Source organism: Flavobacterium panici, from assembly GCF_903819335.1.
GTDB classification, from domain to species: domain Bacteria; phylum Bacteroidota; class Bacteroidia; order Flavobacteriales; family Flavobacteriaceae; genus Flavobacterium; species Flavobacterium panici.
The window spans coordinates 1-85352 of the sequence record NZ_CAIJDE010000056.1; the positions used below are offsets into that span (position 1 = coordinate 1).

Consider the following 85352-nt stretch of genomic DNA (forward strand, 5'->3'; position numbering starts at 1 on the left):
TAAACTTAATCTAAAAGGAATGAGCCCGATACAATATCGAGCTCATTATTATAAAACTTAATTATTAATTTGTCTAAACTTTTGGGTGCAGTCTAAAAGAGGCACTTTTTTTATTTTAAATTCTAAAAATTCAAGATTGATTTATGTACTTTTACAAGCTATAATTTTTAAAAAATAAATTACGTTTTGATTTCACAAAGTACAATAGATTCTGTTTTTGAAACTGCTCGCGTTGAGGAGGTTATTGGTGATTTTGTCAATTTAAAGCGCGCAGGAAGTAACTACAAAGGTTTGAGTCCGTTCTCTGATGAGCGTTCGCCTTCGTTTATGGTTTCGCCTGCAAAAGGAATCTGGAAAGATTTTAGTTCCGGAAAAGGCGGAAATTCAGTTGCTTTTTTGATGGAACACTCGCATTTTACCTATCCTGAAGCCATTCGGTATTTAGCCAAAAAATATAATATTGAAATCGAAGAAACCGAACAGACAGATGCTGAAAAGGCAATGACGGATGTTCGTGAAAGCATGTATCTGGTTTCAGAATTTGCTGCAAAGTATTTTGAAGATGTTATGGTTAATACCGAAGAAGGAAAAGCCATTGGTTTATCTTATTTTAAAGAAAGAGGATTTACTGCCGAAACAATCAAAAAATTTAATTTAGGATATTCACCGGAAACCTGGGATGCATTGACTAAAGAAGCACTAGGAAAAGGCTATAAATTAGAATTTCTGGAAAGTACAGGTTTGACAATTGCCAGAGAAGACCGTCCTTTTGACCGTTTTAAAGGTCGTGTAATGTTCCCAATTCACAGTATGTCGGGGCGCGTTTTAGGTTTTGGAGGACGTATTTTAACCAACGATAAAAAAGCAGCAAAATACCTGAATTCGCCCGAAAGTGACATTTACCATAAAAGTAAAGTCCTGTACGGAATTTATCAGGCAAAGCAGTCAATTGCAAAACTAAATAATTGTTATTTGGTAGAAGGTTATACTGATGTTATTCAGTTTAATCAAGCCGGAATTGAGAACGTTGTAGCTTCTTCAGGAACAGCTTTAACACCGGATCAAATCCGATTAGTGAATCGTTTGACCAAAAATATTACGGTACTTTTTGATGGTGACGCTGCCGGATTACGAGCTTCTATTCGAGGAATCGATTTGATTCTGGAAGAAGGTATGAATGTTAGGGTTTGTACTTTTCCTGACGGAGATGATCCTGATAGTTTTGCGCGCAAAAACTCGCATGACGCATTAGTTGCTTATTTAGAAGAAAACAGTAAAGATTTTATACAGTTTAAGGCTTCGATCTTGATGAATGAAGCTAAAAACGACCCAATCAAAAAAGCAGACTTGATTCGTGATATGGTCACTAGTATTTCTAAAATACCAGACCGTATTCAGCGTGAAGTATACATTCAGGAATGTGCCCGAATCATGGATATCTCGGAGCAGGTTTTGGTAAGTACGCTGGCGCAGTTAATTCAAAAAGATCTTGCAGACGCTAATAAAAAACAAAAGCAGGAACAAAAACCTTTTGATGTTGTTAGAAATCAGCCTTCAAAAAATGCCAATTATTCTGGAGGAGATCCCGAAGATCCAAGAAACGGACCGCCGGATGATTATCCGGGTGATTTTGGGTATCCGGCAGAACAAGAGAAAGTAGATATCTTATACGGTTTCGAAAGAAAAATTATTGAAATATTATTGCTTTACGGAAGTGTAGAAGAAGATTTTGAAGATGTTTTCCTGAAAGCAGATGAAGAAGGAAATGTTAAAGAAATTAGTGAAAAAAGAAGATACAGAGTTTACGAAAAAGTTTATTTGAGTCTTCAGGAAGATGAGGTAGAACTTTCAAACACATTATTTCAAAATATTTACACTAATATTATTGAATTCTATAATCAAAATGAGGCTTTTAGTCTTGATAAATATTTGATGCACTTACAACCTGATTTTGCGCAGGAAGTGACCAATATTTTAATGGAAGATGAAAAAGTAAACATCCACAATTGGGAAGGACAGAATATTTTTCCGAAACATAAAAATGAAACTATCGAACAAAACGTTTCAGAGACTATATTTTCTATGAGATGGTTTTTGGTTTCAAAACTTATTCATGAATTAAAAAATTCACTTATTTCTGATCCGCAGGAAGATAATTCAGAATTGTTGATGATGGTAGTAGATTATTCTAAATTATTGAATAATTTTTCTAAAAAGCTGGGAAGGGTAGTCGTTCCTTACCATGGCGGATAAAAATCAAAAAGCTCTATAGTGATAAACAATATAGAGCTTTTTTTATGGTCGATGATTCTGGCCTAAGCGAATCAGGATACCATCAAATTAAATAATTTCTAAAGTCTTAGCCTTATTTACTAAGTCTACTAAATTAGTAACGTTTAATTTAGTTAATAATCTTAGTTTGTAAGTACTGATCGTTTTCTCGTTCAGATTTAAGATTTTAGAAATCTCATTGTTTTTCTTACCATCACTTAAATAACGCAAAACCTCGATTTCACGGTTAGAAAGTTTTCTGTACAAACGTTCGCTCTTGCTTTGTTTAGCAATAAGGGCCATGTTTTTGCGAACTGTTTCGTTGATGATAATTTTTCCTTCATGTACTTTAATAATAGAAAGACCTAAAGTTTCAAGTTTTTCTGTTTTGTGTACATACCCGGATACTCCTGCTTTAATAGCATTTGGAGCATACATTTGCTCAGCTAGGTCACTGAAAATTACAATTTTTGTCTTCGGGAAATTTTTCAAGATTGATTTAACTTCGAAGATACTTGAAAGTCCTTCTAATTCTAGATCTAAGATTAGAATGTCGATTTCCTTCGTTTGAAGAATATCTCTAACCATTGAAAAATTGCCTACGTTGGCAACAATTGAAATTTGATCGTGGTCTTTGAAATAAGACTTAACGCCAAAGTGAGTCACAGGATGATTGTCTGCAAGACATACTTTAATCATAATTTTACCTTTTTAGAATTGTTATCATGTTTTTGGAATTGTAAAATTAATAAATAAATTCTGTAATTAATTGTTGACAAATGTTAAAAATTTTATTTTAACGTTTTTGGTATCAAACAAACTGGTATTGCATCCATTTTATGCTTGTTGCTGGTGTTTAATCTTTTATAAATTTCAAAGACAGATTTTTCTCTCCCGTTGAAGTCATCTGCCGATTTTCCTGACTCCGCGGCGATCATCGCCCATTCCAGTTCATCATAACTTGCTCCTAATTGATCTTCATCTGTTCTGTTATCTCCAAAAAGTCCATCAGTTGGAGCAGCTGTTAAAATTGAATTTGGAATAGTTAAAAATTCACCTAAAGCATAAACATCTGACTTCATTAAGTCAGCAATTGGGCTTAGGTCAACACCACCATCACCATACTTTGTGTAGAATCCTACACCAAAATCTTCTACCTTATTCCCCGTTCCGGCCACTAAAAGCCCGTGAATACCAGCTAGATAGTATAAAGAAGTCATTCTTAAACGCGCTCTTGTGTTGGCTAATGATAAATTAACTTTTGTTGAATCTTTTGAAGTTGGTACAGATGACTTAAACGCCTCAAAAGTGTCAGTTAAATCTGTTTTTACACTCGAAACGTTTGGAAAACGTTTTTTTAACTGATCAATATGTTCTCTTCCTCTTGATACCTGACTTTCAGCCTGATGAATCGGCATTTCTACGCATAAAACCTGCAAACCGGTCTGTGCACATAGCGTAGAGGTCACTGCAGAGTCAACTCCGCCTGAGATTCCGATTACAAATCCGTTGACTTTTGCATTAGCAGCATAATTTTTTAACCATTCAACAATATGTGTATTTACTTTTTCTGTTTGAATTGTGCTTTTTTTAGCCATAATAGTTCAAGTTTTAAGATGGAGGGATGTATATTTGCAGAATTATTTTTTAAACTACATATACTACATATATATGTAATATGTATTTAAAAATCCAGCAACACAAATCTAAATAAAATAAAATGAAAATTTATCGCTTTGTAGTGGTTCTGTGCTTGTTTTTTTTGTCTTGTGACCAAAAAACAAAGGTTGAAAAAGAGGTTGAAGAAATTCCGGTAGATATAAAAGTAGAACGTTTTGATAAAGCGTTTTTTGAAACTAAACCAGAGGATCTTGCCAAACTAAAGAAACAATATCCATACTTTTTTCCCGGGAACGATGATAACGTCTGGCTTCAAAAAATGAAAGAGCCAATTTGGAGAGAAGTTTACGAAGAGGTGCAAAAAAAATACAGCAATTTTGAACCTGTCCGTGAAGAATTCAATGAGCTTTTTAAACATGTAAAATATTATTTCCCTAAAACTAAAACACCAAAAGTTGTTACTGTAATAGGTGAAATGGATTATAATGCAAAAGCAATTTATGCAGACAGCTTAGTTGTGGTTGCTTTAGAACTGTATTTAGGAAAAGATCATAAATTTTATGAGTTTCCGGCCTATTTAAAATACAATTTTGAAGAAAAGCAAATTATGCCAGATGTAGTTTCGAGTTTTACCTACCGAAACATTCCGGCTTATCCGGATAAAAATTTAGTTTCTCAAATGATTTTTGAAGGGAAACAATTGTATGCAAAAGATTTGCTTCTGCCTAATTATACAGATGCAGAAAAAATGGGTTACACACCTGAGCAAATAAAATGGTGTGAAGAAAATGAAAGCTACATGTGGCGTTATTTTCTAGAAAGTGAAATGTTGTACAGTTTAGATCCTAAATTAACAACACGATTTATAGCACCGGCTCCATTTTCTAAATTCTATTTAGAAATAGACAACGATTCTCCGGGAAGAGTCGGCGCGTGGATTGGCTGGCAGATTGTTCGTTCCTATATGAAAAACAACAATGTACCACTGTCAGAATTATTAAAAGTGAATGCAAAAGAAATTTTCGAAAAGTCAAAATATAAACCTAAGAAATAATGTCAAATACAATACAATCAGAAATTAAATTCAACGTCGAGTTAGACGAAAACCGTGTTCCGGAAAAATTAACCTGGAGCGCACAAGATGGAGGTGTTCAAGCCGAAGAAGCAAAAGCAATAATGTTGTCAATTTGGGACAGTAAAGCAAAAGAAACAATGCGTATTGACCTTTGGACAAAAGATATGCCGGTAGACGAAATGAAAATTTTCTTTCACCAGACTTTAGTAGCAATGGCTGATACTTTTAAACGTGCTACAGACGACGAAAAAATGTCAGATACAATGAAAGATTTCTGTGATTACTTTGCAGAGAAACTGGAATTGACAAAGTAGTTTAAATTCCAATAAAAAAATCCCAAATTCCAATTTTAAGGCTGGAGTTTGGGATTTTTTATATTTTAAAATTTAATCTTTTTATTGGGATTTGGAATTTAAAAAATTGGAATTTATATTTCTAAATCGAATCTAAAAACCCGCTGTTGCTTTTAAAAACCTCCTGATTTACTTCATCAATATAAGTCAAAAGTTCTTCTTTTCCGATAGATTCTGTAGATGAGGTTACAAAATAATGAGGCATTTCGGCCCAATTGTTAGCATACATTTGTTTTTTGTAAGCCGCAATATGTGAATCAATTTTTACTTTACTGATTTTATCGGCTTTGGTGAAAATAATGCAAAACGGAATTTCACTTTCTCCCATATAAGACATAAATTCAATGTCAATTTTTTGAGCTTCATGACGAATATCAATCAAAACAAATGCACAGACTAACTGCTCTCTGTTTTCAAAATAATCCGTAATAAACTGCTGGAAAATTGATTTTGTTTTTTTTGAAACTTTAGCATAACCATAACCCGGTAAATCGACTAAAAACCAATTGTTATTGATTTTAAAGTGATTTATCAGCTGTGTTTTTCCTGGTCTTCCAGATGTTTTTGCTAAATTTTTATGATTGGTAATCATGTTAATCAAAGATGATTTACCAACGTTTGATCTGCCTATAAATGCATATTCCGGCAGAAAATCTTTCGGGCATTTTGATGCATCAGAATTACTGATGATAAATTCGGCGGTATTAATTTTCATATTCTTGTTTTTTAAAACCTCCTTAAAATCGAAAGTTAGAGGCTATAATTTCTGCTCGGTAAGCCATTTTTCAAGAATTTCATTAAATTCCTGAGGATGTTCCATCATAGCTGCGTGTCCACATTTGTCAATCCAATACAAAGTTGAATTTGGCAATAATTTATCAAATTCTTCGGCAACATTTGGCGGCGTTACAGAGTCATTTTTACCCCAAATAATACAGGTTTTAACTGTCATTTTTGGTAAATCTTTAGCCATATTATGACGAATAGCGCTCTTTGCAATCGTTAAAGTTTTAATCAGTTTGATGCGGTCGTTAGCCGTCGCATATACTTCATCGATAAGTTCAGGAGTAGCAATTTTTGGATCATAAAACACATCTTCAGCTTTCTTCTTGATGTATTCATAATCACCTCTTCTAGGATAACTGTCTCCCATTGCACTTTCGTAAAGTCCAGAACTTCCGGTAATTACAAGTCCGGCTACTTTTTCAGGATATAATTTTGTATGGTAGAGTGCAATATGTCCTCCCAATGAATTTCCTAATAAAATAACCTTGTCAAAACCTTTAAAAGTGATGAAATCCTTAACGTATTTAGCAAAGCTTTTTACATTCGTTTTTAAAATGCTTTGTGTGTATATTGGCAAATCAGGGATAACAACTTTGTATCCTTTTGTTGGGAAATATTCTGCTACACCATCAAAGTTACTAAGGCCTCCCATTAACCCGTGTAAAATTACAATAGGGGTTCCTTCGCCAGCTTCAAAATAGCTGTATTTGCCTTCTTTTTTGTAGTTTTTGTCCATCTAGTTTAATGCCAATTTCAATTTCGACAAATATAGGGTTTAATAAATAAAAATGAATTTTTGCTGCCATTTTTTAACTACATAATTTTAGTCGAATATATAAGTGTTTAAAAATCAGCTTTTAGAGTGTGTTTTGTGATATTACGGAATTGTTAAAATCATTGCATTATAATTACTTTTTTAAGAGAAAGACTATTTATTTTTTTTAATTGTTAAAAGATTCAATTCTTAAACTGATTAATATCTAAAGTGTTGATTTGATAATAATTAAGTGAAGTGGTAGAAATGTGGTTAAACTTATTAACAAAGTGGTATTTAGTGGTAATATGTGGTAATTTTTTTTATATTTTTGCTGTATAACATGTTAAGTGGATTTTCTTGAACACAATTGTAGGAACATATGAGTGTAAAGTCGATGCTAAAGGGAGGTTAATGATACCTGCACCTTTAAAAAAGCAATTGGCTTCTTCCCTTCAGGACGGTTTTGTCTTGAAGCGCTCTGTTTTTCAGCAATGTTTAGAGTTGTACCCAATGGATGAGTGGAATTTGATGATGGCGAAAATTAACAAGTTGAATCGTTTTGTAAAAAAGAACAATGATTTCATTCGCAGATTTACTGCCGGCGTAAAAGTGGTAGAGATTGATGCATTAGGAAGATTGTTAGTGCCAAAAGATTTGGTGACTTTTTCTGGTATTGCTAAAGATGTTGTTTTTTCATCTGCGGTTAATATTGTGGAGATTTGGGATAAAGATTTATACGAAAAATCAATAAGCGGCGAAGATATGGATTTTGCAGATTTAGCCGAAGAAGTAATGGGAAATATCAATGACGACGACAATGGAATATCATAATCCAGTTTTACTTCATCCAACAGTTGATGGTTTAAATATTAAGCCAGACGGCATTTACGTAGATGTAACGTTTGGCGGCGGCGGGCACTCAAAAGAAATTTTGAGACGTTTAGGGCCAAACGGAAGGTTATTCGCCTTTGATCAGGATGAAGATGCTTTAGCAAATGCCTTGCCGGACGAAAGGTTTACTTTAATTAATGAGAATTTCAGATTTATAAAAAGATTTCTTCGTTTTCATGGTATTAAATCGGTTGACGGGATTTTGGCAGATTTAGGAGTTTCATCACATCAGTTTGATGTTCCGGAAAGAGGTTTTTCAACCCGATTTGATGCCGAGCTGGATATGCGGATGAGTCAGAAAAATGATTTAAATGCTTACCGAGTGGTTAACGAATATGAAGAACAGGATTTACGTCGTGTTTTTTTTGATTATGGGGAGTTGAAAAACGCGCCGGTTTTAGCCAGAACAATTGTAGAAGCGAGAAGAGATTATCCTATCAAAACGACAGATGAATTAAAAGACGTTTTGAAGAAATTTTTACCTGAGAAAGTTCGAAACAAAATATTGGCTCAGATTTATCAGGCTATTCGAATTGAAGTAAATCAGGAAATGGACGTTCTAAAAGAATTTATTGAGCAATCGTTAGAGATTTTGAATCCGGGTGGGAGACTTTCAGTAATCTCATACCATTCTTTAGAAGACAGACTGGTAAAAAGATTTATTAAAAACGGAATGTTTGAAGGAGAGCCGGAAAGAGATTTTTTCGGAAATTTTTCAGTACCGTTCAAAACAATAGGAAAACTGATTGTTCCAGATGATGAAGAAATCAAAATCAACAACAGAGCAAGAAGTGCAAAATTGAGAATTGCCGAAAAGATATAATATATATAGGTAGAAAAAATGAAAGGTGGATTATTCAGCATATTAAAGGCAAGGTTTCTAATAAACGATGACGCGGTAAAAAACTGGCGATTCATAGTTTTTATAATTCTGCTGGCCATTTTGATGATTGCAAATACACAGCGATACGAACAAAAGGTTTTTGAAATCGCAAAACTAAATAATGAAGTAAAAGAATTGAGATCTGAATTTGTAGATCGACGTTCAGAACTGATGAAGTTAAAAATGGAATCGACGATATCAGATAAAATGCTTGAAAAGCAAATTTATCCATCAACAGTTCCTCCAACAAAAATAGAAGTTAAAAAAGAAGAAGAAAAAAGTTTCTTTAAAAGAATATGGCAGTAGACGATAAACATATATCCTACAGAATTTACCTCGTAGCAGTTTTCATCTTTTTGATGGCAATTGCTATTGTTGTTAAATTAACCAATATTCAATGGGTTGAAGGAGATTATTACAGAAAACTGGCAAAACAGCGTACCGTTAGAAATTTTGTAATTCCGGCAAACAAAGGAAATATTTATTCTGCGGACGGAAGTTTACTGGCAACATCAATTCCGAATTATGAAATTCGTTTTGATGCAAAAGCGCCAAAAAAAGAAACTTTTGAAAAGTATGTAAAACCATTATCTGATTCTTTAGAAACGATTTTAGACAGACCATCAGGTTATTATGAAAAAGAATTAAGAAAAGCGCGAGAAAACAAAAATCGTTATTATTTGATTGCGCGCAATTTAAGTTATACCGAATATGTGAAAATTAAAGGTTTTCCATTATTCAATTTAGGCGCTTTTAAAGGCGGAATTATTGTAGAGCAGGAAACGGTTAGAAAACATCCGATTGGAAAAATTGCCGAAAGAACAATTGGTTACGACCGTATTGATCCTGCAACCGGAGTTGAAGTTGGAAAAGGAATCGAATGGGCTTTTAAAAGTTATTTGAACGGAAAAGACGGGAAAATCCTAAAACAAAAAATTGCAAAAGGCCAATGGAAACCAATTCGTGATTTAAACGAAGTAGACCCAATTGACGGTTATGATGTGATTTCGACAATAGATGTTTTCATTCAGGATATTGCGCATCACGCATTACTAAAACAACTGGAAGATTACGAAGCAGATCACGGTTGTGTAGTAGTTATGGAAACAGAAACCGGACATGTAAAAGCAATTTCAAATTTAGGAAGAGCAGAAGACGGATCGTATTACGAAACAACAAATTACGCAATTGCAGAATCTCATGAACCGGGATCGACTTTTAAATTAGTTGATTTAATGGCAATTTTAGAAGATAAAGTAGCCGATACAAGTACAGTTTTCGATAGTCACGGAGGACAAGTTAAATATTACGGGCGAGCTGTTAATGATTCGCACAAAGGTGGTTATGGAAAAGTTTCATTAGCACGCGGATTTGAACTTTCGTCAAACACAGTTATGGTTCAGGCGGTTTATGAAAATTATAAAAGTAATCCGTCTAAGTTTGTGAATCATATTAATAGTTACGGATTAAATAAGACATTAGGATTACATTTTAAAGGAGAAGGAAGACCGTATATTCCGCAACCTGGAGACAAACATTGGTCAGGAACTACGCTTCCGTGGATGGCTTTTGGATATAATGTTTCGGTTACGCCAATGCAGACTTTGGCATATTATAATTCAGTTGCCAATAATGGTGTAATGGTAAAACCGCAATTTGTTTCTGAAATTAAAGAATGGAACAAAACCATCAAAAAGTTTGATGTTGAAGTAATAAACCCAAGAGTTTGTTCGCCGGAGACTATTAAAAAACTGAAAGCAGTATTGCTGAATGTCGTTAAAAAAGGAACAGGTTCTAAGTTGTATTCTAAAGATTTTTCGATGGCAGGAAAAACAGGAACGGCTCAGATGAATTATGGAGGAAAAGAAGGAAAATCAGCATTGTATTATGCATCTTCTTTCGTTGGATATTTTCCGGCAGATCATCCTAAATATTCTTGTATTGTAGTGGTTCACAAACCAAATACATCAAAAAATAATTATTACGGAGCAGACGTTGCAGGGCCGGTTTTTAAAAGAATTGCCCAAAAAATATTTACAGACGCACCATCAACAAATAAAATTAAACAACTTGATTCTAAAATTGCAAAACAAGAAAGCAGTTACGAGAAGTACGATGTAGAATCAAGAAAAAAATCAAATGCAATTCCTAATTTAAAAGGAATGCCGGGAATGGATGCCGTTGCTTTGCTTGAAAATCTTAATGTGAAAATTAAAGTAAAAGTAATAGGAGTAGGAAAGGTGAAAAAGCAGTCTATTCAGGCAGGGGAAACTATAAATAAAAACACAACTATAGTATTAGAATTATCGTGAAAATACTAAAAGACATATTATACAAAGTAGCTATCGAATCTGTTGCAGGTTCGACAGAAGTCGGCATCCAGAAAATTGAATTTGATTCCCGAAAAGTAGAATCAAATGATGTTTTTGTTGCCATTCGCGGTTCCTTATCTGACGGGCACGATTATATCGAAAAAGCGGTTCAGTTAGGTGCAAAAGCTATTATTTGTGACACACTTCCTCAAAATATTGAGAAAGAAGTAACCTATATTCAGGTAAAAGATACCAATACAGCATTGGCTTTTATTGCTGCTAATTATTTTGAAGATCCATCTTCAAAACTAAAATTAGTAGGCGTAACAGGAACAAACGGAAAAACAACAATTGCATCATTATTATTTCAATTGTTTCAAAAAGCAGGATTTAAAGTTGGTTTATTATCAACCGTAAAAATCATGGTTGATGATACGGAATATCCGGCAACGCATACAACGCCAGATTCAATTACAATCAATCATTATTTAAATGAAATGATTGAAGCTGGAGTTACGCACTGTTTTATGGAAGTAAGTTCACACGGAATCCACCAAAAACGTACAGAAGCTTTGCATTTTGTAGGCGGAATTTTCACGAATCTTTCGCACGATCATTTAGATTATCACGCAACATTTGCTGAATACAGAGATGTAAAAAAATCATTTTTTGATTCACTGCCAAAAACAGCTTTCGCATTATCAAACATCGATGATAAAAACGGAACTGTAATGCTGCAAAATACCGTTGCAAGAAAGTTTACATACGCACTAAAATCGTATGCTGATTTTAAAGCAACAATTTTAGAAAGCCAATTGTCTGGTTTATTATTAAAAGTAAACGACAATGAAGTTTGGGTAAAACTAATCGGGACTTTCAATGCTTACAATGTTCTGGCGATTTATGGAACTGCAGTTGAGTTAGGAATGGATAGCTTGGAAGCATTACGCTTACTGTCTGATTTAGAAAGTGTTTCGGGTCGTTTTCAATACATTGTTACCGATTCAAAAATAACAGCAATTGTAGATTACGCACACACGCCGGATGCTTTAGAAAATGTTCTAAAAACGGTTGATGATATCCGTACAAAAAACGAACAATTGATTACAGTTGTGGGGTGCGGCGGAAACAGAGATAAAACAAAAAGACCAATTATGGCAAAAATTGCGACAGATCTTAGTGATAAAGCAATTTTAACATCAGATAATCCAAGAAACGAAGATCCTGAAGTGATTCTCGATGAAATGGAACAAGGTATAGAAGCTCATAATTATAAAAAAATATTGAGAATTACGGATAGAAAACAAGCTATTAAAACCGCTTGTCAATTGGCACAGCCAAATGATATTATTCTGATTGCCGGAAAAGGGCATGAAACCTATCAGGAAATAAATGGTGTTCGCCATCATTTTGACGATATGGAGACTGTAAAAGAAATTTTAGACCAACTAGGAAAATAACAAAATGAAAATTCCAAATTCCAAAATCCAATATAACGTTGGAATTTGGGATTTAAAAATTGGAATTTCATTCAAAATTGGAATTTAAAAAATAGAAAAATATGCTGTACTATTTATTTGAATATTTTGACAAAACATTAGATTTACCAGGAACAGGAGTATTCCAGTACATCACTTTTAGATCGGCTTTAGCATTTATGCTTTCATTGCTTTTGTCAACTATTTATGGTAAAAGGGTGATTAACTTTTTGCGCCGCCAGCAAGTTGGGGAAACAGTTCGTGAACTTGGTTTAGCAGGTCAAAACGAGAAAGCTGGTACACCAACAATGGGAGGATTAATCATCATTTTTGCCACATTAATTCCGGTTTTTCTATTTGCAAGACTTCATAATATCTATATCGTATTGCTTATTGTAACTACATTATGGATGGGAACTATTGGTTTTGTTGACGATTATATCAAAATATTCAAAAAAGACAAACAAGGATTAAAAGGAATTTTCAAAGTAATTGGTCAGGTTGGTCTTGGGATAATAGTTGGAGCAGTTCTATATTTTAATCCAGCCGTGACAGTAAGAACAGATACAGGGCGTACAGATGTTTTTAAATCAAATGTGAGCACAACGGTAGTTTTGCCGGCGCCAGTTGAAGAAAAATCGACAGCAACTACAATTCCTTTCGTAAAAAATAATGAATTTGATTATGCCGAAGTCCTGTCATTTATGGGAGACGGATATGAAAAATGGGCTTGGCTGGTATTTATTCCGGTTGTAATTTTTATCATCACAGCAGTTTCAAACGGAGCAAATTTAACAGATGGAATCGATGGTCTCGCAGCCGGAACCTCCGCAGTCTCGGTACTCGCACTCGGAATATTTACATTCGTTTCAGGAAATATTATTTTCTCCAACTATCTAAATATAATGTACATACCCAATTCGGGAGAAATGACCGTCTTTATATCTGCCTTTGTTGGAGCTTTAATTGGATTTCTTTGGTACAATTCATTTCCGGCATCCGTATTTATGGGAGACACAGGAAGTTTGACCATTGGAGGAATCATTGCCGTTTTAGCGATTGCAGTTCGTAAAGAAATATTGATTGTTTTATTCTGCGGAATTTTCCTTGCCGAAAGTGCTTCAGTAATTATTCAGGTAACTTATTTTAAATATACGAAGAAACGCTTTGGCGAAGGCCGAAGAATTTTCCTGATGTCGCCATTGCACCATCATTATCAGAAAAAAGGATATCACGAAAGTAAAATTGTGACCCGTTTCTGGATTGTTGCTGTAATGTTAGCCATATTATCAATCGTTACTTTAAAATTAAGATAAATGAGATTAGTGGTATTAGGAGGAGGAGAAAGTGGGGTTGGAACCGCCATTCTCGGAAAGAAACAAGGTTACGATGTTTTTGTATCGGATTTTGGAAAGATAAAAGAAAGCTATAAAGAAGTTCTTATCATTAATAAAATTGCCTGGGAAGAAGAACAGCATACAGAAGATTTGATTCTAAATGCTGATGTGGTGATGAAAAGCCCCGGAATTCCAGATAAATCTCCGATAGTTAAAAAGTTGATTGAAAAAGGAGTAAAAGTAATTTCGGAAATCGAATTTGCCGTCCCTTATACAGAAGCAATGACAATTGGAATTACTGGAAGTAATGGTAAAACAACAACAACAATGCTCACGTATCATTTGCTTAAATCGGCCGGACTAAATGTAGGTTTGGGAGGAAATATAGGAAAGAGTTTTGCCTGGCAGGTAGCCGAAAATAAATACGACGCATACGTTCTTGAATTAAGCAGTTTTCAGTTAGACGGAATAATAGAATATAGGCCGGATATAGCGATAATAACGAACATAAGCCCGGATCATTTAGATCGATACGAATATAAATATCAAAATTATATCAACTCGAAGTTCCGAATAACGATGAATCAAACCGAAAGCGATTATCTCATTTATGATGCAGACGACGAGGCAAGCGCAGAATGGTTAAAAAATAACAAAACAAAAGCAAAATTAATTCCTTTTTCATTGACAAAAAGTTTTGACGAAGGAGCTTCTATAAATAACAACAAAATGGAAATAAAGATCAACCAAGAAGAGTTTACAATGGAAACAGAATACATTGCGTTAGAAGGAAAACATAATATGAAAAACGCAATGGCAGCAAGCTCTGTAGCAAAATTGATGCAAATTAGAAATGCAACAATTCGTGAAAGTTTATCTAATTTTCAAGGTGTTGAACACCGTTTAGAGAAAGTATTAAAAATCCAGAATGTACAATACATCAACGATTCAAAAGCAACAAACGTAAACGCTACTTTCTTTGCTTTAGACAGCATGAATGTTCCAACCGTTTGGATTGTAGGAGGAGTTGATAAAGGAAACGATTACAACGAATTAATGCCATTGGTTCGTGAAAAAGTAAAAGCCATTATCTGCCTTGGAGTTGATAACCATAAAATTATTAACGCTTTTGGTGATGTTGTTGATATTATGGTTGAAGTAAATAACATGAACGACGCTGTAAAAACAGCTCAAAAATTAACTGAAAAAGGTGACGCTGTTTTATTGTCTCCAGCCTGCGCAAGTTTCGATTTATTCGAAAACTACGAAGATCGTGGAAAACAATTCAAGCAAGCGGTTCATAATTTATAATTTTAGATTTTAGAGTTTAGATTTTAGATTGTTTCTAAACTTTGAGATTTTAGATTAATAAATTTTTTAAGTTCTTTTTGATTATGACGACGGATGAAATGAAGTTGAGAACAAAAAAGTTCTCTTTGAGTGTAATTGGTTTAGCTGAAAAATTACCTGGTACATACATTGTAAAAGTAATTGCAAATCAAATTGTGAGAAGCGGTACATCTGTTGGAGCAAATTACAGGGCAGTTTGCAGAGCGAGAAGCGATAAAGAATTTATTTCAAAAATGAATATAGTTTTAGAAGAATCTGATGAAACTCTATTTTGGCTAGAAATTATAAAAGAAAAAGATTGGAGCGATAAATCAGAATTAGAAATGATTTTGAAAGAAGGAAATGAACTAACAGCCATTTTTGTAAGCAGTTTAAAAACAGTAAACAGAAGAATAAATAAATAAAAACCGAAGGTTTTAGAAAATAATCTAAAATCTAAAATCAGAAATCTACAATGAAGCAATTGGTAAACAAACTAAAAGGAGATAGGGTAATATGGTCATTCGTGGCTTTATTGGCGTTGTTTTCGTTTATGCCTGTTTTTAGTGCGAGTAGTAATCTGGCGTATATCGGTCATGGAACCGGAAATACATTAGGTTATCTGGTAAAACATTTGGCACACGTTTGCATCGGTTTCCTCATTATTTACTGGGTTCATAAAGTACCGTATCATTATTTTAGAGCCATTTCAAAAATTGCACTTCCGGTAGTTTGGTTATTGTTATTATATACCTTGTTGAAAGGAACTGTAATTGCAGGAGCAAATGCAAGTCGTTGGATTCAGGTACCGTTCATTGGAATTACGTTTCAAACATCAACATTAGCGGCAAGCGTATTGTTTATTTATGTAGCACGTTATTTGTCAAAAACTAAAGAAGAAAATGAGCCGTTTCAAACCTCATTTGTTCAGCTTTGGGTTCCGGTGTTTATTACTTTGGCATTAATATTACCAGCCAACTTTTCAACCACAGCATTGATTTTTGCAATGGTAATGATGCTGACATTTATTGGTAAATATCCATTAAAATATATTGCTTTTATCATTGGGTCAGGAATTGCGATGTTAGCCTTTTTCCTTTTGGTAGCAAAGGCATTTCCAGAATCAAGATTCTTCAGCAGGGTATCAACATGGGAAAGTCGTATTATGAACTTTACCACAGATAAGCCAGACGAAGATGATTATCAAATTGAAAAAGCAAAAATTGCAATTGCGTCTGGAAGATTAGGTGGATTAGGACCGGGAAAAAGTGTTCAAAAGAACTTTTTACCACAATCATCTTCCGATTTTATTTATGCTATTGTAGTAGAAGAATATGGTTTAGTAGGCGGAGTTTCAATTTTAGTTCTCTATTTATTGTTATTGTTCCGATTTGTGATTGCGTCGCATAAAGCCAATACATTATTCGGAAAACTAGTCGTCGTCGGACTCGGATTTCCTATGATATTTCAGGCCATGATTAATATGGCTGTTGCAGTAGAATTGCTGCCGGTAACAGGACAGACGCTTCCGTTGATAAGTTCAGGAGGAAGTTCCATCTGGATGACTTGTTTCTCACTTGGAATTATCATTAGTGTAACCAAGAAAGACGAAGAAATCGCCGAAGAACAAGAAGAAAAAGAAAGAAGAAAAGAAGCACTTCAAAGATTAATAGATAAAGAATTGGCAGAAGAAGATTTGCCGGTTGATGAAAGAGAAGAAATTTACGAAGAAGAAGCGATGTATTCAATTCAGGATAATTCAAGAAATCCGATGAATGCAGTTTTAAACAAATAATAAAGGATAAATAGTTTAACGATAACTATTACGAGATATGACAAAGTATAAATTCATACTAAGCGGAGGCGGAACAGGTGGACATATCTATCCTGCAATTGCTATTGCAAATGAATTAAAATTACAATTTCCTGATGCTGAATTTCTTTTTGTAGGTGCCAAAGATAAAATGGAAATGCAAAAAGTACCTCAGGCAGGTTATGAAATAAAAGGTCTTTGGATTGCTGGTTTACAAAGAAAATTAACCTTGCAGAATATGATGTTTCCTCTAAAATTAGCAACAAGTTTGTTAGAATCAAGAAGAATCATCAAACAGTTTAAACCAAATGTTGTAATAGGAACGGGAGGTTTTGCCAGCGGACCATTATTACAGGCAGCAGGAGGAGCAGGGATTCCAACGGTAATTCAGGAGCAAAACTCTTTTCCGGGAATTACAAACAAACTGCTAAGCAAAAAAGCGAATGCAATTTGTGTGGCCTATGAAAATTTAGAACGTTTTTTTCCAAAAGATAAAATCGTTTTGACAGGAAACCCGGTTCGTCAGGATTTAATTGATATTGATAATAGACGAGATGAAGCAATTGCTTTTTATGGTTTAGATCCAGATAAAAAAACATTGCTGGTGCTGGGCGGAAGTTTAGGCGCAAGAAGAATCAATCAGTTAATTGAAAAAGAATTGTCAAATTTTCTTTCGCAGGATGTTCAAATCATCTGGCAGTGCGGAAAATTATATTTTGAAGATTATAAAAAACACAATCAGCAAAACGTAAGAGTTGTTGATTTTATTGAAAGAATGGATTTTGTTTACGCTGCCGCAGATGTAATTATTTCAAGAGCAGGAGCATCATCAGTTTCAGAATTATGCATTGTAGGGAAACCGGTAATTTTTATTCCGTCACCAAATGTAGCCGAAGATCATCAAACAAAAAATGCACAGGCCATTGTAGAGGCTAAAGGTGCGATTTTGTTGAAAGAAACTGAACTAGACAGCGAGTTTAGCATTGTTTTTGAAGCGCTGCTGAAAGATGATGGAAAACAAAAACAATTGAGCGCAAATATTAAAAAACTGGCAAAACCAGATGCGACAAAAGTAATTGTAGAAGAAATTAAAAAGTTGTTATAATATAACTTTTTATAAAAATTATGAAACATTTGGAGAATTGTGCAACGTTATTTTAGGCAATTTGGTCAAATAAGAACAAGAAAAACACAAAGGCTTAATTACTAGTTTTTTATGGGATTAAAAGCAGTAGAAAAGTCTTAAAATAGAATTAAAGGAGAAAGTTTAAAGGCTTAAAGCCTAAAGCATAATGCTTAAAGCAAGAATCAAAATGAATTTAAATCAAATACAAAACGTTTATTTTATTGGCATCGGAGGAATCGGAATGAGTGCCTTGGCCCGCTATTTTAAATATATCGGGAAACAAGTTTCAGGTTACGATAAAACACCGTCAATGCTGACAAGTGAATTAATTGAAAGTGGTATTGATATTCATTTTGAAGACAATATTGGTTTAATTCCGTCTGATTATTATGTAGAAAATACGCTGGTGATTTTTACACCTGCAGTTCCAAAAACACATTCAGAATGGAATTATTTTATCGAAAGAAATTACGAAATTAAAAAGCGTGCCGAGGTTTTAGGGATTATCACTAAGGATACTTTTAGTTTCGCAGTTGCCGGAACACACGGTAAAACAACAACGTCAAGTATTTTAGGACATATTCTATACGAAAGCGGTGCAGATGTTACAGCATTTGTGGGCGGAATTGTAGAGAATTATAATTCTAATTTAATTGGAACCGGAAAAACGGTAACCGTTGTAGAAGCCGACGAATTTGACCGTTCGTTCCTGCATTTACACCCAAATATTGCCTGCGTAACCTCAATGGACGCTGATCATTTGGATATTTACGGAACAAGTGATGCTATTGAAGCTTCGTTTGTGGAGTTTGCTTCTAAAGTTGAAGATAAAAGCAAATTGTTTATAACCAAAGAATTACCTCTTGACGGAGTTCAATGTGCTATAAATGAAGATGCTGTATACAAAGCATATAATGTTCGAATTGAAGACGGAAGTTATGTTTTTGATGTGCAGACGCCATTAGAAATTATAAAAGACCTTCATTTCGGACTGCCAGGAAAACACAATCTTATGAATGGTTTAATGGCTATTGCGATGGCAAAAACTTATGGTACCCCAACCGATGCCATCGCAAAAGCTATTGCCTCGTTTAACGGAATCAGAAGACGTTTTTCATATCAGATTAAATCTGAAAAATTAGTTTATATAGATGATTATGCACATCATCCAACAGAAATAAATGCTGTTCATCAAGCAGTTAGGGAATTATATCCGGGACGTAAAGTTTTGGCGATTTTCCAGCCGCATTTGTTCAGCAGAACAAGAGATTTTGCTGATGGATTTGCCGAAAGCTTATCTCAGTTTGACGAAGTGTTTTTAATGGATATTTATCCGGCACGCGAATTACCGATGGAAGGGATTACATCGCAATGGCTGTTAGGAAAAATGACCAATTCGAACAAAAAAATTGTTGCAAAAGAAGATTTATTAGTGCAGATTAAAGCCAGTGATGCGCCAATAATTGTAACAATAGGAGCTGGTGATATTGGTGAAATGGTACCGTCAATTAAAAAAATGCTGAATGAAAATATTTAATTGGACAAATATTCGATTAGTACTCATTTTAGGGCTTGTTCTTTTTTTATATTCTTTCGCACAACACCGAAATGGAGATAGAAAATTGAAAAAATCCATGGTTGTTTTTGTAGGAGAAAATACGCTTTTTGTAAAACCGGAAATAGTTAATAAATTGTTGATAGAAAATAAAAGGGACGCTTCCAGTATTAGAAAAGATGAAGTAGATTTGAATAAGATAGAAAAAAACCTTGATACGCAGGACATGATTGAGAAGTCAGATGTTTTTGTAAGTATCGACGGTGTTCTAAAAGCGGTAGTAAAACAGAAGACACCAATAGCGCGAGTTTATGATGGTGATCGCTCTTTTTATATTGACTATGAGGGAAATAAAATGCCCTTGTCAGATAATTTTACGGCGCGAGTTCCTCTTGTTTCAGGGGCAATAAATGAAAAAAATAACGAAGATTTAGCTGCTTTATTTCGCACAATTTACGACGATGCGTTTTTGAAAAAAAACATCATTGCGATACAAATTATGCCTAATGGCAGCCTAAAAATGTTTAACCGAAACTATGATTACTTCATAGATTTTGGTCGTACAATGAATGTTGATAAAAAATTTAGAAACTATAAAGCGTTTTTTCAAAAAGCAGTTTTAGATAGTTCGTTATATAAATACAGCAAGATTGACCTTAGGTTTACGGAACAAGTAGTTTGCACAAAATAATAGAAAATGGAAAAAGATAACATTGCAGTAGGTCTAGATATTGGAACGACAAAAATAGTTGCCATGATAGGCAAGAAGAATGAATATGGCAAACTTGAAATTTTGGGTATTGGAAAATCCAAAAGTTTAGGTGTTGCGAGAGGTGTAGTAAACAACATTACGCAGACTATTCAATCGATTCAGCAAGCAATACTTGAAGCAGAAAACAATTCAGGTTACAAAATAAAAGATGTTGTTGTGGGTATCGCCGGACAGCACATCAGAAGTATTCAGCATACAGATTACATCAGTCGTAACAATCCGGAAGAAGTAATTGGCGAAAAAGATATTCAGCTTTTAATCGATCAGGTAAATAAACTGGCGATGTTACCGGGAGAAGAAATTATTCACGTTCTGCCGCAGGAATTTAAAATCGACGGACAGTCTGAAATAAAAGAGCCAATAGGGATGTACGGCGGAAGATTAGAATCTAGTTTTCACGTTGTAGTAGGGCAGGCTTCTTCAATCAGAAATGTTGGAAGATGTATTCAGAGTTCAGGAATCGAATTATCAGGATTGACATTAGAACCATTAGCTTCGGCAGATGCAGTTTTAAGTCAGGAAGAAAAAGAAGCTGGAGTTGCGCTTATCGATATTGGTGGCGGAACTACAGATTTAGCCATTTTTAAAGACGGAATTATTCGTCATACCGCTGTAATTCCTTTTGGAGGAAATGTAATTACAGATGATATTAAAGAAGGCTGTTCGATTATTGAAAAACAAGCAGAGCTTTTAAAAATAAAATTCGGATCAGCTTGGCCGGGAGAAAATAAAGACAACGAAATTGTTTCTATTCCTGGTTTAAGAGGCAGAGAGCCAAAAGAGATTTCGCTTAAAAACTTATCTAAAATTATTCACGCCCGTGTAGTGGAAATTGTAGAGCAGGTTTTTGCAGAAATCAAAGCTTACGGACACGAAGATCCCCGCAAAAAATTAATTGCAGGAATTGTTCTTACAGGTGGTGGAGCTCAGTTAAAACATATTAAACAATTAGTAGAGTATATTACTGGGATGGATACCAGAATAGGATATCCAAACGAGCATTTAGCAGGGAACTCAAGTGAAGAAATTTCTAGTCCGTTATTTGCAACCGCAGTTGGATTAGTAATGAACAGCATCGAGAACAGCACGCAAAGCGCGATTAGAATGGAAGTAGTAAATGAACAGCCAAAAGTTGTTTATAGAAACGTTCCTCCGCCGGTGCAGCGATACGAAGTTGAAGAAAACTACGTTGAACAAGTAGAAACTTTTGAAGAGCCAAGAGAAGTGAAAACGACAAAGGTTGCAGCAGAATCTACAGAGACAAAAATAAGAAGATCATTTTTTGATAGATATGTCGATAAAATCAAAGATTTTTTAGACAACGCTGAGTAAATATAAGCCGAATAATAAGAGAAAAGGATTACTTTTTGCCCCAAGTCAAGAAGTAAAAAATGTACTAAATAAGAATTTCAAAAACCAAAAAGATGATGAGCAACTCAGAATTTGGAAGTATTTCATTTGATTTACCGAAAAATCAATCAAATGTAATCAAAGTAATAGGTGTAGGTGGAGGTGGTAGTAACGCGATTAACCACATGTTTAAGCAAGGCATTAAAGGTGTAGATTTTATCGTTTGTAATACCGATTCACAAGCATTGCAAAATAGTTCAGTACCTAACAAAATTCAGTTAGGTATGAATTTAACAGAAGGTTTAGGAGCAGGAGCAAATCCTGATGTAGGACAACAGTCTGCTATTGAAAGTATCGCCGACATTGAAAAAATGTTAGACCGTGGTACTAAAATGGTATTTATTACTGCAGGTATGGGTGGAGGAACCGGAACAGGTGCCGCTCCCGTAATTGCACAATTAGCAAAAGAAAGAGAGATCCTTACAGTAGGTATCGTGACAATTCCGTTTCAGTTTGAAGGGAAAGTACGTCAGGAGCAAGCTTTATTGGGTATTGAAAAATTACGTAAACAAGTTGACTCTTTAATTGTAATCAACAATAATAAATTAAGAGAAGTTTACGGAAATCTTGGTTTCAAAGCAGGATTCTCAAAAGCGGATGAAGTTTTAGCAACAGCCTCTAGAGGTATTGCTGAAGTAATTACGCACCACTATACTCAAAATATCGATTTACGCGATGCTAAAACAGTTTTGGCAAACAGCGGAACGGCTATTATGGGATCTGCTGTGGCAGAAGGAGAAAACAGAGCAAAAGATGCGATTGTATCTGCATTAGATTCTCCATTATTAAATGACAATAAAATTACAGGAGCCAAAAACGTATTGTTGCTTATCGTTTCTGGATCTAACGAAATAACGCTTGACGAAATCGGAGAAATCAACGATCACATCCAAGCAGAAGCAGGTTACAACGCAAATATTATCATGGGAGTTGGTGAAGACGAAACTCTTGGTGAAGCTATTGCTGTAACCATTATTGCTACTGGTTTTGATGTTGAACAACAAAACGAAATCGTTAATACGGAGCCTAAAAAGATTATTCATACGTTAGAAGATGAGCAGAGAAGTGTTCATAATTTAACGAACAGACCACTTACTTCTTTTGATTTAAATGCAGAAACACCAATTGCAAAAACAGAAGACAAAGTAGTTTTTGATTTAATGGAAGATACGGTTGCTCCCGTAATTCAAACTCCAGTTGCGCCGGTAACAACGCCAACAATTAATCAGGAAGAATTGGTAGTGATGTCTGAGTTTATTAAAAACCTTGACGTAACTTTTGAAATCGTTTCGCCAATTACAGATATTGATTTTAAAATTTCAACTCCGGCAGCAGTCGTTCAGGAAGTAAAACCTGTACAACAGCAAAGAACTTTTGAAAGAGAAGAACAAACGACTTTTTCATTTGATTTACCACTTTTCAAGTCTGAGCCAGAAGTGAGAAGAGAGCCAGCTGCAGAGCAGGAAAATAAAATCATGTTTGAGTTAACAAACGAAACTCGTAATATTAAAGTAAACGATCCAGTTTCATTTGTTCCTGTAACAGAACTTTCTGATAACGGAATTATCAAATATTCGTTAGAAGAATATATGGAAGTTGAAAACGAATTAACAGCTTCTAAACCAGTTGAAAAAGTAATCGAAGATACAGTTCCTGAGGAATTGAACATTACTTTAAAACCAAGAGTTGATTTTGCAAGTCAGCCTGATTTTACAACAACTTCAGAAGTTTCTCCAATGGAATTAACAATTGAGGAAACACTTCGTTTAAGAGCTGAAGAAAGAAGAAAGAAACTAAAAGAATTTAATTATAAATTCCACAATAACGTTTCAAGAATCGATGAGTTGGAAAAAGAGCCGGCTTACAAAAGATTAGGAATCGATTTATCGAATTCTCAATCAAACAATACAAATTCAAGAATTTCGGTTGGAACAGATAGTAACAACGATTTGCAATTGCGTTCAAACAATTCATTTTTGCACGACAACGTAGATTAATTTTACAATCATAATATTAGGATAGCCCGAAAATTGGATTTAATTTTCGGGTTATTTTTTTTATCTTCGCACAGAATTTAGAAATTTGACTTCTTTACCTGACTTTTAAAGTTAATTTTGTTGTCAGTTCGAGCGAAGTCGAGAACACTTTCAATACAGATATCAATTTATAAGCACTAGCTTATTCAAATAAAAAAATAAAAGATGAGTTTACAAACACAAATCATGGAAGAGATTAAAACTGCCATGAAAGCAAAAGATACAGTAGCATTAGAATCTTTAAGAGCAATTAAATCTGAATTATTATTAGCTTCAACAGCTTCTGGATCTAAAGAAGAATTATCAGAAGATGAAGAAATTAAATTACTTCAAAGATTAGTTAAAACTCGTAAAGAAAGTGCAAGAATCTTTACAGAACAGAACCGTCCTGATTTAGCTGAACCAGAATTGGCTCAGGTTGCGGTAATCGAGAAGTTTTTACCAGCACAGTTAAGTGAAGAAGAGGTAGAAGCTGTAGTTGCAAAAATTATCGCTGAAACCGGAGCTTCAGGAATTGCTTCAATGGGTAAAGTTATGGGATTAGCTTCTGCTCAATTAGGCGGAACTGCTGAAGGAAAAACAATTTCTACAATTGTGAAAAAATTACTTTCTTAGTAAATTCCAATATTTAAATTCCAAATTCCAATTTTACGATTGGAATTTGGGATTTAAAAAAAATTGAATTTTAAATATTTGACCGCGTAGTTCAACTGGATAGAATATCAGATTTCGGCTCTGAGGGTTGGGGGTTCGAACCCCTCCGCGGTCACTAAAAAAGGAAAGCCTGCAAAATATTATTTTGCAGGCTTTCCTTTTTTATAGTTCGAAATCCATTATGCGTCTTTAATTTTAAACCTAAATTTATATTCTTAGTAGAGTAAAACAATTACTTTGTTTCTATTTTTCGTTTGTATATTGATTTCTAAAATAATTAATTAAATTACAGTACTTTAATAGCACAAATCAAACTTAATTATGATTAAAATTAAAACCATTCTGTTTTTATTATTTATTTCAAATTCTATATTAGCTCAAACTAATTTTTTTAAAATGCCTGATGGTACAATCCTGGATGAAAAAACTTTCAACAGGAAAAAAAATGATATGATTGAAACAGGAAATATAAATGTTGGAGTAGAAGCAGTTATTATAAGAAATGATTCAATCATAAAAGAGGTTAAATTAGATTATTTAAATCCATTTACAAAACATAAAAAGAAAATTGGTACTGCATTCGAAATTCAAAAATTCAAAAATAAGGAAGGCAAAAATTATGATGAAAATTATCTAAAAGGTAAAGCATCATTAATTAATTTTTGGTCCATAAATTGCGAACCTTGTATTAAAGAATTCCCTGATTTGAATAGAATTAAGCAACAGTTTAATAATTCAGTAAATTTTGTGGCTATTACAGTTGATAGTTCTGTAGATGTCGAGAATTTTCTCAAAAAACATAAATTTGATTATGACCAGATTACAGATTCATTATTTCCACTTCTTAATGAATTAAAAATAAACGCTTTACCAATGACTATTATATTAGATAAAAATGGTATCATTTTAAATGTCTATGGAGGGTTAATTACAGACAACGAAAATGAAGTTATTGAAACATTGAAAAACTCATTGTAATACAACTATTTTAGTCATAAATAAAAACAATAATAATAGTATGATGACACTAATTGCAATATTTTTTCCGTCCCTTTCTTTTTTATTGAGAGGTAAAATTTTCACTGCCATTATCTGTTTAATTCTGCAGATAACTTTGATTGGCTGGATTCCCGCTGCGATTTGGGCTGTGATTTCTTTACAAAATTCAAGAGCAGATAAACGTAATGAGAAATTGATAAAAGCGACGAGAGCCAGGTAAACAAACTTTTACTTTCAAAGTTTTTCTTTTGAACGGAACGTGAAAATCTTAAAGTTTAGTTATTTTTCAGATCGTCTTTTTCTAAAGGCTTTAATCAAAACAATAATTGAAAACACAAAAACAATACTATAAACAATAGCCAGCGCCGGTTTTTCAAATTTTAGCGTTTCAAAATCAAATTGCTTATACAGCGCTGCACCTAAAATGATGGCTACAATACTAAAAGTAAATACTGGTACATTGTTTTTGTTCTCCATGTTTTTGATGTTTTGGTTTATAAAAAGTTAATTATTTAATAGTTTTTCCGGCATTTCCTGTTTTCACTTCTCCGGCACGTTTATAACTGGCTAAAATAACTCCGGTCGTAGTAACGGTACTTTCTGTTAAAGTAAATCCTGATGGATGCGCAGTATTGTCAAACAGCTTTTTTCCTTTGCCAAGCAGAAGCGGATGAATCTTTAACTTAAGTTCATCTACCAAATCATTCTTTAAAAGTAAATGAATAAGCTCACTGCTTCCCCAAACCTGAATGTCCAATCCTTCTGAAGCTTTGAGTTTCTTGATATCGGCCAGACTTTTGATGAAATTAGAATTTTTCCAATCTGATTTTTTTCTGGTTTTAGAAAAAACGTATTTATTACCTTCATTAATTCCCGGCCAAAATTCTGTGTTTTTAGGCCAGTACTCTTCCCAGATTTCAAAAGTCTTTCTGCCTAAAAGATAATCGGCAGGTTTTATTTCATTAGCCACAGCTTTACTATACACTTCGTCACCAAATGGTGCTGTCCAGCCGCCAAATTTAAATCCGTTTGATTTATCTTCTTTTGGTCCGCCCGGAGCCTGCATAACCCCATCTAGCGAAATCATTGACAAAACAATTATTTTTCTCATAATATATTGATTTTGTGGATATACAAATTTAATCAACTACACAGAAATATTGATAAACTAAGAAAAATAATCGTAAAAAGCTTTTCGATTTTGTCTTTATTAAAGTTATTAGAAGTAAATCATCTTAAGTTTGAATAATCAGAAACCAATATTCAATCCAGCTTCCTGAAGATTTTTCGTATTTTTAATGCCAGACAAAAACAGCTTTAACAATGGGATTTTACATCAACAAAGAACATTTGATTCATGATATTGAATATCCTGCGAGATATCAATCAAAAAATCTGCTTAAAAGCGTTACGATTGTTTTTGCTCTAATATTAATGTTTCTTTTATTATTCAGGCCTTTTGGAGTTTATGATCCGGAAATGAGAATGCATTATTTTTTTATTTGTTTTCTTCACGCCTTATCACCCGCATTAATCCTGTTCGTTTATTTTGAGGGACTTAATTATATCAGAAAAAGAAAAAACGAAATCGAAAATTGGACTTTACTCAAAGAATATTCTCATATTGGAGCAGTGCTGGTTTTAGCAGGTTTGTCGAGTTTTTTCATGCGTGATTTGATTTACAATAATGCCGGAAATTGGTCATGGCGTTATTTATGGGAAGAAATCAGAAATTGTTTTGTTGCAGGTATATTTTTCTATCTTTTTCTAAGATTATCCAGTTTTTATTTTGAATCAAAAAAAGGCTCTCCGTTTGTACTCCAATTTACAAAGCTAAATATTGAATCAAAAACCACAGACCTTCAGTCAAAACTTTATGTCAATACTCAGGTTAAGCAAGACGATTTTAGTCTGGACATAGACGAATTATTGTTTGTAAAAGCGGATGGGAATTATATCGAATTAACAAAATCAAACGGGTCTGAGATTACTACAGAATTAAAACGAATTTCTCTAACCCAATTTGAAACCCAAATAACCGCTTATCCTCATTTTTTTAGATGCCATAGAACCTATTTAGTCAATATGTTTAAGATCGAAAAAATAGCAGGAAATTCTCAAGGATACTTATTATCGTTTAATGAAACGAATGTAAAAGTTCCCGTTTCCAGAAAACAAATCGATAGTTTTAACAGCTGTTACGAACAACTTCGAAGCAAGTATACTGCCTAAGCTTGTTGTTCGTCACAAAAGCTAGTTACTGATAACATGTACGCTTACAACCGTTTTTTCTTGTTGTAGGTTTGCCATCAGTAACACTAAATCTATTTATTATGTCATCTGCATCAATCGCTTTGAATCAGGATTCTGGTTCGTCAAACAAATTAGTATACATAGATAATATTAAAATTTTATTGACAATATTAGTTGTGCTTCATCACACAGTTATTGCCTATAGTTCTTCAGAAGGCTGGTATTATACAGAACAAACTGGACTTATGGGAGCCCGTATTCCTATGACAATGTTTGTAAGCCTCAATCAGTCTTTTTTTATGGGATTTTTTTTCCTGCTGGCAGCGTACTTTACAAGTTCTTCTTATGCTAGAAAAGGAGCATCAAAATTTATTAAAGACCGTCTTGTACGATTAGGAATTCCCATAGTATTCTATTCCTTTATACTTTCCCCATTCATCAGCTATTTGGTATATTATTTTGCAAAAGGACATCACATTACTTATTTCCAATATTTAAGCGGATTTGACAGCTGGATCGATTTAGGTGTTACATGGTTTGTAGCGGCATTATTGCTTTTTACATTGATTTATGCAGGAGCAAAAAAAATATTTAAAATTAGTTTCAAAAAACCTGTAGAAGTACCAAAAACCTGTACCATATTGTGGTTTGCAGTAATATTGGGAATCATCAGTTTTTTAGTTAGAATTATTTTTCCTGTGGGATGGGTTCTGGAACCAGTCGGGTTTCAATTAGGACATTTTCCGCAGTATATCGCCTTATTTATTGTTGGATTACTGGCCGCCAAAAACAACTGGTTTGATAAACTCTCTGATAAAACGTACAGAGGTTTAAAAAGAGCAACACGAATATGTTTACTGCTTTTTCCAATATTTTTTATCATCAAATTTAATCTCAATACACCTTCTTCCTGGTTTTCCGGAGGTTTTCATTGGGAGGCATTATTATACGCAGTTTGGGAACAATGTATTGGTATTTCAATACTAACGACATTATTAATTAGAGGAAAAAAAAGATGGAATCATTCTTCTGTACTATTGACTAAATTATCACGCAGCAGTTTTGCCGTCTATATTTTTCACCCATTAGTGATTGTTGGTTGTACGCTCGCGGTAAGAAACTGGGCAATTGAACCTGCAATAAAACTTTTGGTTACAGCACCATTAATAGTTATAGGCAGTTTTATATTCGGGTCACTTGTTTTATTAATTCCGGGAATTAAGAAAATTATTTAATATAGTTATTCGTGTTTTTTAGAAAATAAAAAAAACACGAATTCCAATAAATTTGAATTTCTTGTCGTAATTCCCTAGCATTTTTTTGAAACTTCGGAAATCAAAAAAGAATTTCCGAAGTTAATTTCCGGAAATCTATTTTGTGTTCTGTAAAAAATTATCGATGTAATTTACTACCAGTGGAATATTTTGATGCTGAGGAGCATGCCCTGTTTGCGGCAGAACAATTAACTGTGATGTTGGAAGCTGTTTGGTCAGCGGATACCAATTTCCTACAGCAAAACTAGTGTCGTGATCTCCGGAAATTATTAAAATTGGTGTTTTTGTCGTTTTTAATTTATCTCTAAAATTGTCTTTATCTTCGGCAGCACTTTCGCCTCCTGCAAAATACAATTGAAAAGTTTCCATAGTCGAAGGAATTTTAGAAACATCAATTCTTTGAGCAATTCGGTCGTGAGAAGCTTTTGCAGCGTTTCTGCTTTCTTCAGATTCTGGTTCGAAGAAAAGTATCACTTCATCTTCAAAATCATTTATTGGTTTTAAAGCATGATCCAGAAAAGATTGTTCCAGCGGAACAACTCTTTTTCCTATTGGGCCAGTTCCTAACAATATGGTATGTGTCGCTAATTCTGGATATTGATGTGTTGCAGCTTGTGTAACTAATCCGCCATACGACCAGCCCATCAAAATGGCGCTTTTGATTTTTAAAAAATCAGCCAGATCTTTTACATCTTTAGCAACTTCTTTAATATCTGTAGGAAGTGTTCCAGTTGAATAGCCAATTCCCGAATAATCAAAAGTAACAACCTGATGTTTTTCTGCCAGAAGATCCAAAAATAACGGATCCCAGGTATCAAGAGTTCCTCTAAAACGGTTAATTAAAATAATTGGATTTCCCTCGCCAATTGATCTGTAAGCGATTGTTCGGCCTGAAAGTTCGGCAAACTGAGTTTCTGAATTTGGAGCGTTTATTTTTGTGCTCATTGCTTTAAGTTTTTGGTTAATAATGAATTACTAAACAATTTTAATGCCTTTGAAGATTTTATTTACAAATCAAACCTTTACAGGATTTAAGCCGTTATTTTGCTGTTTTTATTTCGCTAAAAAATAATGTTTTTACGAAATATAGAAAATATTATATCTCAATTGTGTCGCCAATTTTAGGTAAATAAAGATTGAGATTTGCGTTTTTAAAATCACTTAAAGCTTTTTCATGATCCATTTTAATGAAACCAAAAGTATCATAATGAACGCCTAAAATTTTATCAACTTCAACCAGTTTTGAAGCCTCAATTGCTTCTTCAACTCCCATTGTTAATCCGTCGCCAATTGGGAAAACGGCGAAATCAAGTTTAGTAAACTTCGGAATCAGTTTCATGTCTAAAGTCAACGCCGTATCGCCGCTGTAGTAGAAATTTCCATCAACGGTTGTGAGTACAAAACCAGTTGCAATTCCGCCATAAGTTCCATCCATAAAACTGCTCGGATGCTGTGCAATCACACATTTTACGGTTCCAAAATCAAAACTGAATTTTCCGCCCGGATTAATTGGATGTGCATTTTCGATTCCGTTTTTTAAGAGCCAGTTGTAGATTTCAAAATTCCCCAAAACCTTTGCTCCGGTGTTTTTTGCAATTCTTTCCACATCCAGAATATGATCGTAATGCGCATGCGAAATAAAAATATAATCGGCCTTTATTTCGTCGACATTAATGTGTTTTGCCAATTCGTTTGGCGTAATAAAAGGGTCGAAGAGAAGATGTTTTCCATTTGCAAAAACAGAAAAACAAGAATGTCCGTAATAAGTGAGTTTCATGATATATAAATTTTAGAATTGATAACAGTTAAGTTGATTAATATCCAAAAAATATACCAGCAGAATTTACCTTAAATATGCTATTATTCTTCGAATACTTTTTCGGTATCAACAGGATTGTTTTCCTGATACAATTTTTGCCCAATTTTACCTTTATCACCTAATGCGCGCCCTTTTATAAGCCATGCAGTTCCAAATGCAAAAAGTGCCAGTGCTTCAAGAGCCAGAGTAGAATAAGTAAAAAGTTTTAAACTCTCTGAAACAGGAACCAAAACAATAGAAATCAAAATAATATAACCACAAGTTCTGTAAATATTATTTTCGTTTAAAATGCTTTTAGGTGTTTCGATATATTTTTCCTGAGTAATTGTAAAAACATTAATAGCAAGCAAAGCCAATATCAAAAACAGCACCGCAGCAAAACCGTAATGGAGCCAGCCAAGCCATTTTTCTGTTAATGGAATAATGGTATAGATTTTTTGTGAAACGCTTTCGGGATTTGTGGGAACAAGCGCCACACCAATTGCCATAATTCCGGCAATATTGGTCAGTAAATTATCATTTTTGAAAATTGATTTATTTCCGTGCCCTTTATACCGAATCAAAAATAAACCTACAGCAGACAAAGTTCCGGTAAAAATTTCCCTTAAATTGGTATAGTAATAATCGCTGACAGAAGGCTGGATTTTGGTTTGAAAAAAAGGGATTAAAGAAAAACCAACTAAAAATACAGGCAGTAAAAATCCCAAATAACCTATTGCCCGTCTGATTCTTCGGTACGTGAAAATATCATAATTTTCAATCTTTATTTCTTTGGTATCTATTATCATAATTTGTAAGCAAGAATCAATCAACTATTATTTTCAGATCTGGTTTCATCAAATCCTGACGGCCATACTTCATATCTGTTTTTAAATTCTAAAGGAGTTTCCGGCTGTCCCATATTTCCGTAAAATTTATTTACTTCCTGCTCTTTTATCAGCTTTTCCCATGTTTCATCGTCCATTGTTTTTTTTTGAAAAGAAGCTAGTTTTTCTGATTCGGGATAATGTTTTCTTTCAATATTTCTGTTAATTCTGATTTTTTGCTCAGATGTCAGCCTCGCTGAAATTTGTTTCCATATTTCACCAATAGGATTTTTAATTGCTAGTTCAGTCAGATTTTGAATTTCTTCTTCACTTAAATTTTTAGGAAAATCATCCGGATTAAAATCTTTCATATAACAAAATTGAATTGTTTAAATCTTTTACAATTGGAAATAAAAGTAAATTACTTTCTCGAAAACAAATTTTCTACAACCCAGGCCGGACCAATTAATAAAAACTGAAGATCTTTTAAGAATGAAGGTTTTTTGCCTTCAATATTGTGTCCGTAGAACTGCCCAATCCAGGCAATTACAAAAACACCAATTGAGAATGCCCATAACGGAAAAATCTGCCCGATATAATAATTAACAACTAAACAAATTCCTGAAAAAATGGCAATTTTTACGGCCATTGCAATCGAAAGTCTAATGTAAAAAACAAGGACAAAAAGCAAAACCACAAAAGCCCAATTTTCGATAATTGGTGCATTTAGTTTTAAAGTATTCGCAATAATATCACTCGGAATACTCATTAATAAACCAACAATAGAAAAGTAAATTGCCGGAACACAAATATAATGTATGGCTTTGTTTTTTGGGTTTTGGTGACTTACGGCATATTCTGCAAACCATTGATCTAGTGTTCTCATTTTTGTGGTTTTAAGGTTAGTTAACGTAAATCTAGTAAAAAAAACCGAAGCTTTTATTACATCTTAAATCCAACAATAAAAATCGTTATGAGTAACCAAAATAAAGTAGGGAATAAGCCGAGAGCAATCCAAATGAATTTATATTTTATGTTTAAATTGAAATCTTTTTTCAAAATAAAAATTAGAAACATAAAAGATAAAACCAAAGAAATAATTTGAAAAGTATAACATGAAATCCAGCCAACATGATAAAGCCATCTCCATTTATCAACATATCTAAATTGCTGTGTGCTTTTAGACATTATAAAAGCAGATACAAAAAGCAATATTATAGAAATTGAAAAAGGCTTTAATTTATTCATTTATATTATTTGGTCACATTATACTCAAAAACATTATCCCATAATTCATCGATTGTGACAAGCGCCTCATTTAGCGGAATAACTTCCCATTTTCCGTTGGTTTCTATTCCTAAACCAATGCTTTTTAGCTTAAGTAAAGCATCGTTTACATCAAAATCCAATTCAGTATTTAATTGAGAGGCAAACCAAGACTCAATTTGAGAATCAAGTTCTTGCGCAGTTAACGGATTTGGGCTTTTATTTAAAAAGGTATAAGCCAAAATAGTTTCTTTTAAAGCTTCTTCTTCAGATGAGTTTAAAAGAGAATAAAAAGCACCGCTGTTGTTCCCGACATTTTTAAAATACAAACTGTCTGAAAGCATTTTAGAATATCTGATTTTCTTGTTTATGAAATTATTGTATTGGCGAAAGCAGTAAGCAGATAAAATTCCTAAAGCAATTAAACCTTGATTTAAAGAAGTTTTGCTGTTTAGTAAATCGATAGTTTCTCCGGTTTCATAAGCATTGTACATGTTTATTAAGGCGGGAATTACTTTGGCACTTAATAATGAAATACCTCCAAAAACTCCCGGAACCCAAAGTAACAGTTTGTCTTTTAAAGACATTTTTGGAATTGCATTTGGAAAAATCGTTTCGAGATCGTTTTTAGGTACGCGTTTAAAAATCTTTAAAGCAATTGATCCAGGATCAATTGGCATTTTTCCCAACTTGACTTTTTTCTGGGTCAAATAATCGGCGTCGCTGTAATTGAGGTAAATAAGGACACGATCATAATATTCGATTTCAACTTCTTTTTTCCAGAAATAATATTTCTTAACAGTTTCTTTTGCTTTATGATGACCGCGAACATATAATTCGTAATCCTTAAAAGCATGAAAATCAATGGCAAGGTTTAAGCCTATTAAATCAGATTCTGTAAAAGCTTCTTTTAAAGTTTCCTGATCGATTCTGTAATAATTGCCGCGCTCTAAAACAGTACGCAGCGTTTCTTTAAAAACAGAAAAATCGCTTTTACCAATAAAAACTTCGCGTTCTTTTTCGCTCAAATCCGGATCATAAAGCGCGTAGTTTTGCTTTAAATTTCGGTTAAGATTAAAAGATTCATAATGATAATAATGCTCGATAATATCGAATAACTTTTTAAAATCATCAACTTTTTGTCTGTCATCGGCGAAAGCTGCAATTTGCTGTTCGAGTAAAAATTCTTTATTAAACGGAATATAATGTTCTCGAGTCATATCGATTCAGGGCTTTAATTTGTTTTTTGGCGTGGAATCGCAAAGGTACAAAGGTTGTAAAAAATTCAACGATTGATTATTATTAAAAGATTTATAAAATTAGAATGCTTAGATATGCAGATTTAAAGACGTTTTACAGGTTTGGTTATTTTGATAAAAACAAAAGCCGCAAAGATATTTCTTTACGGCTTAGCTCCTTAGGGGAATACATTAGATTATGCGAGGATCAGCTGCATAACTAAATTGTTTATCTATTTCACGAATAGATGTTTGGCCCATTACATACACTTTGATATAGAAAATCCGGATTTTTCTAACTCTAAGCTTTTGTTTGCTCCTGGAGAAAAAAGCTGGACCGCTCTTTTTGGTAATATTGATCCAAATTGTTTAATGCATAATTATTTACTGCCTATTTCTTTTTTTAATCTATTGGCCTGACTCTCTCTCACGATCTTATATTCGTTGTCAAGCCTCTTATATTCTGCCTTTATTAGATCGCAGATAATGCCCGCACGATCCCCTCGAATTGATTTGCGAATGTAGTCGTAAGAAAAACCGTGTTTTTCTTTAATAATCTTTAACACATCTTGGTTGTAACTTGGCTTAGATTTTATATTTTTGCTCATTGCTTAATTTGTATTAAAAGTAAGACAAATATAGTAAGATATTTCTTAAGAATGAGTATAAATTAGATTATTTCTATAAATAAAAATGAAGCATTATGGCAGAAAATACTATAAACAGGATCAAACAGTATTTAGATTACAGAGGTATTAGAGTGGGTGCCTTTGAAAAAGTGGTGGGTATGTCTAACGGTTCTTTTGCGAGCCAGTTAAAACATAATAAAACGATAGGTGTAGATAAGTTAGAAAATATCTTAAAAAAAATATACAGATATTGATATAGAATGGCTTTTAACCGGCGAGGGAGACATGATTAAACTGAATGTTTTGCGCGAAAAGGGAGAGGTTTATAAAAAAACAGAAAAGCTTAATGAACACGAAATTAACTACAAGGATCTGGCTGAAGCCAGAAAGGAAACAATTGAAAGTCTAAAAAAGATTATTCAGCATCAGGATGAACAGATTGCTGCTTTTAAACAAAACAATCAATAGCGTAAAGTACTAAAAAGAAAAAGTGAGATTTCTAATCGTTACCAGCGATACGAAATCTCACTTTCTTGTTCCAAAAAAATTGACAAAATTTACAAGTTTTCCTTTCGGAAGACTATATTCTAAAAGAAAAAATTATTCCCTGCAATTTTACCACTTATTAAAATTCTGGCAACACGTATTTATACCTGTTTTTAGGTTTTTTTTGAGATTCAAAGTTACAGAGGTTCAAAGGGACAAAGATTTCCTTAATTGAGGTCTGATTTTTTTAACTCGATTATCTGCTGAATGTATTGTATTAGGTTTTCTCTTTCTATCGAAAATTGAGCATTTTCACTTTCGGTGCGAAGGTATAAATCTGCAATAGTTTCGGCATCCATGTTTTTGTTTAGATAATGATCCTGTGCATATTTTATGAGATTTTCTAAAAAAAGTTCTTTTTGTCTTCCTTTTTCCAGCGTTTCTTCATCGCCATTTTTTATTTTTTCAATTTCAGATTCCGGTAAATCAATAGTGAGGTACGTTATATCTACAGGAACTTTAGAAAGCATTTCGGGAGTAGTTTTTCCAGAACCATTGCAATAGGCGCAGGGAGCCGGAACCCATTTTAATAGTTTGTTTAAACGCCTGATATCATCCCAATCAACAAAACCTTTCCCAAGACATCTGGGACATTGTAAATTTGATTTTTTAAATAGGAAATTAAAAATGGACATTTTCTAACAAATTATATTAACATTTCTTAGTACGCTAAGGTAATTATTTATGTAAGAAAATTATTTTGAATGTGAATTTTTTTTGAAGAATAAGATTTCCTGAAATGAATTTATACTTTTTGAAATTTTGAAATAGCTGCTTTGTATGCAAAATTGAATTTTAAACATGGATATTAGATAACCCATAAGTAAAAAATGTAGAAAACTGTTTTGAGCTTAATGTTATAAATTTGAATAAACATTTTTATAGAGACTATAACATAAAGTATACAATACAGATGGAAAACATACACACAACCAAAATCCAAAATTTCTTTAGAGTTCTATTAGGGCTTTTTATGATTACAGCAGCGATAGGACATTTTACTTTTCAAAGAGCCGATTTTCAGGCACAGGTTCCAAATTGGGTTCCGCTGGACAAAGATCTTGTTGTAATTCTTTCCGGAGTTGTTGAAATAGCTTTAGGACTTAGTATGCTGTTTCTAACAAAATATAAAGTATTCGTAGGGATTGCACTGGCGGTGTTTTATGTATTGGTTTTTCCGGGTAATATCGCCCAATATTTAAACCAAACTCCCGCCTTTGGACTCGACACAGATCAAGCACGTTTAATAAGATTGTTTTTTCAGCCTGTTTTGATTTTCCTGACTTTGTGGTCGACTGGGGCGATTGGGTATTTTAGAAAAGAAATTATTCAACACTAGAAATGCCGTATTTAATGTTGCTGTCTGCAAATATTGATTTTAGCATATCGTACTTTTCATTGCAATATTCGCCAATGCTAAATCTTTTATCGCTCGATTTGTAGTTATTACAGCCAAAACAAATTTCGAGGTAAGCGACAATTCGATTATTTGAATCGAGAAACATAATAGCATTTCTTGGCATATAACACATCACTTCTGCATCTTCGTGAGGAAGTCTTGTATACGTGAAATTAAAAATAATATCAGATAATTTATTTATTTGCTCTGCACTCAATACAGCAGTTTCATTGTAGAATTCAGATCTAAAAACATCTTTTCCCAATACAATTGAATTGATGTGTTTTATTAAACTTTGTCCGGGATATTCATCGGGTTTACCTTTAAAAGACACGATTTTAATTTGCTGAGATTCAGAGAAAGGAAAACGGAGTAATCTTTCTTTTTCTGAAATATTTTTTATTCTAATACATTTCCCATTATCATAAGTAGATTGCGAAAAAGAATTTTGAACCAGTAAAAGTATTAGAAACAAAAAATTCCTCATTTTTTTTTAAATGTTTTTAAAACGAAAATAAAATTTATAAATGTAACTTTTGAGGTTTTTGAAGAATTTAAAAAACGGAGATAAAATAAGAGTTCAGGATCTCATTAAATTCCTTACTTGTTAAAACAAAAAAATCTTTTTAGTGAGGTATTGGAAGTGTTTTATCTGATATAAATTGAAAGTCACTCATTAACCATTTAAAAGATTCTATTTGTGGCAAAATTGGTTTTAATAATTTAAATCGGTGTGAAAGTCTAGTTTATCTGTGTGTTCAATTATCCAATTCATTTGTTAATTATTTAGCCTGAAAAGGTAGCATATAAGAGCTTCTTACGATTCTGTTATTTTGTTTTGCGGGAGTCCATTTCATAGCTTTTAGCGCTTTGGTAAATTCTTTTGTTAATTCAGGACTTTTACTGTTTAAAACTTTAATGTCGCTTAAACGTCCGTTTTTTTCAATTATAAACTCAGCAAATACTTTTTGAGAACCTTGTTGTTCGAGTATTTCTTTACTGATTTTAATTTTATTTTCGAGAAAAACAAAAATGGCCTTTTCACCACCCGGATATTCAGGATTTACTTCAACTTTACCAGCAATAAATACATCTTTATCATAATCAATTACGACCTGATCTATTTTTTCATATTCGTCAACGGTTTTGGTTTCTTCGCGATTTACTTGGTTTTCGGTTTGGGCAAATGAAATTGTGGTGATTAGTAGTGTGAATAATAAGATTAGGTTTTTCATTTTTTTTTGGATTTTGGGGTTGTTTTTTGGTAATGCTAATGTAAGGATTTTGTGTTTTTGTGATGGGTTTTGCAGAATAAAAAAAAACGTAAAAGTATAGTAAGGAATTTGCATTTTTTTATGCGAATTATTGAATCAGATGAATAGAAAGATATATTATTTCTAGTATAATGCAGAATCTTGGTATCAATTTTTTTTCATTGTGATCATGATTAATTGGATTTCTATATTAAATATTAGGATAGGTAAACTATAAATTCTAGTTTATATTTTGAATAAGTTTAAACAGGTATTTATACTTGTGTGAGATTTTTTTAAAAGTTATATGTTTGTTGTCTAGAAAGTTATGGGTTGTGTTGGTGTTTATGATAAGCTAGTTTATATCATTTTATCAGCAACTTATATATAATTAATTTAAAGCTCATTATTAGCAATTCTATGTTTTATGAAAAATTGTATTGTACACAAAAATAGAGTAGATCTTTTAAAAAATCTTTTAATTATTTTTTTTTTAATGATAAATGGGTTTTGTTTTAGTCAGGATAATTTAAATGCAAAAGAAGTTATTGAATATAATTACCAGACTAATAAATTTGATAAAGTTTTCCCATTTGATGAACCTTTTTCTATAAAAATTGTGTCTATACCTTCTAGAATTGGATGGATGGCGATGGATTTTTATGAATATGATTCAAAAAACGAGCAATCAAAACTAGTTAAACTTGTGACTACTATTGGTGATGATGTTAAGGCTTTTAAACCTTTAGAATGGGAAAGAGGTACACCTAAAGATACAACAGGACAGATTGTTGTTTTCCCTGGGTTAAAACCAAATAAAGAATATCTTGTTAGAATTAGAACAGGAAAAAAAGTAAAATTAACCAGTTATCAAGAATCGGCTTTAGTTGCCGTATTAAAGAATAATAATGAAATTCAAGATATTATAAATAATACTGTCCGAAAATATCTTGACAAACCATTTGAAATTGCAGATTTATCTAATTTAGGTATTAAACAGGCCGATTTCGAAAATTTAGCAAGGAGAGCTGTTTTAGAAGTTAATAAAAATTACGTATTAGAACCTATTGATCAGGTTCCCCATTTACAGAAATTAGCAGTTTTTATGAATAGTTTTAAGGAAATTGAAGATAAAACTACTGGAATGTTTCAAAATGCGGATTCTAAAAATGGTAATTTTATAAGTGAAGGGAGTAAAGATAAGTATAAAGGATTGATTGAAGAATTTCAAAATAAGCTTAAAGAGATAGATTGGGCAACAGTTCAGGATTTAAATGAATTGAAAGTTATAAAAGATAACATATTTGGACAATTTAGTTCTTTGTCACCGGTGCAAAAAGTACAGCAAAAAGGGGTAGAGGATTTCATTGAAGAAATTTTGCCTCAACGTGACGATTGGTTGAATGTAATTACAAAAAATACGATTGCTGAAAATACAAATGATATAGGAAATCTTAATACTACCTATAGAACGGATTTTGTTAAAAACGCAAAATTATATGTAACACTTGATTTGGGAGTCGCTTATGTAGGTAATATTGACAGGGTATTATCATATTCAGGAGTTAATATTTATTTACGTCCAGTAAATAAAAATATTCCTTTGGAGAGATATAAAGGTTGGGAATGGATTAAAACGAGAACTTCATTTTTGATAGGTGTGACAATGAGTTCTATTGAAAAAGAAAATATGAGAAAAGGATTAATAGGGAACAGTGCTCTTGTTTTGGGGGCAGGATTGAGGCCGGTTCCCTTTATGAAAATTAATGGTGGTTGCATGATTTACTATAAATATTCTAATAATCCATTAATTAGTCAAGACAGGTATAAAACAGCATTTAGTCCTTTTGTATCATTATCTGTTGATCTTGATGCAAAATCATTATTCGGAGGAGTAGGAGAGGCAATTTTTAAATAAATAAATTAATTATGGGAGTAGATGTATCAAAATTAACACCATCGCCATCAGTATTACAGGCAGGTGTAACAAATGTAACGATGAGTTTTTATGGTATAGTTGATGCGGCAGAAGATAATGCTGTCAGCTTAAAATTATATGTAGATCCGTCATTACCGGTTTTTTTTATTGAAAAAGGTAACCAAAAGAAAGTACTAAGCATAAAAAAAACAATAAGTCATTCTGATTTGGCGATTTATACCTGGAATGTAGATATTGAAGTTGTTAACGCATCTCCTGAGCCTGTAGCCTGTAGTTTAAGATTAGAGGCCACTGATTCAAAAGGATATAAATCGAGTACAAATTCTTTTTTTATTTATCATTAATCCAAAATCATAAAATTATGATAAATCAATTTTATAAAGTTCTAAAAGCCATTCTTGTAATAGCAGTTTTTATTTCTTGTGACCGGCAAGATGATGAATTTGCAATAAATAATTCAAATGGATTTTTACCAGAATCTATTATACATTTTAAAAAAATTGATTTAGCAAATGTCGAAGCTGATGGGGTTTCTTATAGTACGGTTTCCATTCAAATAAATCCGGAAGCTAATATTGCAAACGAAAAAGTAGGTTTAAGTACAACTACAGGAAAGTTTGTAAATGGAAGAAAAACAGATACAATTACTGTTAATGCTTATGGAGTTGGTTATTTTACAATTACAAATGAAAAGCCTGAACGAGCTAGAATTACTGCAACTGTTAAATCATTCAGCATTGATACAATTGTAAATTTTCAGCCCGCATTACCTCATGATATATTAATCAGTGCCGATCATTTTGTAATAGAACCGGCTCAAACGATAACAATTAGTGCTAGTTTAATAAGAGATTCTTTTAAAGGAAAGGTTAGTGATCCTATTAAAGTTTTTTATGATGTTACTCCTTTGACATCACAGCCTAATATACTAATATATCCAAATTTTGTAATGAGTTCTCAAGGGGTTTCAAATGCCATAATTAGTAACCCTTTTAACTTAACGGGTGATTTTAAAGTAAATATAAAAACTCTTTCTCCAGCTAAAGATACATTACGAAAATCAATGACATTTAGAATACAATAAACATGAATAAAAGATAAATCTACGTCCATTGATCATTTAGTTACAAAACTATCCAATAAAATCTGATATTTCCTTCCAACAGGAATAATTTCCCCATTAGACATAGTAAGGTTTTTAAACGTAACAGCAGAGATTTTGTTTACGTTTACAATAAAAGAACGATGCACTTGAACAAAATTCGAGCTGTCAATTTCTGAGGCAATGCTCGAGAGCGAACCATAAACAATATGTGGCAAATTAAGCTTCGTACAGTAAAGTTTCATGTAGTTGCCAAGACTTTCGATATAAATAATATCACAAAGCGGCATATCGATTGTTTGTCCGTTTAAGCGATACGAAAGGTTTTTTGTGCTGGTATTATTTTCTTTTTTCAGACTGTTGCCAGAAAAATAGGTTTTAGCTTTTTCAATTGCTTTGGCAAATTTATCGGGTGAAATAGGTTTAAGCAGATAATCGATTGCATCATTTTGGTAAGCCGAAAGCGCAAAATCAGAATAAGCGGTTGTAACAATCGTGAGTGGACGATTAGGCTGGAGCTCCATTAATTCGACACCCGAAATTACAGGCATATTAATGTCCAGAAAAATAATATCATATTGGTTGGCATTAAGTAGTTTTAGGGCTTCCATGCCGCTAAAAGCGCTTCCGGAATGTTCCAGTTCGTCAAACTTTGAAATATGCGAGGCAAGCGCTTTGTGCGCCGGCGATTCGTCGTCGACTATAAGACAGCGGTAGGTAAGTGCCATATACTTAATTTTACAACAAACATATTTTTCTCTTTTTCGCAGCTTAAATTGTGCCTTAAACGGTAAACTTCCAATCGTCTTTTTAAATTTTCAATTCCAATTCTGGTTCCCGAAAGCCGTGATCCGGATTCGAGATAATTGTTCTTAATGGTAAAAGTCAAATTTCGTGATTTTACTTTTAAATCTAATTCAATAAAAGGCATTGGAGTTTCGGCAGAAAATTTAACCGCATTTTCTACCAAAGGTAAAAAGAATAAAGGCGGAATCTCAATTTCATCAAAATCACCTTCAAAATTCTGGGTAATATTTAAACGATCGTTTCTAAAAGAATAATATTCAATATATTTTTTTACGAAAGCAATTTCTTCGGCAACTAAAACATAATCCTTTTTAGTAGCTTCAATTTGATAACGCAGTAAATCTGAAAGATTCAGGATTCTGTCTGGAACTTTATCCGGTTCAGATAATGCTTCTCCATAAAGGTTATTCATGGCATTCAATAAAAAATGCGGATTAAGCTGTTGTTTTAAAAACGAAAGTTCAGATTTGAAATTCATAATATCCTTATCAGCATCCATGATTTTTTTTGTAATCACAACATGAATAAAATAGAAAAACATTCCGTTGATAAGCAGCGATAATATCTGCAGTGTTTTAAAATTTCCGAAACCAACTAAAGGAAAAAACCAATTAATAAAAAAGTAAAAAGAAGTCCAATACGTTAAAAAAAGCAGAAAGAATATTTTGACCTTTTTTTTGAATAATAATCGTTTAATTATAAATAGATTAAAAACAGTAATCCAGAGAATACAAGGAAAATATCCTATTGCAATTTTAGTGATCATGTAACAAAAGTCATGACCAGCTAAACGAAGTTCATCATACACACAGGCAAAAATTACCATAAGTATGAAGGTATGCACGATGAGGTTTCTTAAGAAAAAGTTTTGGTAAATTTTGAGGATTTTCATGAAGGCAAAAATAGTGTAATATTATAGTTCATAGCTATTTGAGGATACTATTTTATACAAACGCCATTCGTATAAATGATACGCCGTTAGTATAAATATTCTATTATAATAGGTAACTCTAAAGTATTTTTGACTTCGAATTTAATTATCCTCCAAAACCAAAAAAGACATGGATTTTATTTTGTCACAGCATTTTTTATTTAAAATGGAATTTAAAAACCGTAGAATTTCCTTAAGTACAAAATCAAATACTGAAAGTTTTTACTTAAATTTAAACACCTCAAATTTAAAAGGCGTTTATGAGCTGAGTCAGTCGGAATTTAAATCCGTCGCTGCCTACGATTATTGCTTTACGCCAGAATTAGAACATCTCATATCTTTTTCAACGAAATTAATCCCACAGTTTAAAAATTAAATAAATAATTATGGTTGTTGAAATTTTTAAAACAAACGTCTGCAAAGAATCAGACAAAAACTATGTCACTGCCGTTATCCAGACTCAGTTTCCGGATTATAAAATCAATTTTGACCTTGAAGACTGCGACAAAATACTGCGTGTAGAAGGCGTAGAATTGCATTGCGATAATATTATCGATTACGTTAATTGTCTCGGTTATACCTGTATTCGTTTAGATTAACATTTTATTAAACAAAACAGGTAGAAATACGTAGCTAAATCTATCAGTTTATAGATAGTTTTGCATAATATTTCATTCTAAAAATCAAAAAAATCAAATGATAAGTTTTATACTTTCGGTTTTCGTTTTTCTTTTAAAACAGTTTTGTTAGATAACTGTACGGTTTCTTGTAAATACTTTTTCCACTAGAGAAGGTTAATTCTATTTGGGCATTATTTTCTACATTTGTGCCTTATGAAAAAAGCTTTCCAACTCTTCGATTTTACCCAAAAGGTCAATTATAAAAATGAAATTTTAGCTGGATTTACTGTCGCTATGACAATGATTCCAGAATCTTTATCGTTTGCTATTTTGGCCGGATTTCCACCTTTGGTTGGCTTATACGCCGCTTTTATTGCCGGATTAGTGACGGCTATTTTTGGTGGAAGACCCGGAATGATTTCGGGCGGAGCGGGAGCAACGGTAATCGTTTTGATTGCTTTAATGAAATCTCACGGAATCGAATATGTATTTGCAGCCGTCGCACTTGGCGGTGTCGTACAAATTTGCATTGGACTTTTCAAGCTCGGGAAATTTATTCGTTTAGTGCCGCAGCCAGTTATGTTTGGTTTCGTAAATGGTTTGGCTGTTGTGATTTTTATGTCGCAGTTAGAACAATTTAAAACTGTAATTAACGGACAGGTTTCCTGGCTTCAGGGAACACCTTTGTATATTATGTTAGGTTTGGTTGCGCTTACGGTTGCGATTGTTTTGATTTTTCCTAAAATCACAAAAACAGTTCCGGCATCTTTGGTTGCTATTATGATTGTTTTTGCTTTGGTAATTGTATTTAATATCGAAACCAAAACGGTTGAAGATATCGCCTCGGTTCAAGGAGGATTTCCTCCATTTCATATTCCGAATATTCCAATTTCTTTTGAAACTTTAAAAATAATATTTCCGTATTCTGTTATTGTAGCAGCCGTTGGTTTAACCGAAGGTTTGCTTACGCTGAATTTAGTTGACGAAATTACCGGAACGCGCGGAAACAGTAATCGTGAATGTATTGCACAAGGAAGTTCGAATATTTTAAATGGTTTTTTTTACGGAATGGGAGGCTGCCCAATGATTGCGCAGACTTTGGTAAATCTTGGTGCAGGTTCGAGAGCAAGGCTTTCGGGGATTATTGCGTCTTTGACGATTTTAATAATCATACTTTTTGGAGCGCCTGTAATTGGAAAATTGCCAATGGCGGCTTTAGTCGGCGTTATGATGATGGTGGCGATTACGACTTTTGAATGGGCAAGTTTCAGGATTATCAACAAAATGCCAAAACATGATATTTTCGTCGGAATTTTGGTTGCCTTAATTACAATTGTATTGCACAATCTGGCTTTAGCAGTTTTAATTGGCGTGATCATTTCAGCTTTGGTTTTTGCCTGGGAAAGTGCTAAAAGAATTCGTGCCAGACATTTTATTGATGAAAACGGAGTCAAACATTACGAAATTTACGGCCCTTTATTCTTCGGTTCTATAACTGCTTTTTTAGAAAAATTTGATGCACAAAATGATCCAAATCATGTAATTATAGATTTTAAAGAAAGCCGTGTTTCAGATATGTCGGCGATTGAAGCTTTGAATAATCTGACCAAAAAATACAATCAGGAAAATAAAACCATAGAATTACAACATTTAAGTCCAGACTGCAGGCAATTACTTAAAAATGCCGATGCCGTTATTAATGTCAATGTAATTGAAGATCCTACGTACAAAGTAGTGTCTTAATAATGGTGAATTGTGAATTATTAATTGTGAATTAATTTATACGTCCCAATTTTCTGTAGAGACGCACTGCAGTACGTCTCACGCAACGTAACCACAATGTTTGATATATGAAACGTAGACGCACTGTTGTGCGCCTCTACAGATATGCATTGTGTAAATCATTATCTAATTATCAAAAATTATCTAAAGATTGTCAGGCTGAGCGAAGTCGAAGCCCACGTGCTAATTGGAACGCCGTTCGACTTCGCTCAGGGTGACACTCGGTTCGTTATATAATAATTATGAAAGATGGCAATTCAAACATTCCAATTTTCTGTAGAGACGCACAGCAGTGCGTCTCACACAACGTAACCACAATATTTGATATACGAAACATAGACGCACTGCTGTGCGCCTCTACCAATATGCGTTATGTTAAACCATTATCTCATTTTCTAATTATTAAATTATCTAATTTGTTTGATTTTCGTAACTTTGCAAAATGAAACTGACAGAAACCTTAGAAGATTTTTACACAATAAAAGTAAACGGAATGCCCGAGAATCTTAAAAAAGAAATCGGACATTTTAATGTTTTTAAATTGGATGATTTTGTTGGAAGTATCTGTAAACCATTTCCCTATACTCAGAAAGACTTTTATAAAATCAGTTTAATCATCGGAAAAAACAAAGTGCATTATGCCGATAAGATTTCGGTTATAGAAGATCAGGCTTTGTTTTTTGCCAATCCGCAAATTCCGTATAATTGGGAACAGGTTGATGAAAATCAAACCGGATTTTTCTGCATTTTTACCGACGCTTTTTTTAGTCAATATGGAAATTTAAAAGAATACCCTTTATTCCAACCGGGCGGAAATCCGATTGTTCCGATTTCTATGGAATTGGCCGAATCTTTAAAAACGGTTTATTTAAGAATGTTTGACGAAATCAATTCTGATTATGCATTTAAATATGATGTGCTCCGAAATTTGGTTTTCGAAATTATTCATCTTGCGCTTAAAACGCAGACTGTAACTACTTCATTATATAGCAAATCAAATGCTACGATTCGAATTTCTTCTTTGTTTCTGGAATTATTAGAACGCCAGTTTCCGATTGAATCGATTACGCAGCAAGTTAATTTTCGCTGGCCTTCTGAATATGCAAGTCAGTTAAATGTACATGTGAATCATTTGAATAAAGCATTAAAAGAAACTACCGGAAAAACAACATCGCAGATAATTTCAGAGAGAATTGTTCAGGAAGCGATGATTCTGCTCAAACAAACCAATTGGAATATTAATGAAATTGCATGGTGTTTAGGGTTCGAAGAATTGTCTCATTTTATCAATTTCTTCAAAAAAAATGTTCAGGTTTCACCTAAAAACTATCGTTTGACCGAAATTGTTTGATTTTTGTAACTTCTTGCTTGATTACTTTAATTTTCCAGAAGTACTTCGCTTATACCTTTGTCCTGTAATTAAAACGTAAAAATTTAAAATCATGGGACATAACAAAGTTTGGTTTATCACAGGTGCTTCAAAAGGACTTGGATTAGAATTAGCTAAAAAATTATTAGCAGAAGGTTTCAAAGTTGCTGCAACATCAAGAAGTCAGGAAGCTTTAGTGAAAGTATTAGGAAATCCATCAGAAAATTTTCTTCCTCTGGAAATGGATTTAGTTAATGAGAAAAGCGTTAAAAATGCAATTGAATTAGCTGTCAGCCATTTTAAAACAATCGATGTTTTAGTAAACAATGCAGGTTATGGTTTATTAGGAACATTAGAAGAATTAACTGATGCAGAATCAAGAAAAAATTACGAAGTAAATGTTTTCGGATTACTGAATGTGATCAGAAATACAATGCCGTATATGCGTGCTGCGAGATCTGGACATATTTTTAATATTTCTTCTGTTGGTGGTTATTACGGAGAATTTCCGGGATGGGGAATTTACTGTTCTACAAAATTTGCCGTTGCTGGTTTAACAGAATCGTTATCTGCAGAAATTAAGCCTTTTGGAGTTCACGCTACTATCGTTTATCCGGGCTATTTTAGAACAGATTTCTTAAAAGACAGTTCTTTATTATTGCCGGAAAATCCAATTGCAGAATACAAAAACGTTAGAGAATCTGAAAGCGCTCACAAAGACGATATCAACGGAAATCAGCCTGGAGATCCTGTAAAATTAGCAGAAGCATTAATTAAAGCAAGTCAGGACCAAAACCCACCGTTACATTTGTTTTTAGGAGAGGATGCCTACAATATGGCAAATCAAAAAATAGCAAGTGTTCAAAGTGAATTGGAACAATGGAAACCAGTTTCTGTTTCAACCGGTTTTTAAAAAAGGTTTTAGCCCAGCATTTTTTGTCGGTGTAAAAGCCCCCAATAATGCAATTCGTTTAGAACATTTTCTAAAGATTTTCCATGCTCTGTAATAGAGTATTCAATAGTTGGCGGGAAAGTATCGTAAACTGTCCTTTTTATCAGTTGATTGCTTTCGAGGCTTTTCAGCTCTTTGGATAAGGTTTTATCAGTTATTCCGGTAACAGCTTTAGATATTTCGTTGAAACGTTTATTTTCTGCCGAAAGAGAAAACAGGATTAGCAATTTCCATCTTCCTTCCAATGCTTCTAAAGCATCTTTGATTGAAAGTGCAGTTTTTGGACATCCGCCTTTAATTAGCATTTTAGTTTATTTTATAATTATACCACTTTCACTTTGGATAGCACTTTCCAAAGTGGAAGTACTGTAAATAAGGAAGTAAATATAAATATTTTTGAGATCTTAATTTATAATTTATCTCAAATGGAAAAACAACCACATTCGAAAACAGTTCTTATTATGCTATGGACATCACAGATTATTTTATCTGTATGTTTTATTTGGGGAGCATCAATGAAATTATTTCTTTCAATAAAAGAATTATCTATGATGTGGCCTTGGGCAGGTGAGGTTCCTGTTGCATTGGTAAAAGGAACGGGAATAATTGATTTATTAGCGGGAATAGGAATTATAGTTCCGTCATTTATTCAAAAATCCAGACTTGTATGGTTAACGGCTATTGGAATAATTGTTCTTATGTTTAGTGCCGGTATTTTTCATATCTGCAGAGGAGAAGCTTCTCAAATAGGTATTAATATTTTTCTTGCTATTTTGGCAGCTTTTGTTGTCTGGGGAAGAAAATAAACAAAAAAGCCTCATAGAAATTCTATGAGGCTTTTTTGTTTTAATTATAATTAATTTTTCAGCATGTTTTTTACTTCAATGAATTTTCCGTCAATTTCGCCAATCTGCAAGCCTAAAATATGGGCGATTAAAGGATAAACAGAAACATTTTGAAATGTTGGGACAATTTTGTCTACTTTAAAAGCTGGGCCTTTGGCATAAAAAATAGCATGCATATCTTTTTCGTCATTATCATAACCATGTGTACCGCCATTTATGTGTGTACTTTCCTTACCAACTAAACTCCATCCTTTATCTGCTTCAATAACAAAATCGTGAACTCGCGGATTTGTTCCATAATGTAATCTCTTCGGAACTTCTGTTGATTTCCAAAACTTGATATGTGGAACTTTTTTTAGAGCGTTTGCAATCGAATCCTGAAAACCCGATTTTGCCTGAAGGCTCATAATTGGATTAATTACATCTTTGTAACCCAGCCATTCCGGTTTTAGATAATCCAGAACAGCTACCTTTTTATCATTGCTGATATCGGCCATTCCGTGATCTGAAACAATAATTAAATTGATTTGTTTTCCGATGGCTAATTGATCTAGTTTTTTAGACAATTCTCCCATAATAGAATCCATTTTGATAACCATTTTTTTGTTTTCAGGAGAAAGCGGACCAAAATTATGTCCTGTATGATCTGGTTCGTCAAAGTATAAAGTTACCAAATGCGGACGTTGTTTCTCTGGGAGCTGTAACCATTTTAAAACGGTATCGATTCTTGCTCCATACGGAATTTTATTATCGTAATTTTTATAATAACTTGGATTTCTTTTGTCAATATCAGATCCCGGCCAAAAGAATGACGCCGCTTTTACACCTTGCTGCTCAGCCACATTCCAAATTGGATTTCCACCATAAAAACGAGAATCATTTTTTGCTTTGCTTGACAATGAAAACGATTCGTTTAGTGATGCATCATAAAAAACATTATTAATAATTCCGTGATGATCGGGATAAAGTCCCGTTACAATCGAATAATGATTAGGGAAAGTTTTACTCGGATAAGAAGGTTTCATTGATTTTGCATGAACGCCTTCTTTTGCGATCTGCTTTAAATTTTGAAGATTAAATTGTTTTTGATAATCCCAGCGAAATCCATCCATAGAGACTAAAACTACATAAGCGTCTTTACTAGATTGGGCTTGTAAAACAAAAGAAAGTAAAAGGAAAATTAAAGATAGAAGTGAGGTAAAATGCTTTTTCATTATTGAATTTTATTGAATTCACAAATTTACCTATAACCGCCTTTAAGAGCAAAAACAGAATGTTAAACAATTATAAATTTAAAAAGAGGTTTGCCACGAATTGCACGAATTTTCACGAATGCTATGTGTGAAAAAGTTTGCCACAGATTAAAAGGATTAAAAAGATTATAATCTGTGAGAATCCTTTTAATCTGTGGCTAAAAAAAAATAATTCGTGAAAATTTGTGTAATTTGTGGCAAACAAAAACAAAAAAAACGCCAGACATTCATCTGGCGTTTTAAGTTTTAAGAAAAGAACGATTACATCATTCCTGGCATACCGCCACCCATTGGCATTCCGCCAGCGCTTTCTTCTTTAATATCAATTAATGCACATTCTGTAGTTAAGATCATTCCAGAAACAGATGCAGCATTTTCAAGAGCCACACGAGTTACTTTTTTAGGATCGATAATTCCAGCTGTAAGCATATCTACATACTCGTCAGTTTTAGCGTTGTATCCAAAATCACCTGAACCTTCAGAAACTTTAGCAACAACAACAGATCCTTCAAGACCTGCATTTTCAACAATAGTTCTTAATGGAGATTCAACTGCACGAGAAACAATCTGGATTCCAGTTGCTTCGTCAGCGTTATCCGCTTTAAGGTCTGCTAATGCAGCTTTTGCTCTTAATAAAGCAACACCACCACCAGCAACAATTCCTTCTTCAACAGCAGCACGAGTTGCGTGTAATGCATCGTCTACTCTGTCTTTTTTCTCTTTCATTTCAACTTCAGAAGCTGCACCTACATAAAGAACTGCAACACCTCCGGCTAATTTAGCCAAACGCTCTTGTAATTTTTCTTTATCATAATCAGATGTTGTAGTTTCCATCTGACCTTTAATTTGGTTTACACGGTTTTTGATGATATCTGCTTCACCAGCACCACTTACGATAGTTGTATTGTCTTTATCGATAGAAACTCTTTTTGCGTTTCCTAACATTTCGATAGTTGTATTTTCAAGTGTATAACCTCTTTCTTCAGAAATTACAGTTCCACCAGTTAAGATTGCGATATCTTCTAACATTGCTTTTCTTCTGTCTCCAAAACCAGGAGCTTTTACAGCAGCAATTTTAAGAGCACCTCTTAATTTGTTTACTACTAAAGTAGAAAGAGCTTCTCCGTCAACATCTTCAGCGATAATCAATAATGGTTTTCCTGATTGTGCAACTGGCTCTAAAACTGGTAAAAGTTCTTTTAAAGAAGATACTTTTTTATCGTATAATAAGATGTATGGAGAGTCTAATTCAACTTCCATTTTCTCTGGGTTTGTTACGAAATAAGGAGAAAGGTATCCTCTGTCAAACTGCATTCCTTCAACAACGTCAACAAAAGTATCCGTTCCTTTAGCTTCTTCAACAGTAATAACTCCTTCTTTTCCAACTTTTGCGAAAGCAGTAGCGATTAATTCACCAATAACTTCGTCATTATTTGCTGAGATAGAAGCAATTTGTTTGATTTTATCAGAATCGCTTCCAACAACTTTAGCTTGTTTTGCAAGGTCAGCAACGATCGCTTCAACCGCTTTATCGATACCGCGTTTCAAGTCCATTGGATTTGCACCTGCAGCAACGTTTTTCAGACCTTCTTTTACGATTGCCTGAGCTAAAACTGTAGCAGTTGTAGTTCCGTCACCCGCTAAATCATTGGTTTTAGAAGCAACTTCTTTAACCATTTGTGCGCCCATATTTTCTAATGGGTCTTTTAATTCGATTTCTTTTGCAACCGAAACACCATCTTTAGTAACTGTTGGTCCACCAAATGATTTTCCAATAATTACATTACGACCTTTTGGTCCAAGCGTTACTTTTACAGCATTTGCTAATGCATCAACACCACGTTTTAATCCGTCACGTGCTTCAATATCAAATTTTATATCTTTTGCCATTTTTTTAATTTTTGTTTAAAGTTTGATTTGTTTCAAGTTACTTTAGTTTTAATTCTTAATACTTACAACCTGATACATATTATTTTTAGATTATCGCTAAGATGTCATCCTCGCGCATGATCAAATAATCAGTTCCTTCTAATTTCAATTCTGTTCCGGCATATTTACCGTACAAAACTGTATCACCAACTTTTACAGTCATAGTATGATCTTTAGATCCGTTTCCAACTGCTACTACAGTACCTTTTTGTGGTTTTTCTTTGGCAGTATCTGGAATAAAAATACCTGAAGCAGTTTTAGTCTCAGCTGCAACAGGTTCAATAAGTACGCGGTCTGAAAGCGGTTTAATGTTTAAAGCCATGATTTTTATATTATATTAAGTTATACGTTTTTTAATGTTCAATAAACTTTCAGAAATTGTGCCATGCTCTGTAAACTGACATTATTTCCTAAAAAAAATGCCAGCTTTGACAGGCTGGCATTTTAATTTATATCAAAATTATTATTTTGCTGCAGGTGCTGCCGGAGCAGGAGTTTGTTGAGCTGGCGCAGCTGGTGTAGACGCAGGCGCTTCTGTTTTATCAATAATTTTAGATCCTGTATCACCTAGAGCTCCAGTAAAACTTAAGCTTGAAAGTAGGATTAAAGCAATCAAAATAGTAGCTAGTGTCCAAGTACTTTTATCTAAAAAGTCAGTTGTTTTTTGTACACCGCCTAACATTTGAGTTCCGCTGATAGTTGAAGATAATCCTCCACCTTTAGGGTTTTGTACCATAATTACTACGATCAATAGAAAGCAAACTATTGTGATTAAAACTAAGAAAATTGAAAATGTGCTCATTGTATTAAATGTTATTGTTATTTTGTTGTAAAATCTTTATATCCGAAATGCGGTCTGCAAAGAAACTAATTTTTTCTGGATATTTCAAAATTAATATTTCATATGCTTGTATGGCCTTTGTATATTTTTTTTGTTCCAAATAAACACGGGCTAAAGTCTCTGTCATTAGGTATGAATTCTCCTCTTCATTAATATTAAAAGAAATAGGAGGAGTAGACATTGTTGGTTTTATTGGAGAAATTTTTGGATTTGTTTCAATAAAACGGTCAATTATTTCTGCCTTTTTCTTCTTTTCTTCCTCAACAGAAACTATTTCAGTCACTTCAGTTGTTTTTTTTTCATCGGTTTCTGCATCTTTTGGAGCATCTGAACTTCTGTCAATAGGTTCTGCTTTAGCTAATTGCAGCCATTCCTGAAAAGAATGTTTTTCACGTACAAAATCTATTGGTTTTCCTATTTCTAAATTCTCCTCTGCTTCTTTTACAGATTCGGGAACTTCAATTTTAGGAATTTCAAATTCTAATAGTTCTGTTTCGACTTTTGGTTCTTCAGCAATTATTGGTTCTTCAAAAGTTACTGTTGATGCTTCTTTAATAGAAACTATTATAGATTCTTCGATTGGATCAACATGAACTTCCTCAATTTCATCGTCTTCGACTACTTCATCAAAGAAAGTTATTTTTGTAACAGGTTTTTCGATAATAGTATCAGCTGTTTTTTCTTCAACTTCTGGTACTTCCTTAAATGTATTTAGTATTTCTTCTTCGCTTGGAGTTAAAATAGTTTGTTCTGTTTCAGTTTCAATTGTTTCTTCTTCTGTTTCGGTTACTTCTTTAAAAGTATCCAATATTTCTTCCTCGCTTGGAGTAAGTACAGATTCATTAACAATTGCTTCAACAGTTATATTTTCAATTTCAGCTGGTTCATTAAAAGAACTTTCAGCTTTTTCTTCTTCAAATGCTGAGATTGGTTCTTCTATAAGTTCCGGCTCAATTGTTTTTTCTTCAACTTCAGTTACTTCTTTAAAAGAGTTGAATATTTCTTCTTCATTAATAATAGCAATTGGTTTCTCTGTAAGTAAATCTTCAGCAGTTTCCTCATCAGTTACCTCTTTAAAAGTGCTGAGTATTTCTTCTTCCGTAGGAATTACAATTGATGGTTCTGCAATATGTTCAATTGTTTGTTCCTGAACTTTTGCAGGTTCTTCAAAAGTATTAGGTTCAATTTCTTCTGTTTGTGCTAAAGGTGATTCTTCAATAATTACTTCAGCTGTTTTTTGTTCAATTTTAGAAGGCTCTTCAAAAACAACAGTTGTCGCTTCTTTAATTGATTTTAGAATAGATTGTTCAATTGGGTCAATTCGGATTTCTGGGATTTTTACAACAGGTTCAAAAGTAACAACTTCGCTGTCAAAAACTTTTATCTCTAAAAGTTCTTTTAGTTTTTGATCGTAAAAATCATTCTGAATAGAAGTAAAAGTTTCAGCAGTTATAAAATCAAACAATACCGAACGATCTGCCGTATGTGCCGCCGTTACTTTTAATGCATAATTATACTTAAAACTGTTTTGTTTGTAAAGTCCTTTTAATCGAAGCGCTCTGGCACTTTGAAAATATGGAAATTCATTCAAAACACTTCCTAATGCTTCTGCCTGATTTTCTGTAATAGCATCAGGTTTGTTCATTAAGTATGTATAATCAGTAACGTTCATTTTTTATTGTTTAATCGTTTTTTTGTGTTTATTCGTTTAACCGTTTATTTGTTTAATTGCTTTAAAATCGATTAACCGATTCAACAAATAAACATTTTTACCATTTTGCCAGTGATTCATTAAAGATATCCTGTGTGATTCTTTCGTAAATCGTTTTAATGGCTGTATTTAAAGTAGATCCGGTTGGAAGATCTCTTCCTTCAAAATCATAGTAAAATTCAAAAGGTTTCTCAAAATCGTCTGTTTCTTTCTTTTTATTGGTAAACCTTACATTAATACGTATAGTTAAACGGTTTTGTGCCGCTTGCTGATCAGCTGTTGCTGTCATTGGTGTAATTCTGTAATCTACAATTTCTCCTTCATATATCAAATCCCCGCCATTGCTAACCAAGTTTAAATTCGTTTGATTTTGAATTAAATCCTGTAATGTCAGCGTAAAATCTCTGTCAATTCCTGGTTCTATTAAATCAGCATTATTATGGAAAAAGTTAACCTGAAATGTTTTAGCGTCGATTTGCCCTGTTGAACCAGTAAAATTGTAAAACCCGCAACCGCTAAAAGTTGTCGCAATTAAAAGAATTAGAAGATATTTTAAGTGTTTCATTTTATTTTATAAGATTACTTCGCCAGTTTGCTAACGTTTGGGTCAAAGATATTCAATTCGTTTAAAACATTTTTGAGTTTTAACTTCTTTGCAGGAAATTACAAGTCGAATTGTTTAATTTTTCGGTACAAAGTTCTTTCAGAAATACCTAATTCATCTGCAGCTGCTTTTCGTTTTCCTTTGTTTTTTTCTAATGATTTTTTGATCATTTCGATTTCTTTTTGTTCCAAACGCAGAATTTCTTCTTCCTCAATAGTTTCTGCAAATAAATAATTATCATCAGGAATCTGCTGATAGTTTTCTTCGCGGGTGTTTGGAGTCATAACTGCTGTTCTTGGTTCTTCTTCAAAATCAATTTCGCTGTCATTTTCCTGCGATCCGTATATCTTCTGAATCAAATTCGGATTAATATCCTGCATTTTTGAAGTGCCGTTTTTCATCAATTCCAAAGTCAGCTTTTTCAGATCGTTTAAGTCGCTTCTCATATCAAAAAGCACTTTGTACAGAATATCTCTTTCAGTACTAAAATCGCTGTCTTTTTTCGTGTCGTTTATTACAGATGGTAAATTGCTTCCTTCTGACGGAAGATAAGAGGATAAAGTTGAAGCCGAAATATCGCGATTGGTTTCTAAAACCGAAATCTGTTCAGCGACATTTCGAAGCTGACGAATGTTTCCGTTCCATCTAAATTTTTGAAGTACGTTTACCGCATCATCATCTAGTTTTAACGGAGGCATTTTGTATTTATGGGCAAAATCGGCTACAAATTTTCTGAACAATAAATGAATATCGTCATTTCGCTCACGCAAAGGAGGTAATGTAATTTCGACTGTTGTTAAACGATAGTATAAATCCTCACGAAATTTTCCTTTTTCGATTGCATTAAACAAGTTTACGTTTGTTGCAGCAACAATACGAACATTGGTTTTTTGAACCTGTGAGGAACCTACTTTTATAAATTCACCATTTTCAAGAACACGCAGTAGTCTCACCTGAGTTGTTAATGGCAATTCACCCACTTCATCAAGAAAGATAGTTCCGCCGTCAGCAACTTCAAAATAACCTTCACGTGTACTTGTAGCACCTGTAAAAGCTCCTTTTTCGTGTCCAAAAAGTTCACTGTCAATAGTTCCCTCCGGAATCGCTCCACAGTTTACGGCAATATATTTACCATGCTTTCTGTGTGAAAGCGAATGTATAATTCTAGGAATGTTTTCTTTACCAACACCACTTTCCCCAGTTACCATAACCGAAATATCAGTTGGAGCAACCTGAATGGCTTTTTCTATGGCACGATTTAATTTTGGATCATTACCAATAATCTCAAATCGTTGTTTTATTGCTTGAACTGTTTCCATGTATATTTTGTTTCAAGTTTTTATTTGTTTCAGGTTTCAGGTTTTACCCTTTTGCCTTTAACGTTTAAACTCCGGCTTATAATTTTTTCTTTTGCCACGAATTTCACGAATTTTCACAAATTTTTTGAAATCGGGTTAGTGAATAACTCTTTTATGTTGTAATGACTTTTTATTAAAGTTAATAATAATTCCTAAATCACTATCTGCCAGTTTTAAATAATTAATTGTTTGAGCTGTATGTTCATCAATAATTTCTTTAGATGCTTTGACCTCTAAAATAATTTCATCATAAACAACAAAATCAGCATAGAATTTATGTGCTAAGACAATGTCTTTATATTGAATGCTGTATTCCTTTTCGCGTTCAAACGGAATATTGTGCTTTCTAAACTCATATTCTAAAGCATCTTTATAAACAATTTCAAGAAGTCCTCCACCAAGGATTCTGTGAATTTCCATACAAATGCCTACAATTTTAAAATATTCTTCTTTTCTGTATAATTCCATAATTTACTTTTTCAAGCAAATTTATTGAATAACAAAATAAATGAAAGAAAATTCGTGTAAATTTGTGTAATTCGTGGCAAACTAACTTAATTCATTTCACTCAAACCAACAGCTTCACCTTTTAAAGTTCCGCTGGTGCAGCTTGTGATTTTTACGTTTACGAAATCACCAATTTTATAATTCTCTTTTGGGAAAACAACTGTAATACTTTGAGAATTTCTTCCGGAGAATTCGTCTTTTGATTTTTTAGAAACTTTTTCTACTAAAACTTCAACTGTTTTTCCAACAAATTCTTCACTTCTAAACCAAGCGTGTTTTTGCTGTAAATCAACAATTTCCTGTAATCTCCTGGCTTTTGTTTCTTCTTCAACATCATCTTTCATTTTTCGTCCGGCCAAAGTTCCCGGGCGTTCAGAATACGAATACATATAACCGAAATTATATTTCACATATTCCATCAAACTCATCGTATCTTGGTGATCTTGCTCCGTTTCGGTTGGGAAACCAGCAATCATATCCTGCGAAATCGAAGCATCTGGAACAATTGCTCTAATTTTATCAATCAAAGCCATATATTCTTCACGAGAGTGCAAACGATTCATTTCTTTTAAAATTCGGTTACTTCCAGATTGAACAGGTAAGTGAATGTGTTTACAGATATTTGGATATTTTGCAATAACATGCAGAATGCTTTCGTGCATATCCTGCGGATTTGAAGTCGAAAATCTGATACGCATTTTAGGGAATCCAACAGCAACCATTTCCAACAATTGATCAAAATCAACCGCAGTCGCTTTTTGCATATCTGAAGCGTTTACGAAATCTTTTTTCAAACCGCCGCCGTACCAAAGGTAACTGTCAACGTTTTGACCTAAAAGTGTAATTTCCTTAAAACCTTTGTTCCATAAATCCTGAATTTCGGTCATAATACTTTGAGGTTCACGACTACGCTCACGTCCGCGTGTAAAAGGCACAACGCAAAACGTACACATGTTATCGCAGCCACGAGTGATTGAAACCAAAGCAGTAATTCCGTTACTCATTAAGCGAACTGGCGAAATATCTCCGTAAGTTTCTTCTTTTGATAAAATAACATTGATAGCGTCGCGGCCTTCTTCAACCTCTGCTAATAAATTCGGAAGATCTTTGTAAGCATCAGGGCCAACAACAAGATCCACTATTTTTTCTTCTTCCAAAAACTGACTTTTCAAACGCTCTGCCATACAGCCCAAAACCCCTACTTTCATTTTAGGGTTCGTACGTTTTACCGCATTGTATTTTTCAAGACGCTTACGAATCGTTTGTTCTGCTTTATCACGAATTGAACACGTGTTAACCAAAACCAAATCAGCTTCTTCTAAAACCGAAGTTGTATTATATCCGCCTTCAGATAAAATGGAAGCTACGACTTCACTGTCCGAAAAATTCATCGCACAACCGTAACTTTCTATAAATAGTTTTTTAGTATTCTCAGGTTTATTTTCTAAAACAAGACTTTCGCCTTGTTTACTTTCTTCAATAATCTTTTCCATTGTAAAATTTCAAAGTGCAAAGATAGCGTAAATACAGTCAATATGACAAGATGGCAGAGGAGAAATTTTAGATTTTAGATTTTAGATTGCAGATTTATAGAAAGAAAATCGATTTGTGAGAAATCTTAAATCTTAAATCTAAAATCTAAAATATTTAAATAGCCACAGATTAAAAAGATTAAAATGATTCTCAAAGCTTTGCGGACTTTGCACTGAATTTTCAGCTCAGAAAAAAGCCTTGCGAACTTTGCGTAAAAACCTTGCGAACTTTGCGGTTAAAATTTAGATTTAGGAAGAAGATTTTAGATTGATATAAACAAAATCGATTTATGGAGTAATCTAAAATCTACATTCTAAAATCTAAAATATTTAAATAGCACTGAATTTTCAGTTTACATTAAATCTTTGCGAACTTTGCGTAAACCTTTGTGAACTTTGCGGTTAAATTTTTAGTTTTAGCACTTAGATTTTATATTAATAGAAATGAATTAAGATTCATGAGAAAGCTAAAATCTAAAATCAACAATCTAAAATAAAAGAATTTGACGGTCATAATCCTATAAAAGTTATACCTATATATATATTACAGAATATTACAGATAAATCTGCAATTTTAAGTTTCATAATATCAAAATACCTCAAAAATTCAATCGTGAGGTTAATATTTAAAAAAAATAAATACTTTTGTTGCAGAAAATAAGAGCAATGGCAAAGAATTTAGTAATAGTGGAATCACCTGCAAAGGCGAAAACGATCGAGAAATTTCTTGGGAGCGATTTTCAGGTGGAGTCAAGTTATGGTCACATAGCCGACTTACCATCAAAGGAAATAGGGGTAGATGTAGAGAATGGGTTTAAACCTAAATATGAAGTTTCTCCGGATAAAAAAGCCTTGGTAAGTAAACTTAAGACACTATCTAAAAATGCCGAAATGGTTTGGTTAGCAAGTGATGAGGACCGCGAAGGAGAAGCTATTTCATGGCACTTGGCGGAAGAACTGAAACTGGATACAAAAAAAACAAAGCGAATTGTTTTTCATGAAATTACCAAATCTGCGATTCTTAAAGCAATCGAGAATCCAAGAGAAATTGATTATAATTTAGTAAACGCACAACAGGCACGTCGTGTTCTGGATCGTTTAGTAGGTTACGAATTGTCTCCGGTTTTATGGAGAAAAATTAAAGGCGGACTTTCTGCTGGTCGTGTACAGTCTGTTTCTGTACGTTTGATTGTGGAGAGAGAACGTGAAATTCAAAGCTTCAATGCTGTTGCAACCTATTCAATTGTTGCCGAATTTGTAAACGAAGCAGGAAAAGCTTTCAAAGCAAAACTTCCAAAAAATTTCAATACTAAAAAAGAAGCCGAAGATTTCTTAAATCAAAACATCGGTTCTAAATATACGGTAGCTGATTTAGAAACTAAACCTACCAAAAAATCGCCAACAGCTCCTTTTACAACTTCTACGCTTCAACAAGAAGCTGCAAGAAAATTATATTTGCCAGTTGGAATCACAATGCAGTTAGCACAGCGTTTGTACGAAGCGGGACTTATTACTTATATGAGAACTGACTCGGTGAATCTTTCAAAAGATGCAATGGACGCGGCTGAAGCTGAAATCATAAAGTCATACGGAAAAGAGTTTTCAAAACCGAGAACTTTTGCAACAAAAAGTAAAGGAGCACAAGAAGCGCACGAAGCAATTCGTCCAACTGATATGTCACGTCATACTGTAAATATTGATCGTGATCAGGCTCGTTTGTATGATTTGATCTGGAAAAGAACATTGGCTTCTCAAATGAGCGATGCACAATTAGAAAGAACAAATGTGAAAATTGAAGCTGATAATCACAGCGAAATTTTCGCAGCTTCGGGAGAAGTTTTACTTTTTGAAGGTTTCTTAAAAGTATATCTTGAAGGTCACGATGATGACGAAGAAGAACAAGAAGGAATGCTTCCTGCATTAAAAGTAAACGAAAAACTAGCTAACAATTATATTACAGCTACAGAACGATATTCAAGACCGCCTTCAAGGTATACCGAGGCATCTTTAGTGAAAAAACTAGAGGAACTTGGAATCGGGCGTCCGTCTACTTATGCACCAACAATCTCTACAATTATCAACAGAAATTATGTTGAAAAAGGTACACTTGAAGGTCAGGAACGTAAATATACACAGCTTACTTTGCAAAACAGTAAAGTAGGAGAGAAGGTTTTAAAAGAAAATACCGGTTCTGATAAAGGAAAATTGGTTCCAACAGATATTGGAACTATCGTAACAGATTTCTTAGTTAAGAACTTCGGAAATATTCTAGATTATAATTTTACTGCAAAAGTAGAGCAGGATTTTGATGAAATTGCCGAAGGAAATATTGACTGGGCAATTATGATGCAGGATTTTTACAATAAATTTCACCCAAATGTAAAAGAAGTTGAGGCAAATGCTGAACGTGAAAGTGGTGAAAGAATTTTGGGTAAAGATGCTGACGGAAGACAGGTTTCTGTTCGTTTAGGAAAATTTGGACCAATGGCTCAAATTGGAGAAGCAGACGACGAGGATAAAAAGTTTGCCAGCTTAATGGCAGATCAAAATATTGGAAATATTACGCTTGAAGAAGCTTTGAATTTATTCTTACTTCCTAAAACTTTAGGAGATTATAAAGGAGAAGAAGTAGAGGTAAGCAACGGTCGTTACGGGCCTTATGTTCGTCATGGAAGCGTGTTTATTTCATTACCTAGAGGAGAAGATCCTTTGAGTGTTACTAAAGAAAGAGCACAGGAATTAATTGATGAAAAAGCTGTTGCAGATGCTCCAATTGCGGTTTACAAAGGAGAAGCTGTTCAAAAAGGTGTGGGACGTTTTGGTCCTTTCATTAAATGGAATGGTCTTTTTGTAAATGTGAGTAAAAAATACAATTTTGATAATTTATCCCAAGCTGATGTTGAGGAATTAATTGAAGATAAATTACAAAAAAACATAGATAAAGTTCTTCACAATTGGGAAGACGAAGGAATTTTGGTTGAAAAAGCGCGCTGGGGACGCTCGGTTATTACTAAAGGTAAAATCAAAATTGAGCTAAGCAAAGATGTTGATGCAACAAAGTTAACATTGGCAGAAGTTCAGGAAATGATCGAGAAAAAAGCACCGGCTAAAAAAACCGCTGCTAAGAAAACAACAGCAGCAAAAAAAGCACCGGCAAAAAAAACAGCAGCAAAAAAGAAATAAAGAATGGAATTTGATTTTCTAGAGCCTTTAAATGATGGAATTTTAAAATTCATTAGTTCATTGTCTTCACAAGAACTGGGAAGTAAAATTGTTCTGCATACTCAGGATCAATTTCCGGATATTAGTAAAATTAACATTGCAATTGTTGGTGTTTTAGAAGACCGACGCAATATTAACATGGTTAATGAAGTTAATCTTACTACGGTTCGTAAAAAGCTTTATGGAATGTTTCCCGGAAATTGGGACGCTTCAATTGCTGATTTAGGAGACATCCTTGCCGGAGATTCTGTAGAGGATACTTATTTTGCAGTTAAGAAGGTAACTTCTGCATTAATTAAAAATAAAGTCATTCCTATAGTTCTAGGAGGTTCGCAGGATTTGACATACGCTTTATATCGCGCATACGATGATTTAGAGCAAATGGTAAATATGGTTGCTGTAGATAACAGATTTGATTTTGGCAAAGAAGATGAAACCGTTTCGGCTAATTCATACTTAACAAAAATCATAATTGATGAGCCTAATAATCTTTTCAATTACTGTAATATAGGATATCAAACGTACTATAATTCGCAGGAAGAAATTGATTTAATTGAAAAATTGTTTTTTGATGCTTACCGTTTGGGTGAAATCTCAAACAAAATAGCACTGGCAGAACCTGTTTTTAGAGATGCTGATTTAGTTAGTATCGATTTGAATTCGGTAAAGTCTTCAGCTTCAGGAAATTCTATTACATTTGAACCAAATGGTTTCAACGGAAAAGAGATTTGTTCTTTGGCAAGATATGCGGGAATTAGTGACAAGGTATCTTCTTTTGGAGTATTTAATCATAATAGTACAGCTGCAGAAGCGCCTATTATTGCTCAGATTGTTTGGTATTTTATTGAAGGATATCATTATCGTTCAAAGGAATACCCATTTGGAAGCAGAACAAATTATTTAAAATATATTGTTCCTTTAGAAGAGGAAGAGCTGGTTTTTTATAAAAGTGATAAAACAGAGCGTTGGTGGATCGAGATTCCATTTGAAACAAACGGCAGCAATAAACTAAAAAGAAATACGTTATTACCGTGTTCTTATGAAGAATATTTGAGCGCTTGTAATCAGGAATTGCCAGAAAGATGGTGGAAAGCACAAAGAAAAAACGCTTTGTAGAAGAAAATTTTAATGAAAATCTTAATTTTTTCAAGTTTTTCAAAATAATGTTAAAAAATTTAGTAAGATAAGGTTTATATATTATAAAATTTAACGTTTTACGTCGATTTTTTTAATCAGTTTGTCGATGAAATATTTTTTTTTTATTTTATTTAACATTATTTTTGAACGGTAAAATAAATTTCGCAAGTAGTATTGTTTTTTAGATAAATAATAAATACGTTTACGGACTTTTAATAATGAATAGATAATCCCAAATTTATATGAAGAAGTTTATTGCATTTGCAGCAATGTTAACACTAGTAATCGGCTGTGGTAAGTCAGGTGACAAAGGTGAATTAGTTGGTGTTACAGGAGGGAAATGGCATCCCGAGAAGCCTTATGGAATGACATTAGTTCCTGGTGGATCTTTTATCATGGGTAAATCAGACGCTGATTTAGCTAACGTAGAAGATGCTCCTACTAAAACAGTAACAGTTAGATCATTTTATATGGACGAAACTGAGATTACTAACAGTGAGTACCGTCAATTCGTAGAATGGGTAAAAGATTCTACAATGAGAGTACGTCTTGCTATTTTGGCTGATGAAACTGGTCAAAAAAGTACTGGTGGTAAAGGTGCTAAAGGAGGAAGTATCGCTGATTATGCATTTAATGATTCTGAGCCGGATAAAATGACAGCTTACGATAAATACATGTATGATAACTACTATAGTGTAGGAACAAAAGATGATCCGTATGCTGGTAGAAAATTAAACAAAAAAGTTAAGTTAATTAGAGATACTAAAGCTTATCCAGATGAGTATTATGCTGAAGTAATGGATTCTATGTATTTACCAATTGAAGAATCATACAATGGTTTAAGAACAATTGACGTAAATAAATTGAAATTCCGTTATTCTTGGATGGATATTCAGGCTGCTGCAAAAGCTAAAGTTGGAAAAAGAAAAGACTTCGTTAAAACTGAGCAAGTTAGTGTTTACCCTGATACTACAGTTTGGATTAAAGATTTCGCATATTCATATAATGAGCCAATGCATAATGATTATTTCTGGCATAAAGCTTATGGAGATTATCCAGTAGTAGGTGTAACTTGGAAACAAGCTAAAGCATTCTGTGCATGGAGAACCTTAAACAAAAACAGCTACATTAAATCTAAGAAAAAAGGGCGTGACCTGGTTAACGCATTCAGACTTCCAACAGAAGCAGAATGGGAGTATGCTGCAAGAGGTGGTCTGGAGTCTGGAACTTATCCTTGGGGTGGTCCTTACACGAAGAGTGACAGAGGATGTTTCATGGCAAACTTCAAGCCTAACAGAGGAGATTATGCTGCCGATGAAGCTTTATATACTGTTGAAGCAAAATCTTACGAGCAAAACGGATACGGATTATATAACATGGCAGGAAACGTTTCAGAGTGGACAGATTCAGCTTATAATCCAAACGCATACGAGTATGTTTCTACAATGAACCCTAACGTAATTGACGGAAAGAACCAAAGAAAAGTGGTTCGTGGAGGTTCTTGGAAAGACGTTGCTTATTTCCTACAAGTAAGTACTCGTGACCACGAATATGCTGATTCTGCAAGAAGTTATATCGGTTTCAGAACTGTACAAGATTACATGGGAACTCAAGTAACCGGAAACGGAACTGGTAAAAAGAAATAGTAATTTATAATTCAATCAATACAATAACCAAATCGAATCTATTTTAAAATTAAAACCTAAAAAAAAATTATTATGGCATTATTAAGTAAAAAAGCAATGAATTTCGCTTATGGTATGGGAGCGGCAGTAGTAATCGTTGGAGCATTATTCAAAATTACTCACTTTGAAATTGGACCATTAACAGGAACAGTTATGCTTTCAGTAGGTTTATTAACTGAGGCGTTAATCTTCGCGTTATCTGCTTTTGAACCAGTTGAAGACGAGTTGGATTGGACTCTTGTTTACCCAGAATTAGCTAACGGACAAGCTAGAAAAAAAGCGGATAAACCTGAATCAACTGATGCCCAGGGATTATTATCTCAAAAATTAGATGCAATGTTAAAAGAAGCTAAAGTTGACGGTGAGTTAATGGCAAGCTTAGGAAACAGCATCAAAAACTTCGAAGGAGCTGCTAAAGCAATCTCTCCAACAGTAGACTCTATTGCAGGGCAAAAGAAATATTCTGAAGAATTATCTGTTGCTGCTGCTCAAATGGAATCATTAAACAGTTTATACAAAGTACAATTAGAAAGTGCAGCAAGAAATGCTGAAGCTAATAAAGAAATCGCTGATAACGCATCTAAATTAAAAGAGCAAATGGCGTCTATGACTGCAAACATTGCTTCTTTAAACAGTGTTTATGGTGGTATGCTTTCTGCAATGAGTAACAAAGGATAATTAGTTTTTAACTATTATATTAAAATTATTAATAAGAACTAATTAGAAAAAAATGGCAGGAGGAAAATTAACCCCTAGACAGAAGATGATTAACCTGATGTATCTGGTTTTCATCGCGATGTTAGCAATGAACGTATCAAAAGAAGTAATTTCTGCTTTTGGTTTGATGAACGAAAAATTTGAAGCTGCAAATACTACTTCAGTTACAACAAACGAAGGCTTATTACAATCTTTAGATCAAAAAGCTGCTGAAGCAAAAGGAGAGTTCATTACTGCAGCAGAAACTGCACACAAAGTTGAAGGAATCTCAAAAGAATTTTACGATTATATCGGTACTTTAAAAGCTCAGTCTATCAAAGGATTTGAGGTTGAAAAAGAAACTGGAAAACTACCATACGAAGCTATGGATAGAGGTGATAACATCGACGACTGGTTTACAGGAGACGGTTACACTAAAAAAGGTAACGAAATTATCGCTAAAATCGAAAAATACAAAGCAGACTTAAAAGCTGCTTTAGGAACAGATAAAAAGTATGCTAACATTATTGCAGAAGTTGAAAAGAAATTTGACGTTTCTGAAGTAAAAAACAAAGAAGGTATAAAAGAAAAATACTTAGCTTACCACTTTAAAGGTTTCCCTGCAATTGCATCTGCTGCTAAACTTTCAGCTTGGCAAAATGACGTTAAAAAAGCAGAAACAGATGTTTACAACAGTGCTTTAGGAAAAGCTGCAGTTGCTGCTGCTTCTTATAGCAACTACCAGGCAATCGTTGTTTTAGATAAAAATGCTTATTTCCAAGGAGAAAAAGTTACAGGTAAAGTAGTTTTAGGTCGTTATGACGAAAACACAAAACCAACTTCATTCCAAGGTCCTGGACAAATTGTTAACGGACAAGCTGTTATCTCTTTAACTGCTGGTGGTGTAGGTGAACAAAACATTAATGGTCAATTTACTTTCTTAGAAGACGGTAAAAACATTCCATTAAAATTTAAAGGAACTTACGTTGTAGTTCCAAGACCAAACTCAGCTACGATTTCTGCTGATAAAATGAATGTAGTGTATAGAGGAGTTGTTAACCCAATCTCTGTATCATTTGCAGGAGTTGATGCTAACAAAATTTCTGCTAGTGCTCCAGGATTATCTTCAGCTGGTAAACCAGGTAAATATAACATGAGCCCGGGTTCAGGTACAGAAGCTACAATTTCTGTAACAGGAACATTACCAAACGGAGATAAAGTTACTGATAAGAAATCATTCAGAATTAAAGGTATTCCTGGACCAACAGGTACGATTAGAGGTGAGATGGGTGTTGTTAAAGGACCTAGATCTAACTTAGAAATTGCTACTATTGGTGCTAAATTACTTGATTTTGATTTTGAAGTTGGTTTAGATGTTGTTGGATTTAACATGAAAATTGCTGGACAGCCTACAGTTGTTGTTACAGGTAATAGATTAAATGCACAATGTAAGCAAGTACTTTCAAGAGCAGGTAAAGGAGATCAAGTTACTATTTCTGAAATTAAAACTAAACTTGTTGGAGCTGGTAGTTATTTATTACCAAGAACTGCTCCGGTAATTTATGAAATACAATAATTAAGTACTGAAATCTTCAGTCAATATTTATAATAATACCACGATGAAAGTAAGAAATTTTTTAATAGCTATTGTTCTAATCGCTGGAGGTTTTGCTTCTAATGCGCAATCAAATTTGCTAAATGCAAAAACGCCTGCCCAAATTGGGCTTAAAACTCCTGCGCAACTTATCTCTGATAATGATAAGCCTTTAGCTTACGGTTATGTTGATGATAGAGATATCTTGATGGGTAAAACAACTTGGGAGATTATTGACTTAAATGAAAAGATCAACTTCCCTATGTATTTTCCAGTAGATACTGCTAATATTGGTTCTGATAGACGTTCATTATATGATGTTTTGACGAAAGCCGTTAGAAAAGGCCAAATAACTGAGGTTTATTCTGATAGTTATTTCAATACTAAAAAATCTATGAAAGACATCGAAGGTGCTTTATCTCGTATTGACACAACAGATGCTGGTAGAGAACTTATCAACCAATATCCAGACGACTATAAAGCACGTGTTGTGAAGAAAAAAGTTGTAACTGGTACTGGTAAAAAGAAAGTTGTTACTTATGTAGACGAAACAGTTGGGCCAACAAGAACAGTTCCTGCTGAATATATCTTAAAGCAAGATCTTACTGCTGCAGATGTTACTCAGTATAAAATTAAAGGATACTGGTATTTTGATAAACGTCAAAGTGAATTAAAATATCGTTTACTTGGAATTTGTCCTGTAACTCCGGACGTTTACACAATGAACAGTGACGAAAAGGATTATATCGAATTATTTTGGGTTTTCTTCCCAAATGCTCGTGCAGTCCTTCACGAGGCAAAAGCTTTCAATGACAGCAATTCGGCTCTGCCAATTTCATTCGATCAGATTTTAAATTCAAGACGTTTTAATGCGATTGTTTATAAAGAAGAAAACTTGTACCAAGATCGTGAGATCAAAGAATACATGAAAGATAACGCACAAAATCAGTTATTGGAATCTGAAAGAGTAAAAGAGAAGATTCGTAACTTCGAACAAGATATGTGGAACTACTAAGTTCTAAAATTAAATTATAAGAAAAACTCTCACTGCTACCGTAGTGAGAGTTTTTTTTTGATCAGATGGCAACACTTTTTAATGCTATCTTATATAAATTTTATTAAGCTTTAAATTTTTAAAAAAGCAAAATAGCAGGGAAAGATATTACAAAAGGTATGGTTTTATTTTGTAATGATCAGATTTATAGTGTTTTGTAAAATATTTATTGTATGTTAGCTAAACGTTAATTAAAATTAATTTTTAAATTTGTAATTATAATTTCTACAAATTGATATTATTGTAAGAAAAATAACAATATTACACATCAAACTGCGTTTAGGTTTATTATAAAAAATATTATGATGAAAGTGAAAAGTTTTTTAATGGTTATTGTTTTTATCGCTGGCGGTATTATTTCTAATGCTCAATCTAATTTACTTAATGCTAAAACAGCAGATCAAATTGGGCTTAAAACAGCTGCGCAGCTTATCTCTGATAATGATAAGCCTTTAGCTTATGGCTATGTAGATGATCGTGATGTTTTAATGGCAAAAACTACCTGGGAGATTATTGATTTAAATGAAAAAATCAATTTTCCTTTATATTTTCCCGTAGATACTGTCAATATTGGTTCAGACAGACGTTCACTTTATGATGTTTTGACCAAAGGAATCAGACAAGGAAAAATAACTGAAGTTTATACAGATAGTTATTTCAATACCAAAAAATCCATGAAAGACATTGAAGGTTCATTAACCCGTGTTGATACAACAGATGCAGGTAGGGAACTTATAAATCAATATCCTGATGATTTTAAAACACGTGTTGTAAAGAAAAAAGTGGTAACGGGTACTGGTAAAAAGAAAGTGGTAAATTATGTTGACCAAACTATAGGACCAACAAGAACGGTTCCTGCTGAATATATTTTAAGACAAGATCTTACAGCTGCAGATGTTTCACAATATAAAGTAAAAGGATATTGGTATTTTGATAAACGCCAAAGTGAATTGAAATATCGTTTACTTGGAATTTGCCCCGTAACACCAGACGTTTACACGATGAATAGTGACGAAAAAGACTATATTGAACTATTCTGGGTTTTCTTCCCAAATGCCCGAACTGTACTTCATGAAGCAAAAGCTTTTAACGACAGTAATTCGGCACTTCCAATTTCATTTGATCAAATACTTAATTCAAGACGTTTTAACGCAGTTATTTACAAAGAGGAGAATATGTATGGAGATCGTGAAATTAAAGATTACATGAAAGATAATGCACAAAATCAGTTGTTAGAATCTGAAAGAGTAAAAGAGAAGATTCGTAACTTCGAAGAAGATATGTGGAACTACTAAAGATCTAAATCAATTATAAGAAAAACTCTTACTACCTTTGCAGTAAGAGTTTTTTTATTTTATCTATACATTCACAATGCTTGATTATTTAATCGTGGGATCTGGGCTGGCTGGGATTTCTTTTGCAGAAGTTGCCCTTAAAAACAATAAGTCTATTTTAGTTGTTGATGACAAATCTCAAAATTCTTCCCGAATTGCGGGAGGTTTGTATAATCCGGTTATTTTGAAACGTTTCAGTGAAGTTTGGAATGCTAAAGAACATTTGGTCTTAATGAATGAGTTCTATGAACAAGTTGAAGACAAGCTGCAGGAAAAATTCAACTTTAAAATGCCCATTCTTAGAAAGTTTTTTTCAATTGAAGAACAGAATAATTGGTTTGCTGCTTCTGATAAAATTAACTTAGCTCCCTTTTTATCCACAAAACTAATTACTAAAAAATACCAAAGTATTGATTCTCCTTATGATTATGGTGAAGTTTTGCATACAGGGTATGTAAAAACCGGGCAATTACTAGAAAGTTATAGAGAATATTTAAAGAAGAATGATTTCCTTCTGGAAGAATCTTTTCATAGCTCTTTTTTAGATTTTCATGATTCAGGAATTCAGTATAAAAACATTAAAGCCCGTCATATTATATTTGCTGAAGGTTTTGGACTGCATAAAAATCCGTATTTTAATTATCTGCCTTTGGATGGAACAAAAGGTGAATTGTTTTTAATAAATGCACCTAATTTAAAATTAGATGTAATTGTTAATACAAGCGTTTTTATTTTGCCAATAGGCGGTAATTTGTATAAAGTTGGTGCAACTTACAATTGGCATGACAAAACAGATCTTCCAACGGAAGAAGGCAAACAAGAACTTTTAGATCGTATTAAAGAGATTATTACCTGCGATTTTGAAATTGTAAAACATTTTGCAGGAGTTAGACCTACAGTTGCAGACAGAAGACCTCTGGTTGGTACTCATGAAGTATACAAATCTGTTCATCTACTTAACGGATTAGGAACCCGCGGTGTAATGCTGGGTCCGGCTTTGGCAAAAATGTTGTATGACAATATTGAAAACGGAACCCCAATAGACAAAGAAGCCGATATAAAACGCTTCCATAAAAGATATTTGAAATCTCTTATTCCTGACCGGCCTTAGGATCGTAAGAAATAAACATATTAATATATAGATTTCGGGAAAGTCGCAAAACAAACGGAAACAAAACAATCAGGGTAATAACAATTGCGATAAAAGATTCTCCAATACTTGCTCCGAAAAACACAAATGAAACAATAAAGGCAGCAATTCCCACTGCAACATTTAATCCGTAACTCACATACATTGCACCATAAAAAAACGAAGGTTCAATTTGATATTTTAAACCGCAATGACTGCAATTGTCGTTCATTTTTAGAACTTTAGTCAAATGAAGCGGATTTTTGTCTGAATACATGCTCTCTTTTTGGCATTTTGGACAACTTCCTGTTAAAATACTATTTAGTTTGGATCCTTTTTTTAACATTTGCAAAAAATTTACATTACCATTTATCTGGGTAACGCAAATTTACAATTTTCATTCTCTGTTTAAGGTATCAAAACATGAAACTTTAAACTTTAAACAACAATTTAATGCTTAATATACACAATCTTTCGGTTTCTTTTGGAGGAACATATTTATTTGAAGAAGTTACTTTTCGTTTAGGCGCCGGCGACCGCGTAGGTCTTGTTGGTAAAAACGGAGCAGGTAAATCGACAATGCTTAAAATGTTAGCAAGAGATTTTGCTCCGGATTCAGGAGTTATTTCTCAGGAGAAAGATATCAAAATGGGTTTTTTACGTCAGGATATTGATTTTGAACGTGGAAGAACCGTATTAGAAGAAGCTTATGAAGCTTTTACCGAAATTAAAATTGTAGAAAAAAAATTAGAAGAAATCAATCATCAATTGGTTACCAGAACCGATTATGAAAGTGAAGAATACGGACAGATTATTGAAGATTTATCTGATTATACACATCGTTTTGAGCTTCTTGGAGGTTACAATTATGTTGGAGATACAGAGAAAATTCTTTTAGGATTAGGTTTTAAAAGAGAAGTTTTTAACAATCAAACTGAAACATTTTCAGGAGGTTGGAGAATGCGTATCGAATTGGCTAAATTATTATTGCAGTCAAATGATGTATTGCTTCTGGATGAGCCAACGAATCACTTAGATATCGAAAGTATCATTTGGTTAGAAAGTTTTCTTCGAAATTATCCCGGAGTTGTTGTAATTGTGTCGCACGATAAAATGTTCTTGGATAACGTTACAAACCGTACGATCGAAATATCTTTAGGAAAAGCATACGACTTTAATAAACCTTATTCTCAATATTTAGAACTTCGCCATGAAATTCGTGAAAAGCAATTAGCGACTCAAAAGAATCAGGCAAAGAAAATTGAGGAGACAGAAAAATTAATCGAAAAGTTCCGTGCGAAAGCTTCCAAAGCTTCGATGGCACAATCGTTAATTAAAAAGTTAGATAAAGTAGAAAGAATTGAAGTTGATGAAGATGACAATTCTGTAATGAATATTTCATTTCCGGTTTCAAAAGAGCCAGGAAAAGTAGTTATTGAAGCAGAAAATGTTACAAAAGCATACGGAGACAAAACAATTTTAAAAGACATAAGTTTACTTGTTGAAAGAGGCAGTAAAATTGCTTTTGTTGGACAAAATGGACAAGGAAAATCTACTTTCATCAAAGCGCTTGTAAACGAATTTGAATACGATGGGACTATTAAATTAGGTCACAATGTACAATTAGGATATTTTGCTCAAAATCAGGCAGAATATCTTGATGGCGAGATCACTTTGCTTCAAACAATGGAAGATGCTGCAACAGACACCAATCGTATGAAAGTACGTGATATGTTGGGATCTTTCCTTTTTAGAGGTGATGATGTTGAGAAAAAAGTAAAAGTACTTTCTGGAGGCGAGCGTAACCGTTTGGCACTTTGTAAGTTATTATTACAGCCAATCAACGTATTGCTAATGGATGAGCCTACAAATCACTTAGATATTAAATCTAAGAATGTTTTGAAAGCAGCACTTCAAAAATTTGGCGGAACTTTACTATTGGTTTCTCACGACAGGGATTTTCTTCAGGGAATGTCAAATATCGTATACGAATTTAAAGATCAAAAAATCAAAGAATATTTGGGTGATATCAACTATTTCTTAGAACAGCGCAACCTTGAAAACATGCGTGAAGTTGAGAAAAAAGACGTTGCAAAAGCAGCCGCTCCAAAAGAAACGAACAAAGCATCATACGAAGATCAGAAAAAAGGAAAAGCACTTCAAAACCGATTGAGTAAAATTGAAAGTCAAATTCAGCAATTAGAAAAAGACATTCAGCACGATGATAAAATGCTAGCTTCTAATTATGACAAACACATCGAAGACGCTTCGTTTTTTACGTCATACAACAAAAAGAAAAAAGATTTAGAACAATTACTTATAGACTGGGAAGTTGTTCAGGAAGAGATTGATAATTTTAGTGCTTAATTAGTATTCAGTCGCAGTCTCAGTTTTCAGTTTCTGAAACACATTTTTTATACTTACAGACCTTTGTCAAAGTTTCAAACTTTGACAAAGGTTTTTTCTTTACATAAAGTATTGTCATTTCGACGGAAGGGAGAAATCGCACTAGTGAATCGACAAAGATTGAGAACAAACTTTACGGAGTTTGTTGTGCGATTTCTCCCTTCGGTCGAAATGACAAAAAAGTGCTATTTAATAACTCCAATAGATCTGGAATGCGCAATTGCCTCGCTGCTTTCTTTAAAATAACAAACAGAAACATCAAGCGATTCTAAATTTTTCATGATTTTTTTCACTTCCTTTTTTTTACTTTTTCCGGTTTGTCTGATATAAACAGCAATTACAGTAACCGGAAAAATTTTGCAGATTCGCTCGTATAAAACCGGATCGTGCTGCGAATCATCTCCCAATAAAACATATTTAAGATTAGGATAAAATTCTAAAACATGCTTTATTTTATCAAATTTATGATCGTGATTCCCACGTCCGCTCATGAAGAAATCAGTAATTCCTCGCCTAATATCTTTCAATAAAACAACGGCGCGCGGCAGATTATGTATTTTGGTAAATTCTATAATAAATCGGTATAAATTCCATTCGCTGCTCGAAACATAAAAAAAAGCATTTTCCTCTTCTTTATTGTGTCGGCCGGCTGAACTTAAAGCCTGATAATGCGGAACAACATCTTTAAAAACCTTTCTGTCGTTTACATTTTTGAAAAGCAAAATGTACATTTTTTTGAAGATATTCTGCGTATGCGAAACCAAAAAAGTATCGTCGATATCAGAAATGATTCCTAGATTTCCCTTATGTGGACGTATATAACTTCCTTTTGAAATAATAGTTTTACCTCCATATTTGATGCTCACTTCGTATTCAATCCATCCAAAAGGACTTTCCTTTTCAAGCGGAATACAAAACTTAAAATAACCATCGTCCAGCGTTTTGGTGTGGATTTCCTGATTGCCGCATTTTAGGTAAATATCAAAATTTTCAATCGTTTTTATTCTGAATTGGTTAACAACTGAGCGGGCATTTTTTAGGCTTTTCTTCTGGAAATCATAATCATACGTTCTTTTAAAGACATGTCCCATCACAATTAATTCTTCCTCATTGGCATAACCCCGATATAATTGTAAAATTGGTTTCATTAATTACGTATATTTATATAACATGTAAATTAATTATTTTAATTGGTTTTAAAAATAAAATTTTGAAAAAGAACATCATATTTGTTGTAAACCCTATTTCGGGAGATCTTGATAAATCAAGTTTAATTGAGGCTGTTCAGGAGTTTGCGGCGACAAATCATTTTGATTTGGAAGTTTATGAAACGACAGGCAAAAATGATTTAAAAGAAATACAAGCACTTTATAATCAATATAAGCCGGAACGAATTATAGTTGCCGGCGGTGACGGAACCATAAAAATGGTTGCCGAAGCTATGGAAGAACACGATGTAATTATCGGAATTTTGCCAGCCGGATCTGCAAACGGACTTTCGGTCGATTTAAACCTGCCTGCGGGAATCGAAGAAAACCTTAAAATTGCTTTTCTGCATCATTATATCGAAATGGATATGATTTGCATTAACGGCAAAAAAAGTATCCATTTAAGCGATCTTGGTTTGAATGCCAATCTGGTCAAAAATTATGAAGAAAGTGATGTGAGAGGTTTTTGGGGTTATGCTTTACAAGCCTTTACCACATTAACAGAATCTGACGAACCTTTTGTAGCAACCATATCAGCAAACAATAAAACCGTTGATCATGTCGCAAGAATGATTGTTATAGCTAATTCACAGAAATACGGAACTGGTGTAGTCATTAACCCAAATGGTTCCATGAACGACGGAAAATTTGAATTGGTGATTTTAAAAAGTCTGGACTTGTTATTAATTGGAAAAATTATTACCGGAAACATGCCAATAGATTCTGAAGATATTGTAATTATTTCGACAGATAAAGCAGAAATAAAAACAGATATTCCAGTTCATTTTCAAATTGATGGTGAATATTGCGGAGCGCAAAAGGAATTAGAAATTCATATTCTGCACAAACAAATGAAACTGGCAGTTCCTTAATCTTTGACAAAGTTTAAAACTTTGTCAAAGCTGTTACTTAAACGGATTGCGTTCCTGCCATTCTGTTTTGGGTTCCAAATAATTGAAAAACCTTGCAATATTATGATTGATTAAGGCATTACTATGTGTGATCAAACCGTACATTTTTACAGGTTTTGCCCCAACAGAACTTTTAATTTCGAGAGCGGTTCTGGCAAAAACAATTTCCTTAAATCCTTTTTTAATAGAATAGGCAATCATGTCGTAAAGCATATTTAAATACAGCATTTTTTCGCGCTGCACACTTTCGTCATAACCTAAAAAATAAGTGTCCATAACTTCACCGTTTTTTATCAGCGTATTGAAACCAATTAGTTTTTCATCTAAAAAATAACCATAAAGCAAAAAGTCTTCTTTCATGATTTCTTTAAAAAAACTGAAATGATTTCTCGCCAGGAAAAAAGTATTGAACGGAGCATTTTTAGCCACATGAAAATACAAATCATAAATAACATCTTCGTATTTTCGAATGTCAGATAAAGACAATTGCTGTTTTTCTATTCCTTCAGATTTTTTACGGGCTCGTTTGTATTGATCCCGATATTTTTTTGACAATGCATCAACGTAATCTTGTTCTGTTTTCCAGTTTTCACTGATTTTAAAGATCATATTGGGCTGCGTCGAAAACGTATAGTTGTTTTTAAATTCGGCCTGTAATGGCTCGATTTCTTTTGCAGTAAAATCTTTTATGCTCGTTATATGAACTTTTTTACCACTTTCTTTTAAATCTTTTTTAAGCTGATTAATAGCTTTATGAAGAGTTTTAATTGCTTTAGATTCTTTTACATTTTTATCAAAAACAAAAGCATTTTGTCCGGTTAACATATTGTTTCCAACAAATAATACGTGGGAAGCGAAATTTTTTAAAGCAAAATTACGAACAGATGTTTTTAAACATTGATCGCGTTCCCCAAACGATTCCAGTTTTTCGGCAAATAAAAATTGGGTTAAAACAATTCCGATCAATTTTTCCTCTTCAAAAATTCCGATAAAATGACAAATCATATTTACCGGACAAGAGTTTTCCAGTACTTCGAGATATTCCCGTGTCAAAAAAATATTATCTGCAGCCAGCGAATTCCATTCTAAGGGTAGTAATGACGCGCTGTTATAGATTTGAAAAGAATAAGTTGTATTCAAAAGTGTGAGCTAATTTCTTCAAAATTAGATAATATTTGTAATAACTCATTTTCTTTAAGTTATTATTAAGAAAAACCCGTTTGAGTTTTGGCTTCAAACGGGTTTGTAGTATTTATAAATTAGGCAAACTGGCAAACAATACCGCCTATTATTGTAAGGGTAAGCATCCAATATCCGGCATGAATAAAGATGTATTTCCATGATTTTCTTTCGAATAAACCATTAATTCCGACTATAGGAAAAGCAAAAAATAATCCCGACATAAATCCATGCAGCGCACCATGTTTAAAAGTACGAAATGCAGTTCCGTAATCTGCCATGAAAGCATGGAAAGATGGTTTTGCAGTTTCAATAAATTGCGGGCCGCCAATCATTCCGATAGCGCCAGACTGATGAATGGTAAACGACATTAAAGCCATCGAAAGCATTACAGAAAAAATGTACGTAAACCCAAATATTTTGAGCATGTTTCCTTTTTTCAGATCTTCTTCAGTAAAGTTATTCTCCCTCATCCAGATTGTTCCAAAAACTTTTGGGTGATACCAGATAAAACCGATTATGAGTGTCACAATCGCGGCAACGAAAAATGTAATTAGGTTAATTTTTTCCATAATATAGGTTTTTGTAATTAGTTGTTTCAAAAATAGTTAAAAAACTATAACGATTTCGATATTTTTATAAAGAAGAAAAGTAAGACGAATTTTTTATTTATTAACACTTTATCGACATAAGTCGCTTTATATCTAGTAATTAACTAATTTTGAAGCAGAAAAACATATCCCCCAAATCTGTTATGAAAAGCCTTGCAACACTTTTTTTAGCATTTGTTTTTTCTCTTAATATTTTTGCAGATACTGTTTCAGATAAAGAGAAAGACGCGCTAATTAAATTATATCACGCGACGAATGGTTCGCAGTGGAAAATAAAATGGGATTTATCACAATCAGTCTCAACCTGGTATGGAGTTTATGCCGAAAACGGAAAAGTAACTTCTTTAAATTTAGCAGATAATAATTTGCAGGGAGAATTGCCTGCCGAATTTTTTGAACTGGTAAATTTAGTGACAGTTGATCTTCATAAAAATAATCTTAAAGGACAATTACCAAATTCAATCAGTAATTTTAAAGAGCTTCAGGTTTTAAATGTTTCCGGTAATCAGTTGTCTGGCGCAATTCCGGGAAGTATTTGCGATTTGAAGAATTTGAAAGATCTGGAACTTTTTAAGAATAATATTTCCGGTGAATTACCTCAGGAAATTGGAAAACTAAATCAATTAGAAATTCTTTGTTTGTTTGATAATCAAATTGCAGGTGTTTTGCCAAGTTCGTTGTATAAAATTTCGACTTTAAAAATACTGTTATTAAATAATAATAGATTATCTGGCGCCGTAAGTTCAGATATTTCTAATTTAAATATTCTGCAAAATTTAAGTTTATACAATAATAGTTTGGGTGGTGAGATTCCTAAGGAATTAGAAAAAATGCCTAACCTTTCAGAAATGAATCTTTCCTATAACAAATTCACAGGCTCGGTTTCAAAAAATCTTACTTTATTAGATGCTTTGAATATGACAATGTTTGATGAAAATGGGAATTTGTTTTTATTAGATGTAAATGAAGAAAGAAAAACGGAAAGCAATATTGTGAACTAATTTGTTTATGAAGTTTTACTTGATTGTTGACGATCAGGTATTTAAAAATATGAAAGCTGTAATTCGTTACAGCTTTTTTTGTTATATAATTTAGTAGAAATATATTTTTGATATTTCGTTAATATGATGATTTTCAGCGGAATATCAATTTCTTGTGATTTTGTAAATGATTGAATATCAATACTATATGTTTGGGTTTGGATTTTGGAATCTATTAGTTCTAATTTCTAAAATTCAAAACTATGAGTACGTATCAAAACCACCGAACTGCATTATTATTAGTTGATCCCTATAATGATTTTCTTTCCGAAAAAGGAAAACTTTGGCCTTTTGTAAAAGAAACTGTGGAGAGCAACAACATTATTGCAAACTTAAAAAGTCTGTTGACTGCGGTTAGAAAACATAATATTAAAGTAATTTATGTGCCGCATCGTCAAACACAAAAAGAAGATTATTTGAAATGGAAATATTTTTCTCCATCACATAACGGAAGCAAAAATTTAACTCTTTTTGAAAAAGGAAGCTGGGGAGCAGAGTTTCATCCGGATTTGCTGCCGGAGAAGGGAGATTTAATAGCCCAAAATCATTGGACAGCAAGTGGTTTTGCTAATACTGATTTGGATTTTCTTTTAAAAATTCATGATTTAGACCATATTGTAATTGCCGGAATGAGAGCCAATACTTGTATTGATTCAACGGCAAGATATGGCGTAGAATTAGGATATCATGTTACTTTGATCAAAGATGGAATAGGTTCTTTTAATCAGGACGAGATAATCGCAACCGTAGAAATTAATTTTCCGAGTTATGGACACTCACTTTTATCTGCACAAGAATTTATAAACATTTTAGAATCATAAAGATGGAAATACTTGCTGAATGTACTGCAAAGGCAATTATTGATTGTCCTGCAGAAAAAATAAATATTACCGAATGGCTGTTTACTCTAAAGGATTTTGAATATCAATCGTGTTCAACGGCGCATATTGCCAGTGGAGTTTCATTTTCTGAAGATGGAAAGCGAATGTCCATCAATGTAGAAAAAGTTGCAGATAACTTTTTAGTACAGCATTATGTTGAAGAAATTGGAGATAAAAACCATTGCAGAGTAAATTCTGTTTCCGATTCGATTTCGCCTTTAGGCACAACAAAAATAGGAGTAACCTGGGAGCTTAAAATTGTCCCGATATCAAACGATCAATGTGAACTTCATAATCATGTTGCTGTTAGCGCAACTCCTGAGTTTTTGGCGGTGCTGAAATCATTAAATATTACTGATTTAAGTTTAGTGAAAAGCCAGATGCTGCAAAATTTAGAAGCTCATAATAATGAAGAAACGCCTTTTTGCCAATAATATTATTCAAAAAGGAAAAGCTGGTATTTGGAATTAATTAGTTTGGTGTAAAAAAATGCAGTAAATAGAATTTATATTAACTTTGCTTCAATTATTTTGATGCGGGTTTTTATAAAGCATTGAAATTTTTGTAACTTTAAGATTGGATTCAATTCTAAAGAAAATTTAAACATAAAATACTAACCTTTTTACTATAAAATTATGACACTACAATATCAAGGTGAACAATACGGAAAGTCAACCACATTTACCATCAGAATTATTGGTAATAACTTATCAAAAAGCAGCTCGAACTATCAAATTGATCTTTTAGTTGGAGACAAAAGACTGCCAACTTTTACAAGTGAAATTCACCAAAGTTTATCAAACTGTTTGAGAGAAATTTACTTATTCAGAAAACACAACGGAATTAAATTTGACGAATCGTCAGAGAAAATAGTTTCTCTTTATGTTCCTTATGATAAGGTGTTGTATAACTATAATAAGTATGCTTTGTTTAGAGCTTAAGCAATTTTTTAATAAAATATACTTTTGGTAAACCGTCTTTTTTGAGACGGTTTTTTTGTTTTCTGTTTTTTAGTTAGTTGTCATAAAAGATAACCACATTAAACAAAAATATGTTCAAATTTGGATTATCTAAAAAAGGATAAATCAATGGAAACAAAACAAATTAAAAATTTAGATAATATTAAAAAACTATCTGCATTGTACTTCAATACTCTTAAACGTGCTAATGATGAAAAAGAGATTTATACTGCCGAAATTAAATTCATAAATTATTATGAGTTAGGCTGCGTAATTAAAAATATGCTGCAATTATGTATTTTGGTGATAGATCAAGAAACGCATAAAATTTCAGAAAAAGAGAAAAAACAATCTATTAATGTAGGACTTATTTTAGAGTTAGTGATGCAACTTTTTCCTTTGGATGAATTTGAGTTTTTAGATGAGATTAATGATTTGGTGCAAACTGAAATTTAATATGCAGTTGAAGAAAAGATTTTATAGTAATCAAAATAATTAAACTCTTCTCCCGATTAAACTCTCTGCAAAAGCTCTCAATATTGTTTTCTTATCTTCATCTATATTAATCTTGTCTAAAATTTCAGAAGCTTTAAAAGTATATTTTTTAATGGATTCTTGAGTTGCGGCTGGTACTCCAGATGCCTGGAATAATTCTGTTATGGTTTCAATTTTTTTTGCATTATCATCAAGGCGAACAGCGTACAATTCCATTAATTGTTGTTTTTCGCTTTCAGATAGAATTTCAAGGGCCTTGAAATATAAATAAGTTTTTTTATTCGAAATAATATCGCCGCATAATCGTCTGCCAAAGGTTGGAGTATCGCCAAAAAGATCCAAATAATCATCTTGGAGCTGAAAAGCTAAACCTACATTAAGTCCGAAATCATAAATTAAATCGTAGTTTTCTTTAGAAGTTTGAGCGATAATAGCACCCATTTTCATTGACGTTGCTATGAGTGCTCCGGTTTTATATTCAATCATTTTTAGGTATTCTGAAACCGTAACATCTTGTCGGGTTTCAAAATCAACATCCCATGTTTGTCCTTCGCAAACTTCGATTCCCATTTTATTAACCGCTTTAGTCAGAGCTTTGGCAAGATTTGGTTCGTAACCTTGCAGATAATGATAGGTTAGAATAATCATAGCATCTCCGGCAAGAATAGCGACGTTTGTATTCCATTTTTTGTGTACCGTTGGTTTTCCTCTTCTTATAGGATCTTCATCAATAATATCATCGTGAACTAATGAAGAATTATGAAAAACCTCTACGGCTAAAGCTGCTGGTAATGCTAATTTGTAATCTGTGTCAAAAATTTCTGTCGTAAGTAAGGTCAGGACAGGCCGTATTCTTTTTCCTCCCAATGACAATATATAGCTTATGGGATCATAAAGGTTTTTGGGCTCTTTATCTATAATCTGATTTTCTAAATAACTAATAAAAAAATCTGTATATTGAGTTATTGTATACATAAAACCAATATTGTCAATTTGTAAATGGCTAAATTACAGATTTTTAGCTATGTATTAAGAAAAATCCTAAAATTGATTTATATTCTAAATTGGTTGTAAATTTGTTTTTTTTAAAATTTGTTCCTGAATTATCCAAATTGAATTCTATCGAAAATAAAAAAGCTCCAGATTTCTCTGAAGCTTTGTATAAGTTTGAAATACAATTTCTTAAAAATTAGTATTTACTTTTTTAGAACGATCGGCAATGTATGAAATAAGCCAGGTTACTTGTCCTTCTTTTACGAAGTATACTTTCTTTGTTTCTAAATTTGGTACACCTTCTAAGCAGGCAATTAATATGTTATTTGCAGAAATTAAATATTCCTGATTATAAGTACTTAAAACTCTTGCAGCTTCTTTATTAGTTTTAGCAAGATTAGTGAATTTAACGAAGTTGTTTTTCAGAATGGCATCATAATTAAGAATGTCTTCCATGTTTAAAGAAATATAATGCTCTTTTACATTTTCATTATAATATAAAGTTGCAAAAGCCCAAACAGCTCCGCCTGATAAATATATTTTGTCTTTTTTTAGTAAAAGAGGATTTTTATCCAGTAATGCCTGAACTTTTTTACGCAGCACCGAGTTAAAATCAAAAGACTTTTCCTGATATGCCGACATATCATTCACCTGCGCTTGATTGACTACTGTCTTTTTCACCGCATCGGTAAGTGTCATTGTACCGAAATCAAGTTCCAAAGGTATAAACTCTAATTTGTTATCTTCAAGTTCATCAATGTATCCGCCTTTAGTAGTTTGTGCACCAATATCAAGCAAAAAAGCGTTAGAATAATCAACAGGAGGCATTGCACCTTTAACTAGTGTTTTAGCTTCTTCATTAACATTAAGTATTTCAAGTTCTTTGTTTGTTAGCGTAGCAATTTTATTTTTTAAAACATCAGCATTGCGGGCAGACGAAAAAACAGGAGCGGCTACAATAAAAATATTGGTTTCGGGCATTTTATGCTCTGCTCGTATTTTTGTTAATTGTTCAGCTACAATAGTGCTGGCTCTGTTAATATCATCTTCAGTAAGTTCGCCGGTATTAGCAATATGTTCAGCAAAATTAATTCTCTCTGTCCAAAACGAAAGAATCTTGTAATCGGCTTTTTTGATATTACTTACATCCAGAACAGAAACTTTTATAGCTCTTCGGCCAACTTCAATTCCGGCATAAAGATTTTTTTGAGAAAATGAATTGATGGAAAAAAATAAACTTAAAAAGGTAAGGATAAGAATTTGGGGGCTGTTTTTTTTAAACATTGGAGTTTACGATTAAAATATAATTTTAAATAAATAATTAAGATAATTGTTGCTTTTCTTCTCGTTAACGTAAAGAAAATCAATCAAAAAGCAGGTTTTTTTGCAAAGTGCTTTTTTTTATAAAGAAAAAAGCTCCAGATTTCTCTGAAGCTTTTACTTAGTAGCGGGAACAGGACTCGAACCTGTGACCTTCGGGTTATGAGCCCGACGAGCTGCCTACTGCTCTATCCCGCGATGTTTCGGGTGCAAAGATACGCACTAAATACTGTTATGCAAAGAAATTATTGAAAATTTTTCATTTTAATAACTTTAGTTTTAAGTAGTTGATATGTAGTGAATTGTGGTTTGTAATTGCTTAAATCACAATTTATATTCGAGTAATTCTAAATATGGATTGGTTTTTAAACCTAATAATTCGCCAAAAGCTGGCTCGGTTTTGTAACCATTTTGTTTGAGTTTAATAATTTCTAAACGGTAATTTTCACCTTTTGATTCTAATATTTCATGTTCAATAATCATATGCTTGTACGCGTTTTGATTTTTGGTTGGAATATTTTGTCCGAAGATTTCAATTTCGAAATCATCTATTTTAAAATTAGCGATTATAGATTCGCGTTCATCAATAATAGTTTCTCTAATCTTAAATTCATTTTTATTTTCGAAAGAAGAAATTGCAGCAATAAATTCAGTTTTGTTTTTCCAATAACAAATAATATCCAGATCGCTGTTTTCAATATCAATATTAATGGGAATTGTTCCAGCCAAAATTGGATCAAATTCAAAAAGAGCTTCCATAACCTTATTTTGCTTTAAGGTTTTGTAAGCTTCAATCTGTTTTGGATTTCCGGTTTTTAAATATTCAATATTACTGAAATCGATCATTTATTTGTCGTAATTTTTTTCTTCCTTGATTTCCTGTTCGAGCCTTTTGTTGATGTTGATTTTCGCGTTTTTAAAAATAAAAATCGTGGTTCGGTATTCTCTGGCGTATTTATTTGTGATTTCGCCGCCAATTAAAGAGATATCAAAATAAGGACTCGTTTCTACAAATTCCTTACTGTCTTTGTCAAATTCTTTAACCCGAATTAAGTTTGTATAATACAGATTTAGGTTGAACCAGTTTACATAATCGGCATTGAAAGAAACCGCTTTAATTCCTTTTTTTGTGTAATAATTTATAGCTCCGGCCTGACCGTAATTGTCACACAGAACCAAAGTGTTTTCTGTTTTTGGAAACAAAGCATAAACTGAATCTGTTTTTCGTGCAAGTTCTTTCCAGCCTAGCATATCGGCAAAATCTTGCGATAAATTATGTTCTTTTCCATCCTCCCAACGATGCGTTTCCAGTTTTTCGGCAACTATTTTTTCTGGACTTTTATTGGGGAAAGCCAAGTAGTACATCGGAATAAAAAATAGTAAAGGAAGTGCAATAAATACAGGTTTTAAAAAACGTTTCCAGCCATTTTGTAAAACATCTGCAAGAAAAACCGAACCAAAAGCGATATAAATAGGGTATAAGCCAATTGCATAATAAGCTTTTGCCTTGAAGTATAAAAAGACAATTAATGTAAAAACTATTGACGCAAAAAAGAACTTATATTTTTCAAAAGGTTTATAAAAAAGTAAAGCATAAAAGGAAGAAAGAATGACAAAGAATCCGCCTATAAAAAATAGAATCTGCTCTTTTGCAAAGTCTGCACGATCTACGTTTACCAATTGGGTTTCGGCCAGTTCTTTCATATGATGTACAATTGGGAAATGATTATTGTACTGCCATAATAAATTCGGTAGAATCAATACTAATCCTAAAATCAAGGCAAAGTATAATTTTTTCTCTGCAAATATTTTTCTTTGTTTAGAAAGTATAATTGCCGGTAAAAGACCAATTAAAAGAAACAGAATATTGTATTTATTTAAAAAACCGAAAGCAAAAACAACCGCTCCTATATAAAGCCATTTTGATTTTTCTGTTATAATATATTGAATCAGAATATAATAAAATAAGGTCCAGCACAAAACATCAAATGAATTGGGCTGATACAACATGTTGATTCTTAATAAAGCCGAAAATAAAACACAAAGTGCGCCTAAAACCAAAGCGTATAAATTACCTTTTAAAAGCTCGATAGTTTTCCAGACAACTAAAAGCGTCAAAGCGCCAAAAAGAGCAGGAAAGAACTTGACCCAAAAAACAGAATTCCCAAGCAGTAATATAATATACGAAAACCACGAAGTTACCGGCGGAACAGATAAATAACCCCAAGCCAAATGATGCGCCTGATCAAGATGTAAATATTCATCGCGCTGCAAATCATATTCGGGACTTATTAAAACATATTGCAAGACAAATTTTAAAATAATAAACCCAATTAAAATAAGTGTTTTTTTATTCATGGAGTTTTTGGTTTGGTTGTAAATGGTTTTGTATAACGAATATAGGATTTATTTTGGTTTGAAAATACGTGTAAGTTTTACTGCCCGAAAATAAAAAAGCTCCAGATTTCTCTGAAGCTAATTTATTAATATTGAGAATTAAAGTTCTTTTTTGGAATTTGGAATTTTAATTTTTTGATATTTAAGAAAATTTATTCCTCTACGGTTTCAAATTCCATGTGATCTATTATTTCTTCATCTGCTTTTGCAGGTTTAGAAGCTTTTAAAGCGTTGAATCTTTCCAGCATTTCGGTTTCTTCTTCCTCACCGCTAAAATATGGGAAAACGTCCATAATTGGCGATTCTGAAATGGCAGGAATAGAATATTCTCCCATTGTGTTTTTCATAACATGAATTGTGTTATCAAAAGCTTCTCTCACATCATTTGCCTGAACCAGCATATACATATTTGATTTTCTTTCTTTTCCGCTTTCTTCATCATAAGCAATCAAAGAAACTTTTGATTTAAACCAACGATCAGCATTTTCAAATGGATGAATCTCCGCATAATTTGCTACTTTAATATTGGTGATTTTAAATTCTTCACTAATATAAGCTGCCATTTCTTCATTAATTCTTTTTTCAGCCTCTGTATAAGATACTGCATCTACCAAATAAGGTTCTGTTAAAACTTTTTGGCCTCCAGTTTCATCGGTTTTTCTATACTTTACTTTGCATTCGTACCAAATTGCGCTCATTTTTTCTAATTTTTAAGGATGCCAAAGATAGATTTTACAGGAAAACAAATCAGAATTTCGGCAAATAGATATTCACAATTTGTACTTGTTTTTTGTAAAGTGTTGATTGGTTTGTGTTTAATGTATAAACATGAGTTATTTGAGCTACATAATTAAAGAACACTTTGTAGAGAGACAGTACATAAACAAGAAAACCATTCAATTCGAATGGTTTTCTTGTTTTATTGTAATCTTTTCAAATCATATTTTTTGGAATAAATCAGTATTACAGAAATCTAAACAGTTAAAGGTTAGAGAATTGTCTTATATTGATATTTTCTAAACTTTTAGTGGCAAGATATTGATTTTTAGCATGGTAAATTGGTTTAATTAACTTATAAC

86 protein-coding genes and 2 tRNA genes are annotated in these 85352 nt (G+C 33.1%); 49 read left to right on the top strand and 39 right to left on the bottom strand.

What is annotated here, in order from left to right:
- The first annotated feature begins 186 nt into the window (after window positions 1-186).
- Window positions 187-2253 (top strand): DNA primase, encoded by a 2067-nt coding sequence (gene dnaG / locus FLAPXU55_RS17980; protein WP_180859909.1) that lies wholly within the window; start codon window positions 187-189, stop codon window positions 2251-2253.
- Between the two features lie 87 nt (window positions 2254-2340).
- On the opposite strand, the gene FLAPXU55_RS17985 is transcribed toward dnaG, so the two are convergent.
- Both FLAPXU55_RS17985 and nadE read right to left on the bottom strand, forming a co-directional pair.
- Window positions 2341-2970: a response regulator transcription factor gene (locus FLAPXU55_RS17985; RefSeq protein ID WP_026730588.1), complete on the bottom strand. Its 630-nt coding sequence runs from the start codon at window positions 2968-2970 to the stop codon at window positions 2341-2343.
- 92 nt (window positions 2971-3062) lie between these two features.
- A complete protein-coding gene (gene nadE, locus FLAPXU55_RS17990) occupies window positions 3063-3869 on the bottom strand; it encodes an NAD(+) synthase (RefSeq protein ID WP_053472084.1) in 807 nt (268 codons plus the stop codon).
- Between the two features lie 122 nt (window positions 3870-3991).
- On the opposite strand from nadE, the gene gldB reads away from it, so the two are divergent.
- Window positions 3992-4945, top strand: coding sequence for a gliding motility lipoprotein GldB (gene gldB, locus FLAPXU55_RS17995; protein WP_053472085.1), 954 nt, complete (start codon window positions 3992-3994; stop codon window positions 4943-4945).
- A complete protein-coding gene (gene gldC, locus FLAPXU55_RS18000) occupies window positions 4945-5280 on the top strand; it encodes a gliding motility protein GldC (protein ID WP_053472086.1) in 336 nt (111 codons plus the stop codon). Before gldB ends, gldC begins: the two co-directional genes overlap by 1 nt.
- Window positions 5281-5401: 121 nt before the next feature.
- Here gldC and yihA read toward each other — a convergent pair whose 3' ends face one another.
- Both yihA and FLAPXU55_RS18010 read right to left on the bottom strand, forming a co-directional pair.
- A complete protein-coding gene (gene yihA, locus FLAPXU55_RS18005) occupies window positions 5402-6034 on the bottom strand; it encodes a ribosome biogenesis GTP-binding protein YihA/YsxC (RefSeq protein ID WP_053472087.1) in 633 nt (210 codons plus the stop codon).
- A gap of 42 nt (window positions 6035-6076) precedes the next feature.
- Window positions 6077-6841 carry an alpha/beta fold hydrolase gene (locus FLAPXU55_RS18010; protein ID WP_180859911.1) on the bottom strand — a complete coding sequence of 255 codons (765 nt, stop codon included), beginning with the start codon at window positions 6839-6841 and terminating at the stop codon, window positions 6077-6079.
- Between the two features lie 378 nt (window positions 6842-7219).
- On the opposite strand from FLAPXU55_RS18010, the gene FLAPXU55_RS18015 reads away from it, so the two are divergent.
- From FLAPXU55_RS18015 to FLAPXU55_RS18100, 18 genes are all read left to right on the top strand, one after another.
- The gene (locus FLAPXU55_RS18015) at window positions 7220-7693 is read left to right on the top strand and encodes a division/cell wall cluster transcriptional repressor MraZ (protein ID WP_053472089.1); all 474 of its coding nucleotides are present in this window, start codon (window positions 7220-7222) and stop codon (window positions 7691-7693) included.
- Entirely contained in the window at window positions 7668-8576 is a 909-nt protein-coding gene (gene rsmH, locus FLAPXU55_RS18020) for a 16S rRNA (cytosine(1402)-N(4))-methyltransferase RsmH (RefSeq protein WP_180859913.1), read from the top strand. Before FLAPXU55_RS18015 ends, rsmH begins: the two co-directional genes overlap by 26 nt.
- 18 nt (window positions 8577-8594) lie before the next feature.
- Window positions 8595-8942, top strand: a complete 348-nt coding sequence (locus FLAPXU55_RS18025) for an FtsL-like putative cell division protein (protein WP_180859914.1) — start codon at window positions 8595-8597, stop codon at window positions 8940-8942.
- On the top strand, window positions 8933-10948 hold the full coding sequence (locus FLAPXU55_RS18030) for a penicillin-binding protein (RefSeq protein ID WP_053472091.1): 2016 nt from the start codon (window positions 8933-8935) through the stop codon (window positions 10946-10948). Before FLAPXU55_RS18025 ends, FLAPXU55_RS18030 begins: the two co-directional genes overlap by 10 nt.
- A complete protein-coding gene (locus tag FLAPXU55_RS18035; RefSeq protein ID WP_180859915.1) occupies window positions 10945-12408 on the top strand; it encodes a UDP-N-acetylmuramoyl-L-alanyl-D-glutamate--2,6-diaminopimelate ligase in 1464 nt (487 codons plus the stop codon). The genes FLAPXU55_RS18030 and FLAPXU55_RS18035 overlap by 4 nt, the downstream gene beginning before the upstream one ends.
- Window positions 12409-12509: 101 nt before the next feature.
- Entirely contained in the window at window positions 12510-13742 is a 1233-nt protein-coding gene (gene mraY / locus FLAPXU55_RS18040; RefSeq protein WP_056204827.1) for a phospho-N-acetylmuramoyl-pentapeptide-transferase, read from the top strand.
- Window positions 13743-15074, top strand: coding sequence for a UDP-N-acetylmuramoyl-L-alanine--D-glutamate ligase (murD, locus tag FLAPXU55_RS18045; protein WP_180859916.1), 1332 nt, complete (start codon window positions 13743-13745; stop codon window positions 15072-15074).
- A gap of 83 nt (window positions 15075-15157) precedes the next feature.
- The gene (locus FLAPXU55_RS18050; RefSeq protein WP_180859918.1) at window positions 15158-15517 is read left to right on the top strand and encodes a four helix bundle protein; all 360 of its coding nucleotides are present in this window, start codon (window positions 15158-15160) and stop codon (window positions 15515-15517) included.
- A gap of 50 nt (window positions 15518-15567) precedes the next feature.
- Window positions 15568-16887, top strand: a complete 1320-nt coding sequence (locus FLAPXU55_RS18055; RefSeq protein ID WP_180859920.1) for an FtsW/RodA/SpoVE family cell cycle protein — start codon at window positions 15568-15570, stop codon at window positions 16885-16887.
- 37 nt (window positions 16888-16924) lie between these two features.
- Complete coding sequence (gene murG / locus FLAPXU55_RS18060; RefSeq protein ID WP_180859922.1) at window positions 16925-18010, top strand: undecaprenyldiphospho-muramoylpentapeptide beta-N-acetylglucosaminyltransferase; 1086 nt, start codon at window positions 16925-16927, stop codon at window positions 18008-18010.
- A 208-nt stretch (window positions 18011-18218) separates the two neighbouring features.
- A complete protein-coding gene (murC, locus tag FLAPXU55_RS18065; RefSeq protein WP_180859925.1) occupies window positions 18219-19568 on the top strand; it encodes a UDP-N-acetylmuramate--L-alanine ligase in 1350 nt (449 codons plus the stop codon).
- On the top strand, window positions 19555-20277 hold the full coding sequence (locus FLAPXU55_RS18070) for a cell division protein FtsQ/DivIB (RefSeq protein ID WP_053472097.1): 723 nt from the start codon (window positions 19555-19557) through the stop codon (window positions 20275-20277). The genes murC and FLAPXU55_RS18070 overlap by 14 nt, the downstream gene beginning before the upstream one ends.
- Before the next feature lie 6 nt (window positions 20278-20283).
- The gene (ftsA, locus tag FLAPXU55_RS18075) at window positions 20284-21690 is read left to right on the top strand and encodes a cell division protein FtsA (RefSeq protein ID WP_053472098.1); all 1407 of its coding nucleotides are present in this window, start codon (window positions 20284-20286) and stop codon (window positions 21688-21690) included.
- Window positions 21691-21782: 92 nt separating this feature from the next.
- Window positions 21783-23765, top strand: a complete 1983-nt coding sequence (gene ftsZ / locus FLAPXU55_RS18080) for a cell division protein FtsZ (RefSeq protein WP_180859928.1) — start codon at window positions 21783-21785, stop codon at window positions 23763-23765.
- A 204-nt stretch (window positions 23766-23969) separates the two neighbouring features.
- On the top strand, window positions 23970-24419 hold the full coding sequence (locus tag FLAPXU55_RS18085; RefSeq protein WP_053472100.1) for a GatB/YqeY domain-containing protein: 450 nt from the start codon (window positions 23970-23972) through the stop codon (window positions 24417-24419).
- 80 nt (window positions 24420-24499) lie between these two features.
- Window positions 24500-24573, top strand: a tRNA-Arg gene (locus FLAPXU55_RS18090).
- A 206-nt stretch (window positions 24574-24779) separates the two neighbouring features.
- The gene (locus FLAPXU55_RS18095) at window positions 24780-25436 is read left to right on the top strand and encodes a TlpA family protein disulfide reductase (RefSeq protein ID WP_180859931.1); all 657 of its coding nucleotides are present in this window, start codon (window positions 24780-24782) and stop codon (window positions 25434-25436) included.
- Window positions 25437-25479: 43 nt separating this feature from the next.
- A complete protein-coding gene (locus FLAPXU55_RS18100; RefSeq protein ID WP_053472102.1) occupies window positions 25480-25677 on the top strand; it encodes a YqaE/Pmp3 family membrane protein in 198 nt (65 codons plus the stop codon).
- A gap of 59 nt (window positions 25678-25736) precedes the next feature.
- Here the strand turns inward: FLAPXU55_RS18100 and FLAPXU55_RS18105 are convergent, their stop codons facing one another.
- Both FLAPXU55_RS18105 and FLAPXU55_RS18110 read right to left on the bottom strand, forming a co-directional pair.
- Window positions 25737-25934, bottom strand: a complete 198-nt coding sequence (locus FLAPXU55_RS18105) for a hypothetical protein (RefSeq protein WP_180859935.1) — start codon at window positions 25932-25934, stop codon at window positions 25737-25739.
- Window positions 25935-25965: 31 nt separating this feature from the next.
- The gene (locus FLAPXU55_RS18110) at window positions 25966-26568 is read right to left on the bottom strand and encodes a dihydrofolate reductase family protein (protein ID WP_180859938.1); all 603 of its coding nucleotides are present in this window, start codon (window positions 26566-26568) and stop codon (window positions 25966-25968) included.
- Window positions 26569-26780: 212 nt separating this feature from the next.
- Between FLAPXU55_RS18110 and FLAPXU55_RS18115 the strand changes: the two genes are divergently transcribed.
- The gene (locus FLAPXU55_RS18115; protein WP_180859941.1) at window positions 26781-27689 is read left to right on the top strand and encodes a LytR/AlgR family response regulator transcription factor; all 909 of its coding nucleotides are present in this window, start codon (window positions 26781-26783) and stop codon (window positions 27687-27689) included.
- 101 nt (window positions 27690-27790) lie between these two features.
- Window positions 27791-28945, top strand: a complete 1155-nt coding sequence (locus FLAPXU55_RS18120) for an acyltransferase family protein (RefSeq protein WP_180859944.1) — start codon at window positions 27791-27793, stop codon at window positions 28943-28945.
- Between the two features lie 135 nt (window positions 28946-29080).
- On the opposite strand, the gene FLAPXU55_RS18125 is transcribed toward FLAPXU55_RS18120, so the two are convergent.
- From FLAPXU55_RS18125 to FLAPXU55_RS18160, 8 genes are all read right to left on the bottom strand, one after another.
- Window positions 29081-29929: an alpha/beta fold hydrolase gene (locus tag FLAPXU55_RS18125; protein ID WP_180859947.1), complete on the bottom strand. Its 849-nt coding sequence runs from the start codon at window positions 29927-29929 to the stop codon at window positions 29081-29083.
- A 151-nt stretch (window positions 29930-30080) separates the two neighbouring features.
- Complete coding sequence (locus tag FLAPXU55_RS18130; RefSeq protein WP_180859950.1) at window positions 30081-30761, bottom strand: metal-dependent hydrolase; 681 nt, start codon at window positions 30759-30761, stop codon at window positions 30081-30083.
- Window positions 30762-30844: 83 nt separating this feature from the next.
- Window positions 30845-31591, bottom strand: a complete 747-nt coding sequence (locus FLAPXU55_RS18135) for a hypothetical protein (RefSeq protein ID WP_180859953.1) — start codon at window positions 31589-31591, stop codon at window positions 30845-30847.
- 20 nt (window positions 31592-31611) lie between these two features.
- Window positions 31612-31980, bottom strand: a complete 369-nt coding sequence (locus FLAPXU55_RS18140) for a hypothetical protein (protein ID WP_180859956.1) — start codon at window positions 31978-31980, stop codon at window positions 31612-31614.
- A 50-nt stretch (window positions 31981-32030) separates the two neighbouring features.
- The gene (locus FLAPXU55_RS18145) at window positions 32031-32495 is read right to left on the bottom strand and encodes an Mpo1 family 2-hydroxy fatty acid dioxygenase (RefSeq protein WP_180859959.1); all 465 of its coding nucleotides are present in this window, start codon (window positions 32493-32495) and stop codon (window positions 32031-32033) included.
- Between the two features lie 56 nt (window positions 32496-32551).
- Window positions 32552-32857 (bottom strand): hypothetical protein, encoded by a 306-nt coding sequence (locus FLAPXU55_RS18150; protein ID WP_180859962.1) that lies wholly within the window; start codon window positions 32855-32857, stop codon window positions 32552-32554.
- Between the two features lie 5 nt (window positions 32858-32862).
- Window positions 32863-34095 (bottom strand): DUF3754 domain-containing protein, encoded by a 1233-nt coding sequence (locus tag FLAPXU55_RS18155; RefSeq protein ID WP_180859964.1) that lies wholly within the window; start codon window positions 34093-34095, stop codon window positions 32863-32865.
- Window positions 34096-34493: 398 nt separating this feature from the next.
- Window positions 34494-34721: a hypothetical protein gene (locus FLAPXU55_RS18160; RefSeq protein ID WP_053472115.1), complete on the bottom strand. Its 228-nt coding sequence runs from the start codon at window positions 34719-34721 to the stop codon at window positions 34494-34496.
- 95 nt (window positions 34722-34816) lie between these two features.
- Here FLAPXU55_RS18160 and FLAPXU55_RS18165 point away from each other — a divergent pair, with 95 nt between their 5' ends.
- Complete coding sequence (locus FLAPXU55_RS18165) at window positions 34817-34996, top strand: hypothetical protein (protein ID WP_180859967.1); 180 nt, start codon at window positions 34817-34819, stop codon at window positions 34994-34996.
- A 31-nt stretch (window positions 34997-35027) separates the two neighbouring features.
- Window positions 35028-35210: a hypothetical protein gene (locus tag FLAPXU55_RS18170; RefSeq protein WP_180859970.1), complete on the top strand. Its 183-nt coding sequence runs from the start codon at window positions 35028-35030 to the stop codon at window positions 35208-35210.
- Between the two features lie 245 nt (window positions 35211-35455).
- On the opposite strand, the gene FLAPXU55_RS18175 is transcribed toward FLAPXU55_RS18170, so the two are convergent.
- Window positions 35456-35923 carry a hypothetical protein gene (locus FLAPXU55_RS18175; protein ID WP_180859973.1) on the bottom strand — a complete coding sequence of 156 codons (468 nt, stop codon included), beginning with the start codon at window positions 35921-35923 and terminating at the stop codon, window positions 35456-35458.
- A 278-nt stretch (window positions 35924-36201) separates the two neighbouring features.
- Between FLAPXU55_RS18175 and FLAPXU55_RS18180 the strand changes: the two genes are divergently transcribed.
- Window positions 36202-36627, top strand: a complete 426-nt coding sequence (locus FLAPXU55_RS18180) for a DoxX family protein (RefSeq protein ID WP_180859976.1) — start codon at window positions 36202-36204, stop codon at window positions 36625-36627.
- Here the strand turns inward: FLAPXU55_RS18180 and FLAPXU55_RS18185 are convergent.
- Together FLAPXU55_RS18185 and FLAPXU55_RS18190 are read right to left on the bottom strand one after the other, a co-directional pair.
- A complete protein-coding gene (locus tag FLAPXU55_RS18185; RefSeq protein WP_180859979.1) occupies window positions 36614-37174 on the bottom strand; it encodes a hypothetical protein in 561 nt (186 codons plus the stop codon). The two genes, FLAPXU55_RS18180 and FLAPXU55_RS18185, sit on opposite strands and share 14 nt — an antisense overlap.
- A 295-nt stretch (window positions 37175-37469) precedes the next feature.
- The gene (locus tag FLAPXU55_RS18190) at window positions 37470-37922 is read right to left on the bottom strand and encodes an energy transducer TonB (protein WP_180859982.1); all 453 of its coding nucleotides are present in this window, start codon (window positions 37920-37922) and stop codon (window positions 37470-37472) included.
- Window positions 37923-38367: 445 nt separating this feature from the next.
- On the opposite strand from FLAPXU55_RS18190, the gene FLAPXU55_RS18195 reads away from it, so the two are divergent.
- From FLAPXU55_RS18195 to FLAPXU55_RS18205, 3 genes are read left to right on the top strand one after another with little or no spacing between them, the layout of a single operon-like run.
- Window positions 38368-39858: a hypothetical protein gene (locus FLAPXU55_RS18195; protein WP_180859985.1), complete on the top strand. Its 1491-nt coding sequence runs from the start codon at window positions 38368-38370 to the stop codon at window positions 39856-39858.
- Between the two features lie 11 nt (window positions 39859-39869).
- A complete protein-coding gene (locus FLAPXU55_RS18200; RefSeq protein ID WP_180859988.1) occupies window positions 39870-40223 on the top strand; it encodes a hypothetical protein in 354 nt (117 codons plus the stop codon).
- A gap of 17 nt (window positions 40224-40240) precedes the next feature.
- The gene (locus FLAPXU55_RS18205; protein ID WP_180859991.1) at window positions 40241-40963 is read left to right on the top strand and encodes a hypothetical protein; all 723 of its coding nucleotides are present in this window, start codon (window positions 40241-40243) and stop codon (window positions 40961-40963) included.
- 32 nt (window positions 40964-40995) lie between these two features.
- On the opposite strand, the gene FLAPXU55_RS18210 is transcribed toward FLAPXU55_RS18205, so the two are convergent.
- A complete protein-coding gene (locus tag FLAPXU55_RS18210; RefSeq protein WP_180859994.1) occupies window positions 40996-41709 on the bottom strand; it encodes a LytR/AlgR family response regulator transcription factor in 714 nt (237 codons plus the stop codon).
- Complete coding sequence (locus FLAPXU55_RS18215; protein ID WP_235992098.1) at window positions 41682-42614, bottom strand: sensor histidine kinase; 933 nt, start codon at window positions 42612-42614, stop codon at window positions 41682-41684. The genes FLAPXU55_RS18210 and FLAPXU55_RS18215 overlap by 28 nt, the downstream gene beginning before the upstream one ends.
- A 491-nt stretch (window positions 42615-43105) precedes the next feature.
- On the opposite strand from FLAPXU55_RS18215, the gene FLAPXU55_RS18220 reads away from it, so the two are divergent.
- The 4 genes from FLAPXU55_RS18220 (at window position 43106) to FLAPXU55_RS18235 (ending at window position 47403) form a co-directional block, all read left to right on the top strand.
- A complete protein-coding gene (locus FLAPXU55_RS18220; RefSeq protein ID WP_053472125.1) occupies window positions 43106-43318 on the top strand; it encodes a hypothetical protein in 213 nt (70 codons plus the stop codon).
- Window positions 43319-43552: 234 nt separating this feature from the next.
- Window positions 43553-45082: a SulP family inorganic anion transporter gene (locus tag FLAPXU55_RS18225; protein ID WP_180859997.1), complete on the top strand. Its 1530-nt coding sequence runs from the start codon at window positions 43553-43555 to the stop codon at window positions 45080-45082.
- Between the two features lie 481 nt (window positions 45083-45563).
- Complete coding sequence (locus FLAPXU55_RS18230) at window positions 45564-46472, top strand: helix-turn-helix domain-containing protein (protein ID WP_180860000.1); 909 nt, start codon at window positions 45564-45566, stop codon at window positions 46470-46472.
- 91 nt (window positions 46473-46563) lie between these two features.
- Entirely contained in the window at window positions 46564-47403 is an 840-nt protein-coding gene (locus FLAPXU55_RS18235; RefSeq protein ID WP_180860003.1) for an oxidoreductase, read from the top strand.
- A gap of 8 nt (window positions 47404-47411) precedes the next feature.
- Here the strand turns inward: FLAPXU55_RS18235 and FLAPXU55_RS18240 are convergent, their stop codons facing one another.
- The gene (locus tag FLAPXU55_RS18240; RefSeq protein ID WP_053470640.1) at window positions 47412-47747 is read right to left on the bottom strand and encodes a winged helix-turn-helix transcriptional regulator; all 336 of its coding nucleotides are present in this window, start codon (window positions 47745-47747) and stop codon (window positions 47412-47414) included.
- A 120-nt stretch (window positions 47748-47867) separates the two neighbouring features.
- On the opposite strand from FLAPXU55_RS18240, the gene FLAPXU55_RS18245 reads away from it, so the two are divergent.
- Complete coding sequence (locus FLAPXU55_RS18245) at window positions 47868-48248, top strand: DoxX family protein (RefSeq protein ID WP_180860006.1); 381 nt, start codon at window positions 47868-47870, stop codon at window positions 48246-48248.
- A 50-nt stretch (window positions 48249-48298) separates the two neighbouring features.
- Here FLAPXU55_RS18245 and FLAPXU55_RS18250 read toward each other — a convergent pair whose 3' ends face one another.
- The 9 genes from FLAPXU55_RS18250 to miaB form a co-directional block, all read right to left on the bottom strand.
- The gene (locus tag FLAPXU55_RS18250) at window positions 48299-49501 is read right to left on the bottom strand and encodes an alkaline phosphatase family protein (RefSeq protein ID WP_053470638.1); all 1203 of its coding nucleotides are present in this window, start codon (window positions 49499-49501) and stop codon (window positions 48299-48301) included.
- Between the two features lie 300 nt (window positions 49502-49801).
- Window positions 49802-51430, bottom strand: a complete 1629-nt coding sequence (gene groL / locus FLAPXU55_RS18255; protein ID WP_053470637.1) for a chaperonin GroEL — start codon at window positions 51428-51430, stop codon at window positions 49802-49804.
- A gap of 85 nt (window positions 51431-51515) precedes the next feature.
- Window positions 51516-51791, bottom strand: coding sequence for a co-chaperone GroES (locus FLAPXU55_RS18260; RefSeq protein WP_012023920.1), 276 nt, complete (start codon window positions 51789-51791; stop codon window positions 51516-51518).
- 141 nt (window positions 51792-51932) lie between these two features.
- Window positions 51933-52271 carry a preprotein translocase subunit SecG gene (gene secG / locus FLAPXU55_RS18265; RefSeq protein ID WP_073488821.1) on the bottom strand — a complete coding sequence of 113 codons (339 nt, stop codon included), beginning with the start codon at window positions 52269-52271 and terminating at the stop codon, window positions 51933-51935.
- A gap of 4 nt (window positions 52272-52275) precedes the next feature.
- Window positions 52276-53982 carry a tetratricopeptide repeat protein gene (locus FLAPXU55_RS18270; protein WP_180860009.1) on the bottom strand — a complete coding sequence of 569 codons (1707 nt, stop codon included), beginning with the start codon at window positions 53980-53982 and terminating at the stop codon, window positions 52276-52278.
- A gap of 97 nt (window positions 53983-54079) precedes the next feature.
- Window positions 54080-54586 carry an LptE family protein gene (locus FLAPXU55_RS18275; RefSeq protein WP_180860013.1) on the bottom strand — a complete coding sequence of 169 codons (507 nt, stop codon included), beginning with the start codon at window positions 54584-54586 and terminating at the stop codon, window positions 54080-54082.
- A gap of 98 nt (window positions 54587-54684) precedes the next feature.
- A complete protein-coding gene (locus FLAPXU55_RS18280; RefSeq protein ID WP_073488816.1) occupies window positions 54685-55944 on the bottom strand; it encodes a sigma-54 interaction domain-containing protein in 1260 nt (419 codons plus the stop codon).
- A gap of 135 nt (window positions 55945-56079) precedes the next feature.
- Window positions 56080-56451 (bottom strand): GxxExxY protein, encoded by a 372-nt coding sequence (locus tag FLAPXU55_RS18285; protein WP_180860016.1) that lies wholly within the window; start codon window positions 56449-56451, stop codon window positions 56080-56082.
- 86 nt (window positions 56452-56537) lie between these two features.
- Window positions 56538-57983: a tRNA (N6-isopentenyl adenosine(37)-C2)-methylthiotransferase MiaB gene (gene miaB / locus FLAPXU55_RS18290; RefSeq protein ID WP_053470631.1), complete on the bottom strand. Its 1446-nt coding sequence runs from the start codon at window positions 57981-57983 to the stop codon at window positions 56538-56540.
- 705 nt (window positions 57984-58688) lie between these two features.
- On the opposite strand from miaB, the gene topA reads away from it, so the two are divergent.
- From topA to FLAPXU55_RS18330, 8 genes are all read left to right on the top strand, one after another.
- Entirely contained in the window at window positions 58689-61205 is a 2517-nt protein-coding gene (gene topA, locus FLAPXU55_RS18295; protein WP_180860019.1) for a type I DNA topoisomerase, read from the top strand.
- A gap of 3 nt (window positions 61206-61208) precedes the next feature.
- A complete protein-coding gene (locus FLAPXU55_RS18300) occupies window positions 61209-62360 on the top strand; it encodes a formimidoylglutamase (protein ID WP_180860022.1) in 1152 nt (383 codons plus the stop codon).
- A 263-nt stretch (window positions 62361-62623) separates the two neighbouring features.
- Entirely contained in the window at window positions 62624-64027 is a 1404-nt protein-coding gene (porK, locus tag FLAPXU55_RS18305) for a T9SS ring complex lipoprotein PorK/GldK (protein ID WP_053470628.1), read from the top strand.
- Window positions 64028-64099: 72 nt separating this feature from the next.
- On the top strand, window positions 64100-64744 hold the full coding sequence (gene porL / locus FLAPXU55_RS18310; protein WP_053470627.1) for a type IX secretion system motor protein PorL/GldL: 645 nt from the start codon (window positions 64100-64102) through the stop codon (window positions 64742-64744).
- A 52-nt stretch (window positions 64745-64796) separates the two neighbouring features.
- The gene (gene porM, locus FLAPXU55_RS18315; protein WP_053470626.1) at window positions 64797-66338 is read left to right on the top strand and encodes a type IX secretion system motor protein PorM/GldM; all 1542 of its coding nucleotides are present in this window, start codon (window positions 64797-64799) and stop codon (window positions 66336-66338) included.
- Between the two features lie 43 nt (window positions 66339-66381).
- On the top strand, window positions 66382-67371 hold the full coding sequence (gene porN / locus FLAPXU55_RS18320; RefSeq protein ID WP_053470625.1) for a type IX secretion system ring subunit PorN/GldN: 990 nt from the start codon (window positions 66382-66384) through the stop codon (window positions 67369-67371).
- Between the two features lie 344 nt (window positions 67372-67715).
- Window positions 67716-68705, top strand: coding sequence for a type IX secretion system ring subunit PorN/GldN (porN, locus tag FLAPXU55_RS18325; RefSeq protein ID WP_053470624.1), 990 nt, complete (start codon window positions 67716-67718; stop codon window positions 68703-68705).
- 76 nt (window positions 68706-68781) lie between these two features.
- A complete protein-coding gene (locus tag FLAPXU55_RS18330; protein WP_180860025.1) occupies window positions 68782-69855 on the top strand; it encodes an NAD(P)/FAD-dependent oxidoreductase in 1074 nt (357 codons plus the stop codon).
- On the opposite strand, the gene FLAPXU55_RS18335 is transcribed toward FLAPXU55_RS18330, so the two are convergent.
- Complete coding sequence (locus tag FLAPXU55_RS18335) at window positions 69836-70219, bottom strand: DUF983 domain-containing protein (protein WP_180860027.1); 384 nt, start codon at window positions 70217-70219, stop codon at window positions 69836-69838. The two genes, FLAPXU55_RS18330 and FLAPXU55_RS18335, sit on opposite strands and share 20 nt — an antisense overlap.
- A gap of 107 nt (window positions 70220-70326) precedes the next feature.
- On the opposite strand from FLAPXU55_RS18335, the gene FLAPXU55_RS18340 reads away from it, so the two are divergent.
- Window positions 70327-72240 (top strand): ABC-F family ATP-binding cassette domain-containing protein, encoded by a 1914-nt coding sequence (locus FLAPXU55_RS18340; RefSeq protein WP_180860029.1) that lies wholly within the window; start codon window positions 70327-70329, stop codon window positions 72238-72240.
- A 224-nt stretch (window positions 72241-72464) separates the two neighbouring features.
- Here the strand turns inward: FLAPXU55_RS18340 and FLAPXU55_RS18345 are convergent, their stop codons facing one another.
- On the bottom strand, window positions 72465-73427 hold the full coding sequence (locus FLAPXU55_RS18345; protein ID WP_053470620.1) for an App1 family protein: 963 nt from the start codon (window positions 73425-73427) through the stop codon (window positions 72465-72467).
- Window positions 73428-73489: 62 nt separating this feature from the next.
- Here FLAPXU55_RS18345 and FLAPXU55_RS18350 point away from each other — a divergent pair, with 62 nt between their 5' ends.
- Window positions 73490-74359, top strand: coding sequence for a diacylglycerol/lipid kinase family protein (locus FLAPXU55_RS18350; RefSeq protein ID WP_053470646.1), 870 nt, complete (start codon window positions 73490-73492; stop codon window positions 74357-74359).
- A 33-nt stretch (window positions 74360-74392) separates the two neighbouring features.
- On the opposite strand, the gene FLAPXU55_RS18355 is transcribed toward FLAPXU55_RS18350, so the two are convergent.
- Window positions 74393-75538: a GNAT family N-acetyltransferase gene (locus FLAPXU55_RS18355; protein WP_180860031.1), complete on the bottom strand. Its 1146-nt coding sequence runs from the start codon at window positions 75536-75538 to the stop codon at window positions 74393-74395.
- A 119-nt stretch (window positions 75539-75657) separates the two neighbouring features.
- On the bottom strand, window positions 75658-76149 hold the full coding sequence (locus FLAPXU55_RS18360; protein WP_180860033.1) for a DUF1761 domain-containing protein: 492 nt from the start codon (window positions 76147-76149) through the stop codon (window positions 75658-75660).
- A gap of 182 nt (window positions 76150-76331) precedes the next feature.
- On the opposite strand from FLAPXU55_RS18360, the gene FLAPXU55_RS18365 reads away from it, so the two are divergent.
- The 5 genes from FLAPXU55_RS18365 (at window position 76332) to FLAPXU55_RS18385 (ending at window position 79524) form a co-directional block, all read left to right on the top strand.
- Window positions 76332-77189, top strand: coding sequence for a leucine-rich repeat domain-containing protein (locus tag FLAPXU55_RS18365; protein WP_180860035.1), 858 nt, complete (start codon window positions 76332-76334; stop codon window positions 77187-77189).
- A 242-nt stretch (window positions 77190-77431) separates the two neighbouring features.
- Entirely contained in the window at window positions 77432-78049 is a 618-nt protein-coding gene (locus tag FLAPXU55_RS18370) for a cysteine hydrolase family protein (protein ID WP_180860037.1), read from the top strand.
- 2 nt (window positions 78050-78051) lie between these two features.
- Window positions 78052-78543 carry a hypothetical protein gene (locus tag FLAPXU55_RS18375; protein ID WP_180860039.1) on the top strand — a complete coding sequence of 164 codons (492 nt, stop codon included), beginning with the start codon at window positions 78052-78054 and terminating at the stop codon, window positions 78541-78543.
- 201 nt (window positions 78544-78744) lie between these two features.
- Entirely contained in the window at window positions 78745-79050 is a 306-nt protein-coding gene (locus tag FLAPXU55_RS18380) for a hypothetical protein (RefSeq protein WP_180860041.1), read from the top strand.
- Between the two features lie 147 nt (window positions 79051-79197).
- Window positions 79198-79524 carry a hypothetical protein gene (locus tag FLAPXU55_RS18385; RefSeq protein ID WP_053470613.1) on the top strand — a complete coding sequence of 109 codons (327 nt, stop codon included), beginning with the start codon at window positions 79198-79200 and terminating at the stop codon, window positions 79522-79524.
- A 39-nt stretch (window positions 79525-79563) separates the two neighbouring features.
- On the opposite strand, the gene FLAPXU55_RS18390 is transcribed toward FLAPXU55_RS18385, so the two are convergent.
- From FLAPXU55_RS18390 to FLAPXU55_RS18415, 6 genes are all read right to left on the bottom strand, one after another.
- Window positions 79564-80538, bottom strand: a complete 975-nt coding sequence (locus FLAPXU55_RS18390) for a polyprenyl synthetase family protein (protein ID WP_180860043.1) — start codon at window positions 80536-80538, stop codon at window positions 79564-79566.
- Window positions 80539-80745: 207 nt separating this feature from the next.
- Window positions 80746-81840, bottom strand: a complete 1095-nt coding sequence (locus tag FLAPXU55_RS18395; protein WP_180860045.1) for a Ppx/GppA phosphatase family protein — start codon at window positions 81838-81840, stop codon at window positions 80746-80748.
- A 161-nt stretch (window positions 81841-82001) separates the two neighbouring features.
- A tRNA-Met gene (locus tag FLAPXU55_RS18400) sits at window positions 82002-82074 on the bottom strand.
- A gap of 126 nt (window positions 82075-82200) precedes the next feature.
- Window positions 82201-82722, bottom strand: a complete 522-nt coding sequence (locus tag FLAPXU55_RS18405; protein ID WP_180860047.1) for a DUF4269 domain-containing protein — start codon at window positions 82720-82722, stop codon at window positions 82201-82203.
- Window positions 82723-84234 (bottom strand): glycosyltransferase family 39 protein, encoded by a 1512-nt coding sequence (locus FLAPXU55_RS18410; RefSeq protein ID WP_180860049.1) that lies wholly within the window; start codon window positions 84232-84234, stop codon window positions 82723-82725.
- Window positions 84235-84425: 191 nt separating this feature from the next.
- Window positions 84426-84971, bottom strand: a complete 546-nt coding sequence (locus tag FLAPXU55_RS18415) for a DUF4494 domain-containing protein (RefSeq protein WP_053470608.1) — start codon at window positions 84969-84971, stop codon at window positions 84426-84428.
- Between the last annotated feature and the right edge of the window lie 381 nt (window positions 84972-85352).

Bases quoted from the DNA above. Each gene is read 5' to 3' on its own strand.
- FLAPXU55_RS17985 (WP_026730588.1), bottom strand. From the start codon at position 2,970: ATGATTAAAGTATGTCTTGCAGACAATCATCCTGTGACTCACTTTGGC.
- nadE (WP_053472084.1), bottom strand. From the start codon at position 3,869: ATGGCTAAAAAAAGCACAATTCAAACAGAAAAAGTAAATACACATATT.
- gldB (WP_053472085.1), top strand. From the start codon at position 3,992: ATGAAAATTTATCGCTTTGTAGTGGTTCTGTGCTTGTTTTTTTTGTCT.
- gldC (WP_053472086.1), top strand. From the start codon at position 4,945: ATGTCAAATACAATACAATCAGAAATTAAATTCAACGTCGAGTTAGAC.
- yihA (WP_053472087.1), bottom strand. From the start codon at position 6,034: ATGAAAATTAATACCGCCGAATTTATCATCAGTAATTCTGATGCATCA.
- FLAPXU55_RS18010 (WP_180859911.1), bottom strand. From the start codon at position 6,841: ATGGACAAAAACTACAAAAAAGAAGGCAAATACAGCTATTTTGAAGCT.
- rsmH (WP_180859913.1), top strand. From the start codon at position 7,668: ATGACGACGACAATGGAATATCATAATCCAGTTTTACTTCATCCAACA.
- FLAPXU55_RS18025 (WP_180859914.1), top strand. From the start codon at position 8,595: ATGAAAGGTGGATTATTCAGCATATTAAAGGCAAGGTTTCTAATAAAC.
- FLAPXU55_RS18030 (WP_053472091.1), top strand. From the start codon at position 8,933: ATGGCAGTAGACGATAAACATATATCCTACAGAATTTACCTCGTAGCA.
- mraY (WP_056204827.1), top strand. From the start codon at position 12,510: ATGCTGTACTATTTATTTGAATATTTTGACAAAACATTAGATTTACCA.
- murD (WP_180859916.1), top strand. From the start codon at position 13,743: ATGAGATTAGTGGTATTAGGAGGAGGAGAAAGTGGGGTTGGAACCGCC.
- FLAPXU55_RS18050 (WP_180859918.1), top strand. From the start codon at position 15,158: ATGACGACGGATGAAATGAAGTTGAGAACAAAAAAGTTCTCTTTGAGT.
- FLAPXU55_RS18055 (WP_180859920.1), top strand. From the start codon at position 15,568: ATGAAGCAATTGGTAAACAAACTAAAAGGAGATAGGGTAATATGGTCA.
- murG (WP_180859922.1), top strand. From the start codon at position 16,925: ATGACAAAGTATAAATTCATACTAAGCGGAGGCGGAACAGGTGGACAT.
- murC (WP_180859925.1), top strand. From the start codon at position 18,219: ATGAATTTAAATCAAATACAAAACGTTTATTTTATTGGCATCGGAGGA.
- FLAPXU55_RS18070 (WP_053472097.1), top strand. From the start codon at position 19,555: ATGAAAATATTTAATTGGACAAATATTCGATTAGTACTCATTTTAGGG.
- ftsA (WP_053472098.1), top strand. From the start codon at position 20,284: ATGGAAAAAGATAACATTGCAGTAGGTCTAGATATTGGAACGACAAAA.
- ftsZ (WP_180859928.1), top strand. From the start codon at position 21,783: ATGATGAGCAACTCAGAATTTGGAAGTATTTCATTTGATTTACCGAAA.
- FLAPXU55_RS18085 (WP_053472100.1), top strand. From the start codon at position 23,970: ATGAGTTTACAAACACAAATCATGGAAGAGATTAAAACTGCCATGAAA.
- FLAPXU55_RS18095 (WP_180859931.1), top strand. From the start codon at position 24,780: ATGATTAAAATTAAAACCATTCTGTTTTTATTATTTATTTCAAATTCT.
- FLAPXU55_RS18100 (WP_053472102.1), top strand. From the start codon at position 25,480: ATGACACTAATTGCAATATTTTTTCCGTCCCTTTCTTTTTTATTGAGA.
- FLAPXU55_RS18105 (WP_180859935.1), bottom strand. From the start codon at position 25,934: ATGGAGAACAAAAACAATGTACCAGTATTTACTTTTAGTATTGTAGCC.
- FLAPXU55_RS18110 (WP_180859938.1), bottom strand. From the start codon at position 26,568: ATGAGAAAAATAATTGTTTTGTCAATGATTTCGCTAGATGGGGTTATG.
- FLAPXU55_RS18115 (WP_180859941.1), top strand. From the start codon at position 26,781: ATGGGATTTTACATCAACAAAGAACATTTGATTCATGATATTGAATAT.
- FLAPXU55_RS18120 (WP_180859944.1), top strand. From the start codon at position 27,791: ATGTCATCTGCATCAATCGCTTTGAATCAGGATTCTGGTTCGTCAAAC.
- FLAPXU55_RS18125 (WP_180859947.1), bottom strand. From the start codon at position 29,929: ATGAGCACAAAAATAAACGCTCCAAATTCAGAAACTCAGTTTGCCGAA.
- FLAPXU55_RS18130 (WP_180859950.1), bottom strand. From the start codon at position 30,761: ATGAAACTCACTTATTACGGACATTCTTGTTTTTCTGTTTTTGCAAAT.
- FLAPXU55_RS18135 (WP_180859953.1), bottom strand. From the start codon at position 31,591: ATGATAATAGATACCAAAGAAATAAAGATTGAAAATTATGATATTTTC.
- FLAPXU55_RS18140 (WP_180859956.1), bottom strand. From the start codon at position 31,980: ATGAAAGATTTTAATCCGGATGATTTTCCTAAAAATTTAAGTGAAGAA.
- FLAPXU55_RS18145 (WP_180859959.1), bottom strand. From the start codon at position 32,495: ATGAGAACACTAGATCAATGGTTTGCAGAATATGCCGTAAGTCACCAA.
- FLAPXU55_RS18150 (WP_180859962.1), bottom strand. From the start codon at position 32,857: ATGAATAAATTAAAGCCTTTTTCAATTTCTATAATATTGCTTTTTGTA.
- FLAPXU55_RS18155 (WP_180859964.1), bottom strand. From the start codon at position 34,095: ATGACTCGAGAACATTATATTCCGTTTAATAAAGAATTTTTACTCGAA.
- FLAPXU55_RS18160 (WP_053472115.1), bottom strand. From the start codon at position 34,721: ATGAGCAAAAATATAAAATCTAAGCCAAGTTACAACCAAGATGTGTTA.
- FLAPXU55_RS18165 (WP_180859967.1), top strand. From the start codon at position 34,817: ATGGCAGAAAATACTATAAACAGGATCAAACAGTATTTAGATTACAGA.
- FLAPXU55_RS18170 (WP_180859970.1), top strand. From the start codon at position 35,028: ATGATTAAACTGAATGTTTTGCGCGAAAAGGGAGAGGTTTATAAAAAA.
- FLAPXU55_RS18175 (WP_180859973.1), bottom strand. From the start codon at position 35,923: ATGTCCATTTTTAATTTCCTATTTAAAAAATCAAATTTACAATGTCCC.
- FLAPXU55_RS18180 (WP_180859976.1), top strand. From the start codon at position 36,202: ATGGAAAACATACACACAACCAAAATCCAAAATTTCTTTAGAGTTCTA.
- FLAPXU55_RS18185 (WP_180859979.1), bottom strand. From the start codon at position 37,174: ATGAGGAATTTTTTGTTTCTAATACTTTTACTGGTTCAAAATTCTTTT.
- FLAPXU55_RS18190 (WP_180859982.1), bottom strand. From the start codon at position 37,922: ATGAAAAACCTAATCTTATTATTCACACTACTAATCACCACAATTTCA.
- FLAPXU55_RS18195 (WP_180859985.1), top strand. From the start codon at position 38,368: ATGAAAAATTGTATTGTACACAAAAATAGAGTAGATCTTTTAAAAAAT.
- FLAPXU55_RS18200 (WP_180859988.1), top strand. From the start codon at position 39,870: ATGGGAGTAGATGTATCAAAATTAACACCATCGCCATCAGTATTACAG.
- FLAPXU55_RS18205 (WP_180859991.1), top strand. From the start codon at position 40,241: ATGATAAATCAATTTTATAAAGTTCTAAAAGCCATTCTTGTAATAGCA.
- FLAPXU55_RS18210 (WP_180859994.1), bottom strand. From the start codon at position 41,709: ATGGCACTTACCTACCGCTGTCTTATAGTCGACGACGAATCGCCGGCG.
- FLAPXU55_RS18215 (WP_235992098.1), bottom strand. From the start codon at position 42,614: ATGGTAATTTTTGCCTGTGTGTATGATGAACTTCGTTTAGCTGGTCAT.
- FLAPXU55_RS18220 (WP_053472125.1), top strand. From the start codon at position 43,106: ATGGTTGTTGAAATTTTTAAAACAAACGTCTGCAAAGAATCAGACAAA.
- FLAPXU55_RS18225 (WP_180859997.1), top strand. From the start codon at position 43,553: ATGAAAAAAGCTTTCCAACTCTTCGATTTTACCCAAAAGGTCAATTAT.
- FLAPXU55_RS18230 (WP_180860000.1), top strand. From the start codon at position 45,564: ATGAAACTGACAGAAACCTTAGAAGATTTTTACACAATAAAAGTAAAC.
- FLAPXU55_RS18235 (WP_180860003.1), top strand. From the start codon at position 46,564: ATGGGACATAACAAAGTTTGGTTTATCACAGGTGCTTCAAAAGGACTT.
- FLAPXU55_RS18240 (WP_053470640.1), bottom strand. From the start codon at position 47,747: ATGCTAATTAAAGGCGGATGTCCAAAAACTGCACTTTCAATCAAAGAT.
- FLAPXU55_RS18245 (WP_180860006.1), top strand. From the start codon at position 47,868: ATGGAAAAACAACCACATTCGAAAACAGTTCTTATTATGCTATGGACA.
- FLAPXU55_RS18250 (WP_053470638.1), bottom strand. From the start codon at position 49,501: ATGAAAAAGCATTTTACCTCACTTCTATCTTTAATTTTCCTTTTACTT.
- groL (WP_053470637.1), bottom strand. From the start codon at position 51,430: ATGGCAAAAGATATAAAATTTGATATTGAAGCACGTGACGGATTAAAA.
- FLAPXU55_RS18260 (WP_012023920.1), bottom strand. From the start codon at position 51,791: ATGGCTTTAAACATTAAACCGCTTTCAGACCGCGTACTTATTGAACCT.
- secG (WP_073488821.1), bottom strand. From the start codon at position 52,271: ATGAGCACATTTTCAATTTTCTTAGTTTTAATCACAATAGTTTGCTTT.
- FLAPXU55_RS18270 (WP_180860009.1), bottom strand. From the start codon at position 53,982: ATGAACGTTACTGATTATACATACTTAATGAACAAACCTGATGCTATT.
- FLAPXU55_RS18275 (WP_180860013.1), bottom strand. From the start codon at position 54,586: ATGAAACACTTAAAATATCTTCTAATTCTTTTAATTGCGACAACTTTT.
- FLAPXU55_RS18280 (WP_073488816.1), bottom strand. From the start codon at position 55,944: ATGGAAACAGTTCAAGCAATAAAACAACGATTTGAGATTATTGGTAAT.
- FLAPXU55_RS18285 (WP_180860016.1), bottom strand. From the start codon at position 56,451: ATGGAATTATACAGAAAAGAAGAATATTTTAAAATTGTAGGCATTTGT.
- miaB (WP_053470631.1), bottom strand. From the start codon at position 57,983: ATGGAAAAGATTATTGAAGAAAGTAAACAAGGCGAAAGTCTTGTTTTA.
- topA (WP_180860019.1), top strand. From the start codon at position 58,689: ATGGCAAAGAATTTAGTAATAGTGGAATCACCTGCAAAGGCGAAAACG.
- FLAPXU55_RS18300 (WP_180860022.1), top strand. From the start codon at position 61,209: ATGGAATTTGATTTTCTAGAGCCTTTAAATGATGGAATTTTAAAATTC.
- porK (WP_053470628.1), top strand. From the start codon at position 62,624: ATGAAGAAGTTTATTGCATTTGCAGCAATGTTAACACTAGTAATCGGC.
- porL (WP_053470627.1), top strand. From the start codon at position 64,100: ATGGCATTATTAAGTAAAAAAGCAATGAATTTCGCTTATGGTATGGGA.
- porM (WP_053470626.1), top strand. From the start codon at position 64,797: ATGGCAGGAGGAAAATTAACCCCTAGACAGAAGATGATTAACCTGATG.
- porN (WP_053470625.1), top strand. From the start codon at position 66,382: ATGAAAGTAAGAAATTTTTTAATAGCTATTGTTCTAATCGCTGGAGGT.
- porN (WP_053470624.1), top strand. From the start codon at position 67,716: ATGAAAGTGAAAAGTTTTTTAATGGTTATTGTTTTTATCGCTGGCGGT.
- FLAPXU55_RS18330 (WP_180860025.1), top strand. From the start codon at position 68,782: ATGCTTGATTATTTAATCGTGGGATCTGGGCTGGCTGGGATTTCTTTT.
- FLAPXU55_RS18335 (WP_180860027.1), bottom strand. From the start codon at position 70,219: ATGTTAAAAAAAGGATCCAAACTAAATAGTATTTTAACAGGAAGTTGT.
- FLAPXU55_RS18340 (WP_180860029.1), top strand. From the start codon at position 70,327: ATGCTTAATATACACAATCTTTCGGTTTCTTTTGGAGGAACATATTTA.
- FLAPXU55_RS18345 (WP_053470620.1), bottom strand. From the start codon at position 73,427: ATGAAACCAATTTTACAATTATATCGGGGTTATGCCAATGAGGAAGAA.
- FLAPXU55_RS18360 (WP_180860033.1), bottom strand. From the start codon at position 76,149: ATGGAAAAAATTAACCTAATTACATTTTTCGTTGCCGCGATTGTGACA.
- FLAPXU55_RS18365 (WP_180860035.1), top strand. From the start codon at position 76,332: ATGAAAAGCCTTGCAACACTTTTTTTAGCATTTGTTTTTTCTCTTAAT.
- FLAPXU55_RS18370 (WP_180860037.1), top strand. From the start codon at position 77,432: ATGAGTACGTATCAAAACCACCGAACTGCATTATTATTAGTTGATCCC.
- FLAPXU55_RS18375 (WP_180860039.1), top strand. From the start codon at position 78,052: ATGGAAATACTTGCTGAATGTACTGCAAAGGCAATTATTGATTGTCCT.
- FLAPXU55_RS18380 (WP_180860041.1), top strand. From the start codon at position 78,745: ATGACACTACAATATCAAGGTGAACAATACGGAAAGTCAACCACATTT.
- FLAPXU55_RS18385 (WP_053470613.1), top strand. From the start codon at position 79,198: ATGGAAACAAAACAAATTAAAAATTTAGATAATATTAAAAAACTATCT.
- FLAPXU55_RS18390 (WP_180860043.1), bottom strand. From the start codon at position 80,538: ATGTATACAATAACTCAATATACAGATTTTTTTATTAGTTATTTAGAA.
- FLAPXU55_RS18395 (WP_180860045.1), bottom strand. From the start codon at position 81,840: ATGTTTAAAAAAAACAGCCCCCAAATTCTTATCCTTACCTTTTTAAGT.
- FLAPXU55_RS18405 (WP_180860047.1), bottom strand. From the start codon at position 82,722: ATGATCGATTTCAGTAATATTGAATATTTAAAAACCGGAAATCCAAAA.
- FLAPXU55_RS18410 (WP_180860049.1), bottom strand. From the start codon at position 84,234: ATGAATAAAAAAACACTTATTTTAATTGGGTTTATTATTTTAAAATTT.
- FLAPXU55_RS18415 (WP_053470608.1), bottom strand. From the start codon at position 84,971: ATGAGCGCAATTTGGTACGAATGCAAAGTAAAGTATAGAAAAACCGAT.